At 38.2% G+C, this 110,404-nt stretch carries 116 protein-coding genes, 5 tRNA genes, 1 other RNA gene, 1 pseudogene and 1 other annotated feature (1 of these 124 cut by a window edge); of the genes and pseudogenes, 107 read left to right on the top strand and 16 right to left on the bottom strand.

Features of this window, described 5'->3' with window-relative positions:
• The 3 genes and pseudogenes from ACLHDF_RS07460 to dtd form a co-directional block, all read left to right on the top strand.
• Nucleotides 1-166: pseudogene (locus ACLHDF_RS07460) on the top strand (adenine phosphoribosyltransferase); the annotation flags it as partial.
• A gap of 184 nt (nt 167-350) precedes the next feature.
• Nucleotides 351-2,549 (top strand): RelA/SpoT family protein, encoded by a 2,199-nt coding sequence (locus ACLHDF_RS07455; RefSeq protein ID WP_413918235.1) that lies wholly within the window; start codon nt 351-353, stop codon nt 2,547-2,549.
• A gap of 15 nt (nt 2,550-2,564) precedes the next feature.
• Nucleotides 2,565-3,026 carry a D-aminoacyl-tRNA deacylase gene (dtd, locus tag ACLHDF_RS07450; protein WP_413918234.1) on the top strand — a complete coding sequence of 154 codons (462 nt, stop codon included), beginning with the start codon at nt 2,565-2,567 and terminating at the stop codon, nt 3,024-3,026.
• On the opposite strand, the gene ACLHDF_RS07445 is transcribed toward dtd, so the two are convergent.
• The gene (locus ACLHDF_RS07445) at nt 3,017-3,901 is read right to left on the bottom strand and encodes an N-acetylmuramoyl-L-alanine amidase (RefSeq protein ID WP_413918233.1); all 885 of its coding nucleotides are present in this window, start codon (nt 3,899-3,901) and stop codon (nt 3,017-3,019) included. The genes dtd and ACLHDF_RS07445 overlap by 10 nt on opposite strands.
• Nucleotides 3,902-4,067: 166 nt before the next feature.
• On the opposite strand from ACLHDF_RS07445, the gene ACLHDF_RS07440 reads away from it, so the two are divergent.
• From ACLHDF_RS07440 to pstA, 8 genes are all read left to right on the top strand, one after another.
• Complete coding sequence (locus ACLHDF_RS07440) at nt 4,068-4,244, top strand: hypothetical protein (protein WP_013059305.1); 177 nt, start codon at nt 4,068-4,070, stop codon at nt 4,242-4,244.
• 87 nt (nt 4,245-4,331) lie between these two features.
• Nucleotides 4,332-4,564, top strand: a binding site (T-box leader).
• Nucleotides 4,565-4,632: 68 nt separating this feature from the next.
• Nucleotides 4,633-5,901, top strand: coding sequence for a histidine--tRNA ligase (gene hisS, locus ACLHDF_RS07435; RefSeq protein ID WP_413918232.1), 1,269 nt, complete (start codon nt 4,633-4,635; stop codon nt 5,899-5,901).
• A 12-nt stretch (nt 5,902-5,913) separates the two neighbouring features.
• Nucleotides 5,914-7,692 (top strand): aspartate--tRNA ligase, encoded by a 1,779-nt coding sequence (gene aspS / locus ACLHDF_RS07430; protein WP_413918231.1) that lies wholly within the window; start codon nt 5,914-5,916, stop codon nt 7,690-7,692.
• A gap of 118 nt (nt 7,693-7,810) precedes the next feature.
• A non-coding RNA gene (ssrS, locus tag ACLHDF_RS07425) (6S RNA) lies at nt 7,811-7,992 on the top strand.
• A 162-nt stretch (nt 7,993-8,154) separates the two neighbouring features.
• The gene (locus ACLHDF_RS07420) at nt 8,155-8,919 is read left to right on the top strand and encodes a ThiF family adenylyltransferase (RefSeq protein WP_013059302.1); all 765 of its coding nucleotides are present in this window, start codon (nt 8,155-8,157) and stop codon (nt 8,917-8,919) included.
• A gap of 419 nt (nt 8,920-9,338) precedes the next feature.
• Nucleotides 9,339-10,223, top strand: a complete 885-nt coding sequence (locus tag ACLHDF_RS07415) for a phosphate ABC transporter substrate-binding protein PstS family protein (protein WP_251391501.1) — start codon at nt 9,339-9,341, stop codon at nt 10,221-10,223.
• A 124-nt stretch (nt 10,224-10,347) separates the two neighbouring features.
• A complete protein-coding gene (pstC, locus tag ACLHDF_RS07410; protein WP_413918230.1) occupies nt 10,348-11,235 on the top strand; it encodes a phosphate ABC transporter permease subunit PstC in 888 nt (295 codons plus the stop codon).
• Complete coding sequence (gene pstA, locus ACLHDF_RS07405) at nt 11,232-12,161, top strand: phosphate ABC transporter permease PstA (RefSeq protein ID WP_413918229.1); 930 nt, start codon at nt 11,232-11,234, stop codon at nt 12,159-12,161. Before pstC ends, pstA begins: the two co-directional genes overlap by 4 nt.
• Nucleotides 12,162-12,207: 46 nt before the next feature.
• On the opposite strand, the gene ACLHDF_RS07400 is transcribed toward pstA, so the two are convergent.
• Nucleotides 12,208-13,485 carry a replication-associated recombination protein A gene (locus ACLHDF_RS07400; protein ID WP_413918228.1) on the bottom strand — a complete coding sequence of 426 codons (1,278 nt, stop codon included), beginning with the start codon at nt 13,483-13,485 and terminating at the stop codon, nt 12,208-12,210.
• Nucleotides 13,486-13,711: 226 nt separating this feature from the next.
• Here ACLHDF_RS07400 and cymR point away from each other — a divergent pair, with 226 nt between their 5' ends.
• The 21 genes from cymR (at nt 13,712) to ACLHDF_RS07295 (ending at nt 34,885) form a co-directional block, all read left to right on the top strand.
• On the top strand, nt 13,712-14,128 hold the full coding sequence (cymR, locus tag ACLHDF_RS07395; protein WP_016765621.1) for a cysteine metabolism transcriptional regulator CymR: 417 nt from the start codon (nt 13,712-13,714) through the stop codon (nt 14,126-14,128).
• Nucleotides 14,129-14,151: 23 nt separating this feature from the next.
• Nucleotides 14,152-15,294, top strand: a complete 1,143-nt coding sequence (locus ACLHDF_RS07390) for a cysteine desulfurase family protein (RefSeq protein WP_413918227.1) — start codon at nt 14,152-14,154, stop codon at nt 15,292-15,294.
• A 106-nt stretch (nt 15,295-15,400) separates the two neighbouring features.
• Entirely contained in the window at nt 15,401-16,513 is a 1,113-nt protein-coding gene (mnmA, locus tag ACLHDF_RS07385) for a tRNA 2-thiouridine(34) synthase MnmA (RefSeq protein ID WP_413918226.1), read from the top strand.
• Between the two features lie 157 nt (nt 16,514-16,670).
• Complete coding sequence (locus ACLHDF_RS07380) at nt 16,671-17,330, top strand: tetratricopeptide repeat protein (RefSeq protein ID WP_013085089.1); 660 nt, start codon at nt 16,671-16,673, stop codon at nt 17,328-17,330.
• A gap of 24 nt (nt 17,331-17,354) precedes the next feature.
• Nucleotides 17,355-19,712, top strand: a complete 2,358-nt coding sequence (locus tag ACLHDF_RS07375) for an ATP-dependent RecD-like DNA helicase (RefSeq protein ID WP_413918225.1) — start codon at nt 17,355-17,357, stop codon at nt 19,710-19,712.
• A 141-nt stretch (nt 19,713-19,853) separates the two neighbouring features.
• Nucleotides 19,854-20,045, top strand: a complete 192-nt coding sequence (locus ACLHDF_RS07370; RefSeq protein ID WP_013059292.1) for a hypothetical protein — start codon at nt 19,854-19,856, stop codon at nt 20,043-20,045.
• A 25-nt stretch (nt 20,046-20,070) separates the two neighbouring features.
• Nucleotides 20,071-20,205 (top strand): YrzQ family protein, encoded by a 135-nt coding sequence (locus tag ACLHDF_RS07365; protein ID WP_013059291.1) that lies wholly within the window; start codon nt 20,071-20,073, stop codon nt 20,203-20,205.
• Between the two features lie 114 nt (nt 20,206-20,319).
• On the top strand, nt 20,320-21,381 hold the full coding sequence (locus ACLHDF_RS07360) for an AI-2E family transporter (protein ID WP_413918224.1): 1,062 nt from the start codon (nt 20,320-20,322) through the stop codon (nt 21,379-21,381).
• 388 nt (nt 21,382-21,769) lie between these two features.
• Complete coding sequence (alaS, locus tag ACLHDF_RS07355; RefSeq protein WP_413918223.1) at nt 21,770-24,403, top strand: alanine--tRNA ligase; 2,634 nt, start codon at nt 21,770-21,772, stop codon at nt 24,401-24,403.
• An 84-nt stretch (nt 24,404-24,487) separates the two neighbouring features.
• Entirely contained in the window at nt 24,488-24,757 is a 270-nt protein-coding gene (locus ACLHDF_RS07350) for an IreB family regulatory phosphoprotein (protein WP_413918222.1), read from the top strand.
• Nucleotides 24,758-25,174 carry a Holliday junction resolvase RuvX gene (gene ruvX, locus ACLHDF_RS07345; RefSeq protein ID WP_013059286.1) on the top strand — a complete coding sequence of 139 codons (417 nt, stop codon included), beginning with the start codon at nt 24,758-24,760 and terminating at the stop codon, nt 25,172-25,174.
• Nucleotides 25,175-25,329: 155 nt separating this feature from the next.
• A complete protein-coding gene (locus ACLHDF_RS07340) occupies nt 25,330-25,614 on the top strand; it encodes a DUF1292 domain-containing protein (RefSeq protein WP_013059285.1) in 285 nt (94 codons plus the stop codon).
• Between the two features lie 416 nt (nt 25,615-26,030).
• Nucleotides 26,031-27,134 (top strand): endolytic transglycosylase MltG, encoded by a 1,104-nt coding sequence (mltG, locus tag ACLHDF_RS07335; RefSeq protein ID WP_413918221.1) that lies wholly within the window; start codon nt 26,031-26,033, stop codon nt 27,132-27,134.
• Between the two features lie 181 nt (nt 27,135-27,315).
• Nucleotides 27,316-27,972: an O-methyltransferase gene (locus tag ACLHDF_RS07330; RefSeq protein ID WP_413918220.1), complete on the top strand. Its 657-nt coding sequence runs from the start codon at nt 27,316-27,318 to the stop codon at nt 27,970-27,972.
• Complete coding sequence (locus tag ACLHDF_RS07325; protein WP_413918219.1) at nt 27,969-28,898, top strand: peptidase U32 family protein; 930 nt, start codon at nt 27,969-27,971, stop codon at nt 28,896-28,898. The genes ACLHDF_RS07330 and ACLHDF_RS07325 overlap by 4 nt, the downstream gene beginning before the upstream one ends.
• 39 nt (nt 28,899-28,937) lie before the next feature.
• Nucleotides 28,938-30,200: a peptidase U32 family protein gene (locus ACLHDF_RS07320; RefSeq protein ID WP_413918218.1), complete on the top strand. Its 1,263-nt coding sequence runs from the start codon at nt 28,938-28,940 to the stop codon at nt 30,198-30,200.
• A 7-nt stretch (nt 30,201-30,207) separates the two neighbouring features.
• Nucleotides 30,208-30,843: a uridine kinase gene (gene udk / locus ACLHDF_RS07315; RefSeq protein ID WP_013059280.1), complete on the top strand. Its 636-nt coding sequence runs from the start codon at nt 30,208-30,210 to the stop codon at nt 30,841-30,843.
• Between the two features lie 218 nt (nt 30,844-31,061).
• Nucleotides 31,062-31,538, top strand: a complete 477-nt coding sequence (greA, locus tag ACLHDF_RS07310) for a transcription elongation factor GreA (RefSeq protein WP_013059279.1) — start codon at nt 31,062-31,064, stop codon at nt 31,536-31,538.
• Nucleotides 31,539-31,655: 117 nt separating this feature from the next.
• Nucleotides 31,656-32,219 (top strand): isochorismatase family protein, encoded by a 564-nt coding sequence (locus tag ACLHDF_RS07305; RefSeq protein WP_413918217.1) that lies wholly within the window; start codon nt 31,656-31,658, stop codon nt 32,217-32,219.
• Between the two features lie 116 nt (nt 32,220-32,335).
• Entirely contained in the window at nt 32,336-34,102 is a 1,767-nt protein-coding gene (locus ACLHDF_RS07300) for a peptidoglycan D,D-transpeptidase FtsI family protein (protein ID WP_413918216.1), read from the top strand.
• Nucleotides 34,103-34,219: 117 nt separating this feature from the next.
• Complete coding sequence (locus tag ACLHDF_RS07295; RefSeq protein WP_413918215.1) at nt 34,220-34,885, top strand: DUF1510 family protein; 666 nt, start codon at nt 34,220-34,222, stop codon at nt 34,883-34,885.
• Between the two features lie 11 nt (nt 34,886-34,896).
• Here ACLHDF_RS07295 and ACLHDF_RS07290 read toward each other — a convergent pair whose 3' ends face one another.
• Nucleotides 34,897-35,112 carry a DUF2536 family protein gene (locus ACLHDF_RS07290; RefSeq protein ID WP_013085082.1) on the bottom strand — a complete coding sequence of 72 codons (216 nt, stop codon included), beginning with the start codon at nt 35,110-35,112 and terminating at the stop codon, nt 34,897-34,899.
• Nucleotides 35,113-35,251: 139 nt separating this feature from the next.
• Here ACLHDF_RS07290 and ACLHDF_RS07285 point away from each other — a divergent pair, with 139 nt between their 5' ends.
• The 6 genes from ACLHDF_RS07285 (at nt 35,252) to ACLHDF_RS07260 (ending at nt 39,647) form a co-directional block, all read left to right on the top strand.
• Nucleotides 35,252-35,893 (top strand): class I SAM-dependent methyltransferase, encoded by a 642-nt coding sequence (locus ACLHDF_RS07285; RefSeq protein ID WP_413918214.1) that lies wholly within the window; start codon nt 35,252-35,254, stop codon nt 35,891-35,893.
• 17 nt (nt 35,894-35,910) lie between these two features.
• Entirely contained in the window at nt 35,911-36,606 is a 696-nt protein-coding gene (gene mtnN, locus ACLHDF_RS07280) for a 5'-methylthioadenosine/S-adenosylhomocysteine nucleosidase (protein ID WP_413918213.1), read from the top strand.
• A 143-nt stretch (nt 36,607-36,749) separates the two neighbouring features.
• A complete protein-coding gene (locus ACLHDF_RS07275) occupies nt 36,750-37,673 on the top strand; it encodes a PLP-dependent cysteine synthase family protein (protein WP_413918212.1) in 924 nt (307 codons plus the stop codon).
• A gap of 1 nt (nt 37,674) precedes the next feature.
• Nucleotides 37,675-38,808 (top strand): bifunctional cystathionine gamma-lyase/homocysteine desulfhydrase, encoded by a 1,134-nt coding sequence (locus tag ACLHDF_RS07270; RefSeq protein ID WP_413918211.1) that lies wholly within the window; start codon nt 37,675-37,677, stop codon nt 38,806-38,808.
• Between the two features lie 81 nt (nt 38,809-38,889).
• The gene (locus ACLHDF_RS07265; RefSeq protein WP_028411668.1) at nt 38,890-39,120 is read left to right on the top strand and encodes a YrhC family protein; all 231 of its coding nucleotides are present in this window, start codon (nt 38,890-38,892) and stop codon (nt 39,118-39,120) included.
• A 386-nt stretch (nt 39,121-39,506) separates the two neighbouring features.
• The gene (locus ACLHDF_RS07260; RefSeq protein WP_413918210.1) at nt 39,507-39,647 is read left to right on the top strand and encodes a YrzI family small protein; all 141 of its coding nucleotides are present in this window, start codon (nt 39,507-39,509) and stop codon (nt 39,645-39,647) included.
• A gap of 170 nt (nt 39,648-39,817) precedes the next feature.
• Here the strand turns inward: ACLHDF_RS07260 and sigK are convergent, their stop codons facing one another.
• Nucleotides 39,818-40,546, bottom strand: coding sequence for an RNA polymerase sporulation sigma factor SigK (sigK, locus tag ACLHDF_RS07255; protein ID WP_221784605.1), 729 nt, complete (start codon nt 40,544-40,546; stop codon nt 39,818-39,820).
• A 216-nt stretch (nt 40,547-40,762) separates the two neighbouring features.
• Here sigK and ACLHDF_RS07250 point away from each other — a divergent pair, with 216 nt between their 5' ends.
• The gene (locus tag ACLHDF_RS07250; protein ID WP_413918209.1) at nt 40,763-40,909 is read left to right on the top strand and encodes a hypothetical protein; all 147 of its coding nucleotides are present in this window, start codon (nt 40,763-40,765) and stop codon (nt 40,907-40,909) included.
• A 172-nt stretch (nt 40,910-41,081) separates the two neighbouring features.
• On the opposite strand, the gene pssA is transcribed toward ACLHDF_RS07250, so the two are convergent.
• Nucleotides 41,082-41,621 (bottom strand): CDP-diacylglycerol--serine O-phosphatidyltransferase, encoded by a 540-nt coding sequence (gene pssA / locus ACLHDF_RS07245; RefSeq protein ID WP_013059266.1) that lies wholly within the window; start codon nt 41,619-41,621, stop codon nt 41,082-41,084.
• 114 nt (nt 41,622-41,735) lie between these two features.
• Here pssA and ACLHDF_RS07240 point away from each other — a divergent pair, with 114 nt between their 5' ends.
• The gene (locus ACLHDF_RS07240; RefSeq protein WP_413918208.1) at nt 41,736-42,518 is read left to right on the top strand and encodes a phosphatidylserine decarboxylase; all 783 of its coding nucleotides are present in this window, start codon (nt 41,736-41,738) and stop codon (nt 42,516-42,518) included.
• Between the two features lie 73 nt (nt 42,519-42,591).
• Here ACLHDF_RS07240 and ACLHDF_RS07235 read toward each other — a convergent pair whose 3' ends face one another.
• The gene (locus tag ACLHDF_RS07235; RefSeq protein WP_013059264.1) at nt 42,592-42,732 is read right to left on the bottom strand and encodes a sporulation histidine kinase inhibitor Sda; all 141 of its coding nucleotides are present in this window, start codon (nt 42,730-42,732) and stop codon (nt 42,592-42,594) included.
• A gap of 549 nt (nt 42,733-43,281) precedes the next feature.
• On the opposite strand from ACLHDF_RS07235, the gene ACLHDF_RS07230 reads away from it, so the two are divergent.
• From ACLHDF_RS07230 to ACLHDF_RS07195, 8 genes are all read left to right on the top strand, one after another.
• Nucleotides 43,282-43,794, top strand: coding sequence for a YqeG family HAD IIIA-type phosphatase (locus tag ACLHDF_RS07230; RefSeq protein WP_013059263.1), 513 nt, complete (start codon nt 43,282-43,284; stop codon nt 43,792-43,794).
• A gap of 3 nt (nt 43,795-43,797) precedes the next feature.
• On the top strand, nt 43,798-44,904 hold the full coding sequence (gene yqeH, locus ACLHDF_RS07225) for a ribosome biogenesis GTPase YqeH (RefSeq protein WP_413918207.1): 1,107 nt from the start codon (nt 43,798-43,800) through the stop codon (nt 44,902-44,904).
• A 19-nt stretch (nt 44,905-44,923) separates the two neighbouring features.
• Nucleotides 44,924-45,763 (top strand): shikimate dehydrogenase, encoded by an 840-nt coding sequence (gene aroE, locus ACLHDF_RS07220; protein WP_413918206.1) that lies wholly within the window; start codon nt 44,924-44,926, stop codon nt 45,761-45,763.
• 18 nt (nt 45,764-45,781) lie between these two features.
• The gene (yhbY, locus tag ACLHDF_RS07215) at nt 45,782-46,072 is read left to right on the top strand and encodes a ribosome assembly RNA-binding protein YhbY (protein ID WP_251391468.1); all 291 of its coding nucleotides are present in this window, start codon (nt 45,782-45,784) and stop codon (nt 46,070-46,072) included.
• Nucleotides 46,073-46,141: 69 nt separating this feature from the next.
• Nucleotides 46,142-46,714 carry a nicotinate-nucleotide adenylyltransferase gene (locus ACLHDF_RS07210; protein WP_413918205.1) on the top strand — a complete coding sequence of 191 codons (573 nt, stop codon included), beginning with the start codon at nt 46,142-46,144 and terminating at the stop codon, nt 46,712-46,714.
• The gene (yqeK, locus tag ACLHDF_RS07205) at nt 46,701-47,273 is read left to right on the top strand and encodes a bis(5'-nucleosyl)-tetraphosphatase (symmetrical) YqeK (RefSeq protein WP_413918204.1); all 573 of its coding nucleotides are present in this window, start codon (nt 46,701-46,703) and stop codon (nt 47,271-47,273) included. The genes ACLHDF_RS07210 and yqeK overlap by 14 nt, the downstream gene beginning before the upstream one ends.
• Nucleotides 47,266-47,619: a ribosome silencing factor gene (gene rsfS / locus ACLHDF_RS07200; RefSeq protein WP_413918203.1), complete on the top strand. Its 354-nt coding sequence runs from the start codon at nt 47,266-47,268 to the stop codon at nt 47,617-47,619. Before yqeK ends, rsfS begins: the two co-directional genes overlap by 8 nt.
• Complete coding sequence (locus ACLHDF_RS07195) at nt 47,616-48,374, top strand: class I SAM-dependent DNA methyltransferase (protein WP_413918202.1); 759 nt, start codon at nt 47,616-47,618, stop codon at nt 48,372-48,374. Before rsfS ends, ACLHDF_RS07195 begins: the two co-directional genes overlap by 4 nt.
• 40 nt (nt 48,375-48,414) lie before the next feature.
• Here ACLHDF_RS07195 and comER read toward each other — a convergent pair whose 3' ends face one another.
• Nucleotides 48,415-49,245, bottom strand: a complete 831-nt coding sequence (gene comER / locus ACLHDF_RS07190) for a late competence protein ComER (protein WP_025750559.1) — start codon at nt 49,243-49,245, stop codon at nt 48,415-48,417.
• A gap of 87 nt (nt 49,246-49,332) precedes the next feature.
• On the opposite strand from comER, the gene ACLHDF_RS07185 reads away from it, so the two are divergent.
• From ACLHDF_RS07185 to ACLHDF_RS07175, 3 genes are all read left to right on the top strand, one after another.
• Nucleotides 49,333-49,983, top strand: a complete 651-nt coding sequence (locus tag ACLHDF_RS07185) for a helix-hairpin-helix domain-containing protein (RefSeq protein ID WP_413918201.1) — start codon at nt 49,333-49,335, stop codon at nt 49,981-49,983.
• Nucleotides 49,984-50,079: 96 nt separating this feature from the next.
• Nucleotides 50,080-50,646: a ComE operon protein 2 gene (locus tag ACLHDF_RS07180; protein ID WP_413918200.1), complete on the top strand. Its 567-nt coding sequence runs from the start codon at nt 50,080-50,082 to the stop codon at nt 50,644-50,646.
• A 68-nt stretch (nt 50,647-50,714) separates the two neighbouring features.
• A complete protein-coding gene (locus ACLHDF_RS07175) occupies nt 50,715-53,006 on the top strand; it encodes a DNA internalization-related competence protein ComEC/Rec2 (RefSeq protein ID WP_413918199.1) in 2,292 nt (763 codons plus the stop codon).
• A gap of 57 nt (nt 53,007-53,063) precedes the next feature.
• On the opposite strand, the gene ACLHDF_RS07170 is transcribed toward ACLHDF_RS07175, so the two are convergent.
• Nucleotides 53,064-53,198 (bottom strand): YqzM family protein, encoded by a 135-nt coding sequence (locus ACLHDF_RS07170; protein ID WP_013059251.1) that lies wholly within the window; start codon nt 53,196-53,198, stop codon nt 53,064-53,066.
• Nucleotides 53,199-53,525: 327 nt separating this feature from the next.
• Between ACLHDF_RS07170 and holA the strand changes: the two genes are divergently transcribed.
• Nucleotides 53,526-54,542, top strand: a complete 1,017-nt coding sequence (gene holA / locus ACLHDF_RS07165) for a DNA polymerase III subunit delta (RefSeq protein WP_413918198.1) — start codon at nt 53,526-53,528, stop codon at nt 54,540-54,542.
• A gap of 34 nt (nt 54,543-54,576) precedes the next feature.
• Here the strand turns inward: holA and rpsT are convergent, their stop codons facing one another.
• Nucleotides 54,577-54,843 carry a 30S ribosomal protein S20 gene (rpsT, locus tag ACLHDF_RS07160; protein WP_013059249.1) on the bottom strand — a complete coding sequence of 89 codons (267 nt, stop codon included), beginning with the start codon at nt 54,841-54,843 and terminating at the stop codon, nt 54,577-54,579.
• 256 nt (nt 54,844-55,099) lie between these two features.
• Here rpsT and gpr point away from each other — a divergent pair, with 256 nt between their 5' ends.
• From gpr to ACLHDF_RS06985, 35 genes are all read left to right on the top strand, one after another.
• Nucleotides 55,100-56,212: a GPR endopeptidase gene (gpr, locus tag ACLHDF_RS07155; protein ID WP_413918197.1), complete on the top strand. Its 1,113-nt coding sequence runs from the start codon at nt 55,100-55,102 to the stop codon at nt 56,210-56,212.
• A gap of 85 nt (nt 56,213-56,297) precedes the next feature.
• On the top strand, nt 56,298-56,633 hold the full coding sequence (locus ACLHDF_RS07150; RefSeq protein WP_413918196.1) for a DUF3679 domain-containing protein: 336 nt from the start codon (nt 56,298-56,300) through the stop codon (nt 56,631-56,633).
• A gap of 127 nt (nt 56,634-56,760) precedes the next feature.
• On the top strand, nt 56,761-58,584 hold the full coding sequence (lepA, locus tag ACLHDF_RS07145) for a translation elongation factor 4 (protein ID WP_413918195.1): 1,824 nt from the start codon (nt 56,761-56,763) through the stop codon (nt 58,582-58,584).
• Between the two features lie 175 nt (nt 58,585-58,759).
• A complete protein-coding gene (hemW, locus tag ACLHDF_RS07140) occupies nt 58,760-59,899 on the top strand; it encodes a radical SAM family heme chaperone HemW (RefSeq protein WP_413918194.1) in 1,140 nt (379 codons plus the stop codon).
• Nucleotides 59,900-59,990: 91 nt separating this feature from the next.
• Nucleotides 59,991-61,019 (top strand): heat-inducible transcriptional repressor HrcA, encoded by a 1,029-nt coding sequence (gene hrcA / locus ACLHDF_RS07135; RefSeq protein ID WP_413918193.1) that lies wholly within the window; start codon nt 59,991-59,993, stop codon nt 61,017-61,019.
• Between the two features lie 105 nt (nt 61,020-61,124).
• Nucleotides 61,125-61,685 (top strand): nucleotide exchange factor GrpE, encoded by a 561-nt coding sequence (grpE, locus tag ACLHDF_RS07130; protein WP_028411655.1) that lies wholly within the window; start codon nt 61,125-61,127, stop codon nt 61,683-61,685.
• 30 nt (nt 61,686-61,715) lie between these two features.
• The gene (gene dnaK / locus ACLHDF_RS07125) at nt 61,716-63,533 is read left to right on the top strand and encodes a molecular chaperone DnaK (protein ID WP_413918192.1); all 1,818 of its coding nucleotides are present in this window, start codon (nt 61,716-61,718) and stop codon (nt 63,531-63,533) included.
• A gap of 232 nt (nt 63,534-63,765) precedes the next feature.
• Nucleotides 63,766-64,896, top strand: a complete 1,131-nt coding sequence (gene dnaJ, locus ACLHDF_RS07120) for a molecular chaperone DnaJ (protein ID WP_413918191.1) — start codon at nt 63,766-63,768, stop codon at nt 64,894-64,896.
• Between the two features lie 117 nt (nt 64,897-65,013).
• The gene (gene prmA, locus ACLHDF_RS07115) at nt 65,014-65,955 is read left to right on the top strand and encodes a 50S ribosomal protein L11 methyltransferase (RefSeq protein WP_413918281.1); all 942 of its coding nucleotides are present in this window, start codon (nt 65,014-65,016) and stop codon (nt 65,953-65,955) included.
• A 19-nt stretch (nt 65,956-65,974) separates the two neighbouring features.
• On the top strand, nt 65,975-66,727 hold the full coding sequence (locus ACLHDF_RS07110; RefSeq protein ID WP_413918190.1) for a 16S rRNA (uracil(1498)-N(3))-methyltransferase: 753 nt from the start codon (nt 65,975-65,977) through the stop codon (nt 66,725-66,727).
• 5 nt (nt 66,728-66,732) lie between these two features.
• Entirely contained in the window at nt 66,733-68,091 is a 1,359-nt protein-coding gene (mtaB, locus tag ACLHDF_RS07105; protein WP_413918189.1) for a tRNA (N(6)-L-threonylcarbamoyladenosine(37)-C(2))-methylthiotransferase MtaB, read from the top strand.
• A 227-nt stretch (nt 68,092-68,318) separates the two neighbouring features.
• On the top strand, nt 68,319-68,492 hold the full coding sequence (gene rpsU / locus ACLHDF_RS07100; protein ID WP_013059237.1) for a 30S ribosomal protein S21: 174 nt from the start codon (nt 68,319-68,321) through the stop codon (nt 68,490-68,492).
• Between the two features lie 15 nt (nt 68,493-68,507).
• Nucleotides 68,508-68,951, top strand: a complete 444-nt coding sequence (locus ACLHDF_RS07095; protein WP_413918188.1) for a GatB/YqeY domain-containing protein — start codon at nt 68,508-68,510, stop codon at nt 68,949-68,951.
• A 176-nt stretch (nt 68,952-69,127) separates the two neighbouring features.
• Nucleotides 69,128-70,459: an NfeD family protein gene (locus ACLHDF_RS07090; RefSeq protein ID WP_413918187.1), complete on the top strand. Its 1,332-nt coding sequence runs from the start codon at nt 69,128-69,130 to the stop codon at nt 70,457-70,459.
• Complete coding sequence (floA, locus tag ACLHDF_RS07085) at nt 70,459-71,442, top strand: flotillin-like protein FloA (protein ID WP_013085055.1); 984 nt, start codon at nt 70,459-70,461, stop codon at nt 71,440-71,442. Before ACLHDF_RS07090 ends, floA begins: the two co-directional genes overlap by 1 nt.
• A gap of 31 nt (nt 71,443-71,473) precedes the next feature.
• The gene (locus ACLHDF_RS07080) at nt 71,474-71,935 is read left to right on the top strand and encodes a hypothetical protein (protein ID WP_413918186.1); all 462 of its coding nucleotides are present in this window, start codon (nt 71,474-71,476) and stop codon (nt 71,933-71,935) included.
• A gap of 59 nt (nt 71,936-71,994) precedes the next feature.
• Nucleotides 71,995-72,279: a sporulation protein YqfC gene (gene yqfC, locus ACLHDF_RS07075; RefSeq protein WP_413918185.1), complete on the top strand. Its 285-nt coding sequence runs from the start codon at nt 71,995-71,997 to the stop codon at nt 72,277-72,279.
• 16 nt (nt 72,280-72,295) lie between these two features.
• Entirely contained in the window at nt 72,296-73,483 is a 1,188-nt protein-coding gene (gene yqfD / locus ACLHDF_RS07070) for a sporulation protein YqfD (protein WP_413918184.1), read from the top strand.
• A gap of 3 nt (nt 73,484-73,486) precedes the next feature.
• A complete protein-coding gene (locus ACLHDF_RS07065) occupies nt 73,487-74,461 on the top strand; it encodes a PhoH family protein (protein WP_413918183.1) in 975 nt (324 codons plus the stop codon).
• A 65-nt stretch (nt 74,462-74,526) separates the two neighbouring features.
• The gene (locus ACLHDF_RS07060; protein ID WP_413918280.1) at nt 74,527-76,635 is read left to right on the top strand and encodes an HD family phosphohydrolase; all 2,109 of its coding nucleotides are present in this window, start codon (nt 74,527-74,529) and stop codon (nt 76,633-76,635) included.
• The gene (gene ybeY / locus ACLHDF_RS07055) at nt 76,632-77,102 is read left to right on the top strand and encodes an rRNA maturation RNase YbeY (protein WP_413918182.1); all 471 of its coding nucleotides are present in this window, start codon (nt 76,632-76,634) and stop codon (nt 77,100-77,102) included. Before ACLHDF_RS07060 ends, ybeY begins: the two co-directional genes overlap by 4 nt.
• Nucleotides 77,086-77,457: a diacylglycerol kinase family protein gene (locus ACLHDF_RS07050; protein WP_413918181.1), complete on the top strand. Its 372-nt coding sequence runs from the start codon at nt 77,086-77,088 to the stop codon at nt 77,455-77,457. The genes ybeY and ACLHDF_RS07050 overlap by 17 nt, the downstream gene beginning before the upstream one ends.
• Before the next feature lie 91 nt (nt 77,458-77,548).
• Entirely contained in the window at nt 77,549-77,947 is a 399-nt protein-coding gene (locus ACLHDF_RS07045; RefSeq protein ID WP_413918180.1) for a cytidine deaminase, read from the top strand.
• Nucleotides 77,940-78,845, top strand: a complete 906-nt coding sequence (era, locus tag ACLHDF_RS07040; RefSeq protein WP_251391430.1) for a GTPase Era — start codon at nt 77,940-77,942, stop codon at nt 78,843-78,845. The genes ACLHDF_RS07045 and era overlap by 8 nt, the downstream gene beginning before the upstream one ends.
• Nucleotides 78,846-79,000: 155 nt before the next feature.
• Nucleotides 79,001-79,144, top strand: coding sequence for a YqzL family protein (locus ACLHDF_RS07035; RefSeq protein WP_014458193.1), 144 nt, complete (start codon nt 79,001-79,003; stop codon nt 79,142-79,144).
• A gap of 27 nt (nt 79,145-79,171) precedes the next feature.
• Nucleotides 79,172-79,936 (top strand): DNA repair protein RecO, encoded by a 765-nt coding sequence (gene recO, locus ACLHDF_RS07030; protein ID WP_413918179.1) that lies wholly within the window; start codon nt 79,172-79,174, stop codon nt 79,934-79,936.
• Nucleotides 79,937-80,194: 258 nt separating this feature from the next.
• On the top strand, nt 80,195-80,833 hold the full coding sequence (locus tag ACLHDF_RS07025) for a helix-turn-helix transcriptional regulator (protein ID WP_025750542.1): 639 nt from the start codon (nt 80,195-80,197) through the stop codon (nt 80,831-80,833).
• A gap of 33 nt (nt 80,834-80,866) precedes the next feature.
• Nucleotides 80,867-81,670: a pyruvate, water dikinase regulatory protein gene (locus ACLHDF_RS07020; protein ID WP_413918178.1), complete on the top strand. Its 804-nt coding sequence runs from the start codon at nt 80,867-80,869 to the stop codon at nt 81,668-81,670.
• A 310-nt stretch (nt 81,671-81,980) separates the two neighbouring features.
• Nucleotides 81,981-82,451: a YaiI/YqxD family protein gene (locus tag ACLHDF_RS07015; protein WP_413918279.1), complete on the top strand. Its 471-nt coding sequence runs from the start codon at nt 81,981-81,983 to the stop codon at nt 82,449-82,451.
• 41 nt (nt 82,452-82,492) lie between these two features.
• Entirely contained in the window at nt 82,493-84,301 is a 1,809-nt protein-coding gene (gene dnaG, locus ACLHDF_RS07010; RefSeq protein ID WP_413918177.1) for a DNA primase, read from the top strand.
• Between the two features lie 65 nt (nt 84,302-84,366).
• The gene (gene rpoD, locus ACLHDF_RS07005; RefSeq protein ID WP_013059219.1) at nt 84,367-85,500 is read left to right on the top strand and encodes an RNA polymerase sigma factor RpoD; all 1,134 of its coding nucleotides are present in this window, start codon (nt 84,367-84,369) and stop codon (nt 85,498-85,500) included.
• Between the two features lie 385 nt (nt 85,501-85,885).
• Nucleotides 85,886-87,025 carry an acyl-CoA dehydrogenase family protein gene (locus ACLHDF_RS07000; RefSeq protein ID WP_413918176.1) on the top strand — a complete coding sequence of 380 codons (1,140 nt, stop codon included), beginning with the start codon at nt 85,886-85,888 and terminating at the stop codon, nt 87,023-87,025.
• 131 nt (nt 87,026-87,156) lie between these two features.
• Entirely contained in the window at nt 87,157-87,516 is a 360-nt protein-coding gene (gene cccA / locus ACLHDF_RS06995; protein ID WP_413918175.1) for a cytochrome c550, read from the top strand.
• A 167-nt stretch (nt 87,517-87,683) separates the two neighbouring features.
• On the top strand, nt 87,684-88,388 hold the full coding sequence (locus ACLHDF_RS06990; RefSeq protein WP_413918174.1) for a tRNA (adenine(22)-N(1))-methyltransferase: 705 nt from the start codon (nt 87,684-87,686) through the stop codon (nt 88,386-88,388).
• Nucleotides 88,385-89,506 (top strand): Nif3-like dinuclear metal center hexameric protein, encoded by a 1,122-nt coding sequence (locus tag ACLHDF_RS06985; RefSeq protein WP_413918173.1) that lies wholly within the window; start codon nt 88,385-88,387, stop codon nt 89,504-89,506. The genes ACLHDF_RS06990 and ACLHDF_RS06985 overlap by 4 nt, the downstream gene beginning before the upstream one ends.
• Nucleotides 89,507-89,545: 39 nt before the next feature.
• Here ACLHDF_RS06985 and ACLHDF_RS06980 read toward each other — a convergent pair whose 3' ends face one another.
• Both ACLHDF_RS06980 and ACLHDF_RS06975 read right to left on the bottom strand, forming a co-directional pair.
• Nucleotides 89,546-90,496: a 4-hydroxy-3-methylbut-2-enyl diphosphate reductase gene (locus ACLHDF_RS06980; protein WP_413918172.1), complete on the bottom strand. Its 951-nt coding sequence runs from the start codon at nt 90,494-90,496 to the stop codon at nt 89,546-89,548.
• A 127-nt stretch (nt 90,497-90,623) separates the two neighbouring features.
• Complete coding sequence (locus tag ACLHDF_RS06975; protein WP_413918278.1) at nt 90,624-91,334, bottom strand: YqfQ family protein; 711 nt, start codon at nt 91,332-91,334, stop codon at nt 90,624-90,626.
• 176 nt (nt 91,335-91,510) lie between these two features.
• Here ACLHDF_RS06975 and ACLHDF_RS06970 point away from each other — a divergent pair, with 176 nt between their 5' ends.
• Both ACLHDF_RS06970 and ACLHDF_RS06965 read left to right on the top strand, forming a co-directional pair.
• Nucleotides 91,511-92,830 carry a DEAD/DEAH box helicase gene (locus ACLHDF_RS06970; protein WP_413918171.1) on the top strand — a complete coding sequence of 440 codons (1,320 nt, stop codon included), beginning with the start codon at nt 91,511-91,513 and terminating at the stop codon, nt 92,828-92,830.
• A 28-nt stretch (nt 92,831-92,858) separates the two neighbouring features.
• Nucleotides 92,859-93,746: a deoxyribonuclease IV gene (locus ACLHDF_RS06965; RefSeq protein WP_413918170.1), complete on the top strand. Its 888-nt coding sequence runs from the start codon at nt 92,859-92,861 to the stop codon at nt 93,744-93,746.
• Nucleotides 93,747-93,795: 49 nt separating this feature from the next.
• On the opposite strand, the gene ACLHDF_RS06960 is transcribed toward ACLHDF_RS06965, so the two are convergent.
• Nucleotides 93,796-94,047 (bottom strand): DUF2624 domain-containing protein, encoded by a 252-nt coding sequence (locus tag ACLHDF_RS06960; protein WP_413918169.1) that lies wholly within the window; start codon nt 94,045-94,047, stop codon nt 93,796-93,798.
• Between the two features lie 273 nt (nt 94,048-94,320).
• Here ACLHDF_RS06960 and ACLHDF_RS06955 point away from each other — a divergent pair, with 273 nt between their 5' ends.
• The 3 genes from ACLHDF_RS06955 to ACLHDF_RS06945 are packed head-to-tail and all read left to right on the top strand — an operon-like array spanning nt 94,321 to nt 96,349.
• A complete protein-coding gene (locus ACLHDF_RS06955; protein ID WP_413918168.1) occupies nt 94,321-95,100 on the top strand; it encodes a metal ABC transporter ATP-binding protein in 780 nt (259 codons plus the stop codon).
• A complete protein-coding gene (locus tag ACLHDF_RS06950) occupies nt 95,097-95,939 on the top strand; it encodes a metal ABC transporter permease (RefSeq protein WP_413918167.1) in 843 nt (280 codons plus the stop codon). The genes ACLHDF_RS06955 and ACLHDF_RS06950 overlap by 4 nt, the downstream gene beginning before the upstream one ends.
• A complete protein-coding gene (locus ACLHDF_RS06945) occupies nt 95,936-96,349 on the top strand; it encodes a Fur family transcriptional regulator (protein ID WP_413918166.1) in 414 nt (137 codons plus the stop codon). Before ACLHDF_RS06950 ends, ACLHDF_RS06945 begins: the two co-directional genes overlap by 4 nt.
• 30 nt (nt 96,350-96,379) lie before the next feature.
• Here ACLHDF_RS06945 and ACLHDF_RS06940 read toward each other — a convergent pair whose 3' ends face one another.
• Nucleotides 96,380-96,952 carry a 5' nucleotidase, NT5C type gene (locus ACLHDF_RS06940; RefSeq protein WP_413918165.1) on the bottom strand — a complete coding sequence of 191 codons (573 nt, stop codon included), beginning with the start codon at nt 96,950-96,952 and terminating at the stop codon, nt 96,380-96,382.
• 265 nt (nt 96,953-97,217) lie between these two features.
• On the opposite strand from ACLHDF_RS06940, the gene ACLHDF_RS06935 reads away from it, so the two are divergent.
• Entirely contained in the window at nt 97,218-97,583 is a 366-nt protein-coding gene (locus tag ACLHDF_RS06935; protein ID WP_413918164.1) for a DUF4190 domain-containing protein, read from the top strand.
• Between the two features lie 34 nt (nt 97,584-97,617).
• Here the strand turns inward: ACLHDF_RS06935 and ispG are convergent, their stop codons facing one another.
• A complete protein-coding gene (gene ispG, locus ACLHDF_RS06930) occupies nt 97,618-98,721 on the bottom strand; it encodes a flavodoxin-dependent (E)-4-hydroxy-3-methylbut-2-enyl-diphosphate synthase (RefSeq protein ID WP_201763664.1) in 1,104 nt (367 codons plus the stop codon).
• A gap of 151 nt (nt 98,722-98,872) precedes the next feature.
• On the bottom strand, nt 98,873-99,205 hold the full coding sequence (locus ACLHDF_RS06925) for a hypothetical protein (RefSeq protein ID WP_413918163.1): 333 nt from the start codon (nt 99,203-99,205) through the stop codon (nt 98,873-98,875).
• Between the two features lie 76 nt (nt 99,206-99,281).
• Here ACLHDF_RS06925 and ACLHDF_RS06920 point away from each other — a divergent pair, with 76 nt between their 5' ends.
• On the top strand, nt 99,282-100,493 hold the full coding sequence (locus ACLHDF_RS06920; RefSeq protein ID WP_413918162.1) for an MFS transporter: 1,212 nt from the start codon (nt 99,282-99,284) through the stop codon (nt 100,491-100,493).
• 13 nt (nt 100,494-100,506) lie between these two features.
• Here ACLHDF_RS06920 and ACLHDF_RS06915 read toward each other — a convergent pair whose 3' ends face one another.
• Nucleotides 100,507-101,289 carry a DUF1189 domain-containing protein gene (locus tag ACLHDF_RS06915; RefSeq protein ID WP_413918161.1) on the bottom strand — a complete coding sequence of 261 codons (783 nt, stop codon included), beginning with the start codon at nt 101,287-101,289 and terminating at the stop codon, nt 100,507-100,509.
• A 365-nt stretch (nt 101,290-101,654) separates the two neighbouring features.
• On the opposite strand from ACLHDF_RS06915, the gene ACLHDF_RS06910 reads away from it, so the two are divergent.
• The 13 genes from ACLHDF_RS06910 to ACLHDF_RS06850 all read left to right on the top strand — a co-directional run.
• Nucleotides 101,655-102,140 (top strand): DUF456 domain-containing protein, encoded by a 486-nt coding sequence (locus ACLHDF_RS06910; RefSeq protein ID WP_413918160.1) that lies wholly within the window; start codon nt 101,655-101,657, stop codon nt 102,138-102,140.
• A 62-nt stretch (nt 102,141-102,202) separates the two neighbouring features.
• Nucleotides 102,203-102,277: transfer RNA gene (locus tag ACLHDF_RS06905), tRNA-Asn, on the top strand.
• Nucleotide 102,278: 1 nt separating this feature from the next.
• Nucleotides 102,279-102,352 (top strand) — tRNA-Met (locus ACLHDF_RS06900).
• Between the two features lie 40 nt (nt 102,353-102,392).
• Nucleotides 102,393-102,467, top strand: a tRNA-Asn gene (locus tag ACLHDF_RS06895).
• Nucleotides 102,468-102,470: 3 nt separating this feature from the next.
• Nucleotides 102,471-102,547, top strand: a tRNA-Ile gene (locus tag ACLHDF_RS06890).
• A gap of 11 nt (nt 102,548-102,558) precedes the next feature.
• Nucleotides 102,559-102,651 (top strand) — tRNA-Ser (locus ACLHDF_RS06885).
• 197 nt (nt 102,652-102,848) lie between these two features.
• Nucleotides 102,849-103,457, top strand: a complete 609-nt coding sequence (gene sodA, locus ACLHDF_RS06880; RefSeq protein ID WP_413918159.1) for a superoxide dismutase SodA — start codon at nt 102,849-102,851, stop codon at nt 103,455-103,457.
• 129 nt (nt 103,458-103,586) lie between these two features.
• Nucleotides 103,587-104,867: an MFS transporter gene (locus tag ACLHDF_RS06875; RefSeq protein ID WP_413918158.1), complete on the top strand. Its 1,281-nt coding sequence runs from the start codon at nt 103,587-103,589 to the stop codon at nt 104,865-104,867.
• Between the two features lie 161 nt (nt 104,868-105,028).
• Nucleotides 105,029-107,206, top strand: a complete 2,178-nt coding sequence (locus ACLHDF_RS06870) for a peptidoglycan D,D-transpeptidase FtsI family protein (RefSeq protein WP_413918157.1) — start codon at nt 105,029-105,031, stop codon at nt 107,204-107,206.
• Nucleotides 107,207-107,865: 659 nt separating this feature from the next.
• Entirely contained in the window at nt 107,866-108,675 is an 810-nt protein-coding gene (pstB, locus tag ACLHDF_RS06865; protein WP_413918156.1) for a phosphate ABC transporter ATP-binding protein PstB, read from the top strand.
• Between the two features lie 22 nt (nt 108,676-108,697).
• Nucleotides 108,698-109,357 carry a phosphate signaling complex protein PhoU gene (gene phoU, locus ACLHDF_RS06860; RefSeq protein ID WP_413918155.1) on the top strand — a complete coding sequence of 220 codons (660 nt, stop codon included), beginning with the start codon at nt 108,698-108,700 and terminating at the stop codon, nt 109,355-109,357.
• A 191-nt stretch (nt 109,358-109,548) separates the two neighbouring features.
• Entirely contained in the window at nt 109,549-110,043 is a 495-nt protein-coding gene (locus tag ACLHDF_RS06855; protein ID WP_413918154.1) for a DUF4912 domain-containing protein, read from the top strand.
• Nucleotides 110,036-110,404: the 5' portion of a glycosyltransferase gene (locus tag ACLHDF_RS06850; RefSeq protein WP_413918153.1), read on the top strand. Its footprint extends 1,950 nt past the window's final position; 369 of the gene's 2,319 nt are visible here — the first part of the coding sequence; the start codon lies at nt 110,036-110,038; its stop codon lies off the right edge, out of view. Before ACLHDF_RS06855 ends, ACLHDF_RS06850 begins: the two co-directional genes overlap by 8 nt.

Genomic DNA, 110,404 nt, shown 5'->3' with positions numbered 1-110,404 from the left:
TACAGATGATTTATTAGCAACAGGCGGTACAATTGAAGCGACAATTAAGCTTGTCGAAGAATTAGGCGGAATTGTTGTTGGAGCTGCGTTCTTAATTGAACTTTCTTACCTTGATGGCCGTGACAAACTAGACGGTTATGATGTATTTACATTAATGACGTATTAAGAAGAACGATCACATAAAAAGAGTACCTGATACAGGTGCTCTTTTTTCGTTAAAAAGCGATGATACGTAAAATGGAAATGATGTAAATTTCATAAATTGGACGCAAAGGCTTTACATCCTTGGATTTTTTCAAGATAATAGTTACAATATGAATTAAAAATGCTAGTTGATAAAAGGTGATTTCATGGCAAATGAGCAAGTCCTAACAGCGGAACAGGTCATTGACAATACGAAGCGATATTTAAGTGAAGAAGATGTGGCTTTTGTACAAAAAGCATATGATTTTGCAAAAGAAGCTCACAAAGAACAATATCGCAAGTCGGGTGAACCATATATTATCCATCCGATTCAAGTCGCAGGAATTTTAGTTGATCTAGATATGGATCCAGCAACAATTGCAGCTGGGTTTCTACATGATGTGGTTGAAGATACAGAGATAACACTAAAGGATTTAGAAAAAGCTTTTAACGAAGAAGTAGCAATGTTAGTAGACGGCGTAACGAAACTAGGAAAAATTAAATATAAGTCTAAAGAAGAGCAGCAGGCTGAGAATCACCGTAAGATGTTTGTGGCAATGGCTCAGGATATTCGAGTTATACTGATCAAACTTGCGGATCGCCTTCATAACATGCGTACGCTAAAGCATTTACCACAGGAAAAGCAGCGACGCATTTCAAATGAAACGCTTGAAATTTTTGCTCCTCTTGCTCATCGTCTGGGTATTTCAAAAATTAAGTGGGAGCTTGAAGATACAGCTTTACGTTACTTAAATCCTCAGCAATATTATCGTATTGTAAATCTGATGAAGAAAAAGCGTGCGGAACGCGAGCAATATTTGGCTGAAGTTATTGATGAAGTTCGCGAGCAGGTAGATGAAGTTTCGATTAAAGTTGAAATTTCAGGACGCCCAAAACATATTTATTCTATCTATCGTAAAATGGCACTGCAAAACAAGCAGTTTAATGAAATTTACGATTTACTAGCTGTGCGCATTATTGTAAATAGCATTAAAGATTGCTATGCGGTGTTAGGAATTATTCATACGTGCTGGAAGCCAATGCCAGGACGTTTCAAAGATTATATTGCAATGCCAAAACAAAATATGTATCAATCTCTTCATACAACGGTTATCGGCCCAAAAGGTGATCCATTAGAAGTTCAAATTCGAACGTTTGACATGCATCAAATTGCCGAGTATGGAATTGCTGCTCACTGGGCTTACAAAGAGGGAAAAACAGCTGAGCATGCTTCATTTGAAGAGAAGCTGACGTGGTTTAGAGAAATTTTAGAATTTCAAAATGATGCAAGCGATGCAGAAGAGTTTATGGAATCTCTAAAAGTTGATTTGTTTTCTGACATGGTTTACATCTTTACACCAAAAGGCGATGTCATTGAGCTTCCTTCAGGTTCCGTTCCAATTGATTTTTCCTATCGCATTCATTCTGAAATCGGAAATAAAACCATTGGAGCAAAGGTCAACGGCAAGATGGTTACGCTTGATTACCGTTTGAAAACAGGGGACATTATTGAAATCTTGACGTCTAAGCATTCGTATGGTCCAAGCAAGGACTGGTTAAAGCTTGCTCAAACGTCTCAAGCTAAAAATAAAATTCGCCAATTCTTTAAAAAACAAAGCCGCGATGAAAATATTGAAAAAGGCAAAGAGCTGGTTGAAAAAGAAATTCGTCAAATGGAGTTTGACTTAAAAGAAGTGCTAACAGCTGATAATATCAAACGAGTAGCGGAGAAATTTAATTTCTCAAATGAAGATGATATGTATGCAGCTATTGGATATAACGGATTAACTGCGGCTCAAGTAGCTAATCGTTTAACAGAGAAGTGGAGAAAGCAGCGCGATCAAGAACAGGAAATCCAAATTGATGATATTGCACGTGATACTGCGGCCAAGCGTGTTCGCCAGCATAAACGAAAAGATTCTGGTGTTATCGTACCGGGCGTAGATAATATGCTGATTCGCTTGTCTAAGTGCTGTAATCCCGTTCCTGGAGATGAGATTGTTGGATTTATTACAAAAGGACGAGGAGTATCTGTTCATAGAGCAGATTGTTTAAACGTTCACACAGATGATGCTGAAAGCCGCCTTATTCCTGTGGAGTGGGAAACACATATTAAAGAAGGCAAAGAGTTTAATGTGGAAATTGAAATTTCGGGCTACGACCGCCGAGGCTTACTAAATGAAGTGCTGCAGGTTGTAAACGAGACTAAAACGAATATTTCAGCCGTGTCGGGAAAATCAGACCGAAACAAAATGGCTACCATTCATATGTCAATTTCTATTCATAACATCAGTCATCTTCATAAAGTGGTTGAGCGCATTAAGCAGCTTCGAGACATTTATTCTGTGCGCCGAATTATGCATTAAGAAAGGTCGTTATACATGAGAGTAGTCGTACAAAGAGCAAAGAATGCAAAAGTAACTGTTGCAGGCGAAACGGTCGGTGAGATTAAGCACGGGTATATGCTTTTAGTTGGGATTACCCACGAGGATACCGAAGCTGATGCAGAGTATGTAGCGGACAAAATTTTAAATTTGCGAGTGTTTGAAGATGAGTCTGGCAAAATGAATTTGTCGCTTCTAGATGTAGAAGGAGAAATTTTATCGGTATCTCAATTTACACTATATGGAGATTGTCGAAAAGGCAGAAGACCAAACTTTATGGAAGCTGCCAGGCCAGATCATGCTTTACCGCTTTACAACTATTTTAATAAAGTATTATCAGAAAAAAATATTCGAGTAGAAACCGGTGCATTTGGCGAAATGATGGATGTATCATTTACAAATGACGGACCGGTCACACTTATTGTAGAAAGCAAAGAAAAAACGCAGGCTCACAGATGAGTCTGCGTTTTTTCTTTGCTTTGAAAGTAATGATTTAATCCTTCAGCGATAGCGGATGTAATTTTTTGCTGATAGCGGATGGAATTAATATACGTTTCTTCCCCTTGATTGCTTAAAAAACCAAGTTCAATTAATGTGCTCGGACGTGTGTTTTCGCGAAGAACATAATAGTTTCCAAAACGTTCTCCTTTGTCTTTCAATTTTGCATGCTCAATAAGTGACTGATGAATAGAGTGTGTGAGTGGACTGTCCTGATGCTGATGATAATAATACGTCATAAGGCCAGTTAGCTGTGAGCTGTTCGTACTGTTGTAGTGAATGCTTATAAAAGCATCTGCTTTAGTCGATTGCAGCGTGCGCTGTGAAAGTAGAAGGTACTCATCATGGCTGCGGGTTAAAATGACGTGTGCGCCTTCTTTTTGAAGTTTGTCTTGCAAAATAAGTGCTGTTCGGAGAGTGAGGTCTTTTTCATATGTGCCTTGTGTACCGATAGCTCCTTTGTCTTTTCCTCCATGGCCTGCATCCACAATGATTATTTTGCCGTTTAGGTGCCGCAAGCTTTTACTAAGCGTATAAACAGGCTGGCGCTGTGCTACTTGCATGCTAGGCTGAACGCTGCGGAGCGCTACTGTTTTCGTGAATTTTTTAAACACCCAGCCTTGAATATCCGAGCTTTCTACATAATACCAATCTCCTTGACGGTCTGAAACTGATAGTCTTGTATCCTTCTTCAATTTATTCGTAATTGAAAATGAACGTCCTGGACCGCTGCGTACGTGCAGAGAGTCAGCTGTTACAACAATGGGTTGATGCACCGGTAGGTTTGGACGTTCAAATGAGGAAGAGCAGAGTAACAAAAGGATACTTGCAGCCAAAGTAGATACGGACTTCATGTTTAAATAGCGAATAGATAGACCTCCTTTTTATAACAAAATAGAGTATTCGATGAAAACAAAAAAAATCCTTTCTCTTATGTAAAAACATCTTTTTCGGGCAATGCTAATAAAAGGATAATTAAGTGTAGACAGGGAGGAAGAAACGATGAAGTTTAGTGAAAAAGGTGAACAATCATTTCAGCAAGTAAATCCGGTATTTGGCATTCATTTTCATGATTTTATTGACAGAGAAAGTGAAGCTTCATCCCTTGAATTGGCTTCTGAATTTGGTTTAACACTTCGAGATATTCAGAAACTAAGAAAACAGTTAGACCGTTCTTAACGCGAAAGGTGCTTGACAACTGCTCATTTCATTCGTAATATAGAAAGCAATTGCTAAATTAAAATGAATGTATAACATTTTTATAATGATAAGCCAAAGATCGAGAAAAGTAGTAAAGATGACACATGGCTAGAGAGGAAATGTCTTAGGCTGAAAGCATTTCTACATGATGACTTTATGAAAGAACACTCAGGAGGCTTCACTCTGAAAAGGGAAACTTAGTAGGAGATGAACGTGTTCGTGCGTTAACGAAATGAGTGGAAACATGTCATATGTTTCAATTAGGGTGGTACCACGTGAGATCAACTCTCGTCCCTACTATGGAAAAATAGTAGCGGCGAGAGTTTTTTTGTATTGTAAATTTTAAATATAGGAGGCATATCACGTTATGTCAGTTCAAATACCTAGAGGAACACAAGATATTTTACCGGGCAAAGTAGAATATTGGCAGTTTGTTGAACAGCGAGCAAGAGAAATTTGCCGTGCATTCAACTACCAAGAAATTCGTACGCCAATGTTTGAACATACGGAATTATTTTTGCGCGGAGTGGGAGAAACAACGGATATCGTGCAAAAAGAAATGTACACATTTAAAGATCGCGGTGACCGCAGCTTAACGCTTCGTCCAGAAGGAACGGCTGCTGTTGGACGCTCATTTGTTTCAAATAAAATGTTTGGAAATCCAACGCAGCCAACAAAGCTGTTTTATATTGGTCCCATGTTTCGCTATGAACGACCTCAAGCGGGACGTTTCCGTCAATTCGTTCAGTTTGGCGTCGAAGCATTAGGAGTGAATGATCCAGCTATTGATGCTGAAGTTCTTGCTCTGCTAATGAGCTTTTACCAATCGCTTGGATTGAAAAAATTAAAGCTGGTTGTTAACAGTTTAGGAGATACAGAAAGTCGTCAAGCTCACCGTCAGGCACTTATCGATCACTTTGCACCTCGCATCGGAGAGTTTTGCAGCGACTGTCAAAGCCGATTGGAGAAAAATCCTCTCCGCATTTTAGACTGTAAAAAAGATCATGATCATGAACTAATGGCGACAGCACCGTCTATCCTTGATTATTTAAACGACTATTCAAAAGAATATTTTGAAAAAGTACAGCAGTACTTAAGCGATTTAGAAATTGACTACGTTGTAGATCCGACGCTAGTACGCGGATTAGATTATTATAATCACACGGCATTTGAACTAATGAGTGAAGCAGAAGGGTTTGGCGCTATTACAACTCTTTGCGGCGGAGGTCGTTATAATGGGTTGATTCAAGAAATCGGCGGACCTGAAACACCGGGTATCGGATTCGCTCTAAGTATTGAACGTTTATTATCTGCATTGGAAGCAGAAGGAATTGAGCTCCCAGTAGAAAAAGGCGTAGATTGCTATGTAGTGACTATGGGCGATGCTGCAAAAGAAAAATCTGTTTCAATTGTAAATACGCTTCGACGTGCAGGATTTGTAGCAGATAAAGATTACCAAGATAAAAAAATGAAAGCTCAGTTCAAAGCAGCTGATCGTGTACAAGCGAAATTTGTTGTTGTTCTAGGTGAAGATGAGCTAGCAAAACAAGTTGTAAACGTGAAAAATATGGAATCTAGCGAACAGCAAGAAGTATCAATTGATCAATTGGTTAGCTATTTGCAAGAACAAGTATAAGGAGGAACCATGATGACAAAACGTTCATACTACTGTGGAGACGTAACAGAACAAGCAACTGGCGAAACAGTCCTTTTAAAAGGGTGGGTTCAAAAACGCCGTGATTTAGGAGGATTAATCTTTATTGATTTACGGGACCGCGGCGGAGTTGTACAAGTTGTATTTAATCCTGAAAAATCTGCTGAAGCGCTAAAAATTGCTGAAGATGTACGTAATGAGTTCGTACTAGAAGTGCAAGGGACTGTGGTAGCTCGTGAAGAGGGAACCGTTAATCCAAACTTAAAAACAGGTAAAATTGAAGTTCACGCTGAGCAGGTTACAGTGTTAAACAAAGCCAAAACACCTCCTTTTGCAATTGCGGATCAATCGGAAGTATCAGAAGATGTTCGATTAAAATATCGTTATTTAGACCTTCGCCGTTCTGAAATGTTTAACACACTTAAAATGCGCAATGACATTACAAAAACAATTCGTGACTTCTTAGATCAAAATGACTTTTTAGATGTTGAAACTCCTATTTTAACGAAAAGCACGCCAGAAGGCGCACGTGATTATCTTGTGCCAAGCCGCGTGCACGAAGGTGAATTTTATGCTCTTCCTCAATCTCCGCAAATCTTTAAGCAGCTGCTAATGGTAAGCGGAATTGAACGTTATTATCAAATTGCCCGCTGTTTCCGTGATGAGGACTTGCGTGCAGACCGTCAGCCTGAATTCACTCAAATCGATATTGAGACATCATTTTTATCTCAAGAGGACATCATGACAATGACGGAAGAAATGATGTCTAAAGTAATGAAGCGTGTGAAAGATTTAGATGTAACGACGCCTTTCCCGCGCATGTCATATGATGAAGCGATGAGCCGCTACGGTTCAGATAAGCCGGATACACGTTTTGAAATGGAGCTAGTCAACTTATCAGAGCTTGTAAAAGACTGCGGGTTCAAAGTATTTAGCGCAGCGGTTGAAAACGGCGGAGAAGTAAAAGCGATTAATGTAAAAGGTGCTGCTTCTAGCTATTCACGTAAAGATATCGATGCCTTAACAGAATTCGTAAAAATTTATGGTGCTAAAGGGTTAGCATGGTTGAAAGTTGAAGCAGATGGCTTAAAAGGGCCAATTGCAAAATTCTTCAATGAAGATGAGCAAAAGCAATTTGCTGAAGCTCTTCAAACAGAAGAAGGAGATTTACTTTTATTTGTAGCTGATAAAAAGTCAGTTGTAGCAGATTCGCTTGGTGCTCTTCGTCTAAAGCTTGCAAAAGAACAAGGAATTATTGATGAAACGAACTTTAACTTCCTATGGGTAACAGATTGGCCTCTTCTTGAACATGATGAAGAAGACAACCGTTACTATGCAGCTCATCATCCATTTACAATGCCAGTTCGTGAAGATTTACCAATGTTAGAGAGCGATCCTGGACAAGTCCGTGCACAAGCATATGACTTAGTATTAAATGGTTATGAACTTGGCGGAGGATCTCTACGTATTTACGAGCGTGATATTCAAGAAAAAATGTTTAAAACGCTTGGATTTACATTAGAAGAAGCATATGAGCAGTTCGGTTTCTTACTCGAAGCATTTGAATATGGTACTCCTCCTCACGGCGGAATTGCGTTAGGTCTTGACCGTTTAGTTATGCTTCTAGCAGGACGCACAAACTTGCGTGATACAATCGCCTTCCCTAAAACAGCAAGCGCAAGTTGTCTATTAACAAACGCACCTGGTGAAGTAAGTGAAGCGCAATTAGACGAGTTACATTTGCAGCTAAAAAAGCAAAAAACAGAAGCATAATCGATTGAACTGTCTTTTAAATCAAGCCTGTCATGTTAACATGACAGGCTTGATTTTTTTGTTTTACTTATTAATTGCAAAGTGATTTTTTCTGTGATAAGATACTTTCAAGAACTAAATAGTCCTGATGTGTTCGTCCTTAATCCAGTTTTGACCGAACAATTTTTTGCTTGGGAGCTCGGAGTTTTTAACGAGCGTACATGCCTCATCCCGAGGACTTACAATGGTTAAAGCAGAGCACCCACCTGCCGAGAGCGGGTTCAAAACGAAGGCACTCGAGACGGCACAATCGGGACTAGCATACATATAATAAATCCTCTATGTAATTATTTGCATAGAGTTTTTTTATGGATAAATGACGAATGCTCATGTTCGTTTTGCTAAAAATATGGTATAGTCAATTTCGTTGTTTATTTGAACTAATCGTACACATTGGTGTATTTAATAGAGGAGTGTTTTAAAATGTTGCATCAGTTTTCACGTAATGAACTGGCGATAGGAAAAGAAGGACTAGCGACTTTAAAAGGCAGCACTGTTGCTATCTTAGGAATAGGCGGAGTAGGATCATTTTCTGCTGAAGCTTTGGCTCGATCAGGAGTAGGGCGCTTAATTCTTGTAGATAAAGACGATGTTGATATTACGAATGTAAATCGTCAAATTCACGCGCTGCTTTCTACGGTAGGTCAGCCAAAGACAGAATTAATGAAGAAGCGTATTTTAGATATTAACCCAGATTGTGACGTCGTTTCTCTGCAAATGTTTTATACAGAAGAAACGTATGAAGAGTTCTTTAGTTATAAACCGGACTTCGTAGTGGATGCATCTGATACGATTTCGTATAAAATTCATTTAATGAAAGAATGTTTAAAACGTGATATTCCAATTATTTCAAGTATGGGTGCTGCGAATAAGATGGATCCAACACGTTTTAAAATTGCAGACATTTCAAAGACACATACAGACCCGATTGCAAAAGTAGTTCGTACACGTCTGCGTAAAGAAGGAATTCGCAAAGGAATCAACGTCGTTTTTTCTGATGAACGTCCAATCGTTATTCGGGAAGAAGTTCGTAAAGAAGTAGGAAATGATCAAGCGCAAATTCGCAAAGCGAAAATGCCCCCATCCTCTAACGCTTTTGTTCCATCTGTAGCAGGATTAATTATGGGCGGTCATGTTATCAATGAATTGTTAAGTGATATTAAAATTCGTCGCGTAGGTGATGAATAAAAAGAAGGCTATTGCAGCCTTCTTTTTTTATGGAAATCTTTGCTCCATTTATACTTCAGATGGAATCTTCTGTGTGATATGTATAAAAAGCACTAATGCTTTGAAAAATATGGATTTTTGATAGATTTACACTGTATTAAAAAAAGAGATTTATGTAAATTTATTTAACGCTGTATTTACATAAAATTTACGTTTTCGCTTTTTTTTTTATATCCTATACAGTAATATTCAGAAACCCTTATATATCAAGGGTTTTGATAGGAATAAGAAAAAATAAACCTCAAATAGCTAAGTTTACAGTAACTTAAAATTCACTTCATATAAAGACAACAATCTACTCGTATAATGTGTCTTGTACCTGTTGTTCGAGTACAAAGGACTAGTACTAATTACACATATATTTATTGGAGGGTAATGCAATGAAAACAAAGGGTTTTAAAGTAACATTAGCAGCTTTTTTAATGGTAGGAGCACTAGCAGCATGTGGTAAAGAAGGAGCAAGCAACGACAGTGGTTCGGGCAGCAAAGAAGAAGTGTCAGGTACGTTAACAGCAGCGGGATCTACAGCTTTACAACCACTTGCAGAAGAAGCAGCGAATGGAATTACTGAAAAATATCCAAACCTTTCAGTAACGGTACAAGGTGGAGGTAGTGGAACTGGTGTCAACCAAGTAGCATCAGGAGCAGTTGACATTGGAAACTCTGACGTTCCAGCAGCCGATAAAATCGAAGATAAATCAAAAGCAGATAAACTTGTCGATACGAAAGTAGCGGGCATTGGGTTCGCACTTGTTGTAAATAAAGATGTAAAAGTAGAATCGTTAACAAAAGAGCAAATTCAAAAGATTTTCTCTGGTGAAATTAAAAACTGGAAAGAAGTTGGCGGAAACGACGAAAAAATTAACGTAATTAACCGTCCCGCATCATCTGGTACACGTGCTACATTTGAGAAAACATTAATGGGTGACGCAAAAGTAAATGATAGCGTTGGTACAGCTCAAGATTCAAACGGAGCGGTTGAACAATCAGTAAACTCAACGCCAGGAGCAGTAAGTTACCTTGCTATGTCGTATTTAATTGGCGATAAAAAAGAAAGTTTAAAAATGCTTAATATTGATGGTGTAGAGCCAACAACAGAAAACATTGTTTCTGAAAAATATCCGTTCTGGTCTTATGAGTACATGATTACAAACGGTGAACCAAAAGATGGTGCAAAAGAGTACATTGACTATGTAGCTGGTAAAGATTTTGCTAAGCAAGTAGAAGATATGGGCTATATCCCAATGACTGAGTTCAAAAAATAAGAGTGTTTTTAAAAAGAATAGGGCTGACTAACAAAGTCAGTCTTATTCTATTTGAATGTTAATAAAGTATATAGCGAATAAAAAGAAAAGCGAATATATACTGAATATGTAAGGAGACAGAGCGATGAAGGGGAAGAAATCCATTAATTATGTAAAAAGCGAATACATTGGCCGTACGCTTTCTACATTTTGCGGTATTTTAATTGTACTTGTTACGCTAGCTATTATCGTATTTATTTGTGAAAAAGGCATACAGTCATTTTTACAAAGCGATATATCAATCGGTGAAATGCTGACTTCAACAAAATGGAGCCCAAATAATAAAGAATACGGGGCACTCGTGTTTATTCTAGGTTCCATGCTTGTATCAATCGGAGCTGTTATTATAAGCGCTCCAATTGGAATTGCTATCGCCATTTTTAACAACTATATTTCGCCTAAATTTGGTTCAACGGTTTTACGACCGGTGCTAGAACTTTTAGTCGGAGTTCCTTCAGTGGTATACGGTCTTTTAGGGGTTACAATTTTAGTGCCGCTTCTTCGCAATAACTTTGGCGGAGTGGGCTTTAGTTTGATTGCCGGAATTATTGTTCTAAGCGTCATGATTCTTCCGACAATTGCAAGTATTGCTGACGATGCAATTCGAAGCGTAGCACCTGAATATTTAGAAGCTTCTTATGGATTGGGTTCAACAAGATGGCAGGCAATTAGCCGAGTGATTATTCCATCAGCTAAAACAGGTATTTTAACAGGGATTGTGTTAGGGCTTGCCCGCGCATTCGGAGAAGCGCTAGCTGTTCAAATGGTTATCGGAAATACGGTTAAGCTTCCTGAAAGCTTATATAGCCCAACGGCAACATTAACAGGTATTTTAACGATGGATATGTCTAATACGCTAAACGGAACGGCATGGAATAACGCATTGTGGACGTTAGCCATGATTTTACTGCTTATTTCTTTCGTGTTCATTTTAATTATCCGAGCAATTGGGAAACGAGGTGCTCATCAATGAAAAACAAAAATGCACGCACAGTAAATAATATATGGACAGGTATTTTTTACGGCATTGCCGCTCTGGTTGTTGCGCTATTAGTATATTTAGTTGTTGAAATTATCGCCAAAGGCTGGGGATTTTGGGACCCAAACTTTTTATTTGGAAAGCCAAGCAATACAATGGCAGGAGGCGGTATCGGACCGCAGCTGTTTAACTCGTTCTACATGCTTGTTTTAACGCTGATCATTTCTATTCCTCTTGGTTTAGGAGCTGGAATTTATTTAGCGGAGTACGCGAAGCAAGGTCGTTTCTTAAATTTCGTCCGCTTATGTATTGAAACAATGGCGTCATTACCGTCCATTGTAGTTGGTTTATTTGGATTGTTAATTTTTGTAACATTTTCAGGCTGGGGCTATACGCTTATTGGCGGAGCACTTGTGATTACAATTTTAAATTTACCGGGTTTAACGCGCGTATGTGAAAGTGCGATTGCATCTGTTCCTGCGAGTGTAAAAGAAGCGAGTTTAGGCTTGGGTGCGACTAAATGGCAAACAATTGTCAAAGTAGTCATTCCATCAGCCATTCAACAAATTATCACAGGTGTTATTTTAACAGCGGGACGAATCTTTGGAGAGGCAGCTGCGTTGATTTATACGGCTGGCCTAACGACGCCGATGTTAAATTCAAATGCTGACTTAACAAGTCCTGTAAACCCGTTTAATATTTTTCGGCCAGCAGAGACGCTTGCCGTCCACATTTGGAAATTAAACTCTGAAGGAATTGTACCCGATGCGAGATTGATTGCAACAAAGTCAGCTGCAATTCTAATCATTATGGTTCTGTTGTTTAACATTATCGCTCGTTTAGTTGCTAAGCTTTTAGACAGCTATTTTAAAGGTTCAACAAAAACGAAAAAACGAAAAGAAGTTAAAAGTGCAGCTTAATATACAAAGACAAAAAAGAAAATGGCTTTGAAACTGAGCATCAGTTTCAGCCATTTTCTTTTTTTAATGTCTCTAAACGATTGAAAACTTTTGAAAAGTATTTTTCTTGTCCATTTTGTTTAGGATGAAAATATTGTTTGTTTTTGATGCGATCCGGTAAATACTGTTGAGGGACCCATCCGTTCTCAAAATCATGCGGGTATTGATATTCAACGCCTCTGCCAAGGTTCTCTGCTCCTTTATAATGAGCATCCTTCAAGTGAGGGGGAACGTCGCCTGACATCCCTTTTTTTATATCATTTATCGCTTCATCTAAGGCTTTGTAAGCAGCGTTGGACTTCGGTGATAGGCAAAGTTCAATAACGGCGTTTGCAAGCGGGATACGAGCTTCTGGAAGTCCTAATCGCTCAGTTGCTTGAATAGCTGCTAGAGTTCTCATGCCAGCATCCGGATCAGCTAGTCCTATGTCTTCATAGGCGATGACTAAAAGGCGACGATTGATACTGATCAAGTCCCCTGCTTCAATTAGCCGTCCCAAATAGTGAAGAGCAGCATTTACGTCGCTGCCGCGGATCGATTTTTGAAAAGCGGATAATACATCATAGTGGGCATCACCATTTTTATCATGGGAAAAATATTTTTGCTGTAAACATTCTTCCGCCGTTTGTACGGTGATAACGATTTTACCATCGCTTTCACTTGTTGATAAGATAGCCAGTTCAAGAGCATTCAAAGCCGAGCGCACGTCACCGTTACAGCTGTTGGCGAAGTGGTTCATCGCGTCATCTTTTACGACAATTTTTCTGTCGCCAAATCCGTTGGATGAGTCGTTAAGCGCTCTGGTTAACGCTATTTTGATATCATTTGGCGTAAGAGGTTTTAATTCGAAAATTTGGCACCTGCTTCGAATAGCAGGGTTGATTGCATGATAAGGGTTGCTTGTTGTCGCTCCGATTAGAATGATCATGCCGTTTTCTAAATAAGGAAGTAAAAAGTCTTGCTTAGCTTTGTCAAGACGATGAACTTCATCTAACAGTAGAATCACTTTGCCTGACATTTTGGCTTCCTCGGCGACAATTTCCATATCTTTTTTATTATTTACAACGGCATTTAACTGGCGAAAAGCCGTGTTAGTTGTTTTTGCAATAGCTGTGGCAATTGTTGTCTTTCCAACGCCTGGAGGTCCATATAAAATCATCGAGCTTAAGTGATTTGCTTTTACCATTCGATAAATCATTTTATCTTTGCCAACTAAATGCTGCTGCCCGATAACGTCATCTAAATGAGTGGGACGCATTCGAAATGCGAGAGGTTTTGTAGCCATGTTTGTCTCCTTTCTTTTCTTTCACTTTATCATAAGAGGTGAATAGTTGGTCAAAATTTATCTTATAGGCATAGTATGCTATAATATCAACAGTTACATTTGCAAGAAACTTGTAGAGAGCAGTTCATATAGCTTAGTAAAAAACGACTCATCACAGCATTCAGTGACAACGTGAGAGTCTTATTTTTTTCATAAATAAAAATAGTGTATTGAAGGAGTGTAACGTATGAAAATTTCAACAAAAGGACGCTACGGTTTAACGATTATGATTGAGCTTGCGAAGCGTTTTGGCGAAGGTCCTATCTCGCTTAAAACCATTGCTCAAACGCACGATTTATCTGAACATTATTTAGAGCAGCTTATTTCACCGCTGCGTAACGCTGGACTTGTAAAAAGCGTACGCGGAGCCTATGGAGGTTATATCTTAGCAAATGAACCTGCTAACATTACTTCCGGTGATATTATTTCTGTTTTAGAAGGTCCTATCAGCCCTGTAGAAGGAATTGAAGATGAAGAGCCTGCAAAACGCGAGCTGTGGATTCGTATTCGAGATGCAGTTAAAGAAGTACTAGATAGTACAACGCTTGAGGATTTAGCGAATCATTCCGATGACGATCAAGCGTCTTATATGTTTTATATTTAATAATGAGCTAGGAGGCGTTTATTTTGGAACGTATTTATGTTGATCATGCAGCAACGTCTCCAATACATCCAGCAGTCGTTGAAAAAATGACGACTTTTATGCATGAGTACTTTGGAAATCCGTCTAGTATTCATCACTACGGGCGAGAAAGTCGACGCTATTTAGACGAAGCTCGCCAAACGATTGCAGCAAGTATTGGAGCACACGAAAATGAACTGATTTTTACAAGTGGTGGAACAGAAGCAGATAATATGGCACTGATCGGAGTAGCTCTTGCAAACCGCCATAAAGGAAATCATATTATTACCACGCAAATTGAACACCACGCTGTGCTTCATACGTGTGAATATTTAGAGACACAGGGCTTTGAAGTGACATATTTGCCAGTTAACGAGTACGGACAAGTGTCAGTGGATGAAATAAAATCAGCCCTAACGGATCGAACAATTCTTGTGTCAGTGATGTTTGGAAATAATGAAGTAGGTGCTATTCAGCCAATTGAACAAATTGGTGCGCTATTAAAAGAGCATGGTGCATATTTCCATACGGATGCAGTGCAAGCTTATGGATTAATTCCGTTAAATGTGCAACAATTAGGTGTCGATCTTTTATCCGTTTCGGCTCATAAAATTAACGGACCAAAAGGAATTGGCTTTTTATATGCAGCTGCTCACGTTTCTTTGTCTCCGTTGCTATTTGGAGGAGAACAAGAACGCAAACGACGAGCTGGCACCGAGAACATGACAAGTATTGTCGGGTTTGAAGAAGCTGTAAAAATTTCGCAACAAACGCTGCAAACACGTGCAGATGATTATAGAAGATACAAAGAAATAATGGTAGCTGTGTTGAAAGAAGAAGGTATTTCATTTGAAATTAACGGACATCTTGAAAATTCTCTGCCACATGTGTTAAATTTATCATTCCCAAAAACAAATGTTGAATCGATGCTCGTGAATTTAGATTTAGCAGGAATTGCAGCATCGAGCGGTTCAGCTTGCACGGCGGGAGCGATTGATCCTTCTCATGTGCTTGTTGCTATGTTTGGAAAAGGTTCTGAACGTTTAACAACTTCTATTCGATTTAGTTTTGGCTTAGGAAACTCGGCTGAGCAAATTGAAAAAACCGCACGTCAAACAGCAAACATCGTTAAGCGACTAACGATGTAAATAGCAGCCATCAGTAGGGTCTTCATCCCTCACTGATGGTTTGTGTCGTTTCTTTCGCTTTTTAGCGAATTATTTAATTAAAATGAAGAAAACGGAGGTGGCGAAGTTGACAAAATCACCTAAAGATACACGTGTAGTAGTCGGAATGAGCGGAGGCGTTGATTCATCTGTGGCAGCTCTTTTATTAAAACAACAAGGATACGATGTGATCGGAATCTTTATGAAAAACTGGGACGATACAGATGAAAATGGTGTTTGTACTGCGACTGAAGATTATAACGATGTTATTCGCGTATGTAATCAAATTGGTATTCCTTACTATGCGGTCAACTTTGAAAAACAATATTGGGATAAAGTATTTACCTACTTTTTAGATGAATATAAAGCAGGTCGTACACCGAATCCTGACGTAATGTGTAATAAAGAAATTAAATTCAAAGCCTTTTTAGAGCATGCAATGACGCTAGGAGCAGACTATCTAGCGACAGGACATTATGCACGCGTTGCGTATCGTGACGGTGAGTATAAAATGCTTCGAGGTGTGGATGGAAATAAAGATCAAACGTATTTCTTAAATCAATTAGGACAAGATCAGCTGTCAAAAGTAATGTTCCCGATTGGTGAAATTGAGAAATCAAAAGTGCGGGAAATTGCGAAAGAAGCAGGACTTGCTACAGCAACGAAGAAAGATAGCACAGGTATTTGTTTTATTGGTGAACGCAACTTTAAAGAATTTTTAAGTCAGTATCTTCCTGCACAGCCAGGCGTGATGCAAACGCTTGATGGCGAAGTGAAAGGAAAGCACGACGGTCTAATGTACTATACGATTGGTCAACGCCATGGTTTAGGTATCGGAGGTAGCGGCGAACCTTGGTTTGTAGTTGGAAAAGATTTAGAAAAAAATGTTTTATACGTCGATCAAGGCTTTCACAATGAGCTGCTCTATTCTACATCTCTTACAGCAACAAATGTCAGCTGGATAAGTGGCCGTGACTGGTCGTCACCAATGACGTGCACAGCAAAATTCCGCTATCGTCAAACTGATTCAGCAGTAACAGTTGAAAAAGTTGATGATGATACAATTAAAGTTATTTTTGCTGAACCTGTGCGTGCAATTACGCCAGGTCAAGCAGTTGTGTTTTACAAGGATGACGAATGTCTTGGTGGAGCAACTATTGACAAAGTATTTCAAGAAGAAGAGCAAATCTGGTACGTATAATTCATACAAGCAAGAACTAAAAACCTCAGCCGTATATAGCTGAGGTTTTTCTATGATATACTTTAATTATTGGGTAAACTAATAACTTACATATTCTAGATTTTCATGATGTGAAAGTCTTTTAAATCCTAACTAAAACAGTGGAGTGAACGAAAAAATGACGGATAAAAATCAGCTAGGAATTCAGTATATGCAGGAAGGAAAATTTGAAGAGGCAGCTAAAACATTTTCAGAAGCAATTGAAGATAATCCAAAAGATCCAATTGTGTATGTGAATTTTGGCAATTTGCTAGCGGCTGTTAGTGAAATGGATCGTGCTTTAAAATTTTATGAACGCGCGATTGAATTAGATGAAGAAACGGCAACAGCTTATTACGGAGCAGGAAACATTTACTTTAACGCAGAGCAGCTTGAGCAAGCAAAGCACTATTTTGATTTAGCAATCAAAAAAGGCTTAGATTCATCTGATGCGTACTTTATGCTTGGTTTAACGCTGTTTCATATGGAAGAAATTCGTTTTGCGATGCCTTATCTTCAGCGAGCGGTAGAACTAAACGAACATGATGTAGAAGCAAAATTTCAGTACGGTCTTTGTTTAGCACAGCTCGAAATGGTAGATGAAGCAATTGCTGAATTTCTTAAAGTAGTAAATCAAGAACCAGAACATGCCGATGCTTTTTATAATTTAGGCGTAGCGTATGCCATGAAAGATGACAAAGACAAGGCGATTGAGATGTTAGATGAAGCTTTAAACGTGCAGCCAGATCACGTAATGGCAGCAAATGCTAAACAAGTTCTGTCTACATTAGAACATTAAGAAAGCGGGTAAAGGAAGGATAACATGAACGAAGAACAAGTGAACCCTTCACAGCCGGAACGTCATTATATAAGCGGCACGTCGATTGTAACGGTCTTTCATAACGAAGAAAACTTGTATAACGTTACGCGGATACGGATCAAAAAAACAAATTTAGAGATTGAAGATAAAGAAACGGTCGTCACAGGTTATTTTCCTAAGCTTAATGAAGATGAAGTATACACGTTTTACGGGGACTTCAAAGAGCATCCAAAGTTTGGTCTGCAGTTTCATGTTGAACAGTTTAAAAAAGAACTTCCGCAATCAAGGCAAGGGGTTGTTCAGTACCTATCTAGCGATTTATTCCACGGAATCGGTAAAAAAACCGCTGAAAATATTGTGGACGCTTTAGGAGAACGCGCGATTTTTCGTATTTTGCAAAATGAGTCTGTGCTAAAAGAGGTTCCGAGGCTTTCAGCCGACAAGGCAGAAGCTTTAGTCACGCAGCTTCGTGAACATCAAGGGTTAGAAGAAGTAATGGTAAAGCTAACAGACCTCGGGTTTGGGCCACAGCTTTCGATGAAGATTTTCCAAGCGTACAAACAAGAAGCACTTGAAATTGTTCAAAATAATCCTTATCAGCTCGTAGAAGATATTCAAGGTATTGGTTTTAGCCGAGCCGATGAACTTGGAAAGAGGCTTGGTATGGCAACCAATCATCCTGATCGTTTGCGTGCAGGTATTTTATATGTAATTGAGCAAGAATGTAATCAAATGGGACATGTATATGTCACGGCAGATCAGCTGTATGGAAAAACAGCCGAGCTTCTTCGAAAAAGCAGGCATGAGAACCTGTCTGAAATGGATCTTACCAGAGAAGTGGACGCGTTAAAAGCGGATAAAAAGCTTATTATTCAAGACGAAAAAATTTATTTTCCGCCCCTTTTCTATGCTGAAAAAGGGTTGGTTAAAGCTATTCAAAAAATTATGGCTCAAACACAGTACGAAGAGCAGTTTCCAGAATCGGAATTTTTACTAGCTCTGGGTGAGCTAGAAGAGCGATTAGATGTGCAGTATGCACCGTCTCAGCGCAAAGGAATACAAACCGCTTTAATGTCTCCAATGCTCCTTTTAACAGGTGGACCAGGTACAGGGAAAACAACGGTTATTAAAGGGATAGTCGAACTCTATGCAGAACTTCACGGATGTTCGTTAAACCCAGGGGATTATAAAAAAGATGAAGCTTTTCCTGTGTTACTTGTGGCCCCTACTGGACGTGCTGCTAAACGAATGAGCGAAGCGACGGGACTTCCCGCAGTTACGATTCACAGATTATTAAAATGGAACGGACAAGAAGGATTTGATCATAATGAAGAGAATCCAATTGACGGGAAATTACTGATTGTAGATGAAGTATCGATGGTAGATTTGTGGCTTGCTCATCAGCTGTTTAAATCTCTTCCTGCTAATTTACAGGTTATTTTAGTTGGAGACGAAGACCAGCTTCCTTCAGTAGGTCCAGGACAGGTGTTAAAAGATTTACTGAGTTCAGAAGTAGTTCCTACCGTCCGCCTGACAGATGTATACAGGCAAGCGGAAGGGTCGTCAATTATTGATTTGGCTCATGAAATAAAAAAAGGAAAGCTTCCGGAAGATTTATCTAGGCAGCAAGGAGACCGTTCCTTCATTCGTTGTCAAGGACAGCACATCACGAACGTCGTGCAACAAGTTTGCGGGAATGCGTTAAAAAAAGGGTATACGGCTAAAGACATTCAAGTTCTAGCTCCTATGTATAAAGGCCCTGCAGGAATTGATAAACTGAATGAAGTTCTTCAGGAATTATTTAATCCGGCTTCTGAGCAAAGAAGAGAGCTTAAGCACGGAGATATTACGTACCGAGTAGGGGATAAAGTACTGCAGCTTGTAAATCAGCCGGATAGCAACGTATTTAATGGAGACATGGGAGAAATCGTCTCAGTTTTCTTTGCCAAAGAAAATACGGAAAAACAAGATATGCTGGTTATTTCATATGAAGGAAATGAAGTGACTTACACAAAGCAAGACTTTAATCAAATAACCCATGCATACTGCTGTTCCATTCATAAATCACAAGGAAGTGAATTTCCCATTGTTGTACTTCCAATTGTCAAAAGCTATTACCGGATGCTCCGACGTAATTTACTTTATACGGCCGTTACACGGAGCAAACAGTTTTTAATTTTATGCGGAGAAGACGAAGCTTTTCAGCTTGGAGTCAGCCGAAATGAAGATAGCGTCCGACAAACGAATTTACAGCCTTTGCTTCGAGAAAACTTGGATAACGATATAGAGGATCCGGAAATTCCATTTATGAAAGATGCAAATATTGGGATGGAAAACGTTACGCCGTATGATTTCATGTAACCTTTCGCATGCTAACAAAGAGTTAAATAAACTCCTTTGTTACCATCCTTCTTTGCTAATTGTCAGAAAATAAAGTATGGATATGGAAAGAAGTGGACATAATGCGTTTATATAAGTAGAACGTATAAAGAGGTGTCGACTTTGTTTAAGTGTCCAAACTGTAAAAGTATTGACGTTGGCAAAATTGGTGTAAATCAGTATTACTGCTGGAATTGTTTTATTGAAATGACTATTTCAAAAGGACAAATTAATACTCACCAAGTAGAAGAAGATGGGACTTTGAGCTCGCTTGATGATTTGTTCTCAGACGACGAGCGCACAATCAATTTCTAATTCTTTTTTACCGGGAGGAAGAGCAATGGGCAGAATCATTCCGTCAGTAGTCGCTTTCGGTCTTGGAGCTTATGCATTTAAAATGGCAGATGATCGAGAGATGTTCACAAAAAGAAATATGAAAAAAATGCGTAAACGTATGATGAAAGCTATTCACTAATAAAAGAAGCACTATTGCACTGAGCTGCAATAGTGCTTTTTTGCAGGCAGAAAATGCACCTGCATGTATAAACTCTTTTCTTTATCAAAAAATAGAAGAGAGGAGGAGTTTACGTTGAAAGATAGTTCATTCAAATGGTTCTATAGATTCGGACTGTTGTTACTAGCGCTGCTGTGCATATTAGTCTTTTTTAAAGTCCAGTTTTTATGGCTGCCTGTTATTTATATGATTTTAAAAGCACTGCTGCCTTTTTTTATTGCGGCATTTATTACATATTTACTTCATCCGCTTATTGAAAAAACACATGATAAAGGCGTGCCTCGTCCCCTAGCTATTTTACTGATCTACGTCGTCTTTTTTGGAGGAATCGGATTTGGAGCCTATAAGTCGTACCCTATTTTTGTAGAACAAGTAAAAGATTTAAACGAACAGCTGCCTCATTTTACGAATACATATAGACATTGGGTAGAATCGATTCATGATCGTACAACTTCACTTCCAAACGGTATACACGAGAAAATTGAAGGCAGCATTGATGATGTAGAAGCTACGCTCAACGTGTGGCTTACAAAAGTGGCGGAAGGACTAAAATCATTGATTACCTCCTTTTTGATTATAATCATTATTCCATTTATTGTTTTTTATATGTTGAAGGATTTTTCCTCTATTAAGAAAGCAACAGCTTATGTTACACCTAAAAAGTGGCACAAACCAGGGAAGCGTTTTTTATCGGATGTGAATGAATCGCTGGGCAACTATATTCGAGGGCAATTTTTTGTTTGTCTCATTATTGGTGTAATTGCCACAGCGGCACTGTGGTTCTTTCATGTACCTTATGCACTTCTTTTAGGCTTTATTATTGGCGTAACAAATATTATCCCATATTTTGGCCCGATTATTGGTGCGGTTCCAGCAGCTATTATTGCAGCCACGATCTCGATAAAATTGGTTATTACCATTGTCATTATTATCTTTGTGCTGCAGTTTTTAGAAGGAAATGTTCTGTCTCCGCTCATCGTAGGAAAAAGCCTTCATATTCATCCGTTGTTTATCATGCTTGCGCTCCTTCTAGGAGGAGAGTTTGGAGGGGTAGTAGGTCTGATTTTAGCTGTGCCCATTTTAGCAGTCATTAAAATATCGATTTTGCATATCCGCTCTTATACGCTCAAACATTGACAAAGAGCGGTTAATTTGTCATAATATCGCCATAAGAAAACGCTACATATTTTGAACACAATGATGGATCGAGTACGTTGCACACTGGTTTTTAGAGAGGGGCTTCCTTGGCTGAAAGAAGCGCTAAACGAAGAGCAGCTGAACGCTAGTCCAGAGTGCAGGCTAAAACCTGCCGTGTCAGCAACGTTAACGCTATGAAGGTGATAAATGCTTTTGGCATTTATAATCAGGGTGGTACCGCGAGTTCAACTCTCGTCCCTGCTACAGGGATGAGAGTTTTTTTGTGTGCAAATAACTAGCAATTGCTTTTGGACATAAGGAAAATAGATGCTTTTATGTCATCATTTTTTTGTCTATAAATAAGAAGAGTATTAAAGGAGGAGCAATCATGAAAAAACTGACGTCAGCACAAGTTCGTCAAATGTATTTAGATTTCTTTAAAGAAAAAGGACATGATGTAGAACCAAGCGCATCTTTAGTTCCATATGAAGATCCATCTTTATTATGGATTAACAGTGGAGTAGCTACATTAAAAAAATATTTTGATGGTCGTGTTATTCCTCAAAACCCGCGTATTTGTAACGCGCAAAAATCTATTCGTACAAACGATATTGAAAATGTAGGTAAAACTGCTCGCCACCATACGTTTTTTGAAATGCTTGGTAACTTCTCTATCGGTGATTATTTTAAAGAAGAAGCAATCCAATGGGCATGGGAATTCTTAACGAGCGACAAATGGATTGGCTTCGACGCAGATAAGCTGTCTGTAACGATTCATCCTGAAGATGAAGAAGCGTTTAAAATCTGGAATGAAAAAATGGGCGTGCCTAAAGAACGCATCATTCGTTTAGAAGGTAACTTCTGGGATATTGGAGAAGGTCCTAGTGGTCCAAATACAGAGATCTTTTATGATCGCGGAGAAGCATATGGAAATGATCTGACTGATCCGGAATTGTATCCAGGTGGAGAAAATGAGCGTTATTTGGAAATTTGGAACCTTGTATTTTCTCAATTTAATCATAATCCTGATGGTACGTACACGCCGCTTCCAAAGAAAAACATCGATACAGGAATGGGCTTAGAGCGTATGGTTTCTGTTATTCAAGATGTGCAAACAAACTTTGATACAGATTTGTTTATGCCAATTATTGAAGCAACAGAGAGCATTTCAGGCGCTAAATATCGTACAAATGACGAGCAAGATACGGCATTTAAAGTCATTGCTGACCACATTCGTACCGTAACATTTGCTGTAGGCGATGGTGCTCTTCCTTCAAATGAAGGCCGTGGGTATGTGCTGCGCCGTTTGTTACGCCGAGCAGTTCGCTATGCTAAAAAGTTAAACATTAATCGTCCATTCATGTACGAGCTAGTGCCGGTAGTAGGTGAAATCATGGTTGATTTCTATCCGGAAGTAAAGAAAAAAACGGATTTTATCCAGCGCGTAGTAAAAAATGAAGAAGAGCGTTTTCATGAAACATTACATGACGGACTAGCTATTTTAGCAACCGTTATTAAAAAAGAAAAAGCGCAAAACAGTGATACAGTACAAGGCGAAGACGTTTTCCGTTTATATGATACGTACGGCTTCCCTGTTGAATTAACAGAAGAATATGCAGAAGATGAGAATATGAAAATTGATCATGCAGGTTTTGAACGTGAAATGGAAGCGCAGCGTGAGCGTGCACGTGCTGCTCGTCAAGATTCTAGTTCTATGCAAGTTCAAGGTGGCGTACTTGGCGAAGTAACGGCTGCAAGTGAGTTTGTTGGCTATGATAAAAATAAAGTAGAAACAGTTGTTGAAGCAATTATTGTAGGCGGTGAGCTTGTTGACCGCGCTGAAGCTGGAACAGAAGCGCAAGTCATCTTAAGCCACACGCCATTCTACGCAGAAAGCGGCGGTCAAATTGCGGATCAAGGTACTATCCAAAGCGCTACCGGAACAGCTGAAGTAAAAGACGTTCAAAAAGCGCCAAACGGTCAAAATGTCCAAACGGTATCTATAACAAGCGGTGAGCTTGTAAAAGGTGAAACATATACGGCGACAATTGATGAAGAAAACCGCAGTGCTATTGTGAAAAACCATACGGCAACGCATTTATTGCATCAAGCATTAAAGGATACGTTAGGAACACATGTTAATCAAGCAGGTTCTTTAGTAACAGCGGATCGCTTGCGCTTTGACTTCTCTCACTTTGGCCAAGTGACACAGGAAGAGCTTGAGAAAATTGAACAAATCGTTAATGAAAAGATTTGGGACAGCATCTCTGTACAAATCGAAAATAAAGCAATTGATGAAGCAAAAGCGATGGGCGCAATGGCACTATTTGGTGAGAAATACGGAGATATCGTGCGCGTAGTACAAGTAGGTGACTACAGCTTAGAATTATGTGGTGGGTGTCACGTGCCAAATACATCTGTTATCGGTTTATTTAAAATTGTATCAGAATCCGGAATCGGTGCAGGTACTCGACGTATTGAAGCTGTAACTGGAAAAGCTGCATATCAGTTAATGAATGATCAAGTAGGCTTACTGAAAGAAGCTGCAGCAAAAGTAAAATCCAACCCCCGTGATTTAGTAGGGCGCGTTGAAGGGTTACTAGAAGAAATCCGTAACCTTCAGCGTGAAAATGATTCACTGTCTACAAAACTTGGCAATATTGAAGCTGGCAATCTCGTTGACCGCGTGCAAAACATTAATGGTGTAAATGTACTAGCAGCGAAAGTAAATGCAACGGATATGAATAACCTTCGTGCAATGGTTGACGATTTAAAACAAAAATTAGAATCTGCCGTGATTGTATTAGCTTCTCCACAAGGTGAAAAGGTAAATATTATTGCAGGTGTAACAAAAGATTTAATTGCTAAAGGCCATCATGCCGGCAAACTTGTCAAAGAAGTAGCGACGATTTGCGGCGGAGGCGGAGGCGGACGCCCTGACATGGCGCAAGCTGGAGGGAAAGACGCTAGCCAAATTGAAAAAGCACTTGGCACTGTAGAAGAATGGGTTAAATCCGTTTAATTCTCCTCTTTCTTGGTGTACAATATAAATAAGACTTAGCATAGTGCACAATGTGTTCACAAATTAAGAGAGTGAGGTGGGACCGTGAGTTCATTTGATAAAACGATGCAATTTAATTTTCAAGATGAGCCAGCTGAAACAAACGTACATGAAGTATTGTTTACGGTTTACGACGCACTGCAAGAAAAAGGCTACAACCCGATCAACCAAATCGTTGGGTATTTGTTATCAGGAGACCCTGCTTACATTCCTCGTCATAACGATGCGAGAAACACAATCCGCAAGTTAGAGCGAGACGAGCTCATTGAAGAACTTGTTAAATCTTATTTACAACAGCATCGAAAGGATTCATAAATGCGCGTATTAGGATTAGATGTAGGAACCAAAACAATCGGTGTGGCAGTTAGCGATGAAATGGGATGGACAGCGCAAGGAATTGAAACAATTAAAATTGCAGATGAGCAGATGGAGCAATCATATCCTCGCTTACAGCAGTTAATTGATGAATATTCCGTAGAGAAAATCGTAGTGGGTCTTCCTAAAAATATGAATGGTACGATTGGCCCTCGAGGCGAAGCGTGCATCGAGTTTGCTGACAATGTCAAAGAAAAACTTAACATTGAAACGATGATGTGGGACGAGCGCTTGTCGACGATGGCAGCAGAGCGAGTACTGCTGTCTGCTGATGTGAGCCGCAAGAAACGCAAAAAAGTAATTGATAAAATGGCAGCTGTTATGATTCTTCAAGGATATTTGGACAGCAAGCAATAAGAAAAGCAGCAGCCTTTGCCTAAGCTGGCAAGTTATGAATTTCCCTTTTGCATATTTCTTTTGTACGTAAAAGGGAAGTGAAATAACTCAACAGCTTGCTTTTCGCTGAAGAAAAAGTTAAGCTAAGAGCTTACAATATAAAATGAGGTGCAAATATGAGCGTAGAAGAAAATAAAATTACAATCGTCGATGAGAATGGAAATGAGCAGCTATGCGAAATTTTATTCACATTTGATTCTGATCAATATAACAAATCATATGTAATCTACTATCCAATCGGAGCAGACCAAGATGATGAAGAAGAAATTGAAATTCATGCATCTGCTTTTACACCAAGTGAAGATGGTCAAGACGGTGAGCTTCAACCGATTGAAACAGAAGAAGAGTGGGACATGGTTGAGGAAATGGTTAACACATTCCTTGACGAAGAAGGCGAATAATTATAGTGAAAAAGCTGATGACAACCGTTATCAGCTTTTTTTTACGTAGTGGCTGTTCTTTTTAGATATAAAAAGGTTTTTCCTTGCATTCTTAGGGCAGATTGTATGATAATGACGAAAAATAAGATAAATTGTAGTATAATAATTCCTGCGTGTGAGAATGCGTTTTAATAAAAGAATTCATTGTTTGAACGGATGAAACTAGACTTTGGGCAGACAATAACATAAATCATGGAAAAATTTTATAAGAGGAGATAGTTTAAGGAAGCGATACCATCTCACACCTATAGGAGATACGAATGAATCGCAATCTCATGTATCCTCTCTGTTAGTTAATACTTATAAAAAATCAAGAAGAAAAGAGGTGAAACTGGTTGTATCTTCTTTTATAGAAGTAGATTTAACCAGGAAGCTGCTTGTCGCAACAAACATTTTTACCACCTAATCGTTCAAGAAAAAAACGAGTTATTTTTATTACAATTATCGTGCTTCTTTTACTTGTAGGCGGGGCATTTTTCTATGCTCAATCCCGCTTAACACCCGTGGATCGAAACAGCAATAAAAAAGTAAATGTGACCATTCCACAAGGTTCTTCTGTCCAATCGATTGGCGCGGTATTGAAAAAAGAGGATTTAATTAAAAGTAAAAGTGCATTTCGCTATTACGTAAAATTAACCCATGTTTCTGGATTTCAAGCTGGAACGTATTTATTTTCTCCTTCTATGAGCTTAGGGGAAATGGTTGAAAAAATGGAAAAAGGCGAGGTTTCAAAACGACCTGATATTCGTGTCACCATTCCAGAAGGCCGTCAACTTGTCGAAATAGCTGATATCATTGCTAAAAATACAAAGTTTACAAAAGATGAAGTCATGAAAAAGCTAGACGATAAGGAATTTATTAGTAAAATGAAAGAAAAGTATCCAGATTTAGTAACCGATGAAGTGATGCAAAAAGATATTAAACATCCGCTAGAAGGTTATTTATATCCCGTTACGTATGATTTTTATGATAAAAACGTGTCGTTAGATGAAATATTGGATAAAATGGTAGGGAAAACAAATAATGTATTAGGTCAGTACAGTGGGCAAATGGAGAAGAAAAAATTCAGTGCACATAAACTGTTAACAATGTCATCTCTAATTGAAGAAGAAGCGACTGAAAAAGTTGACCGAGAAAAAATTGCCAGCGTCTTTTATAATCGTCTTGAAAAAAATATGCCTCTTCAAACGGATCCAACCGTTTTGTATGCGTTAGGCGAGCATAAAGATCGTGTGTTCTATAAGCATTTAGAAGTAGACTCTCCTTACAATACGTATAAAGTAAAAGGATTGCCTCCAGGACCAATTGCCAGCTCTGGTTTAATGTCAATCAAAGCTGCGTTGCATCCAGCCAATACAGATTATTTATACTTCTTGGCTACGCCGGAAGGAAAAGTTATTTTTACAAAAACGTTAGAAGAACATAATAAAGAAAAAGCTAAGCATATTACAGGTAAAGAGAAGGAAAATACCGAAAAATAATTGGAAATTTAAAATTGGGGAATCGCGATACTTCGCATTCCCCATCTTTTATGTTAAAATATATCGGGTTTACGTAAAAACGAAAAAAACTTATAATAGACTAGTTGTCTTACTATTTTGCAGTAATGAAACGTTATGAAAACATAATGTAAAATGTACTTCTGAGAACGGAGGAAGTGTTTTGCTTTTACAAAACGTAGAGCAGTATGTGGAACAGCTTATCCCTAAGCGCCAGGAGCTCATTGAAGAAATGGAAGCTTATGCAAAAGAACATCACGTGCCGATTATGGAATTGATCGGTGTTGAAACGCTATTGCAGATTCTTCGTCTTCATCAGCCAAAACATATATTAGAAATTGGAACAGCGATTGCGTATTCGTCTATTCGGATGACTCATGCGCTTCCCAAGGCACGAGTGGTTACGGTAGAACGAAATGAAGAGCGTTACCAAAAAGCGCAAGAGTTTATTGAACGCGCAGGAAAACAAGATAAAATTGTGTCGTTGTTTGGAGATGCACTAGAGCTTAGAGATGAAATCGAACGTCATGGTCCTTATGATGCAGTCTTTATCGATGCAGCTAAAGGTCAGTATCAGCGTTTTTTTGAACATTATGAGCCGATGCTTTCTTCCAAAGGAATGATTATTTCGGATAACGTACTATTTAAAGGTCACGTAGCGACCGATTTGGCAGAAGTAGAAACACGTCGACGTCGCAGCCTGATTAAAAAGATTCAGGCATACAATACGTGGCTGATGGACCATCCCGATTATTATACAACTATTCTCCCTATTGGAGACGGAATCGCGATTAGTATTAAAAGAGGTGAACAAGAATGAAAAAACCAGAACTATTAGTGACACCAACTGCAGTTTCGGAAATCGAATCGTTACTACAAGCGGGAGCAACAGCCATTATGGTTGGTGAACAGCGCTACGGCTTGCGTTTGGCAGGTGAATTCAAACGTGAAGATATCGTAGAAGCAGTGAATATTGCTCATCAGCATGATGCAAAAGTCTATGTAGCAATGAACGGATTATTTCACAATGATAAAATCGATGAATTAAATGAATATATTTTATTCTTAAAAGAAGCAAGCGTGGATGCAATTGTATTTGGAGACCCTGCTGTATTAATGGCAGTGCGTGAAACAGCTCCAGAAATGAAGATGCATTGGAGTACCGAGACAACGGGAACAAACTGGTATTCATGTAACTACTGGGGTCGTAAGGGAGCTAAGCGTGCAGTTCTTGCTCGTGAGCTAAGCATGGACAGCATTATTGATATCAAAGAAAAAGCAGAAGTAGAAATTGAAGTTCAGGTGCATGGCATGACGTGTATGTTCCAATCAAAACGTTCACTTCTTGGCAACTACTTTGAATATCAAGGAAAAGTCATGGAAATTGAAAATCGTAAAGTAGAAAAAGATATGTTTTTACTTGATAAGGAGCGAAATAATAAGTATCCGATTTTCGAAGATGAAAATGGAACGCATATTATGAGTCCAAATGATATGTGTATTATTGATGAGCTGTCAGAAATGATTGACGCTGAAGTAGATGTATTCAAAATTGACGGCGTATTAAAGTCACCACAATATATTTTAGAAGTAACAAAAAAATATCGTCAAGCGATTGATTTATGTGTAGATGATCGTGAAGAATACGAAAACGTTAAAGACGATTTGTTAGAAGAAATTGAAAGCTTGCAGCCAATTAACCGCCCGTTAGACACAGGGTTTTTCTTTAAAGAAACGGTATATTAAGAAGCATGCAAAGAAAGATAAACAAAGGAGGTACAAACGATGGCTGTTCAAATCGATGCTGTAGTAGAAGGTAAACGAGTTATTACTAAGAAGCCTGAGTTGTTAGCTCCAGCCGGTAACCTTGAAAAATTAAAAGTTGCCGTACACTATGGAGCAGATGCTGTATTTATCGGAGGAAAAGAGTTTGGCCTTCGTTCAAATGCAGATAACTTTACATTTGAAGAAATGGCAGAAGGTGTTCAGTTCGCAAACAAATACGGCGCACGTATTTATGTTACAACAAACATTTTTGCTCACAATGAAAATATGGACGGACTTGAAGACTATTTAATGGGATTAGAGCGCGCTGGTGTTTCTGGAATCATCGTAGCTGATCCGTTAATCATCGAAACCTGTCGACGCGTTGCACCTAATCTTGAAGTACATTTAAGTACACAACAATCACTTTCAAACTGGAAAGCCGTTCAGTTCTGGAAAGAAGAGGGGTTAGAACGTGTTGTACTTGCTCGTGAAACGGGTGCTGAAGAAATGCGCGAAATGAAAGAAAAAGTGGATATTGAAATTGAAGCTTTTATTCATGGAGCGATGTGTATTGCTTATTCAGGCCGCTGCGTGCTAAGTAACCATATGACAGCGCGTGATTCAAACCGTGGAGGCTGCTGTCAATCATGCCGTTGGGACTATGATTTATTTAAAGTAGAAGATGGTAAAACGGAAACGGCATTATTTGATGAGCAAGACGATCCGTTTGCAATGAGTCCAAAAGACTTAAATTTAATTCAATCTATCCCTCAAATGATTGAGCTGGGTATTGATAGCTTAAAAATTGAAGGACGCATGAAGTCAATTCATTATATTGCAACAGTCGTGAGTGTATATCGTAAAGTGATTGACGCGTACTGTGCAGATCCTGAGAATTTTATTATTCAAAAAGAATGGCTTGATGAGCTAGACAAATGTGCAAATCGCGATACGGCTCCGGCATTCTTTGAAGGCGTTCCGGGAGTAGATGAGCAAATGTTTGGCGTACACGGCAAGAAAACAAAATTTGATTTTGCCGGTTTAGTATTGAATTATGATGAAGAAACAAGCATCGTGACATTACAACAGCGTAACTATTTTAAACCGGGAGAAGAAGTGGAGTTTTTCGGTCCGGAAATTAAAAACTTTACGCAAAAAATAGATAAAATTTGGGACGAAGACGGCAATGAATTAGATGCTGCGCGTCATCCGCTGCAAATTGTAAAATTTAAAGTGGACCAACCTCTATTTTCATATAACATGATGCGAAAGGGGATTTAAGTATAAAATGGGGAAAAAGCCCGTTGTAATCGGTATCGCTGGTGGATCCGGTTCTGGTAAAACAACTGTAACCAAAGCTATTTATGAATATTTTAAAGGGCATTCTATTATGCTTCTTGAGCAAGACTATTATTATAAAGATCAAAGCGATGTACCGTTCGAACAGCGTTTGCAAACAAACTACGATCATCCTTTAGCATTTGATAATGATTTGCTGATTGAACACTTGCAAAACTTATTAAATTATGAGAGCATTGACAAACCGGTATATGATTACGCAATTCATACACGTTCTGAAAAGGTAATTAGAGAAGAACCAAAAGATGTTATTATCTTAGAAGGTATTCTTGTCCTAGAAGATCAGCGCTTGCGTAATTTAATGGATATCAAGTTATACGTAGATACAGATGCGGATCTTCGTATCATTCGTCGTATGCTTCGTGATATTAAAGAGCGAGAGCGTACGCTTGAGTCAGTTGTTGATCAATACGTATCTGTGGTTCGCCCGATGCATAATCAGTTTGTTGAACCAACAAAACGTTATGCAGACATTATCATTCCTGAAGGCGGTCAAAACCACGTAGCGATTGACTTGATGGTCACTAAAATTCAAACAATTCTTGAACAAAATGCCATTTTATAATAACATAGCATAGATGCAGGAATTTTTTTGAAGACAATGCAGACATATTCTGCTAACTAAACACAAACATTATAAAGAATAGAGAAACGAGCAGCTTCTATTTTGAAGCTGTCATTTCTCTATTAACTGATTTTTCCACAGAGTGGAAAATTTTTTGTACATACAGAAATTGACTGTATACACTAGAGATTTTGAGTTCAAGAAGGAGTGAAGGGATTATGGCACAAGAAAAAGTATTTCCAATGACAGAAGAAGGAAAGCTAAAGCTAGAGCAAGAGCTTGAATATTTAAAAACAGTAAAACGTAAAGAGGTTGTAGAGCGTATTAAGATCGCCCGCAGTTTTGGAGATTTATCGGAGAACTCTGAGTACGATTCTGCAAAAGACGAGCAGGCTTTCGTTGAAGGCCGTATTACAACGCTTGAGAATATGATTCGCAATGCGAAAATCATTGAAGAAGATGTAGAAAATTCTTCTATTGTATCATTAGGTAAATCCGTAACGTTTGTAGAGTTGCCAGATGGTGACGAAGAAACATATACAATTGTAGGTAGTGCAGAAGCAGATCCATTTGAAGGGAAAATTTCAAATGATTCGCCAATTGCTAAAAGTCTAATGGGCAAACAAATTGGAGATCAAGTAACTGTTCAAACTCCTGGTGGAGATATGTCAGTGAAAATTGTATCTGTTAAGTAAAACATATGGTTGGAAGCGTTCTACTGAATGCTTGTAAGTAAAAAAGCTGACACACGTCAGCTTTTTTATATGATTTTAAAAAGCGGAGAGAATATAAAAGATATGTAAGAAAGGAAGATGAAGATGAAGGATATCGATTTCACTAAAACAGCGCTTGTTTTAATTGATTTACAAAAAGGGATTGTTCCAATTGGCGGAGATGAAATTGTGGAGAAATCGGTTCAGCTTGTGAATCGTTTCCGTGAACAAAATGGATTTATTAGCTTTGTACGAGTAGATTTTCAAGATGGAAAAGATGCGTTGAAGCCAGAAACGGATCAAAAATCATCTGCTCCTCAAGAAAGACCTGCAGACTGGGCAGAATTTGATTCACGACTTAATGTGCAAGAGCATGATTACATTGTCACAAAACGTCAGTGGGGAGCCTTTTTTGGGACAGATTTAGACCTTCAGCTTCGCCGAAGAGGAATCGATACAATTGTCCTTTGCGGAATCGCAACAAATATTGGTGTGGAAAGCACGGCTCGTGAAGCATTTCAGTATGGATATAACCAAATTTTCATTACGGATGCTATGGCGACATTTACAAAAGAAGAGCATGAAGCAACGCTTTCTTACATCTTTCCGAAAATAGGAAAGTTAAGAACAACTCAACAATTTTTAATGGAAAATGAATCATAAAAACTTGCTGCTTCAGCAAGTTTTTTTGTGAAATGAAAAAAAGAATGAATATTTCTTAAGATAATGGTTTTAAAAGTAATGGCAACGTCGACACTTGTAAAGAGTGAGGTGTAGTCATGAAAATAATTCACAAGCGAATTTATATTACTCTTATTTTTATTCTGTTATTAATTAGTGGACTAGGAGCACGGCTTGTTCAGCTTCAGCTTGTCAGCACGGAATCTTTTACCGACAAAAATATTAACTTAATTGAAGGAAGCGTAAAACAGCGTACGCAGGAAATGGTGGTAGACGACGGACGAGGGAAATTTGAAGATGAAAATGGACAGTCTTTAACATCTATCACGCATAATCGCTTAGTCTTGTTTCCGTTTTTAGAAAAAATGAAGTGGCCTGTTCAGCAAGTAAGCGAAATTGTGGGCATTCAACCACAGGAACTAACTAACAGACTAGCAAATGCTAAAACACCGGTTGTTATTACGAAAGAATTATCGCATTCACAAGTTGAAAAAATAAATGCATTAAAGGTACCTGGCGTGTTTGGAATTCCTTTAAAAGATGAACGTCCGGTTCCTCTTGCTGAGCATTTAATCGGATTAGAGGCCCAAAGCAAAAAAATAATTGAAGAGAAGTACAGTGACAAATTGAAAAATGGGGCAATTAAATCAACTACGCCTGTAGGCATCTCAGGGATGCAGAGGGCTTTTGACGAGTTTTTGTTGCCTGAACAAGAGTCTAAGCTTCTTTATCATGTTGATCGCTTAGGCGGGCCTATGTTTGGCATCGATGTAAAATATACGGGCACAGCTAACCCTTATTACCCAGTCAGCGTGCGTACGACCCTTGATTTGTCTGCTCAGGAGCTAGTGGAGAATACATTAAATCATTATAAGTTAAAAGACGGAGGAGCCGTCTTAATTGATATAAAAAATAATAAAGTAATTGCGATGGCCAGCAGGCCTTCCATTAATAAGAAAGATCCATTTAAAAAACAAAACGGTTCAGACAGCGTAGAAAATCGTTTGCTGACGCCGCAAACTCCTGGATCTATATTTAAGACCGTAACAGCAGCTGCAGCGCTTGAACAAAATAAAATTCAGCCTTCTTTTATCTATAACTGTGATAAAAGTATTTATGGAAATAATGTAGAAGAAGATCATCAAAAAGGGCAGCTGACGTTTGAAGAAAGCTTTGCGCAAAGCTGTAATGCAACGTTTGCCCAGCTTGCAAAAGAAATGATAACATCTAATCCGAATATCCTTGAACAATATGCCGATAAATTAGGTCTTATTGAGCCTGTAGGATGGACGGGTGATGTGTTTCACTTTGAGCATTTTAGGCAGTTTTTAGGAGAAAAGACGGGAAGAGTCTGGACAAATGAAGGAGAAAAAAAAGTACCAAATGCTGTAGCACAAACGGCAATTGGACAGCTTGACGTAAAAGTGACTCCGCTTGCAGTAGCAAATATGATGGCGACAATTGCGCGCGGAGGAGAAAAGAAGCAGGTAAAAGCTGTAGATGCCCTAGAGTATAAAAACAACACGTCATTGTATAAGTTTAAGGAGCACGAGCTAAAAGGAGACACTATTAATGAAGCAACAGCAGCTTCTATGCAGCAGCTTCTAAAAAGCGTTGTACAGAGCGAAAAAGGAACAGGAAGAAGGTTTCAAACGCTTCCTTATGAAGTGGCAGGAAAGTCAGGAACTGCTGAAATCAATGTGAAAGACGATATCGTCAATAAATGGTTTGCAGGTTACTTTCCTGCAGATGATCCGAAATATGCCATGGTAGTAGTGGATTTAAATACAAAAAGTGCGATATCTCCCACAAACAGCGTATTTTATGATATTGTTAAAGGGATGTATGACTTAAATACACGTTAAAATAAGAAGAATTTGTAAAAAATATTACAAATATACTTCAAATAAATTTTGATGCTTCATGTATAAGAAAACACATGTTAGAATAAAGCATTATAAAAGTTGGAGGAAATTGTAGCAATGAATAACAATCGTTCTTCAAGACACGAAAACAAAGAAAAAAAAGTAAACCGATTATATAATCTGTTAATTGCTGTTGTAGCAGTTTTAATTGTATTTGTCGGTGGTACGATGATTCTTGGAAACAAGGATAAATCGGATAACCAAGCGGAAACAAATCAAACTAATCCGCAAACAAATGATCAACAAACGGACAAGACGGCTAAAAAAGAAGATGATTCTTCGAAAGATGATCAAGCAACAGACGATCAAAGTTCTGAAGATGAACAAAGCTCCGAAGATGATCAGTCCACAGATGATCAAGTAACAGATGAAGAATCAAACGACTCGGATTCGCAGGCTGAGGTAGAGAAAAATCCAGAGCCTGGCGTGGCAGAACGCAAGGTAGATCCTTCATGGGATTCAGTAGGTACGTCACAAGATGCACCTGCAGCAACATATAAAAAAGGATCAACGGATTGGAATGAAATGCTAAAAGCTGTAGGTGAAGGGTCAGGCATTAGCCCAAGCAATATGACAGTATGGCGTTTAGGGAATAACGGTGGTGTAGGTAAAGCTGTAGCTACGGTTAGTCCTAAAGGCAACTCATCAACAAAGTATCGTGTTCAAATTGAATGGGTAGATGGAGAAGGCTGGAAGCCGGCAGTGGTGGATAAGCTTCAATAAGAAAAGCAGCGCTAGCGCTGCTTTTTTAATTTGAAATGAACAACTGCAGAGTACAGTTTTTTACCTTGTTCATAGTCCACAGACATTTGATGAGATACGCTATGCACCTCAAGCAAAATCGCTTTATTTTGATCAATTTTTTCAGCAATTTGTTTTTCAAGCATTTTAACGTCAGGCGCTTCAAAAAATTCTATTTTATCTTCAATCATTTCAAATTCAAAATTCATCTTATGACCTCCTTACCTCATTACTATAGTATAGCAAATAGAAAGTTAAAAGCTTAAAAAATTTATAAATGAAGAACAAACGACAACTAAAAACATACTATATCCATAAGAATTATTAGTTATAAGGAGGCATTTTTTTATGGGTCTAGAGTTTTTAGATATCTTTGAAAAATGGGCTAATGAGTATGATGCATCAGTAAGCGGGAAAGATGAACAGTATAGAGAAGTATTCCGCAATTATAATGAAATCTTAGAATATGTAGCAGACCGTTCAATAGGGCATGTCATAGAATTTGGAACAGGCACTGGAAACTTAACAAAAAAACTTTTAGAAAAAGAACTTACGGTAGTAGGAATTGAGCCGTCAGTGCCAATGAGACAATTGGCGCATCAGAAATTAGGGGCAGATGTTTTAGTCACGCCAGGAGACTTTTTGCAATTTGATACATCACTGTTTCCAGCAGGGAGCTTAGTTAGTACGTACGCATTTCATCATTTAACAGATAAAGAAAAAGAAGAAGCTGTGATAAACTATGGAAAGTTACTTCAAACCGGTGGTAAAATAGTGTTTGCTGATACAATGTTTGAAACAGCGGATTCATTTGCTAATACCATTGTTCAGGCAAAACAAAAAGGGTATACGCAACTAGCGGAAGATTTAGAGAGGGAGTATTATACAACTATTCCCGTCTTAAAGCAGATCTTTGAAAGCAATGGTTTTCACATAACCTTTACACAATTTAATCACTTTGTATGGGTGTTAGAGGCAACGAAACAATAGTAGAAAGAGGTTTTAAAATGAAAGTAGCAATCATTGGAGCAATGGAAGAAGAAGTGACGATTTTACGCGATAAGATTGAGAATCGTCAAGAAACAGTAATCGCAGGATGTGAATACTCGACAGGAACAATCAGCGGCGTGGAAGTTGTATTGTTAAAATCAGGTATTGGAAAAGTAAATGCGGCGTTATCTACAGCCATCTTATTAGAAAAGTTCAAGCCAGATTATGTTATTAACACAGGATCAGCAGGCGGTTTCCATCCAGAATTAAACGTAGGTGATGCGGTTATTTCAACAGAAGTTCGTCATCATGATGTAGATGTAACGGTATTCAACTACGAATATGGTCAAGTACCAAACTTGCCTGCAGCTTTTAAAGCAGATGAAAAACTAGTTCGTCTTGCTGAAGAAAGTGCTCTTGAAGTAACGGATATGAAAATTGTAAAAGGATTAATTGCTACGGGAGATTCGTTCATGAACGACCCTGTGCGCGTAGAGTTTGTTCGCTCTAAGTTTCCAGAACTGTACGCAGCTGAAATGGAAGCAGCGGCTGTTGCTCAAGTATGCTATCAATTTGGCGTACCGTTTGTCATTCTTCGTGCTCTTTCTGACATCGCCGGCAAAGAATCAAATGTTTCTTTTGAGCAATTTTTAGAAAAAGCAGCTGTTAATTCAACGAAATTAGTATTGAATTTTATTACAAAATTAAAATAAGCTTTTCATAAAATATAGAGTTTGTTTTCGTCTACACTCAGCATTGTTTGTCATAACATGGGGTGTAGACTATATTTTTATTTCAATTCCGACTTTATTTATATGTTAAGTTATATTATTTCGATAGCGAGGTGTTCAAGATTATGAAGTTAGCCAAAAACGTTCATGAATTGATTGGAAACACACCTATGATTGAGATTACACAATTTGATTTACCTCGGAAAATCAGGATATTTGCCAAACTGGAATATGTTAATCCAGGAGGAAGTGTAAAAGATCGTTTAGGAAAAGAACTGCTGCAAGAAGCTCTTGGCTCTGGAAGACTGAAGCCAGGTGGAACAGTGATTGAGCCTACTGCTGGGAATACGGGGATTGGGCTGGCTTTAGCTGCTCTTCAGCACGGAATAAATGTCATACTATGTGTTCCAGAGAAATTCAGTATTGAAAAACAGGTGCTTATGAAGGCTTTGGGCGCAACTGTTGTTCAAACGCCTACTGAAGCTGGTATGACAGGTGCTATAAGCAAAGCTCAAGAACTGCTGCATGAAATACCTGGTTCTTACTGTCCTCAACAGTTTGCTAATCCAGCCAACCCTATGACTTATTATAAAACCTTAGGGCCAGAGATATATGAACAGCTTGACGGAAAAATTGACGTGTTTGTAGCTGGAGCAGGTACAGGTGGAACATTTATGGGTACAGCGAAATTTTTGAAAGAAAAAAATCCTTCCCTAAAAACGGTTATCGTTGAGCCAGAAGGTTCAATTTTAAACGGAGGGAAATCTGGTCCTCACTTAACTGAAGGAATTGGAATGGAGTTTATCCCTGGTTATATGGAGCATTCTTATTTTAATGCTATTCATACTGTTGAAGATGTTTATGCTTTTCAAAGAGTGAAAGAGCTGGCTTTAAAAGAAGGATTGCTTGTAGGGAGTTCCTCAGGAGCAGCCTTTGAAGCAGCCCTGCTTGAAGCAAAAAATGCAGAAAAAGGCGCTCGTATTGTTACTATTTTTCCCGATAGCAGTGAACGGTACTTAAGTAAAAATATTTACAGTGGAGGAAGATAAAATGAAACGTAAAACACAGTTAATTCATGGTGGAATTGTGGGCGACGAACAGACGGGTGCTGTCTCTGTTCCTATTTATCAAGTGAGCACTTATAAACAAGAGGGAGCAGGAAAACATACAGGATACGAATATTCGAGAACCGGTAATCCTACACGACACGCTCTAGAAGAACTTATCAAAGAAATTGAAGGAGGATATGCTGGGTTTGCGTTTGGATCTGGTATGGCAGCTACTACTGCTGTATTTATGCTGTTTAACAGCGGAGATCATGTGCTAATTACAGATGACGTATACGGAGGAACGTACCGAGTTATTACAAAAGTACTGAGCCGTATTGGCATTGAGGCTACTTTTATTGATACAAGCGATATTCAAAATATCGAGAAAGAAATTCGCCCTAACACAAAAGCCATTTTTATCGAAACTCCAACGAATCCTCTCCTGAAAATTACTGACTTGCAGCAGGCTTCTTCAGTAGCTAAACAGCATCATTTACTTACCATTGTTGACAACACATTTAGTACGCCTTATTGGCAAAATCCTATTGAAAAAGGAGCGGATATTGTTCTGCATAGTGCAACTAAGTATTTAGGTGGTCACAGTGATGTTGTAGCAGGGCTAGCCGTTGTGAATTCGCCTAAATTAGCTGAAGACCTTCATTTTATTCAAAATGCCACTGGAGGCGTTTTGGGACCTCAAGATTCTTGGCTTTTAATGAGAGGGATTAAAACATTAGGAATACGAATGGAAGAACATGAATTTAATACTAGGAAAATAGTGGAATTTTTACTTGATCATCCTGCTGTTACAAAAGTATATTATCCAGGATTAAAAACCCATCCAAACCACCTAATTGCTAAAAAGCAAGCAAGAGGTTTTGGAGGAATGGTTTCTTTTGATGTAGGAAGTGAAGAGAAAGCGGAACAAGTACTGAGGAAAGTGAAGTATTTTACATTAGCAGAAAGTTTAGGAGCTATCGAAAGCCTTATTTCAATTCCTTCCAAAATGACTCATGCCTCTATACCAAGTGACCGACGTAAAGAGCTAGGAATTACAGATGGATTAATTCGTATTTCTGTAGGTCTTGAAGATGTAGAAGATTTAATTGAAGACTTAGAAAGAGCATTGAAATGAAAGTGGTAAAAATAGGATTTTTATAGACCTATAGATCTATGATAGAGTAGAGTTATAACATTCTACTGAGAAGGTGATTGTATGAAAGCTCAACACATCAAAGCAAAAATTGAAGATTACAGCCGCTTTATTTACGTCCTTCTAGCTGTGAGTACATTCTTGTACATTGGTGTTATGATTGGCCAAGGCGAAAAAAGTGACATGCAGCTTGGAATAATGGAAGCTATCGTTATTCTTTTTACTGCCCTTGCTTTTTATTTTAGTTATCAAACTAAAAAACTGAAAAAAGAACTAATGAAAGAAAAAGAATAATAGATAAAAAAGGCGATCATTCATCGTCTTTTTTTTGAGGGTTGAAGAAATAAAAAAATTCCCTATTTTTCAAAAAAACAGTTTACTTTTTATAAGTTCGTGGATATAATTACCATTGTAAGGAAAATACTTTATTAAAAGGAGGTCGAGTCATATGTTAAGACGTTTATCAGTTATGGGTCATCCAGTTTCAACTATGTTCAAAAATCGTCTATATACGTATACTATTCGGCCGTGTTCCTGTATCAAGTAACTTTCTTGCCTTGATCGTTAAAACACGTTAATTCACCACAGGTGCGAATAGTAGCCCTGTGGTTTTTATTATTTTTCAGCCACAGGATGCTTATGCATAACTGTGGTTTTTTGTGTATAAGGAGGTGATTGTAATGACATTGAACATTTTCTTTTTAACTATTACCATAAAGCCCCGTCAATACTCAGAGGCAGAAATTAAGCATGAACAGTATGTAAGACAATTAGAAGAAGAAATAAAAGACCGCAAGTATGAATTTTATCGTCATTTCTAATTTAAACAGTAGAAAGGAGTGGATGAATGATGATTAATCAAAAAGGATATATCGTTGTATGGCTGCTTGTGGAGAAAGATTCCACCTAAATAAGTAATAGGGGGAGTAACGATGTGTTTGCTGCGGATTATTATTTGGAAATTGTTTTAAAAAAAGAGCGGAAAGAAGGATTAACTCTCCTTCTTTCCGCTCTTTTTTTTCTCTTTTTCGGCTCTGTAAAATTCGTGAAACATTTTCATTAGCGCTCGCTTTTCAATTCGCGAAACATAACTTCTTGAAATATTTAATTCTTTTGCAATTTCTCGCTGGGTTTTTTCATCCTGTAGATCCAAGCCGAAGCGACCAACAATTACTTCTTTTTCTCGATCATCGAGAATATCGATGTATTCTTTTATTTTTTCTAATTCCATATTTAGTTGAATCATATCAATCACATCGTCTGATTCTGATTTTAATACATCAATTAAACTGATTTCATTTCCTTCTTTATCTTGGCCAATTGGATCATGCAGCGACACATCTTTTTTTGTTTTTTTGAGCGCTCGCAGGTGCATTAATATTTCATTTTCAATACAGCGTGCAGCATAAGTAGCTAATTTTGTACCTTTTCCTTGAGAATAGCTTTCAATTGCTTTAATTAAACCGATTGTCCCAATTGAAATTAAATCTTCCGCATCCTCTCCTGTGTTTTCAAACTTTTTAACAATATGCGCAACGAGTCGGAGATTGTGTTCAATAAGAAGATTTCGCGCTTCTTGATCTCCTTGCTCCATTAAAGATAAATATCTCTTTTCTTCGGCAGCAGACAAGGGTTGAGGAAACGCATTGTTTTTTACGTAGGAAACAAGGAAAACCAATTCTTTAAAGAAATAGCCTAGTGCGGTAAATAGTGCAGACATCTCTTCACCTCCATAAGGGGATATCAACCTGTGAGAGACTAACATTACACTATATGTAAAAAGAAGGATGTCTTTGCCTGTACGTTTAAAATTCCCCGTAGGGACAAGAGAGTTTGAAAAAGTCTCCAGAATTTTCTTTAGAGATAGTTACCAGCCCATACAGGGAGAAAGTGTGTACATACGCTAATAGTAGTTCATAGTGTAAGGAGGGAGAATATGTACGGTTATGGAGGTTGCTGTTATCCTAATTATCCAGGTTATCCATGTGGAGGAGGTTTCGGCTGGGGACTTGGATTGTTAATTGTTCTGTTTGTTCTCTTATTAATTTTCGGAAGCTTCTATTGGTTTAGCTGCTGGTGGTAAAAAAACTCATGCAAGCGCATGAGTTTTTTTAGGTTACATATCCTACCAATAAAATCATTCATTTTTAAAAATTCTTAAGGGATTTTCGCTTTGTTTCTTAAAGAAGACGGGTTAGTCTATAATAAGAAAAGAAATAAGACGATAATATTCCTTTATAAAAGTAAATGGAGCTCTATACTTTTTTTAGCTTGAAAGTACTAATCATCAAGCAAGCAAGTACGATAATTAAAAACATATAAAAGTGTGAAGGCAAATAAGGGACGCCCAAGTAGCTAAGGGTTAATAAACAACCTGCTGCGGTAATAGGGAGTCCTGTAAAATACCCAGTATTTTCTGTGATGTTAAAGCGAGCAAGACGAAGTGCCCCACAAGCAATGTAACAGATGGTAACAATCGAGCCTGCAGCACCAAAGTGAGATAAAATACTTTGATAAAGTAGTAGAGCTGGAGCGATGCCAAATGATATAATATCGCACATGGAGTCCAGTTGTTTTCCAAGTTCAGATTCAATTTGCAGCTTTCTGGCTACCATGCCGTCGAATCGGTCTGCTAGTGCCGCTAAAAAAATTAGTAATAAACTTAAGTTCAATTCATTTTTCATGACAAATAAAATAGCAAAGCTTCCTAAACTTAAATTAACAATCGTTAAGGAGTTTGCCGCTTGGGATCTCAGCTTTTTAATTGTATGATCTAGATAGTCTAATAAAAACAATTTCCTCACTCCTTTAAAGGATGGAATGAACTAAAGGTAAAAATAATGGTAATTTCATTGTAGACGCAAACCTTAGTCTAGTAAAGAACTATTCAGTATGTGGAGGTAAAATTATTGTTGCAGCACCTGTATCGAACGTTTATTGAGCTTACTAATCACCAAGTATCATCTCAGCTCATTCGAAAATTCACTTTCTCTAAATGGAGCCGGTTTGTTATCCCCTCCTATACAAAAGTTTTTAAAGTAAATAAAGAAGAAATGGACAAGCCTCTGCATCATTATCAAAACTTACACGAGCTATTTATTCGCCGTTTGAAGTCTTCTGCCCGCCCAGTCGATCAGCAGAAAGACAGCGTTGTCAGTCCTGTAGATGCAAAGATAGAAGCATATGGAGTTATTACGCCTCAAAAAGAAATGATTGTAAAAAACAAACCTTATTCTATACAGGAAATGGTTTCAAATGATCCAATTCTTGAAAAATATATAGAAGGGCAGTTTATTATCCTCTATCTTAGTCCAAAAGACTATCATCGCATTCACAGTCCTCTTAAAGCCCAAGTGGGAAATACGTGGACCGTTGGACAAAAGTCTTATCCAGTAAACTCATTAGGAATCAAGTATGGGAAAGAACCACTTGTAAAAAATTTCCGGAAGCTCACGGAGTTAACATTTGAAAATGGTCACATGCTGATGGTGAAAGTAGGAGCTATGTTTATCAACAGTATTGAAGCGGTTTCTAAAAAAGAAGTAGTCGAAAAAGGGGAAGAAATGGCTTACTTCACGTTTGGTTCGACTGTTATTTTATTATTTGAGAAGGGCTCAATCACCTTTGCTTCTAACGTTCATTCAGGTTCTTATGTAAAGTGTGGAGAACCAATTGCTCATTTGAAAAAATAGAGCCTATATAATAAAAGAGTTGATAGATAAATGAAGATACAGCTTTCTTTTATTAAGAAGGCTCTTTTATTCGTCAAGAAGGAATTTGTATGCTAATCTTTAATGATCTTCTTTCAATTTCCTCTTCAATTAATTTTATAAAATCAGGGCTTAATTGCAGTTCAGTTGCTTTGCTGTACGACTCAATAAGCAGCTCATCTGATAATTTTCTCATAAGATTGCCGCCACCTCCTACTAAAATAAATATCCTAAAAAGTTATATTTAAATGCTAATAAATTCCTTATTTATAATCTAACATGAATCAAATAAAGGAACAATCGTTCTGTTATCCACAGCTTTCGGTGGATAAAATGTGGGTATGTTGTTTATAATTACCATTAATTACTGAACTATAATAGAGGATAATGTGTATAACCTTATCCACATAATTGGACTTATCAATTTTTGTCGAAAACTTTTAACAGAATTTGTTTACCACTTACCCTATTTGATAAGTAATAAACGTTCTCTGCACCATTTTTTATTTGAAGTTTTCAGTGGTTGGATATATCGTAAGCTCACGAACACATGTAGATTTACTACCTTATGTCAATAACTTTATGTATAAAGTTAAAGCATTCATAAGGCATATCCTTTATACTAAGAAAAGGCCTGTTTTTGAAGTGAATAAAATTTTAGGTTGGAAAATACCAAGAAGTCGTTATAATGATAGACGGCGTTAATTTTAGTATGTAACTATATATTCGAGGTGCATGATACGTGTTGAAACTTTTTTTACCAAATGAACATGTGAAAAACGTGTTTCAAATTAAGCCAGACGATTTGAAAGAGCGCGGCATAAAAGGAATTATTACCGACTTAGATAACACGTTGGTAGAATGGGATCGCCCTGATGCTACTCCGGAATTAATTGAGTGGTTTCAATTAATGAAAGATAGCGGAATTAAAATTACGATTGTATCGAATAATGTGGAGAAACGAGTCAAACTGTTTTCAGATCCAGTTGGACTTCCATTTGTATATAAAGCACGCAAACCTATGCGTAAAGCATTTAGAAGAGCTCTTCGTGATATGGAGCTGCAAAAAGATGAAGTTGTAGTCATTGGCGACCAGCTTTTAACGGATGTATTAGGAGGAAATCGCCTCGGCGTATATACGGTTTTGGTTGTACCAGTTGCACAAACAGATGGATTTGTAACAAAATTTAACCGTAAAATGGAAAGAAGAATTCTAGGTTGGATGAAACGAAAAGGTATGATTAACTGGGAGGATTAAAACGTGAGTGAAGAAAAAATACAGTGCGTGGGTTGCGGAGTAGAGATTCAAACAGAACAACCGAATGAACTTGGCTACGCCCCAAAGTCAGCATTAGAAAAAGAAGCGATCATTTGCCAGCGATGCTTTCGTTTAAAGCATTATAACGAAGTACAAGATGTTTCCTTAACAGACGATGATTTCTTAAAGATTTTAAACGGAATTGGTCAAACGGATGGTTTGGTTGTAAAAGTTGTGGATATCTTTGACTTTAACGGCAGCTGGTTACCTGGTTTGCATCGATTTGTTGGAAATAACAAGGTTCTTTTAGTGGGAAATAAAGCAGATTTGCTTCCAAAGTCTGTAAAGAAAAATAAACTGATTCATTGGATGAAGCGAGAAGCGAAAGAGCTTGGGCTAAAGTCAGTGGATGTCTTCCTTATGAGTGCGCAAAAAGGACAAGGAATTCGAGAAATTGCCGAAGCCATTGAACATTATCGCGAAGGTAAAGATGTATACGTTGTTGGATGTACGAATGTTGGTAAATCTACATTTATTAATGCCATTATTAAAGAAGTAACTGGAGAAAAGGATATTATTACTACATCTCAATATCCTGGCACAACGTTGGATATGATTGATATCCCGCTTGATAACGGCGCGTCTTTATATGATACGCCTGGTATTATTAATCACCATCAAATGGCTCACTATGTAGACAAACGAGACTTAAAGCTAATTTCTCCTAAAAAAGAAATAAAGCCGAAGATTTATCAGCTAAATGAAGGGCAAACGTTATACTTTGGAGGATTAGCACGCTTAGATTATGTACAGGGTGGCCGCAAGTCATTAACATGTTATGTGTCGAACGACTTGCATATCCATCGTACGAAGCTTGAAAAAGCAGATGAGTTGTATGAAAAGCAAGCAGGTGAACTGCTTCAGCCGCCGCGCCCCGAGCAAATGAGTGAGTTTCCTGAACTCGTGCCACATGAATTTACAATAAAAAATGAAAAAACCGATATTGTTTTTTCAGGACTTGGCTGGGTTACGGTTAATGAAGCAGGCTCAAAAGTTGTGGCACATGCACCAAAAGGAGTCGGCGTATTTGTGCGCGATTCTTTAATTTAAACAAAAAGGGGAAAAAATCTTGAGTACATTATATGGTCTAGTTGGTTATCCGCTTGGGCATTCACTATCGCCATTGATGCAAAATGATGCCTTTAAACGTCTAAATATGGATGCTTATTATGAAGCTTTTCCAATTGAACCTGTTCATTTTGAATCAGCCATTGGGCAGCTAAAAGATAAAAATATTCAAGGATTTAATGTTACAATTCCTTATAAGGTTGATATTATGAATCATTTGGATGAAGTCGATCCATTAGCAAAGGCAATTGGCGCTGTCAATACAGTTGTTAATCAAGATGGTCGTTATATTGGATATAATACCGACGGAGAAGGGTATGTGACGTCTTTATTGAAAGCAGTAGAAGGCGGCTTATCCAAAAAAAGAATTTTAATTATTGGAGCTGGAGGAGCTGCAAAAGCTATTTTTTATACAATTGCAGCTCAGCACAATCCCGATGTAATTACGATATGCAATCGTACGGTTGAAAAAGCAGCTGTATTAGCTAACGAGCTGCCTTTTTCGACAAAAACGGAGGCAATGTCTATTTCAGATGCGGAAAAACAATTAGATACATTCGATATTATTATTAATACGACTTCAGTGGGGATGTATCCTAACGTTGATGAGCTGCCTTTAGCACTTACTTTATTGCAAAAAGCAGCGGTAGTCAGCGATATTATTTACAACCCTTTAAAAACAAAGCTTTTAAAAGAGGCTGAAGCAAAAGGGGCAGGCACTCATAATGGTGTCGGTATGTTCGTACTGCAAGGTGCACTTGCATTTGAAAAATGGACGAACGTTCGTCCTGACGAAGAGGCAATGGAACACATTGTTCTTTCAACACTAACTAAGAGATAAGATACAGCGGAGGTTTTTATGTTAACAGGTAAACAAAAACGTTTTTTACGTTCAAAAGCACATCATTTAAATCCAATTTTCCAAGTGGGGAAAGGTGGGGTCAATGAAAATATGATTGGTCAAATTGCTGATGCATTAGAAGCAAGAGAATTATTAAAAGTGAGCATTCTGCAAAACTGTGACGAAGACCGTGACACGGTTGCTGCTCGACTAACAAAAGGAACAAAAGCAGAGCTTGTACAAGTGATTGGAAATACAATTGTGTTATATAAAGAATCACGCGAAAATAAGCAGTTAATGCTGCCATAAGTAAAATGAAATAGAGCGGGGCAACCCGCTCTATTTAAAAATGAAGTAAATTAAAGGAGTCGGGGATTGTTGAAGAGTATTGGAATTTTAGGTGGAACATTCAATCCGCCTCATTTGGGGCATTTAATGATGGCAAATGAGGTTTTGCATGCCTTAAAATTAGATGAGATATGGTTCATGCCGTCGTATATTCCACCTCATAAAACAATCAAAGAGCCTATTGAGCCATATCATCGTTTACAGATGCTAAAGCTAGCTATTGAAGAACATGATCAATTTACCCTGCAGCCAATTGAATTTCAGCGTAAAGAGCCTTCATATACATATGATACGATGAGAATACTAACAGAGAAATATCCAGCGTATCAGTTTCATTTCATCATTGGTGCTGATATGGTAGAATATTTGCCGAAGTGGTATGAAATTGATGAATTAGTCAATTTGGTTACATTTGTAGGTGTAAAGCGTCCAGGGTATACCATTACGTCCCCTTACCCAATAAAAGAAGTAGAAGTTCCACAGTTTGATGTCTCCTCTTCCTTTATTCGCGAACGAGTAGTAAAGAAAGAAACAATTCGTTATTTTATACCTGCTGTTGTTAAACAATATATTGAGGAGAATCAATTATATGAATCGAACTGATGCATTAGAAATCGTAAAGAAACAATTAACAGAACGTCGTTATATTCATACTATTGGGGTAATGGAAACAGCAATTGAATTAGCTAAGCATTTTGAAGTAGACGAAAAGAAAGCAGAGCTGGCTGCTATTTTTCATGATTACGCCAAATTTCGTCCAAAGGAAGAGATGAAGCAAATTATTATTGATCAAAACATGAATCCTTCTTTGTTGGAATACAATACAGAATTATGGCATGCTCCAGTAGGCGCGTTTTTAGTGAGAAATGAAGTAGGGATTACGGATAAGGAAGTATTGAATGCAATTGCTTATCATACATCCGGAAGACCTGGTATGACGTTACTTGAAAAAATTGTGTATGTTGCTGATTATATTGAACCTGGAAGAAGGTTTCCGGGGGTTGATGAAGTGCGTGAGTTGGCTAAAACGGACTTAGACGCAGCACTTATTCAATCATTAAAAAATACGATTTCTTTTTTGATGACCAAACATCAGGCCGTTTATCCCGATACAATGATGACATATAATGATTTAATCTTAGGAGGTCAAACACATGACTGAACGTGAATTGCTATCTCTTGTTGTGGAAGCAGCAGATGATAAAAAAGCAATAGATATCGTAGCGTTAAATATGAAAGGAATCTCACTTGTGGCAGATTATTTTGTTATTTGTCACGGTAACTCAGATAAACAAGTACAGGCAATTGCTCGTGAAATTAAAGAAAAAGCACACGAGCATGGCATTTCTATGAAGCGTTTAGAAGGTTTCGAGCAGGCTAAATGGGTTCTTGTTGACCTTGATGATGTTGTGGTTCACATTTTCCATAAAGATGAGCGCGGATATTATAACCTAGAACGCTTATGGGGAGATGCACCATTTGTAAGTTCAGAAGAGCTACAGCTATGAGCAGGTACGGAGAATTTGCCTACGTATATGATCAGCTAATGGCAGACGTTCCGTATGACGATTGGACTGAATTTTTTAATCAGCAGGTAGCAAAAGCGAAAGCGAAGCCTGCTAGTATATTAGACCTTGCCTGCGGCACGGGAGAACTTTCCGTTCGATTTGCAAAAGAAGGTTTCTCTGTAGTCGGCGTTGATTTGTCTGACGATATGCTTATGGTAGCTCAGGAAAAGGCAGCAGAGGCAGGAGTAACGCTATCTCTTTTTCAGCAAAACATGGCAGAACTTGAGTTATTAAAAGAGTTTGACTGTGTAGTAATCTTTTGTGATTCTTTAAACTATTTGCAAAGTGACAAAGAAGTTCAAGAAACAATCCAACGTGTATATAAGCACTTAAAACCAGGTGGGCTCTTTATATTTGACGTTCATTCAGTGCACAAGATGCAGCATGTATTTGGAAATCAATCCTTTTCTTACGTAGATGAAGACGTGTCATATATTTGGAATTGCGCCTATAACGATACAGATATCCGCGTAGAGCATGATATTACGTTTTTTGCTTATGATGAGGAAATCGATGCGTATCATCGGTTTGATGAGGTGCATGCTCAGCGCACTTGGTCGATTGATCATTATCAATCATGGCTGAGTGAAGCTGGTTTTATAAATATAGAAATGAGTGCAGATTTCAAGATGAGTAAGCCTACTTCAAACAGTGAGCGCATCTTTTTCTCTGCGCAAAAAAAAGAAGCCGAGTAGAGGCTTCTTTTTTTGTTTCGAAGCAGGATTTTTATAGAAATTATGGAATAAGACTATCAAACTGATTGTGAACAAGCTCAATGTCTTCGTCAAATTTTTCATGTGTTTTTTGAAATACGTGAACAAACATCTCTCCGAGTTCAGCTTCTAAAACTTTAATACCTTCTCCGGTTACACCACCTTTTACGCATACTTTATCCTGTAAGGTAGGAAGCGTAAATATTTCTTTTTCCAATAGTTTTCCCATTCCAATAATCATATCACTAGCCATGACGGTAGCTTCTTCTTCAGATATATTGGTCTCTTGAACTGCTGCATCAATAAAGCGTTGAAGTAAAAAGCTAAAAAATGCAGGTCCGCAGCTTACGATATCAGATGATACGCGGGTAATCGTTTGATCGATGGCTACAGGCTTTGACATAGATGAAAATAATTCATGTAAATAATTTTGATAAAAAGGCGTACATCTTTCCCCAAAAGTGAAAAGAGAAACACCTGCTAATGCCCGATTCGTAATGCTAGGAATAATTCTAGCTGCTTGACTTGGAATGAGGCGTTCAATTTGTTCTACGCTAATTGGACTGGTAATGGATACGATGCAGTGATCTTTCGTCAGCAGTGGTTCTAATTTTATTAAAAGGGGGTGAATATCCAATGGCTTAACACAAATAAAAATAACTTTGGATGCGTGAACAACTTCTTCAGCTGTATCAGCAACATGAATTTTTTTATGCTGCTGTTGAATCTCTTTGGCTCTTTTTTTTGTGCGATTCATAATAGTAATTTTAGAAGGACGTACGGCTTTTGATTCAATAAACGCATCAATTAATATTTTCCCCATGTTTCCTGTTCCGATAAACCCTATGTTCACTGATTCATTCCCTCCTTCAAAAGCCTTTTCTTCTAAACACTATGAAGGCGTGATGGAATTTATGACGTTACTTCAAAATTCAAAGGAGTGTACAATTTGACTTTTTCAAAAAAACAATGGCTAATTGGGTGTATTTGCTTAGCAGTTGGCTTGGCTTTTTATATGTATCGCCCAGGTGGAGAGAAACCGGAAAGTTCTATTCAAACCTCGGATGTGATAAAAACAGAATCTTCCGCTACAAAAAAAGGGGGAGAGTCGTCTGATCAAGTCAGTGCACCTCAGGAGTCCCCGTTTGTTATGGTAGATATTAAAGGAGCTGTTCAGAAGCCTGGCGTATACCAACTTCCGAAAGATGCAAGGGTAAAAGATGCTCTAGCACAAGCGGGAGGTGCTACGACAGAAGCGGACTTAAGACAGCTCAATTTAGCTAGCAAGCTACAAGATGAAATGGCTGTTTATATTCCAGCTGCAGGAGAAGAAATTCCGCCTTCATCTCCTGTTTCTTCAATAACTTCATCTTCCTCAGGAACTTCAAATAATCAGCCCCTTGTTAATATCAATACAGCCAACGTTGATGAACTTCAAACGTTAAATGGGATTGGACCTTCAAAAGCGAGTGCCATCGTTTCGTATCGAGAGGAAAATGGCCTGTTTCAAACAGTAGAGGATTTGGGGCAAGTATCAGGTATTGGCGAGAAGTCGTTAGAAAAAATTAAAGCTCAAATTACGGTACAGTAGAGACTTATTGACGAAAAAGGAAAAGAAACGCTACACTATGAAAGAGACAAGCATGATTATAATCAGTCAGTTTTAAATAAAAAGGTAGGGAATGAGATGAACCGGATTTCGTGGGATCAATATTTTATGGCACAAAGCCATTTGCTAGCTTTGAGAAGTACTTGTGAACGCTTAGCTGTTGGGGCTACAGTTGTACGTGATAAACGTATTATAGCTGGAGGGTATAACGGCTCGATCAGCGGAGGCGTTCATTGTGCTGACGAAGGCTGTTACGTGATTGATGGACACTGTGTAAGAACTGTCCATGCAGAAGTGAATGCACTGCTACAGTGTGCTAAGTTTGGTGTGAAAACAGAAGATGCAGAAGTATACGTCACGCATTTTCCTTGTTTAAACTGCTGTAAAGCCCTTATTCAAGCAGGAATTAAAACAGTATATTACGCTAATGATTACAAAAATCATCCCTATGCCGTTGAGTTATTTCAACAGGCGGGAGTGAAAACAGCAAAAGTGGAACTTGATGAAGCAATCATTGACTTAAAAAGTAAAGAGAAGCTTCAATTTGTAACGGATGTTCTCGCTCGTTTAGAAAAAAGAGGAGCGGACGAAGCAGAAGTAATGAATTTACAGCGTGAAGCTCTTGCCTTGTTTACGGCAAATTAGAGATAAAAGAGGTTTTTTACTCGGTAGCAGTAAGAAGCCTCTTTCTTTTAAGAAGAAAGGAGTTAAAAGTGAAAGGGTATTATATTTACTGTGCTTTTAGCATGATGCTAGCTTTATATGCATATGATAATCATTCCGCTACAAGCCTATTTTTGTTAATCGTGCTTTTCGTTTTTCAATGGCTACAATGTCCGAAGAAAGTAGTGATTGCGTCTGCACTATTGAGTATTTTTTGCGTCTACCTATTAGCTGAGACAAACAAGCATAACAAAACGGTTCTTTTAGCTGAATCTTCTACTTTCACAGGAGAAATTTCATCTGTTCCTCATAGCGATGGTGATAAGCTTACTTTTCGGTTTACGGTTCAAAATGAAGAGGTCATGGCTTTTTATAAACTAAAAACGTTGGAAGAGAAAAAACAGCTCGAGAAGCTAACGATTCATCAAGTTTGTCAACTAGCGGGGCAATTAACCTCTCCTTCACCTGCTCGTAACCCTCATGAATTTGATTATCAGCAATATTTGTATTATCAGTCGATCCATTGGCAGCTTAATGTCAAGAGACTTAATTTGGTAACATGTCAGCCTCCTGCTCTAACTCCACTTACGTATCTTACCTTTATTCGTCAAAAAGGAATTAATTATATCCAACAAAATATGTCGGATCCAAGCGCTGGATTTATGCAGGCATTAATTTACGGCGAGCGCATGGGCATTGAAGAAGAGAATATTAAGCGTTATCAGCAATTTGGTTTAATACACTTGCTTGCAATATCAGGTCTTCATGTTGGACTGCTGGCGGCGATGTGTTTTTATTTACTAATTCGGATTGGAATAACGCGCGAGCGAGCCATCACGCTTTTACTTTTACTTCTTCCTATGTACATGGTGTTGGCGGGTGGCAGCGCCTCAGTTGTTCGAGCTGTTTTTATGAGCATGCTGATGCTTATATCAATAAAAATACAAAAGAAAATTCTTTTGGTTGATAGTATTAGTCTTGCTTTCGTGGCCATGCTGCTTTTTAATCCGTACTATTTATTTGATGTAGGGTTTCAGCTTTCTTTTGCCGTTAGTTTTGCATTGATTTTATCGAGTCAGACGATTTTACCTCGTTTTCATTCTTCTTTCAGCCAGCTCATGGTTGTTTCAGCAATTGCCCAAGTCAGTTCACTTCCCTTATTGTTGTATTATTTTTATGGAGTATCTCTTCTCAGTTTGCCATTAAATATGGTTTTTGTACCGTTGTTTTCTCTTGTTGTGCTCCCCTTTTGTTTGCTCATTCTTTTTGTTCGTATCACCTTGCCGGTAGTGAGTGAATTGCTGGAGCAAATTCTTCATGTTCTTTTACTTCTTTGCGAGAAATTGCTTGACATCTTTGAGTGGATTCCCGCTGATTTTGTAACGGGAAAACCCCACATTTTGATGTTTTTGGGCATGTATTTATGCATCTATGCTTTATTTGTTGCGGTCGAAGAAGGGGAATTTTTCTTTCGCTATATGTTTCTTCTCATTGCGTTGTTAGTCGCACAATGTGTGTATCCTTATTTGAATCCAAAAGGGACGGTCACAATGGTGGATGTAGGACAAGGAGACTGCTTTATCATTGAGCTTCCTTACCGAAAAGGTGTGTATATCATCGATACCGGAGGAACCATTTCATTTCCAAAAGAACCATGGCAAAAACGTCGTTCTTCTTTTGACGTGGGAGAAGACGTACTTGTCCCTTTTTTACATTCAAAAGGAATGACAAAGATAGATAAAATGATTATCACACACGGTGATTATGATCACGCAGGAGCGGCACAACATTTATTTTCACAAGTGGATGTCAGAGAGCTGGTGCTTGGGGGAAAATCAGAATTAAATGAGGTGGAGACTGACTTGGTGATCGCTGCTCAAAAACAAAGTGTACCTGTTCGAATTGTTCAACAAGGTGATAGTTGGCAAGAAGGAGGGATTTTATTTCAAATTATTTCTCCGACAGGTCTTGAAAAAACGAGCAATAACGGTTCAATTGTAATAGACGCTAAGTTAGGAAATTTAAGGTGGCTATTCACCGGAGATTTAGAAAAAGAAGGAGAACAAAGAATATTAAAAGGTTTTCCAAAACTTAAAGCAGATGTATTAAAAGTTGGACATCATGGCAGCAAAACCTCAACATCAGAAGAGTTTGTTCAACGTTTAAATCCTAAAGTAGCGCTTGTTTCAGCGGGGCAAAAAAATCGTTATGGTCATCCTCATAAAGAAATTTTACAGCTTCTGAAAAGCTACGGGGTGTATATTTATCGAACGGATGAAGATGGTGGAGTGGTGTATGAATTTACAAAAAAGTCAGGAACGTTTTCGCAGCAACTTCCATAGTCTATAGTAAGAAAAACGAACTAAAAAAGACTGCTAAGAAGCAGCCTTGAAGCAATTTTACGAACCCAAGTAGTGAATCACGGTTGCAATAACAAATAAGGCAGTGAAAAAGCCAAATGAAACACCAAATCCTACGGCAGAATCGACAGCGTCGTTGCGTTTACTTTGGACACTTTCTTCAAATTGGTTCATTAACACCCCTCCTGTTTACAGTATAATCTAACTTTTTTCAAAAATCTAGACAATTTAAAAGCGTTTTCACAAACTGACAACAGTTAACAACTATACTTTATGAGCATGAGGAGAAAATAGAGATAAGGGTTTAATCATTAACAAGTAAGTAACCTAGGGCTTATATTGTTAATGTTTATCATAAACTGAGGAATTGTCGTTTTAAGACAATTCCTTTTGTATTGTTGCCAAAAACTCATAACACCTTTACGATAGAAATTGTATTTTGTTTATCAATAACTATACATAATCAATATAGATGAACTAAAAAAGAGGAGCGTATATACGTTGGCAGTAGATAGCTTAAAAAGTATTACTAAAAATAATATAGCCCCCGTTTACTTAATACACGGGGTCAATACATTTATGAGTAAAAAGATTAGAGATAAAATCGTCGACTACACATTAAATGAAGAAGATAAAGAATTTAATTTGTCACTATACGATTTAGAAGAAACATCAATTGATCAAGTTCTAGAAGATGCTGAAACTCTTCCTTTTTTGGGAGACAAGCGTGTAGTAGTTGCGAAAAACGCATCATTTCTAACGGCTGAAAAATCAAAAGATAAAGTAGAACATGACCTAGCAAAACTTCAGCAATATGTCGAACAGCCCCCGTCTTTTTCAACGTTAATTTTACTGGCTCCTTATGAAAAGCTGGATGAAAGAAAAAAAATAACAAAATTATTAAGAAAACAAGCGGCTTACATTGAAGCGAATGAATTTGGTGAAAAAGAAACGAAGCAGTGGATTCATAATTTGCTTTCAAAAGATGAGGTGAATATGGACGAAGATGCTGTGACGTTGCTTATTCAGCTTGTAGGTCTTAATGTAACTCTTGTGACAAATGAAATAGAAAAAATGGTGTTATACGTTGGACAAGGGGGAGTCATTACAAAAGAAGTTGTGCTCAAGCTTGTGGCAAAAACGCTTGAACAAAATGTATTTACCCTTATTGACGCGGTTATTCAGCGAAAGGTCTCTACTGCTTTAAATATGTATCAGGATTTACTGCGTAATAACGAAGAGCCTATTAAAATTCTATCTCTGTTAGCCACACAGTTTCGTTTGATTTATCATACGAAGCAGTTGTCTAGCCAAGGGTACGGTCAGCAGCAAATTGCTCAAACGATTAAGGTTCATCCGTTTCGTGTGAAAATTGCTTTGCAGCAGAGCAGAAGTTTTGAGGAACAGCAGCTTAAAGGGATTTTAAAGGATTTAGCAGAGGCAGATTATGAAATGAAGACAGGAAAAATGGATAAAGCGCTTATTTTACAGCTATTTTTACTAAAAAGAGCGCAATAAAAAAACGATCCTAATGGGATCGTTTTTGTCTCAATTATGCAGATAAACCGTTAAGTTTTACTGCTAAGCGAGATTTTTGACGAGCTGCAGCATTTTTGTGGATAATACCAGATTGTGCAGCTTTGTCTAATTTTTTAGAAGCAACAGCAAATGCTGCTTTTGCGTTATCTACATCGTTGTTTTCAACTAAAGCTTCAAAGTTTTTGATTGCAGTACGCATAGCTGATTTAGCTTGAATGTTATGAGCACGGCGAGCTTCAGTAGTTTTTACACGTTTGATAGCTGATTTAATGTTTGGCATCCGTTTCACCTCCCGAAATGATAACAATCGAGATTATATAGAACTCGACATTCTTCACAATAAGAACAAAAGATATTTTATCAAACACAAGGACAGAATGCAATAGCCTTGACAAGGAATTTTATATGACAGACTTCTCTGCAAAAGCCTCTAGCTGATATTAAGCCCTTCCTTCTACTTTTCATTTCTTAAATGCATGAATCTGCCAGTCCTCGGTGACAATAATTTCAACAAAGATTGTCTAGGAGGTTAAGAAATGGAAAAAGAACTTGATTTAAGTCAATATAGCGTGCGTACGGATTTAGCTGTAGAAGCAAAAGACATAGCGATAGAGAACCAGCCTAAACCGAATAACCAGTCAGAAATCAAGGGCGTAATTGTGAAAGAAAAAGAAGAACAAGGTGTCAAAATTTCAATGGTCGAAATTACGGAAGAAGGCGCAGAAGCAATCGGTAAGAAAAAAGGCCGATATGTAACGCTTGAATCGGTAGGCATTCGCGAGCAAGATACTGAAAAGCAAGAGGCGATGGAAGAAGTATTTGCTAAAGAGCTGAATTTTTTTATTAAAAGCCTCAACATTCCAGACGATGCTAGCTGCCTTGTAGTGGGCCTTGGCAACTTAAGCGTTACACCAGATGCGCTTGGACCAAAGGCAGTAGATAATTTATTGATTACAAGACATTTATTTGAATTACAGCCTGAAAGCGTGCAGGACGGCTTTAGACCTGTTAGTGCCATTGTTCCAGGCGTGATGGGAATGACGGGTATTGAGACAAGCGATATTATCTTTGGAGTTGTAAAGAAAGTGAATCCAGATTTTATCATTGCAATCGATGCGCTTGCCGCTCGTTCGATTGAACGGGTAAATGCTACCATTCAAATTTCAGATTCAGGTATTCATCCGGGCTCTGGCGTTGGAAACAAGCGCAAAGAAATCAGTTATGAAACACTTGGCATTCCAGTTATTGCAATAGGTATTCCAACCGTGGTGGATGCTGTCTCCATTACAAGCGATACAATTGACTTCATCTTAAAACATTTCGGCCGAGAAATGAAAGAACAGGGAAAGCCGTCTAAGTCGCTGCTTCCTTCTGGCATGACGTTTGGAGAAAAAAAGAAGCTCACGGAGGACGACCTTCCCAATGAAGAGCAGCGTCAAACGTATCTCGGTATGATTGGCACCCTTCCCGATGAGGAAAAAAGACGCCTTATTCATGAAGTGCTTGCACCTTTAGGTCATAACTTGATGGTCACGCCAAAAGAAGTGGATATGTTTATTGAAGATATGGCCAACGTAGTGGCGGGAGGACTAAACGCTGCTTTGCATCATGAAGTGGATCAAGATAACTTCGGGGCGTATACTCATTAATATGCTTGTAGATGAATGAGTTTTTCAGAATATAGTCATAATGGTTAGTACCTACAGAAGATAGAGAAGTAAGGGGCCTGATAATATGATTAAATTTACTTTAAAATCAGTAGTGCTAACCGTTTTTTTACTGTGCGTCGTCTTTTTTGGAATGCAGACGGCTCAGCAAGGCTTAATTAAAATGAAGGGGTATAATGACCCTTCCATTGAACACGTTATTAATGTGTCTAAAACGTCAGATGGTCAGGTGGAAGCGGCTGTTTTAGGTTCAAAAAAAGTTGTGGATATTGATGAAAAACAGCAGTTTTTAGAAAAACGAAAGGCTTTTAACTTTTTCTCCTCGCTAGGTGAAAGTCTAGCCCAAGGCGTGAAAAGTACAATAGGAAAAGCTCTCGAGGCTATCCATCACCTTCTTAATTAAAGCAGAATCTCTTTCTGCTTTTTTGTATGGGGAAATCCCTAATGGAATGCTTATTGAATGTTGACGAATGTGTTGTTATAATTTAGTTTAGTGTATTTTGCCGATTTTCAGTAGGAGTGAAAAAAATATGGATAGAGAAGCAAGATTGAAACGACAATCGAAAATCAGAAACTTTTCGATTATTGCTCATATAGACCATGGTAAGTCAACATTAGCAGACCGTATTTTAGAAAAAACAAATGCGTTAACACAGCGAGAAATGAAAGCTCAGCTTTTGGATTCCATGGATTTAGAACGTGAACGTGGAATTACCATTAAATTAAATGCTGTACAGCTTCAATACAAAGCAAAAGATGGAGAAGAGTATACTTTTCATCTAATTGATACACCGGGACACGTCGATTTTACATATGAAGTGTCACGAAGTTTAGCCGCGTGTGAAGGTGCTATTTTAGTAGTAGATGCGGCTCAAGGGATTGAAGCCCAAACACTAGCAAACGTATATTTAGCACTTGACAACAACCTTGAAATTTTACCTGTCATTAATAAGATTGATCTGCCGAGCGCAGAGCCAGAGCGAGTGCGCCAAGAGGTTGAAGACGTAATTGGATTAGATGCGTCTGAAGCTGTATTAGCTTCAGCTAAAGCAGGAATTGGAATCGAAGAGATTTTAGAACAAATCGTTGAAAAAGTTCCTGCTCCTGAAGGCGATCCAGACGCACCGCTTCAAGCATTAATCTTTGATTCTCTGTATGATGCATACCGAGGTGTAGTTGCATCTATTCGTATCGTACAAGGACGAGTAAAAGTAGGCGACAAAATTAGAATGATGGCAACAGGAAAAGAGTTTGAGGTAACGGAGCTAGGTGTGTTAACGCCAAAAGCCGTTGCTAAAGATGAACTTTCTGTGGGCGATGTAGGATTTTTAACAGCAGCTATTAAAAACGTTGGAGATACGCGAGTGGGGGATACGATTACTCTTGCTAAAAACGGAGCAAGTGAGCCTCTTCCAGGTTATCGTCGTCTGAATCCAATGGTATACTGCGGACTATATCCAATTGATACAGCGAAGTATAACGACCTTCGTGAAGCACTAGAGAAGTTAGAGCTAAATGACTCTGCGCTTCAGTTTGAACCAGAGACGTCTCAAGCCTTAGGATTTGGGTTCCGATGTGGATTCTTAGGGTTACTTCACATGGAAATTATCCAGGAGCGTATTGAGCGTGAATTTAAAATTGATTTAATTACAACAGCTCCAAGCGTTATTTATGACGTGTATTTAACTGATGAGACGCACGTGTCTGTAGATAACCCTTCTAATATGCCGGATCCACAGAAAATTGAACATGTGGAAGAACCATATGTGAAGGCAACGATGATGGTACCAAACGATTATGTAGGTGCTGTTATGGAACTTTGTCAGAAAAAGCGAGGTAACTTTATTGATATGCAGTACTTGGATGCTAATCGTGTCAGTATTGTATACGAAATTCCGTTAGCTGAAATTGTATATGATTTCTTTGATCAATTAAAATCAAATACAAAAGGCTATGCGTCGTTTGATTACGAGCTTATCGGATATCAGCCTTCGAAGCTTGTGAAGATGGATATTCTCTTAAACGGTGAAACGGTCGATGCGCTGTCGTTTATCGTTCACAGAGATTCAGCTTACGATCGTGGTAAAGTCATTGTAGAAAAGCTTAAAGAGCTTATTCCACGTCAACAGTTCGAAGTGCCGATTCAAGCGGCAATCGGTCAAAAAATTGTTGCCCGTTCAACAATTAAAGCCATTCGTAAAAACGTTTTAGCAAAATGTTACGGGGGAGATATCTCTCGTAAACGTAAACTTCTTGAAAAACAAAAAGAAGGTAAAAAACGTATGAAGCAGGTCGGTTCTGTTGAAGTACCGCAGGAAGCGTTTATGGCTGTGCTTCGCATGGATGAAGATTAATAGCTGAAATTCTATTATTTAACATGTCAAATTAGTTTTGGAAATGAAGCTAATCTGATACGATAGTAAAGAGTTTTTAGTGCTGTAAATAAGTGTGAACGAACATAGATAAAAATACCGCAGAGAGACTCTGCGGTATTTTTATCATTTATAAATGCGATTGAGGTGAAAGTCCATGGTGAAGGCAGCATATCTGCATATCCCGTTTTGTCATCATATTTGTCACTATTGTGACTTTAATAAAGTGTTTTTCAAAAATCAGCCTGTTATGCCGTATTTAGAAAGCATGCGGGAAGAAATGAAACAAACAGTTGAACATTATCCAACCAACAATCTAAACACGATATTCGTTGGAGGTGGAACGCCGACAGCGTTAGATGAACAGCAGCTGGAGTATTTTTTAGAATCTATTCGTATGTATCTTCCTTATGACGAAAAAGGTGAGTTTACATTTGAAGCGAACCCAAACGAATTGACGAAAGAAAAGCTTCAACTTCTCCATGACTATGGCGTGAATCGTTTAAGCATCGGTGTGCAAACGTTTAATGAAAGATTATTGGAGAAAATTGGACGTGTGCATTCAAATAGACAGGTATTTGATTGTGTTGAGCAAGCTCGAAAGATTGGAATGTCGAATATTAGCTTAGACTTAATTTATAGCTTGCCCGAACAAACGGTAGCTGATTTCTCTGACACGCTTCAGACCGCTTTTTCATTAGAGGTAGAGCATATGTCTGCCTATTCATTGATTATTGAACCTAAAACGGTATTTTATAATTTAATGAACAAAGGGAAGTTGCCGCTACCTGCTCAAGAAGAAGAAGCAGCTATGTATGAGCTGCTTATGAAAGAAATGGACAAACAAGGTTTTCATCAATATGAAATCAGTAATTTCGCAAAGCCAGGTTACGAGAGCATTCATAATCTAACATATTGGGACAATGAAGATTATTATGGAATTGGCGCAGGAGCACATAGCTATATTGCTGGAATAAGACGAGCAAATATTGGACCGTTAAAAAAGTACATTGATTCAGTTGAGCAAACAGGAAATGCATATCTTAATGAAGTAAGCGTGACCGAAACGGAAAAAATGGAAGAAGAAATGTTTTTAGGCCTTCGTAAAACGAAAGGAGTCTCGAAAGAGAAGTTTAAGCAAAAATTCAATCGAGAATTAAAAGATGTATTTGGAGAACCTATTCAAGAATATAAAGAGAGAGGACTTTTGGGGGAAGACAATAGCTCAGTCTTTTTAACACACAATGGTCGATTTTTGGGAAATGAAGTTTTTCAAGCCTTTATTGGGATAATCTAATATCAAATCGTTGACATCGCTATAGTGATTTGGTAATTTATTATTAGATTTAGCACTCAGAGTTTCAGAGTGCTAACAGAGGTGATGAAGCGTGCTTACTGATCGACAGTTATTAATTTTACAAGTCATTATTGATGATTTCATTCGATCTGCGCAGCCGGTAGGCTCTCGAACATTATCTAAGAAAGAAGAGTTTAATTTTAGTTCGGCTACGATTCGTAATGAGATGTCAGACCTAGAAGAACTTGGATTTATTGAAAAAACTCATACTTCTTCAGGGCGCGTTCCGTCGGAAAAAGGTTATCGTTATTATGTTGATCATCTAGTTTCACCGCAGCACTTGACAGCAAGCGATGTTTCTACAGTACGTTCGGTATTTGCTGAACGCATTGTAGAACTGGAGCATCTTGTTCAAAAGTCAGCGCAAATTTTATCTGATTTGACAAGTTTAACGTCCATTGTGCTTGGCCCAAAGGCGGTCAGCCATAAGTTAAAACAGCTTCAGATTTTACCTTTAACGGCTCAGTCAGCTGTTGCGATTATTGTAACAGATACAGGGCACGTTGAAAGTCGGACGATTACGTTACCGAGCAGTATTCAACCTTCCGATATTGAAAAGATGGTTAACATTTTGAACGAAAAGCTCATCGGCGTTCGCATTACTGATTTACATGATAAAATGTACAAGGAAGTAGCGACGCTCTTAAAAAGCCACATTCAAGGGTATGAGCAGACGCTGGATATCCTCAATGATGCATTAAAGCTCAACATGAATGGCAAATTAGTAGTTGGCGGCAAAACGAATATGTTTGCTCAGCCGGAATTTCATGATCTTAATAAAATTCGCGGGCTGTTTAACATTATTGAACATGAACAGCAGTTTTATCAGCTGCTAAGCCCAAATGAGGCTGGCATACATGTGAAAATTGGTCATGAAAATAAAGTGAATGAAATGGTAGGATGCAGTTTAATTACAGCTACTTATTCATTTGGTCACGAACAGCTTGGCACAATTGCTATACTGGGACCGACCCGCATGGAATATGCGCGTGTGATTAGTTTGCTTACACTGTTATCATCAGACATGTCTCAAGTTTTAACAAACTTGTATAAAGAATAAAGGAATCGGGTGGAATATATTACTTCCATCCTTTCCCTGTGATAAAATAAAAATCGTTGTTTAAAATGTAAAAATGTGTGTAAACATTTAAGGGAGGTGAATGAATTGTCAAACGAAAAGCAAGTAGAAGAACAAAACGAAGAAGTGGTTGAAGAAGTTCAAACAGAAGCTGCTGAGGCAACTGAAGCTGAGGCGTCTGAGGAAGTAAACCCTCTTCAACAAGAAAATGATCAATTAAAGCAACAGCTTGAAGAAGAAGAAAATCGCTACTTACGTCTACAAGCTGATTTCGATAATTTCCGTCGTCGTTCACGTCTCGATGCAGAAGCTGCTCAAAAGTACCGTGCTCAATCATTGGTTGCGGATATTTTACCAGCACTTGATAACTTTGAACGTGCATTACAAGTTAACACAGCGGACGAACAAACTAAATCTGTGCTGCAAGGTGTAGAAATGGTATATCGTCAATTGGTAGAGGCACTTCAAAAAGAGGGTGTTGAAGCAATTGAGTCAGTCGGGAAAACATTTGATCCATACGAGCATCAAGCAGTGATGCAGGTAGAGGACGATGAATATGAACCGAACACGGTAGTAGAAGAACTTCAAAAAGGTTACAAATTAAAAGATAAAATCATCCGCCCCGCGATGGTTAAAGTTAATCAATAACACTACATATTATGAAGGAGGTCATTGTCAATGAGTAAAATCATTGGTATCGATTTAGGTACAACTAACTCATGTGTCGCTGTATTAGAAGGCGGCGAACCAAAAGTAATTCCAAACCCAGAAGGAAACCGTACAACGCCATCAGTTGTGGCATTCAAAAACGGTGAGCGTCAAGTTGGGGAGGTAGCGAAACGTCAAGCTATTACAAACCCTAACACAATTATTTCAGTTAAGCGTCATATGGGTACGGATCATAAGGTGGAAGCTGAAGGCAAACAGTACACACCTCAAGAAATGTCAGCTATCATTCTTCAACATTTAAAAGGTTACGCTGAGGAGTATTTAGGTGAGCCTGTAACAAAAGCTGTTATCACAGTTCCTGCTTACTTTAATGATGCTGAGCGTCAAGCAACAAAAGATGCTGGTAAAATTGCTGGTTTAGAAGTAGAGCGTATTATTAATGAGCCTACTGCAGCAGCACTTGCATACGGATTAGAAAAAACAGATGAAGATCAAACAGTTTTAGTTTATGACCTTGGTGGCGGTACGTTTGACGTATCTATTTTAGAACTTGGCGACGGTGTATTTGAAGTTCGCGCAACTGCAGGTGACAACCGTCTTGGTGGTGACGACTTTGACCAAGTAATCATCGATTATTTAGTAGCTGAATTCAAAAAAGAAAACGGCGTTGATTTAAGCAAAGATAAAATGGCGCTTCAACGTTTAAAAGATGCGGCTGAAAAAGCGAAAAAAGATTTATCAGGCGTAACATCTACACAAATTTCTTTACCGTTTATCACTGCTGGAGAAGCTGGTCCTCTTCACTTAGAGGTATCTTTATCACGTGCTAAATTTGACGAGTTATCAGCAGGTCTTGTAGAGCGTACAATGGCTCCTGTGCGTCAAGCTTTAAAAGATGCAGGTCTTTCTGCAAGCGAACTTGATAAAGTAATCTTAGTTGGTGGTTCAACTCGTATCCCAGCGGTACAAGAAGCAATCAAAAAAGAAACTGGTCAAGATCCTCATAAAGGTGTAAACCCTGATGAAGTAGTTGCACTTGGTGCGGCAATTCAAGGTGGTGTATTAACTGGTGATGTAAAAGACGTTGTATTACTAGACGTAACGCCTTTATCACTAGGTATCGAAACAATGGGTGGCGTATTTACAAAGCTAATTGAGCGTAATACGACAATTCCAACAAGTAAATCACAAGTATTCTCAACGGCTGCAGATAACCAAACGGCTGTAGATATCCATGTTCTTCAAGGTGAGCGTCCAATGTCTGCAGACAACAAAACGCTAGGTCGTTTCCAATTAACAGACATTCCACCTGCACCACGCGGAGTACCTCAAATCGAAGTATCATTCGATATTGATAAAAACGGTATCGTAAACGTTCGGGCAAAAGATTTGGGTACAAACAAAGAGCAAGCTATTACAATTAAATCTTCAACAGGTTTATCAGATGACGAAATCGAACGCATGGTAAAAGAGGCGGAAGAAAACGCAGATGCTGATAAGCAACGTAAAGAAGAAGTGGAACTACGCAATGAAGCAGATCAATTAGTGTTCACAACTGAAAAAACATTAAAAGATCTTGAAGGAAAAGTAGAAGAAGCTGAAGTAACAAAGGCTAACGAAGCAAAAGACGCTTTAAAAGCTGCGATTGAAAAGAATGACCTTGAAGAAATCAAAGCGAAAAAAGATGAACTTCAAGAAATCGTTCAAGCGTTAACTGTAAAATTGTATGAGCAAGCTCAACAAGCTCAGCAAGCAGGTGAACAAGGCGCTAAAAATGATGATGTTGTAGATGCAGAGTTTGAAGAAGTAAACGACGACAAAAAATAATGCATCTTGACGACTAACGTGAATGACGCCATGGCGCGATTCACACCTTTTTAAAAGTCAAAGTCAAGCTTATTTCTTGGCTTTGACTTTTTTAACGTGGAAAAGTGAAAGGGGAGTTTTCCTTTGTCTCTCTACGTGCCCGAGAGCAATGGAAAGTAACTTTTATGTTGCTATGGAATTATTAATAATGATACAATTACGTTTATGTGAAACGATTCGGGAGTGAGTATTGATGAGTAAGCGAGATTACTATGAAGTACTCGGTATCAGTAAGAGCGCTACAAAAGATGAAATAAAAAAAGCATACCGAAAGCTTTCTAAACAATATCATCCAGATATTAACAAAGCAGAAGATGCTGCTGACAAATTTAAAGAAGTAAAAGAAGCATATGAAGTATTGAGTGATGACCAAAAAAAAGCACATTACGATCAATTTGGCCATACTGATCCAAATCAAGGCTTTGGTGGCTTTGGTGGAGGCGGCTCAGACTTTGGCGGCTTCGGCTTTGAAGATATTTTCAGCTCAATCTTTGGTGGTGGTGGTCGCAGACGTGACCCTAATGCTCCGAGACAAGGTGCCGATTTACAATATACGATGACACTTTCTTTTGAAGAAGCTGTTTTCGGAAAAGAAACAACAATTGAAATTCCACGTGAAGAAACGTGTGAAACATGTCACGGTTCAGGTGCAAAACCTGGCACAAAGGTCGATACATGTTCACACTGTAATGGTTCAGGTCAGTTAAACGTTGAACAAAACACGCCGTTTGGTCGTGTGGTAAATCGACGTGCGTGTCATCATTGTAGTGGTACGGGAAAAATCATTAAAGAAAAATGTACAACGTGCCACGGTGACGGTAAAGTAACAAAACGACGTAAAATTAATGTTAAAATTCCGGCTGGTGTAGATGATGGTCAACAGCTGCGCGTAAGTGCTCAAGGAGAACCAGGGGTAAATGGTGGTCCTCCGGGAGATTTATACGTAGTGTTCCACGTGCGCACTCATGAATTCTTTGAACGTGATGGAGACGATATCTACTGCGAAATGCCTTTAACGTTTGCTCAGGCAGCGCTAGGTGATGAAGTAGAAGTACCAACTCTACACGGCAAGGTGAAGCTGAAGATTCCTGCTGGTACACAAACGGGAACGAAATTCCGTTTAAAAGGAAAAGGTGTGGCAAACGTACGAGGATATGGTCAAGGAGATCAGCATATCCACGTTCGAGTTGTAACTCCAACAAAACTATCAGAAAAACAAAAACAATTATTGCGTGAGTTTGCTGAACTGAGCGGTCAAGAAGCCGTTGATGAACAGCATGATTCCTTTTTTGCAAAAGTAAAACGAGCAATTAAAGGAGAATAGTTGTCTTTCATAATAAACAGAGACAGGTTGGTAAAGGTACTTTGCCAACCTGTCATCTGTCATGTTCATATTTAAAATCCTATATTACTGAAGGCGGAAAGGATGAAGTTGGTAGCAATGAAGTGGTCTGAAATTTGTATTCATACAGCGCAAGAAGCAATTGAACCCATCTCTCATATTTTACATGAATCAGGAGCTAGCGGGGTAGTCATTGAAGATCCTGCTGATTTAGTGAAGGACAGAGATACAACTTTTGGTGAAATCTACGATTTAAACGTAGAAGACTACCCAGAAGAAGGTGTCGTGATTAAAGCATATCTTCCAGTTAACAGTTTTTTAGCAGAAACTGTGGATGGTATCAAAAAAGAAATTAATGGACTGCTTGTTTACGATTTTGATTTAGGAGCTAACAAAGTTACAATCAGTGAAGTGAACGAGGAAGAGTGGGCCACTGCTTGGAAAAAATACTATCATCCCGTGAAAATTTCAGAGCGTTTTACGATTGTACCAACTTGGGAAAACTATGAAAAAGTAAGCACAGATGAGTTAATTATCGAGCTTGACCCCGGAATGGCTTTCGGTACAGGTACACATCCAACGACAGTTATGTCTCTTCAAGCATTGGAAAGAACAGTGAAGGAAGGAGATACTGTTATCGACGTGGGTACAGGTTCAGGAGTATTAAGTATTGGCGCAGCTCTATTAGGAGCAAGTGCTGTACAAGCTCTAGACCTTGATGAAGTAGCCGTACGTTCTGCCCGCGAAAACATTGAACTGAATCAAGTTGGGAACGTCGTAACAGTAGGTCAAAACAACTTATTGCAAGGTATAGAAGGACCGGTTGATATTGTTGTGGCCAATATTCTTGCTGAGGTAATTGTTCGTTTTGTAGACGATGCTGCAAAGGTATTAAAGCCAGGAGGCATGTTCATTACGTCAGGTATTATTAGTGCAAAAAAAGAGGATGTCAAAAAAGCGTTAATGGGAGCGGGCTTTGTTATTCAAGAAGTAACGCTTATGGAAGACTGGGTAGCAATTATTGCGCAAAAACAAGCTTAACAAGTGAGAAGGTGTCAAGATGCAACGTTATTTTCTGCCAAATGATCAGTTTCAAGAGCAAAGTGTCATAGTGACACATGATGATGCTCATCATATCTCACGCGTTATGAGGATGAATGAAGGATCACATTTTATTGCCTGTAATGAACAGGGGCAAGCTGCTTTGTGTGAAATTGAAAATATTTCCGCTAACGAAGTGAAAGCATCTATTATAGAATGGATAAGTGAAGAAAAAGAGCTTCCAGTCCATGTTACAATCGTGAACGGTCTGCCTAAAGGGGATAAGCTTGAGCTTATTATCCAAAAAGGGACAGAACTTGGGGCGTATAAGTTTATCCCTTTTATTGCGGCTCGTTCAGTTGTTAAATGGGATGATAAAAAGAGTCAAAAAAAATTAGATCGATGGAATAAGATTGCTAAAGAGGCTGCAGAACAATCTCATCGTACGATTATACCAGAAGTAGAAGCCCCAATTTCTTTTAAAAAACTAATAGAAATTAGCGGTGATTATACTCATAAAGTTGTAGCCTATGAAGAAAGAGCAAAGCAAGGAGAAACATCTCAACTACACGCTGTTCTTTCATCTTTGAAGCCCGAGAATTCCTTGCTTGTTGTTGTAGGGCCTGAAGGTGGTTTAACTGAGCAGGAAGTAGAAGTATTAGAAGAAAATGAATTTACAATAAGCGGATTTGGTCCGCGGATTTTACGAGCAGAAACAGCCCCTTTATATGCGCTGTCTGCTATATCTTATCAAACTGAGTTAATGAGGTGACGATTATGTCAACAGTTGCTTTTCACACGCTAGGGTGTAAAGTAAATCACTATGAAACAGAAGCAATCTGGCAATTGTTCAAAGGCCAAGGCTATGAGCGTGTTGAATATGAACAAACTGCCGATGTATATGTAATTAATACATGTACGGTAACAAATACAGGAGATAAAAAAAGCCGTCAAGTTATTCGCAGAGCTGTGCGTAAAAATCCAGATGCGGTTATTTGCGTTACTGGATGTTATGCTCAAACTTCCCCTGCTGAAATTATGGCAATTCCTGGTGTTGATATCGTAGTAGGTACACAAGATCGTGTCAAGATGCTTGATTATATTGAACAATTTAAAAAAGAGCGTCAACCGATTAACGGTGTAGGAAACATTATGAAAACACGCGTATATGAAGAGCTAGATGTACCGGCATTTACAGACCGTACGCGTGCTTCGTTAAAAATTCAAGAAGGCTGTAACAACTTCTGTACATTCTGTATTATTCCATGGGCGCGCGGTTTAATGCGATCTCGTGATCCTAAAGAAGTAGTAGCACAAGCACAGCAGCTAGTGGATGCAGGGTATAAAGAAATCGTGTTAACAGGTATTCACACTGGTGGATACGGAGAAGACATGAAAGATTACAATCTTGCACAGCTGCTTCGTGATTTAGAATCTCAAGTAAAAGGATTAAAACGCATTCGTATTTCATCAATTGAAGCAAGCCAAATTACGGACGAAGTTATTGAGGTATTAGATCAATCAGAAATGGTTGTCCGCCATTTGCATATTCCTCTTCAATCAGGTTCAAATACGGTATTGAAACGTATGCGTCGTAAGTACACAATGGAGTTCTTTGGTGAGCGATTAAACCGTCTGAAAGAAGCTCTTCCCGGGTTAGCAATTACATCAGATGTTATTGTTGGCTTTCCAGGAGAGACAGAAGAAGAGTTTATGGAAACGTATAACTTTATTAAAGAGCACGGTTTTTCGGAGCTTCACGTATTTCCATATTCTAAACGTACAGGTACGCCAGCAGCTCGTATGACTGACCAAATTGATGAAGAAGTAAAAAATGAGCGTGTGCATCGTTTAATCGAACTTTCAAATCAATTAGCAAAAGAATATGCTTCGACGTTTGAAGGAGAAGTACTAGAAGTGATTCCGGAGGAAAAATATAAAGAAGATCCCGAAAGTGGTTTATATGTAGGGTATACCGATAACTACTTAAAGGTAGTGTTTAAAGCGTCTGAAGAAATGGTTGGAAAGCTTGTAAAAGTTAAAATTACAAAAGCTGGATACCCTTACAATGAAGGTGAGTTTGTCCGTGTGTTAGATGACATTCATCTTCAAGATCAGGTGAAAATGAGCTCATAACAATTATTTAAAAGCTGTGTGTTTACGCAGCTTTTTTCATACATAGAAAAAAAGCTGAACAAGTAATGTTTTATCAAGAAAGTTCATAAAATAAACAGGGAATAACTGCATTACTTTATGTAAAGCGGTTGACCTTAAGGAATCATTATATTATAATTGCAAAAGACATGTCTAACATGTCATTTCATTATGATGTTAGTGGTTTTGTTCGGAGGGAGGGAATTAGAATGTCAAGAACAGTTGTTCGTAAAAACGAATCGCTTGAAGATGCTCTTCGTCGCTTCAAACGTTCAGTTTCAAAAACTGGTACGTTACAAGAAGCAAGAAAGCGCGAATTCTATGAAAAGCCTAGCGTAAAGCGTAAGAAGAAATCTGAAGCTGCTAGAAAACGCAAGTTCTAATAAGAGGGTGGATTTATGAGTCTTCTCGAGCGTTTAAATAGTGATATGAAACAAGCGATGAAAAACAAAGAGAAAGAGAAGCTTGGGGTCATTCGTATGGTCAAAGCATCTCTTCAAAACGAAGCCATTAAGTTAGGAACTGACCTAACTGAAGCAGACGAGTTGACGGTTATTTCTCGCGAATTCAAACAACGTAAAGACTCCCTCCATGAATTTGAGAAAGCAGGTCGTCAAGATCTTGTTGATAAAATTCATTCTGAATTAGCAGTTTTAGAAGCTTACGCTCCTAAACAGCTAACTGAAGAAGAGTTATCTGAAATTATTAAAACGACGATTGAAGAAACGCAGTCTTCCTCTAAAGCTGATATGGGGAAAGTTATGGGAGCGCTTATGCCGAAAGTAAAAGGCAAAGCGGATGGCTCTCTTGTTAATAAGCTTGTCCTTCAACACTTATCATAAAAAGCACCTTACCTTGTGTAAGGTGTTTTTTATATAGGTAAAGACAGAACGTATGTTTGGTTTTTGTTATAAAGAATAAAATAGATAAATTTCAAAAAACTTGAAACTATTGTTAAAGTTATGCGTATATACAGGTACATACTCATACTATCTATGGAAGGAGGGTAGTGTATTCGGTGAAAACCTTATTTTCTTTTGTGTGCTTTCTTATCTTAGCCACTGGGTTATTCCCCACTATTAGCACCGCTGACACGCAGCGCGTACACGTTATTCCTGTAAATAAAACGGTAGAAAATGGGCTGCTTTCTTTTCTAAACAGATCCATTGAAGATGCGGAAAATGACGGTGCAGATTTGATTATATTGGATATAGATACTCCTGGAGGAGCTGTAGATGCAGCCTCTGAAATAGCTAAAAGCTTAACCTCAACACCTATTCCTACTGCTGCTTTTGTCGATAAAAAAGCATTATCAGCCGGAGCGTATATTGCACTTAACGCCGATCAAATTTATATGACACCAGGTTCTACAATGGGATCAGCGGCTGTTATTGACCAAAAGGGAAATGCAGCAGGCAAAAAAGCTCAGTCTTACTGGTTATCTGCCATGAAGAGCGCAGCAGAACAAAATAACCGAAACCCTAAATATGCAGAAGCGATGGCAAATACAAAGATGGTCATACCTGAACTTAATTTAAAAGGAAACGAATTGTTAACACTCACTCCGAAGCAAGCCGAGCAGGTTGGTTATTCAGAAGGTACTGTAAAAAACTTAGACGCTCTTCTAAGCGTACTTGGCTATGAAGATGCGAAACGGACGTATGCAAAAATGAGTGTAAGTGAACAAATTGCTCGTCTTCTTACTCATCCGCTTGTTGTTCCTATTTTATTATCCATTGGTGCTTTAGGAATTGTCATAGAATTGTTTACGCCTTCATTCGGTATTGCAGGCTTTATTGGAATAGCTTCGCTTCTTTTATTTTTCTATGGTCATATGGTGGCCGGGTTAGCAGGAATGGAAGCAGTTGTTTTATTTATAGCAGGAATTATACTGCTTCTGTTAGAGATTGTAGTACCAGGCGGTGTTTTAGGGCTACTAGGGCTTGGAGCTATTATTTTAAGTTTTTTTATGTCAACAGATAACAACGTCGAAATGGGAATTTCTCTTGTAATTGCAATAGTAGTGGCACTGGGAGGTGCGTTTGTGATGATGAAATTTTTTAAAAGAAGGCTTACATCTTTCAAAAAAATGGTGCTCAATGATTCACTTAATACTGAGTCTGGTTATGTGTCGAATCAAAACCGTTATGAATTAATAGGAAAACAAGGTAAAACGACAACACCGCTGCGTCCTTCAGGCACAGTGCTCATCGATGAAGAGTATGTGGATGTAGTTACCGAAGGCGGGTATTTAGACAAAGATGTGTTAGTAAGTATTATAAAAGTAGAAGGATCAAGGGTTGTAGTGCGTAAGCTCACGGAACCTTTGAAAAAGGAGGACCTTAATTAATGGAAGTAGGTAGCGTATTGTTTTTTGTAGTTATTGGTCTAGCAATTATTGCTTTGGCTGTATTTTTCACGTTTGTACCGATTATGCTATGGATCTCAGCATTAGCAGCAGGCGTTCGTATTAGTATTTTCACATTAGTTGGAATGAGACTTCGTCGAGTGATACCGTCTCGCGTTGTAAACCCGTTAATTAAAGCGAGTAAAGCAGGTTTAGGTATTACCATTAACCAATTAGAAAGTCACTATTTAGCAGGCGGTAACGTTGACCGTGTGGTAAATGCGTTGATTGCAGCGCACCGAGCAAATATTGAGTTAACATTTGAACGCGGAGCAGCTATCGACTTAGCGGGCCGTGATGTGCTAGAAGCTGTACAAATGAGCGTTAATCCAAAAGTTATTGAAACACCTTTTATTGCAGGGGTTGCTATGGATGGAATCGAAGTCAAAGCAAAAGCTCGAATTACCGTTCGTGCAAACATTGATCGATTAGTAGGGGGAGCTGGGGAAGAAACGATTATTGCCCGTGTTGGCGAGGGGATTGTTTCCACAATCGGTTCACAAACTGATCATAAAAAAGTATTGGAAAATCCCGACATGATTTCTCAAACGGTTTTAGGAAAAGGGTTGGATTCAGGAACAGCGTTTGAAATCTTATCTATTGATATTGCTGACATCGATATTGGTAAAAATATTGGGGCAGTTCTTCAAACAGACCAAGCGGAAGCAGATAAAAATATTGCCCAAGCAAAAGCTGAAGAACGTCGTGCAATGGCCGTTGCTCAAGAACAAGAAATGCGTGCAAAAGTAGAAGAAATGCGTGCAAAAGTAGTCGAAGCAGAGGCGGAGGTACCGTTAGCGATGGCAGAGGCACTGCGCTCGGGAAATATTGGGGTCATGGATTATATGAACATTCAAAACTTGACTGCTGATACGGATATGCGCGATTCAATTGGGAAAATGTCTAAAGAAGACGATGAGAAATAATGAATCAGCTTAATAAGGAGGTTTTCTCCTAATGGATATTGTTGAAACGCTTATTAAACTAATTATTAATAATGCTTTCATTTTTGTCATCATTGGAGGGATTATTTTTAATGTTGTACAGCGTTTTATGGCTCAGTCAAAAAAAGAAGAACAGCAACGTTCTAAAAGAGCTCCTATGCCTCCTGTAAACGATCCTTCAAGGCGAGAGAGACCTAGATATCGACCTGCCAAAGAAGAGCCGAAAACAGCTCGTATGGAGCCGGAAGCTGTTCCTTCAGCAGAAATAAATCCCTTGCAAGAAAAACTAGAAGAATTAAAAAAACGTTCGTATCATGAACCGTCTAGCCAAAAGAAAATCACAGTTGAAAAACAAAAAATGACGGGTGAAAAAAACGTTTTTAAACCCATTTCTCGTAAAGAAGCTGTTCAAGGAGTGATTTGGTCTGAAATTTTAGGATCGCCAAAATCGAAACAACGTAGATATAAACGATAAATAGATGTGATACATTAACCCCCTTTCTCATAAACATGAGATGAAAGGGGGTTCTTTTTATGAGCAAAAAGTGGAGACATCAAATGAAAAGATGGATGACAAAAACAATGGAACTACCCGCTGATGTATTAATGGATCTTCCCCGTATTACGTTAGTTGGACAAATACACATCTATATTGAAAATCATAAAGGTTTATTAGCCTTTTCTGATACTGAAATACGCGTGTTACTAAAACAGGGACAAATGTTAGTTCGAGGTGAAGGGCTGGTCATTAAAGTAATACTGCCAGAAGAACTGGTTTTAGAAGGTAAGATCAATCAAGTTCTTTATTTAGAACAATAACACAAGGAGGAAAAAAATGAAGAATGGATGGACAAACTTTGTTATTGGTACAGTACGTATTCGAATTGTTGGCAAAGGAATTGAACGTTTCTTAAATAATTGTGTAAGACAACAGATTATGATTTCGAATGTCCATAAAATTGACGGTCAGCTAGCGACAGCAACAATATTGTTGAGAGATGTAAAGAAAATTCGTATACTAGTTCGCAATGCAGATTGTAAAATTTATTTTATAAGAGGCAGAGGTTTTCCTTTTTTAACAAAACGAGTGATCAAAAACAGTGGTTTTGCTTTAGGATTTCTTTCTTTTTTTATTATTCTTGGTTTGCTTTCCAACATGGTGTGGAAAGTGGAAATTAGCGGTGCAGAACCACAAACAGAACATCAAATGACTAAGCAGCTTGCCAAAATAGGTGTAAAAAGAGGTGAGTTTCAATTTCTGTTAGAGAGTCCTGAAAAAATTCAGCGCTATTTAACGGATAATATGAACAATATTACCTGGGTGGGAGTAGAAGTGCGCGGCACTTCTTATCACTTCCAAGTGGTTGAAAAAAATGAGCCGAAGCCTCAGCAAAAAACGCCTTACCAACATTTAATTGCTAAAAAGAAAGCCATTATTACGAATTTGTTTGTCGAAAAAGGACAACCTTTAGTAAAGGTTAACGATTTTGTCAATGAAGGCGAAGTCTTAGTTTCCGGTATTATTGGAAATGAAAAAAATAAAAAAGTAGTAGCTGCTAAAGGGAAAGTCTACGGCGAAACATGGTACAGGTCTGAGGTGGAAGTGCCTTTAAAAACTGATTTTCAGGTCTTAACAGGTAATGGATATACGAAGCACTATTTAGATTTTCAAGCTTTTAAAATGCCTCTTTGGGCTTTTAACAAAGAGAAATACGGCTCAAAGGTGACAGAAAAAGTTGAGCATCCACTCTATTTTTTTAAATGGAAATTACCTCTTTCGTATGAGAAAGTTGCTGTGCGAGAAGAACAGAGCTCGCAGCGCGTCTATTCTAAACAAGAGGCGGTAGAGAAAGCTTTGGAAATCGGTCGGAAAAAATTGCTATCAACTTTAGGCGAGGATGCTAAAATAAAAGGTGAAAAAGTTTTGCACCAAGAACAGGACAATGGTAAAGTTAGATTATCAATACATTACCAAGTTATAGAAAATATTGCGAACACTCAACCAATTATTCAAGGAGATTGATGAATGTCAGAACAGCTAGTAACAATTAACGTACAACTTGATGATTCAAACGAAGCCATTTCATTATTTGGCGTACAAGATGCGAATTTAAAGCGAATTGAAGAAGAAATGCAGGTGTCTATCATTTCAAGAGGTGAGACCGTTGTAGTCTCTGGAAGTACAGAAAATGTTCAGCTAGTAGAAGAAATGCTTAAAAAGTTACTGAACATTATCCGAAAAAATATTTCCATATCTGAACGAGACGTTGTGTATGCGATTCAATTAGCCAAGAAAAGTTCTCTCGAGTTTTTTGAAGATGTATACGAAGAGGAAATTGGTAAAAATGTAAAAGGTAAGACCATTCGCGTTAAGACATTAGGACAAAGTCAATACATTTCAGCTATTAAGAAAAATGATTTAGTATTTGGAATTGGCCCCGCTGGTACAGGTAAAACGTACCTAGCTGTTGTCATGGCCGTTAATGCCCTTAAAAATGGTCACGTACAACGTATTATTTTAACACGTCCTGCTGTTGAAGCGGGTGAAAGTCTTGGCTTCTTGCCAGGGGATTTAAAAGAAAAAGTGGACCCGTACTTGCGTCCTCTGTACGATGCATTACATGATGTATTAGGAACAGAACATACGCAACGCCTAATAGAACGCGGAGTTATTGAAATAGCACCCCTTGCTTATATGCGAGGTCGTACATTAGATGATGCGTTTGTGATCTTAGATGAAGCACAAAACACCACGATGGCGCAAATGAAGATGTTTTTAACACGACTAGGATTTGGGTCTAAAATGGTGATCACAGGAGATATTTCACAAATTGATTTACCAAAAGGAGCTCAGTCTGGTTTGGCGGCTGTCTCGAAAATCCTGACCAATGTTAAAGGTATTTCATTTGTTCATCTAGAACAGTCAGATGTCGTGCGCCATCCACTTGTGGGACGCATCATTCAAGCGTACGAACAAGCTGACCAAAAGACCCTTTCTTAATTAGGGTCTATTTTTTGTAAAAGGGGGATACGTTTGTGTCAACGTTTCGGATAATCAAGCAAACAATGGCACAGATCGAACGATTACGGTTAATTCAAATTGGGCTATATGCCTTGTTAGGTATAATGATGTTTGCGTCTATGTACAGCAATGTAAAGCCGCAGGAATTAGACCTCAGGCTACTGTCTATTTCGCCGCAAACCATTTACTCACCCGTTACCATTGAAGATAAAGAGAGCACGGAGAAAAAACGGGCAGAGGCAGAACAGGCCGTTGAAGATGTGTATACACAAAAAACAGAATACGCACAGAACCAAGTCGATCTTGTTGCATCTATTTTCGATGCGATGATGGAAGTGAATACGGAATACGAAAAAGAAGATCATGAAGATGACAGTATTGATGCCGTGTTAAAAACCAAACAAAAAATGCTAGAGGACAAGCTTCCTGAAGACATTCAAAAAAATTTGCCAAAGGATACCATCAAGCAGCTGCTTCAGTCTTCTAATAGTGACTTATCGATTGCAAAAGACGCTGTGGTCACAGCCGTTCATCATGTAATGAAAGATCAGGTGAAGATTAGCGATGTAGAAGAGAAAAAAGACCAGGTAGAAAGTCAGCTCGTTTACACTAATGTCAGCAACTCTCTAAAGGATTCAATGAATGCAATTGCTAAATTCGCCATCATTCCAAATGTGATTTATGATCCGCAAAAAACAGCTGAAAACCGTCAAGCAGCTGTTGAAAAAGTGGAGCCCGTCCGAATTAAACAAGGTCAGATTATTGTGGAAGAAAATCAGCTTATTAACCCTGATATATATCGTCAGCTGCAGCTTGCGGGATTGTTGAATAATAAAGGATCTATTCAGCCGTTTGCGGGATTAGCGTTGCTGATTGTGATGATGATAGCGGGCATCATTTACTATTTGCGTGAATTTCATACAAAGACATATCAGCCCTTGCTGTTATATGTGTTGGTAGCAACCATTACGATTGGTCTCATGAAAATTCTAAGTTTGTTTCAGCAAATTGATTTATCAGAAATTGGTTTCTTAGCTCCTATTGCGGTGGGAGGTTTGCTGATTCGAATTTTAATGGACGAACGTATAGCTATTTTATCAAGCATTGTATTTGCTATTTGTGGAAGCATTATTTTTAATGGTGAATTGACAACCTCGTTTAATATGAACATTGGCATCTACTTTTTAATTAGCAATATTGCTGCTATTTTATTTTTAAGCAGGCAGCATAGGCGTTCGCGGATTTTGCAGGCAGGTCTATTTGTGGCTATGGTGAACGTCATTGTCAGCTTTGCTATTATCTTTATCAAAAACGGTCAAATTGGTACTGTAGAGCTGGGCTATTACAGTATGATGTCAATTGCTTCTGGTGTTATTGCTGCTGTTTTAACTATAGGATTGCTTCCGTTTTTTGAAAGTGGATTTGGCATTTTATCTACGATGAAGCTGATTGAATTATCGAGTCCTAATCATCCGCTATTACGTAAAATTTTAACAGAAACACCGGGAACGTATCATCACAGTGTAATGGTGGCAAATTTATCTGAAGCGGCGTGTGAAACGATAGGAGCTAATGGTTTATTAGCGAGAGTGGGAGCTTATTATCACGATATTGGTAAAACGAAGCGACCGCAGTATTTTATTGAAAATCAAATGAATATTACCAATCCGCATGATAAACTAAGTCCGAAGACTAGTAAAAATATTATAATCGCACATGCTACAGATGGAGCTACCATTTTGAGAAACCATAATTTTCCAAAAGAGATTGTGGATATTGCAGAGCAGCATCATGGAACGACCCTGCTTAAGTTTTTCTATCATAAGGCACTTGAACAAACAGAAGAAAAAATTGATGAAAAAGAATATCGTTATCCTGGACCAAAGCCTCAGTCGAAAGAAGCGGCGGTTATTTGTATAGCTGATAGTGTAGAAGCAGCGGTAAGGTCAATGTCCAATCCAACTCCGGAAAAGATTGAGAACTTGGTGCGAAATATTATTAAAGATCGCTTGCAGGATGAGCAGCTCAGCGAGTGTAACGTAACGCTCAAAGAGCTAGAGTTAATTCGCCAAGCACTATGTGAAACTTTAAATGGGATTTTTCATTCCCGAATCGAATATCCAGAGATAAAAAAAGAGAAGGTGAAGGTATGAGTTTAGTTATTGATTTTATTGATGAAACAAACGAAGTGAATGAAGAACAGCAAAAAGAGCTTAAAAAACTGCTTGAGGCCGCTGCTATATATGAAAATCTGCAAGAGGATGCAGAAGTATCTGTTACATTTGTGGATAATGATCGAATTCAAGAAATCAATCATCAATATCGCGATAAAAATCAGCCAACGGATGTAATTTCGTTTGCACTAGAAGAAATGGGCGAAGATGAAATGCAAATTATCGGAGACGAGATGCCAAGAGTTCTGGGGGATATTGTCATTTCAATTCCGAAAGCTCACGAGCAAGCAGAAGAATACAATCACTCGTTTATGAGGGAACTAGGATTCTTAACGGTTCACGGTTTCTTGCACTTGCTTGGATATGACCATGAAACATCAGAAGATGAAAAAGAGATGTTTACACGTCAAAAAGATATTTTAGAACAATATGGACTCTCGCGATAAAAAAGGGATAGCTAAAGTTGTCAGTAGCTTTAGTTATGCGATAGAAGGGTTTATATATGTTTGTAAAACACAGAGAAATATGCAAATTCACGTAGCAGCTTCTCTCATCGTCCTTCTTTTAGCTACCGTGCTGTCAATTACAGCTGGTGAATGGACGGTTGTGCTGCTTCTGATTGCAGGTATGTTCAGCTTGGAGTTAATGAATACAGCGGTTGAAAAAGTGGTCGATTTAGTTTCTCCTGAATATCACATACTAGCAAAACACGCAAAAGATGCAGCCGCAGCCGCGGTGTTGGTTTATGCGTGTTTTGCTGTCCTTATAGGGGGAATTATTTTCTTAAAGTATTTGTTTTAAAAAGGATTTTTTTTGGTTCTTTACACCCCCGTGGTATAATAAAGAAGGACAAGTTAAAAGACATGTAGAAGCGCAAAAGGAGAGCGGATAAATGGATAAGACCAGACTAATTGATGAGGCGAAAAAAGCTCGTGAAATGGCTTATGTACCGTATTCAAAATTTAAAGTTGGTGCAGCTTTATTGACGAAAGATGGAAAGGTTTATCACGGCTGCAATATTGAAAATGCGGCTTATAGCATGTGCAATTGTGCTGAGCGTACAGCTTTATTTAAAGCATATTCAGAAGGAGATAAAGAGTATGCAGCACTTGCGGTAGTAGCCGATACTGATCGTCCTGTTTCTCCGTGCGGAGCATGCAGACAAGTAATCTCTGAGCTTTGTCCAAAAGAGATGAAAGTTATATTAACCAATTTAAAAAATGACATACACGAATTAACTGTGGAAGAATTACTTCCAGGAGCATTTTCATCGGAGGATTTACATGAGTAATAATGAATTTAAGTCAGGTTTTGTTTCAATCATTGGAAGACCAAATGTAGGAAAATCAACTTTTTTGAACCGAGTAATTGGTCAAAAGATTGCAATTATGAGCGACAAACCGCAAACAACTAGAAATAAAATTCAGGGTGTGTACACGGAAGATCATGCACAAATTGTGTTTATTGATACGCCTGGAATTCATAAACCAAAGCATAAATTAGGCGACTTTATGATGAAGGTAGCGCAAAATACGCTTAAAGAAGTAGATTTAATTTTATTTATGATTAACGCAACAGAAGGATTAGGTCGAGGCGATGAATTTATCATCGAGCGTTTAAAAGATACAAAGACGCCTGTTTTCCTTGTAATTAATAAAATTGATGAAATTCATCCAGATGAATTGTTTTCAATTATCACGACGTATAAAGACTTATATCCTTTTGCTGAAATTGTGCCAATTTCAGCTTTGCAAGGAAATAACGTCGAGCGTTTGCTTGACCAAATCAAGCAGCGATTGCCAGAAGGGCCACAATATTACCCGGCAGATCAAGTAACGGATCATCCAGAACGTTTTATTATTACGGAATTAATTCGTGAAAAAGTACTGCATGCAACGAGGGAAGAAATACCTCACTCTATTGCAGTTGTGATGGATTCTATGCAAAGACGAGATAATGGCGCTGTTTACGTTGGTGCTACAATTATCGTCGAAAGAGATTCACAAAAGGGCATCGTAATTGGAAAGCAAGGAAAGATGTTAAAAGAGGTAGGAAGAAAAGCAAGAGCAGACATTGAAGCCCTTTTAGGTTCAAAAGTGTTTTTAGAACTATGGGTGAAAGTGCAGAAAGATTGGCGAAACCGAGCGACGCATCTCCGCGATTTTGGATTTAGAGAAGACGAATATTAATTATTGGAGTTCTCGTTTGCGTCAATTTATACTTTTTCATAAAAGAAGGTAATTTGTAAAAAATTGTGTTACATGATTTTACGTCGGAAGGCTATTCTAAACATAAGGAATTGAAATATGTATCTGATCTTTATGGTTAGAAAGGTGGGAGTTCTATGTTGAATTTTACTTGGAACATTTTTTCACAAACAGGTAGCATTGATACTTATCTCATTTTTAAGGAACTTGAAAATGAAGTGAAAGAAAGACCCGAAACATATGAGGACAATAGCGAAAGTCTCAATTCTCCCTTGTCTTAGCCTTCTGTAAGATGGCGGTGATGATGATTGTTTAAAAAGTGTGAAGGAATTGTCATTCGAACGAATGATTATGGTGAATCCAATAAAATTGTCACCATTTATTCACGTGAACTCGGAAAAGTAGGTCTTATGGCAAGAGGGGCAAAAAAGCCCAGTAGTCGCTTAGCTTCCGTCACACAATTATTTACGTATGGATACTTTTTTATACAAGCAGGTTCAGGAATGGGTACTCTCCATCAAGGAGAAGTTATCGCATCTATGAGAAGCATACGCGAAGATATCTTCACAACAGCGTATGCTTCTTATATTCTTGAATTAACGGATAAAGCTACTGAGAACAATAAACCAAATCCATTTCTATTTGAACTGCTGCACCAAACCATTCATTATATGAACGAAGAGTACGATACAGAAATCTTAACATTTATCTATGAAATGAAAATGTTAAACGTCCTAGGTCTTCACCCTACGTTAAATGAATGTGCAGTCTGTCATCAAAGTGAAGGAACATTTCATTTTTCCATTCGAGAAGGTGGGTTTATTTGTCATCGATGCTTAGAAAAAGATCCTTATCATTTGAAAATTAGTCCGATGACGGTTAAACTATTAAGGTTATTTTATTACATTGATTTGAAGCGGTTAGGCTCAATTTCTGTTAAGCCCGAAACAAAAAAACAATTAAAGTTTGTAATTGACCAATATTACGAAGAATATTCAGGATTGTTTTTAAAAACAAAGCGGTTTTTGAATCAAATGGAGTCTTTAAAACAATCACTCTCTGATCAGAAATAAAAAAGATAATCAGTGATATGCAAGGGATTGCTGTCGCTAGGGTGCCCCGTAGTATGTAGGGGACACCCTTTTTACTATGGAGCAAAGGGGTAGTTTTCTTTGTTGTAAGCGTAATGCCTGCTTTTTTTGAGAAGCCGTGGTAAAATAAACGGCACTCTAAAAAGATAAAATGCTAAAATTAATAAGTTATAGCTTTTACTTTTTGTTAAAAAGTATATAATGTTTTATAAATAGTATGTCACATTTGATGATTAGGTGGTGAGTACAATCGAACTGAATAAACGACAAGAACAAATTTTACAAATTGTGAAAGATGAAGGCCCTATTACAGGTGAGCATATTGCAGATCAGCTTAGCCTTACGCGGGCGACGCTAAGACCGGACCTTGCTATTTTAACAATGGCTGGCTATTTAGAAGCGCGACCGCGTGTAGGTTACTTTTATACAGGTAAAACAGGAGCACAGCTTCTTACAGATAAAATAAAAAAAATACAGGTGCAAGAATATCAGTCTATCCCGGTGGTCGTGAACGAAAATGTGTCGGTATATGATGCTATTTGTACAATGTTTCTAGAAGACGTGGGTACCCTTTTTGTAGTGGATGAGAAATCTCAGCTAGTGGGAGTACTGTCGCGTAAAGATTTATTGCGCGCAAGCATCGGAAAGCAAGAGCTAACATCTATTCCTGTTCATATTATCATGACGAGAATGCCGAACATTACATATTGCTATCGCGAAGATTTGTTAATTGATATTGCTAAGATCTTAATTGAAAAACAGATTGATGCTATGCCCGTTATTAAAGAGGGAGACGGCAATTTTGAAGTGGTGGGACGCATTACCAAAACAAATATTACAAAATTACTAGTAGCATTAGCGAATGATGAAGTATTATAAGTGAAAAAGGATTAAAAAGGGGATGCACAAAATATGAACAACCCATGTCTTTATGTCATTTCGGATTCTGTAGGTGAGACAGCTGAACTAGTTGTAAAGGCTGCATCAAGTCAGTTCAATATGACAGACTTTGTAATCAAAAGAGTACCTTACGTAGAGGACATCGCAACACTTTCAGAAGTGGTTTCAGTAGCGAAGATGAACAACGCCATTATTGGGTTTACGCTAGTAAAGCCTGAAATGAGAGAATTTTTAATTCAAGAAGCGTCTAAGAATGGGGTAGAGGTATTTGATATTATTGGACCTTTAATTGATAAAATTCAATCTTCTTATCAACTTTCTCCTCGCTATGAGCCTGGTATGGCCAGAAAATTAGACGAGGATTATTTTAAAAAAGTAGAAGCTATTGAATTTGCAGTGAAATATGATGATGGGCGTGATCCGAGAGGCATTCTTAGAGCGGATATCGTATTAATCGGTGTATCAAGAACATCTAAAACGCCGCTTTCTCAATTTTTAGCACACAAGCGTTTGAAAGTAGCCAATGTCCCGATTGTACCTGAAGTAGATCCACCGGAAGAGCTGTTTCACGTATCACCCGACAAGTGTATAGGGCTGACTATTAGTCCGGAAAAATTAAATGATATTCGTAAAGAGCGTTTAAAGTCTCTTGGTCTAAACGATAAAGCAATTTATGCTAATATTGGGCGTATTAAGGAAGAACTTGAATTTTTCCAAGGGATTGTGGACAAAATTGGCTGTGAAGTAGTTGACGTATCCAACAGAGCCGTAGAAGAAACAGCTGGTATCATTCTCAATACCATCAAAAAGAAATAAATGATGGATCTCCTCTGTGCGGATATAAAGGAGATTGCTTTCTTATGTTTGCAGACTGTAAGTCTAAGAAAATGTATCGAAGATGAATAAGACAGAACTTTTAAAAACAAGTGACTTTTATATAGAAAATATAGGTTGTTTATATTATAATAAAAAATTGTGATAAAAAAGAATAGTTTTAGGTTTAGACTTTGTTAAGAACGAATAAACTATTTATATAAAAGTCAAGTCAAAATCGAAAAAAGTATTCGACAAATGCCATCTACAGGAAATAACAAATTGTTAGAAGGAATCTCTGGAGGGATGTAGAATACAGAGTTATAGCAAAAGAAAAAGTAAAGTTTTTGTCGATGCAGATGCATGCCCTGTTAAAGCAGAAATCGTTGAACTTACACATACATATGACATCGAGCTTGTGTTTGTTGCTTCCTATGCTCACATGCAAACAAATCCTACACCAGGAAAATGGGTCTATGTGGATGCAGAAAAGGAGGCGGCAGATTTATATATTTTAAATCACGCAGTCAAGCAGGATATTGTTGTAACTCAAGATACTGGCTTAGCAAGCATGTTAGTAAGTCGAGGGGTTTACGCACTGTCTCCTCGTGGAAAGTACTATAATGACGACGAAATGAATACGGTGCTTTTCTTTCGCTATGTTTCTGCAAAAGAGCGACGGTCAGGGCGTCATACTAAAGGCCCAAAGGCATTTAGTGAAGAAGATCGCCAGCATTTCGTTCAAGCTTTTGAAAAAATGTTGTCGAAACTTGCAGGAATTTAGCACTTAGTGAAGAATATTATATGAAATACGGAGCTGTTACTATGGCAAATCGAATTCCTGATGAAGTAATCGACCGTATTCGGCATTCAGTAGATATTGTCGACGTCATAAGCGATTATGTACAACTAAAAAAACAAGGGCGCAATTATTTTGGACTCTGTCCGTTTCATGGGGAAAGCACACCATCTTTTTCAGTATCGCCTGATAAACAAATTTATCATTGCTTTGGGTGCGGTGCAGGAGGTAATTCATTTTCATTCATAATGGAATTAGAAGGACTGTCCTTCACAGAAGCAGCTCAGCAGCTTGCTGAAAAAGGAGATATTCCTTTCGAACATGAGATACATCCTCATGAAGAAGATAATCAAAAGCCTAGCAATAAAATGATTGAAGCACACGAGCTTTTAAAGAAATTTTACCATCATTTATTGGTAAATACAAAAGAAGGCCAAGATGCTTATGATTATTTAATAAATCGAGGGTTTTCACGAGAAATTATCGATGAATTTGAGATAGGTTTTGCTTTAGATTCGTGGGAATTTGTAAGTAAGTTCTTAACAAAACGTGGGTTTGATCCGCAAGAGATGGAACATGCAGGTTTAATCATTAAACGCAACCAAGATGAAACGTACTTTGATCGTTTTCGTGATCGAATTATGTTTCCTATTGCTGACTTGCAAGGCAAAACAATTGCATTTTCCGGGCGCCTGCTAAAAGAGATAAAAGGGCAGCCTAAATATTTAAACAGTCCCGAAACTTCTATTTTTAACAAAAGTCGCATACTCTATAACTTTCACCGCGCTAAAAAACATATACGCAAAAATCAGCAAGTTATTTTATTTGAAGGATTTGCAGATGTTATTTCGGCTGTTAAAGCAGGGTGTCCAAACGCAATTGCAACAATGGGAACTGCCTTAACAGAAGAACAAGCCAAGATTATTCGCCGAAATGTAGAGTCCGTTATCATTTGCTATGATGCAGACTCTGCCGGAATTGAAGCAGCGCACAAAGCAACTTCTATTTTAACAAATGTGGGTTGTACCGTTAAGATTGCTGTGATGCCGGATGGTTATGACCCGGATGATTATATTAATGAATACGGGGCAGAGAAGTTCCAAAATGATGTTATTAATAGCAGTTTGACCTTTATGGCATTTCAAATGAGGTATCTCCGACGAAAGCGAAATCTACAAAATGAATCTGAACGTATGCAATACATTGAAGACGTTTTGAAAGAAATAAGCCTCCTTACGAAAGCTGTAGAACGAGATCATTATTTACGCCAATTGGCACAAGAGTTTTCCATTTCATTAGATGCGCTTAAAGAACAGCAGTATCAAGTGTATCGAACGGAAAAAAAGAAAAAGGATAATGATTCTCCAAATCGAAATAATATAAATAGACAACCAGTCGTAAAGAAAAGCTTATTACCTGCTTATCAAAATGCAGAACGTTTTTTGATTGCTCATATGTTGAAAGATAAGGATGTAGCATTTAGAATTCAAGATCGACTTCAAGGTCAGTTCAATGTCGAAGAACATCGTGCGCTTGTTCTATATTTGTATGCCTATTACGAGGAAGGCCACGAGCCTAATCCGAGCGGATTTATCGAGAGGTTGCCCGAGTCTTCGTTGTCTAGTCTAGCTTCAGAATTGGCGATGATGTCAATCAATGATGAATTGTCGGAGCAAGCTTTGAATGATTATATCCAAACCATATTGGCTTATCCACAAATGGTAGCGATAGAAAAAAAAGAAGCAGAAAAGCAAGAAGCAGAGCGTCAAAAAGATTATTTAAAAGCTGCGACAATAGCAATGGAAATTTTACAGTTGAGAAAAACGCTAAAATAAACGATATTGCGTATTAGTCCCACTTTTAGAAGGTTTTCCTTAAAATTTTGGAAGGAGGGGATCTGATGGCTGAAAAATCAGCTCAATCAAAACAACTTGATTCAGATTTAACAATTGAACAAGTAAAAGATCAATTGACCGAAATCGGAAAAAAACGTGGTGTGCTCACATACGAAGAAATTGCAGAGCGTATGGCGAACTTTGAAATTGAATCCGATCAAATGGATGAATATTATGAATACCTTGGAGAACAAGGTGTTGAAGTAATGAGTGAATCTGAAGCAAATGATGACGATGCCGATCCCGATATTCAAGAACTGTCAAAAGAAGAAGAGTTTGATTTAAATGATTTAAGTGTACCTCCTGGTGTGAAAATTAATGATCCAGTTCGTATGTACTTAAAAGAAATCGGACGCGTTGATTTATTGTCAGCAGAGGAAGAAATCAATTTAGCAAAACGTATTGAAGAAGGCGATGAAGAAGCGAAACGTCGTCTTGCTGAAGCAAACTTACGTCTTGTTGTAAGTATTGCCAAACGCTATGTTGGGCGCGGCATGCTGTTTCTTGATTTAATTCAAGAAGGAAACATGGGTCTTATTAAAGCGGTAGAAAAATTTGATTATCGTAAAGGATATAAATTCAGTACGTATGCTACATGGTGGATTCGCCAAGCTATTACTCGTGCGATTGCTGACCAAGCAAGAACGATCCGTATTCCCGTTCATATGGTCGAAACGATTAATAAGCTAATTCGTGTTCAACGTCAGCTTCTTCAAGATTTAGGTCGCGAACCATCTCCTGAAGAAATTGCAGAAGATATGGATTTAACACCAGAAAAAGTTCGTGAAATCTTAAAAATTGCCCAAGAGCCGGTTTCTCTTGAAACACCAATTGGTGAAGAAGATGATTCTCATTTAGGTGACTTCATTGAAGACCAAGATGCAACATCACCTTCTGAACATGCTGCGTATGAATTATTAAAAGAGCAGTTAGAAGACGTCCTTGATACATTAACAGATCGCGAAGAAAATGTTCTTCGACTCCGTTTTGGTCTGGACGATGGACGTACGCGTACGCTTGAAGAAGTAGGAAAAGTATTTGGCGTAACGCGTGAGCGTATTCGTCAAATTGAAGCCAAAGCGCTTCGTAAGCTTCGTCACCCTAGCCGAAGCAAACGTTTAAAAGATTTCTTAGAATAGATAAAAGCGTAAATATTGCTCATGAGATAGCTTCTTTCCCAGCGGAAAGGGGCTATCTATTTTTTTGTGGAATAAATTTCATAAAAACGCATTTTGAAGAAGTATATTGATTTTTTTACCAACTTTTCTTCTTTCATATATTTTACTGAATTGTCCTTCGTTTTGCAAATGCTCCGGTATATTCTTTTTGTTATAGAAGCGTAAGGTGTTCAACTTTTATTTAAACATCTGAAAAATGGAATCGCTGTCATTTTATTCTTCCTTTTACTAGTACTCCTTTATTATAACATGAAAAAATTAAAACGTTTTAAAAGTTGAGAAAATTTACAAAAATGAATTATAATTAAACTGTGTAAGCGCATACATTTTTTTGGGGGGAATAAGAATGAATTTTGAATTAACCAATGAACAAAAGATGATTCAACGTACGCTCAGAGAGTTTTCAGAGGCAGAAGTAGCACCAAATGCATTAGAACGGGATCGAAATAAACAGTTTCCGCTTGATGTGTTTAAAAAATTAAGTGAGCTTGGTGTGATGGGTCTTCCTTTTCCTGAGGAATATGGAGGGGGAGGAGCAGATACAGTTAGTTTTGCTATTGTTGTAGAGGAATTAAGTAAAGCCTGTGGCTCTACAGGAATTACATACTCAGCTCATGTTTCGCTTGGAGGAGCGCCTATTTATCTATTCGGAACAAAGGAACAAAAAGAGCAGTACCTGCCTGCTTTATGCTCCGGGGAGTCTTTCGGAGCGTTTGGTTTAACCGAACCGAACGCAGGAAGTGATGCAGGCGGTACTGAGACGGAAGCAACGTTGAAGGATGGAACCTTTAAAATCAATGGTAGTAAATGTTATATTACGAATGCCAGCTATGCAAAGTTTTTAGCTTTAACAGCTGTTACGAATCGTAAAGAAGGTAAAAAAGAAATCTCAGCTATTATTGTGCCTACAGAAGCTCGAGGTTTTACCGTAATAGACAATTACGAGAAAATGGGTCTACATGCTTCAAATACAACTGAACTCGTTTTAGAGGATGTCGAAGTGCCTGAAGAGAATTTACTCGGTGTAAGAGGAGAAGGCTTCAAACAATTTCTTATGACTCTCGACGGAGGAAGAATTGGGATTGGAGCAATGGCCGTTGGAATCGCTCAAGCTGCTTATGAAAAAGCATTGTCTTATGCGCAGGAAAGAAAGCAATTTGGGAAGGCTATTTCATCATTTCAAGCGATTCAGTTTAAATTAGCTGATATGGCGATGAAAATTGAGTTAGCAAGAAATATGGTGTACAAAGCAGCTTGGTTAAAAGACCAAGGAAAGCCATTTACCAAGGAAGCTGCTATGTGTAAATTGTACGCTTCTGAAATTTGTATGGAAGTAGCTAGTCAAGCTGTTCAGATTCATGGAGGATATGGCTACATGAAAGAGTATCACGTGGAGCGATATTTACGGGATGCCAAGCTTTTAGAAATTGGAGAAGGAACTTCGGAAATTCAGCGCTCAGTTATTGCAAGGCAAATCGGTTGTTAAGATAAGTAATAAGAAATTAGTTAATTATGTAAATAAAACCCTTTCACTTATGAGCATTTTCAAGTAAAATAAAAGTGCTTATACTATTTTGTTATTTCTAGGGATGGGAATACATAAAGGGGGTATAGTGAGTGAAGCGAAATCCGCTAATACCATTTTTATTAATTGCGGTAATTGGGATTGCTTTAATGTTAACGCTTTCGTTCAACGGATTGAATAATGCAAAAGAAATTGCGGCTGAAAAAGAAGGCGGTGGCGCGGAACAGCAGGCTTCAGCTAAACCAGAAGAAATTTATCAAAAAACTTGTATTGGTTGTCACGGTGATCAATATCAAGGTGGAGTAGGTCCTTCGTTAAAAGGAATTGGGAAAAAAGTTTCTCAAGACGAAATTGCAGATGTTGTTGTAAACGGTAAAGGAAACATGCCGCCAGGGCTGGTGCCTCCGGAAAAAGCGAAGGAAATGGCTAAATGGGTATCAGAAATTAAATAGAGTTCAGAAACATGATTTTCTGGAAAGCCGCTCATTTATAAAGCAGGCTTTTTTTTTATGGTTTTTAAACACATTCAGCTAAAAGGAAAACATGAAGAGAAATAGGAATCATGTATCTATCTATGTTAAAATAATGAACAGTAATCACATAGAGAATAGGTGACAAAATGAATGAATTAAAATTATCAACAAGACTTGAAGAAGTAGTAAAGTCAATTCCCTTGGGAGCAAAAATAGCAGACATTGGCTCAGATCATGCGTACTTGCCATGTTTTGCTTATTTAAATGGATATATCAGCAGCGCCGTAGCAGGAGAAATTACAGAAGGCCCTCTACAATCTGCTGTTCAGCAGGTGAAAAAAACAAATTTAACGGACGTTATTGATGTTCGAAAAGGAAACGGCCTAGAAGTAATATCGCCGAATGAAGTGGACTGTATTACAATTTGCGGAATGGGCGGAACGCTTATTACGATGATCTTAGAAGAAGGAAAAACAAAGTTAGAAGGGGTCAAAAGGCTTGTGCTTCAGCCGAACATAGGTTCACATCATATTCGCAGCTGGCTGATTGAATACAGTTGGGAAATTATTGATGAAAAAATCATCGAAGAAGATGGGCGTATGTATGAAGTCATCGTGGCTGAACCAGGAAATGCCCTAGTACCTTATAAAGGTGAAGTAGAAGCCGGCGTATTGATGGGCCCTATTTTAAAAGAAAAACGCTCTTCTGCCTTTATTACAAAGTGGACGCATGAACTGAATCATCTTAAACAAATTGTCAGCCAAATGGAGCAGGCTCATTCAGAGGAAAGTAAAGTAAAACTTCAAAAACTTACTAAAGACATCTCATTAATTGAGGAGGCGTTAAAATGAGTAAAATCCCTAACGGATTTCAAGTAATTGAAGCATTCGAATCATTTTCCCCCAAGCATTTAGCGGTTGAAGGAGATAAAATTGGGTTGCAGATTGGAACGTTAAACAAGCCTGTAAAAAAAGTAATGGTAACGTTAGACGTTCTTGAAACGGTCGTAGACGAAGCAATTGAAAAACAAGTGGATTTAATTATTGCTCATCATCCTCCTATTTTTAGACCTCTAAAACAAGTGGTTACGGATCGTCCTGAAGGGCGTGTTTTAGAGAAATGTATCAAACATGATATTGCTGTATATGCTGCTCACACAAACTTAGATATAGCTAAAGGAGGAGTAAATGACTTATTAGCTGAAGCTCTGGAGTTACAAGAGACAAAAGTGCTGATTCCAACAATGTCTATTCAACTGAAAAAGCTAGCTGTATTTGTTCCTTCAGATCACGCTGAAAAACTACGTACAGCTGTTTGCGAGGCAGGAGCTGGACATGTTGGTCTTTACAGCGACTGCACGTTTTCAACTGAAGGAGAAGGTACATTTAAACCTTCTGTAGAAGCCAATCCGTACATTGGCTCAAAAGGAGAGTTAGAACGTGTGAATGAAACAAAAGTCGAAACAATTTTCGAAGCGAGTCAACAAAATAAAATTATTCGTGCCATGCTTAGTGCTCATCCTTACGAAGAAGTAGCCTACGACATTTATCCGGTTGAACAAACTGGAGAGACTCTTGGACTTGGACGAATCGGTAAGTTAAAAGAAGAGATGACGCTGAAGCAGTTTGCCGATCACGTTAAACAAGCATTGGATGTAGATGGTGTCAGAGTAGTAGGGTCTATGGATGCCACAGTGAAAAAAGTAGCAGTTCTTGGTGGAGACGGAAACAAGTATATTACAAATGCAAAATTTAGCGGAGCAGATGCCTATGTAACAGGTGATTTGTATTTCCACGTGGCTCATGATGCAATGGCAATGGGGTTAAACGTTGTGGATCCTGGTCATCATGTTGAAAAAGTCATGAGACAAGGTGTAACGCGTGTATTAAAAAATCTTTTTGATGCAAAAAAGTTTGAGTGTGAAGTATTTGATTCAAAAGTAGACACAAACCCATTTATGTTTATGTAACAAAGAAGGTGCTGACGAATGTCAGCACCTTTGCGTTTATTAAGACGATTTTTTTGTTCGAACTTTTGGTAAAATCTTTGAAAGAGGTACACTTTTTTCACGTGTCCATGTTGTTTCATCTTCCGGATCGAACTGATCTAGAAAATTAATAACTTCTTTTGTAATCGGAGTAGGAGTAGATGCACCTGCCGTAACAGCTACAGTTTTAGCGTTCATCAACCATTCAATCTGAAGCTCTGAGATGTCGCCGATGCGATATGCCTCAGTGCCGGCAATCTCGATTGATACTTGAGCCAAACGGTTTGAATTGTTACTTTTAGGATCTCCTACTACAATTGTAACATCTGCTTCACCTGCTTGCTCAGCCACAGCTTCTTGGCGAACTTGTGTAGCTAAACAAATTTCTTTATGAACTTCAGCATGCGGATATTTTTCTTTCACCTTTTCCATTACATCTGCAACGTCCCACTGACTCATTGTTGTCTGATTGGTTACAATGACTTTTTCACGTTGAATATTTAAATGGGCTACGTCTTCTGCTTTTTCAATTAAATGAACGATATCTGGTGCGATGCCTAGTGCACCTTCTGGCTCAGGGTGATTTCTTTTTCCGATATAAATAACGTCATAACCTTCTTTTTCTTTTTGACGAATAAGGTCATGGGTCTTTGTAACATCCGGACATGTAGCATCGATTGTTGTTAAGCCTTTTTCTTTTGCTCGTTCTTTTACCTCTGGAGATACTCCGTGCGCAGTAAAAATAACGGTTCCTTCATTTATTTGGTCTAAGATTTCTAGGCGATTAGCACCGTCCAGTGTGATAATGCCGTCCTCTTCAAACGCATCTGTAACGTGTTTATTATGAACAATCATTCCTAAGATATAGATTGGTCGAGGCAACGATTTATCTAAAGCGGCGTTTCGCGCAATGACCATTGCGTCTACTACACCATAACAATAGCCGCGCGGTGCGATTTTAATAACTTTCATTTCAATTTCCTCCTCATCATAATCCTGACGAGCAATTCAACTCGCTTCTATTATATAAAAGAGGAAGGCAGAATACAAAGATATTCTTTTTTACTCACTGTATTTCCTTAAGGAATCAGCGGTTTTATTAAATATAAAGTTTTGGTTTAGACACACGATCTCTAGGTGAATATTCAATTTCTTCTTCGAAGAAATCCAGCTCATCATCGGATGAATCCGTACTTTCTGCGCTTACTGATAAAACCTTACTGTCTTTACTTTCATCTGTTTCAGTAACCTCTGTTCCTTCTGCTTCGATTACTTCATCTGTGTCATCACTTGAGCGTAAGGCCTGATAGATTTTCCATAGAGAAGGAGCATTTTTGACAAGAGGTCCGTACTGTTGAATCATAGGTCCCATCGTTTCAGCTGCTTTTAATACTCGTTGAACATTTCCCATCATGGAGCTCAAGTTAGCAGGGTTCGTTAATCCTTGCAAGCCTCCAAGCAGGGAAGAAGAGTTAGCTGTTCCTGCAGCACCTTGAGCTCCTGAAAGGCCCGAAAACAAAGAACCTCGAGGAGCAGCGGCAGCCGCTTGTTGAAATGGTATATTTCTATTTCCTCCTCTTCGGAATAGGCGAGTTAAGAAGTTACCTCCTCCACGGTTCAGGCCTTGCTGATTCGGGTAAAATGATTGTTGAGCATTTGTTTGCTGGGCAAAGTTACGGAACTGCTGTAATGGATTGAATTGGCCAAAGTTACCAGGTTGCCCAAAGCCATTTTGTTGTGGCATTCCTGGCATCATTCTTCTTTGCATACCGGGTGGAAATGGTGGTCTTCGCTGTAGCAAAGGACGCACCTCCTTTAGTAAAGTAGATTTTCTTTTACTATCGTATGCAACTCGCGATAAAATGTTTTTGAAACAGGTAATAAGTTTTAGTAATATGAATGAGAAGTAGTCACGGAAGGAAAAATCGATTATAATCATATATTGTGCCTTAAAAGATGAACGTGAATATAAAAAAGGAGACTATTATGGAAAAAACAAACTTTGAACGTTTTGAGTTTCAACCATTTTTAATAGAAGCAATTAAACAGTTAGGTTTTTATCAGCCTACAGAAATTCAGGAGCGCTTAATTCCTTCAGTTTTAAAAGGGGAAAGTGTAATTGGTCAGTCACAAACAGGGACGGGTAAAACACACGCTTATTTATTACCTCTACTTGAAAAGGTAGACCCTAAAAAAGAAGAAGTACAAGTTGTGATTACTGCTCCAACTCGTGAGCTTGCTTCTCAAATTTATCAAGAAGTATTAAAGCTAACAAAACACAGTGCTGAAGGAGAAGAAATTTCAGCAAAATGTTTTATCGGCGGTACAGATAAGCAGCGTACAATCGACAAATTAAAGAAGCAACCTCAAGTTGTGGTAGGAACACCGGCTCGTTTGTTTGACTTAGTAAATGAAAAAGCGTTAGTTGTGTATACAACTAAGGCGCTAGTAGTAGATGAAGCAGATTTAATGCTTGACATGGGATTTTTAGAAGATGTAGATCGTTTGGCAAGCAATATGCCTGAGAAATTACAGATGCTTGTTTTTTCAGCAACTATTCCTGAAAAATTAAAGCCATTCTTAAAAAAATACATGGAAAATCCAAAGTATACGCACGTTTCGCCGAAGCAAGCGGCAGCGGCTAAACTAGAGCATGTATTAGTCCCGCTGCGTCATCGTAACAAGTTTAAGCTACTGCATGATATGCTTATTTCGTATAACCCTTATTTAGCTATTGTCTTTACAAATACAAAGAAAATGGCGGACGAAGTAGCAGACGATTTGCTATCTAAAGGGTTAAAAGTAGGAAGAATTCACGGAGACCTATCTCCTCGTGACCGTAAGAAAATGATGAAGCAAATTAATAATTTAGAATTTCAATACGTAGTAGCGACAGATTTAGCAGCTCGCGGTATTGATATTGAAGGGATTTCACACGTAATTAACTTTGAGCTTCCTTCAGATCTGGATTTCTACATTCACCGCGTAGGACGTACAGCTCGTGCAGGTCATTCTGGAATTGCTGCTACAATCTTCGATGTGGAAGATGAAGATGCAGTAAATAAGCTAGAGAAAATGGGAATTGAGTTTGTAAACAAAGATCTTCAAAAGCAAGAATGGATTTCTATTGATGACCGTAACCGCCGTAAAAAGCGTCAGAAGAAAGCGGATGAAGTGGGAGAAGAGGCACATCGCTTTATTCAAAAGCCGAAGAAAGTAAAGCCGGGCTATAAGAAAAAACGTGCTCGTGAAATTACAAAGTATGTTCAAAAGAAAAAGCGTAGTGAAAGACGCAACAATCGTTAATTGTAATAGTTTAGAGGTGTAAAAAGTAATGTTGAAAATTGGTTCTCATGTATCCATGAGCGGCAAAAAGATGCTTTTAGGAGCAAGTGAAGAGGCTGCTTCTTATGGAGCAAATACATTTATGATTTATACAGGTGCTCCGCAAAATACTCGTCGCAAAAAGATTGAAGAACTTAATATTGAAGCCGGTCTTTTGCATATGAAAGAGCATGGAATGAAAGATATTGTTGTACATGCTCCCTATATTATTAATTTAGGAAATACAACAAAGCCTGAAACCTTCGAGCTTGGAGTAGATTTTTTAAGATCTGAAATTCAGCGCACTCATGCTCTTGGTGCAAAGCAAATTGTTCTTCATCCAGGAGCCCATGTGGGGGCTGGAGCAGATGCTGGTATTCAGCAAATTATCAAAGGGCTAAACGAGGTTCTGACAGCTGACCAAGAAGTTCAAATTGCGCTTGAGACAATGGCTGGAAAAGGAACAGAATGTGGAAGAAGCTTTGAAGAAATCGCACAAATTATTGACGGTGTGACGCACAATGACAAGCTCTCTGTTTGTTTTGACACATGTCACGTTCATGATGCTGGTTACGATATCGTTCAAGACTTTGATGGCGTATTAAATGAATTTGATAAAACGGTAGGAATACAGAGAATTAAAGTGCTTCACATCAATGATAGTAAAAATGTATGCGGTGCTCGAAAAGACCGTCATGAAAATATTGGATTTGGTGAAATCGGATTTGGTGCACTGAATTATATTGTTCATCACCCAGCGTTTAAAGAGGTTCCAAAAATTCTAGAAACTCCTTATGTAGGAGAAGATAAGAAAAATAAAAAAGCGCCATATCAATTAGAAATTGATATGATCCGTGCACAAAGCTTTGATTCAGAGCTAAAACAGAAGCTTATGTAATTTCATATGTGATTAAAAGAGGTCATGTCTACAGACATGACCTCTTCTTTTACATCAACTGCTGAAATAATTCGTTTACTCGTTTGGCAGTTTCGCGATCTGTTACTTGAGCAATTTGTTTGATTAAATTTCGGCGCTCTTCAAGGTTATAAATATTTACGGGCTGCTGTCTAATGACGGATACAAGGGTTTGTGCCTGCTGATCTGTAAGGGGGATATTGTACTGTTTGCTATACTTTAAAAGCTCTTTCGGGGTAATGTTGTTTACTTTTTTATTGACAATCTGCTGTACAATTTTCATATGATTACCTCCTCGTCATATACAGTTTATGAATAAAAAAGAAAGATGTGCCTATATTTTGTAATAAAACAAAATTTTGAGTCGTTTGAGCTTATCTAGGCAAGAAAGCGAATGAGTGAAACAGCTTAGTTTACAAATAAAAGACAATCCTGTATACTACATTAATGATTAAATCGTAATGATTCTGAGAAAGTAAATGGGTAACGGAGTATACGATAGGAACCGTGCCCTCTTTTGTATGGAGAAATATAAAAAAAGAATGGTGAGGCGCATATGAGTACACCTGATATTATTGAAATTGATCATTTATCATTTCAATATGATGGAGTGAATGTATTAGAAGATATAAGTTTTTCAATTCCAAAAGGAGCTTTTTTGGGTCTTGTTGGTCCAAATGGTTCTGGAAAATCAACGCTAATTAAATGTTTACTTGGTTTACAAAAACCATCTCAAGGTGCAATTCGGTTATTTGGAAAAGATCAGAGAAGGTTTAAAGAACGAAGTAAAATTGGATATGTATCGCAAAAAGCGAATAGTTTCAACAGCGGCTTTCCTGCTACCGTTTTTGAAGTGGTTTCAACGGGCCTTACTTCAAAATTAGGTTTGTTCCGCTTTATGAATGCTTCTCATAAACAAAAAGTAAAAGAAGCGGTAGAGGCAGTAGGGATGAGCGAATTTTTAAACCGAAACATAGGAGAACTATCGGGTGGTCAGCAACAGCGAATTTTTATTGCACGCGCGCTTGTGAGTGAGCCAGAGCTATTGATTTTAGATGAGCCAACAGTCGGAGTGGATGCACAAAATGTGTATACTTTTTATGAGCTTCTTGAAAAGTTAAATAAAGAAAAAGGAATTACGCTTGTGCTTGTTACTCACGATATTGGCACTGTCTCAGAAAAAGTAACCCACGTTGCTTGTTTAAATAAATTTCTACACTTTCATGGGAATGCCAAAGAATTCGAACAGCTTTGTGAACATGATGTATCTATGTTTTATGGTCATAATGTTCATGTGTTAACGCATGACCATCATCATGGAGGGCAGCACGTATGATAAGCAGTTTATTTCAATTTGAGTTTTTACGAAATGCATTTTTAACCGGTATGATTATTGGCGTCTTAGCTCCTTTATTGGGAACGTTCATCGTAGTGAGGCGCCTTTCTCTAATTGCAGACGCTTTAAGTCACGTGACGCTAGCGGGGATTTCTGCGAGCTTGCTTCTTAGTCAGAAAGTAGGTTTTATGCAAGGAGTGAACCCCGTCTATTTAGGGATGGTGTCTTCCGTTACAGGCGCTCTTTTTATTGAGAAACTTCGAGGCGTCTACAAACATTACCAAGAGCTGGCCATTCCGATTATTTTATCGGGCGGAATTGGTATCAGTGCGATTTGTATCTCTCTGGCAGACGGTTTTAATAATGATTTAATGAATTATTTGTTTGGAAGCGTGAGTGCGGTAAGTCGCTCTGATCTTTGGACAGTTGTTGTAATAGCCGTATTTGTAATAGCTATTGTCTTTTTCTTATATAAAGAATTGTTTATTTTATCTTTTGACGAGGAGCACGCTACTGCATCAGGGATCAAATCGAAGTGGATGCACTTTTTATTTATTGTGATGGTTGCTCTTGTCATTGCTGTATCAATGCGTATCGTCGGTATTTTATTGGTGTCATCTCTTATGACTCTTCCCGTAGCAGCAAGTATTCGCTTAGCTAGAGGCTTTAAACAAACGATTCTGCTTTCAGTGATTTTTGGTGAAATATCTGTTTTAGGCGGATTATTTTCAGCGTACTACTTGGATTTAGCGCCAGGAGGTACAATTGTTGTCATCGCTGTTGTTATTTTAATCATATCTATTATGATTAATAAAGGACGGAAGGGGAAACAAAAATGAATTTAACTGAAGCCATTCATTTATTAAAGGATAAAGGATATAAACATACAGGGAAACGTGAAGAAATGCTTGCACTGTTTTCAAAGTCAAACAAATATTTAACGGCCAAAGATGTATTAGAATACATGAAGCCTGATTATCCTGGCCTGAGTTTTGATACAATTTACCGTAATTTATCATTGTTTGTGGAATTAGGCATACTTGAAATGACGGAGCTTTCGAGCGAAAAGCACTTTCGATTCAAATGTGCAACTGCTCATCACCATCATCACTTCATTTGTTTAGATTGTGGAAAAACAAAAGAAATTGAAGCTTGTCCGATGGAGTACGTAGACGAGGATTTGCGAGGGTTTAATATTACAGGTCATAAATTTGAAATTTATGGCCAGTGTATAGAATGTAATCAATAAAAAAGAGAGGGCTTTATGCACCTCTCTTTTTTATTTTTGTTCTTTTAACCAGCTGGCTACCCACTGATCCGCTTCTAGCCAATTGTATACGCGAACCACTCCTTTTGGAACAGGTAAGCGATTGTAAGGAGTATCAAATAAGATAACGGGAATATTGCATTCTTCACTGATTTCACAAGCATTATCATGTTTATCTTCAAAAAAGATATCAACCTCGTATCGTTTTGCTGTTTCAACTTTAAAATGAGAGCCGACTAGTTCAATATGATGAAACGATAGTTCGTTTTTGTGAAACCATTCTTCCGTGACATCCAATAGCTTATCGTGCCTTGCACTAATAAAGAATAATTCGTGCTTTTGATGCCATTTTTGTAAAACCGCTTTTGCGTCGTCTGCAAGTGGAGAGGTTTCGTAAATAGAGCGTTCGTTTGCTTTAAACCACTTCCCTAATTCTGCAGGTGATACATTTACAAAAGGGCTGAAATCATATTCTGTAATATCTTCAAGTGTTAAATTTAAGTTAAAGGCTTTATTTAAATGAGGAACAAAAGTTTCAGGAGAGGTAACAGTACCATCAATGTCAATTCCAAACTTTTTCGTCAACTACGTGCACTCCTTTAATACGTTTATTCTACTTAGATGCTTGATTTATTCTTGTTTAGTGTAACATAAAGCCCAAGTAGAAACAGTAATACTTTTTATAAGCCTTAGGAAAGAAACGTCATGATTATCATATGGTAAAAGCTTTATCGCGTATTTATATATTCTTTGTAAGAAAATGAGCGGCTGTATAAGATTAACACTTATAATTTTTCCTTGCATTCAGATACTATAAATGCTCCTTATTTACGAAAGCGAGGGATTAAGCATGGAGAATGAAGAACAAAGGCGTAGAAAAGATGTATATGAAGCTGATTTCATGGAAGAAACTGCAGCTGAAGTGGGCGTTCCTTACCGAGTAGGAGAACCTCATGCACAGCGTGAAGTTATAGATATTGATCGCAATCGCAATCATGAAGTCGCTGAACGAGGAGAAGGAACGGGATACGGTCGTTTCGCACTCGTGCTTTCAATTCTTTCACTATTCTTTTTACCAATTATTCTTGGTGCCGCTGGGATTATTCTAGGGTTTATCGCACGCAGAAAAGGAGCACTTACGCTAGGAGCATGGGCAATAGGGATCGGAGTTGTATCGATTATTGTCGGTACATTTATATTACCGTTCTTTTCATAAAAAAAGCGAGGCGCATTGCGCCTCGCTTTTTTAATTATGATTTAGCTGCAGCTTTTTCAGCTTCTTGCTTTGCGTGATATTCAGCAGCAATTTTATCAATTTCTTTTTTTAGTTCCTCAACCATTGTTTCTTCAGGAACTTTGCGTACGATTTCACCTTTACGGAATAGGAGACCTTCGCCGCGTGCTCCTGCAATCCCGATATCGGCTTCACGAGCTTCACCAGGACCGTTTACAGCGCAGCCAAGTACCGCTACTTTAATCGGTGCTTTTACAGTTGAAATATACTCTTCAACTTCATTAGCAATGCTAATTAAATCAATTTCAATACGTCCGCAAGTTGGACAAGAAATAAGAGTTGCAGCATTGGAAGCTAAACCGAATGATTTTAGCAATTCGCGCGCAACTTTTACTTCTTCTACAGGATCCGCACTTAAAGAAATACGTAATGTATTTCCGATTCCTTTAGATAAAATAGCTCCAAGACCTGCTGCACTTTTTACAGTTCCTGCAAATAATGTACCGGATTCTGTAATTCCTAAGTGAAGAGGGTAGTCAAACGCTTGAGCCGCTTTTTCATATGCTTCAATTGCCAAGTTAACATCCGATGCTTTCATTGAAACGATGATGTCATGGAAATCAAGGTCTTCTAAAATTTTAATGTGATGAAGTGCACTTTCTACCATGCCATCTGCGGTCGGGTAACCGTATTTATCTAAAATACGTTTTTCAAGAGAACCGGCGTTAACTCCAATACGAATTGGAATATTTTTAGCTTTTGCAGCATTTACAACAGCTTCCACTTTTTCACGGCGTCCGATATTACCTGGGTTGATACGGATTTTATCCGCTCCGCCTTCAATTGCTTTTAAAGCTAAGCGATAGTCAAAATGAATATCCACAACTAATGGAATGTTAATGCGTTTTTTAATTTCAGGGATTGCATCTGCTGCGCGCTCGTCTGGACAAGCGACTCGAACAACTTGGCATCCTGCTTCTTCTAAACGTTTAATTTCTGCAACCGTTGCTTCAACATCATGTGTCTTAGTGGTTGTCATACTTTGAATAACTAATTCGTTACTGCCCCCAATTGTTAAATCTCCAACTTTGACCGGGCGTGTTTTTGTACGATGTATAATTTCACTCACGTGATAATCTCTCCTTCAAAATGAAATCAAGAATTTGAATTCATTAATAGAATAACTCTTTATGAACAAAATAACTAGTAGAAAGTGCTACCTTAGCTATTTTAACAATGACTATCCTATCTTGACAAGAAGAATGCTGTCATTACTTGTAAATAGGGAACTTATACGTTTTTCCAATTTGAATATCTTCAGGCGTTTTGCCGTTATTTAACTTTTTAAAATCTGTAATCATTTGGTTCATAGAAACTGGTATCGATTTTTTTGTAAGCTCTTCAATTACAGACAAAACCGTATCGCCCGGCTTAATTTTAACTTTTGTATAGCTGGAAGAAGAGCTAGCGGATTTCGTTTCTGCAGGCTGCGCTTTGCTGACTTGAACCGCATCAGTAGCAGTAGGAATGGTCCCGTATTTAATGTCATAGTGACAAATATATCCGATAAAAGCGAAAGCGGCTAACGCACATAACTTTTTCATTGTGCTCCTCCTTCATTCTTTTGCTTATGTGTAAAGCCTATGCTTGTCTTACTTAAATATGATTGGAGAACGGAATTTGAAAGAAAAATTAATGATTGTCTCATTAGGTTTATTGCCTTTAATCATGGTATTAGGTAATTCCATGCTCATTCCTCTGTTACCAAACATTCAAAAGTCGCTTCACTTAAGCGGAGTCCAAACCAGTTTAATACTGAGTGCATTTTCGATTCCAGCTGCTCTTTGCATCCCTGCTGTAGGGATTTTATCAGACCGATACGGGCGTAAAAAGTTAATTGTGTATTCACTCATCATGATAATAATCGGTAGCTTTGTCGCTGCTAGCAGTGCTTCGTTCTCTTCTGAAAGTTTTGCTGTGTTGATGGCTGGAAGAGTGATTCAAGGGATTGGAGCCGCTGGTACTACAACGTTGGCAATGGCATTAACTGGAGATGTATTTATAGGGGAAAAAAGAGCAAAAGTCCTCGGGATTTTAGAAGTGTATAACGGAGCTGGAAAAGTGGTTGCGCCTATAATCGGAGCATCGGCAGCACTCGTTGTATGGCATGCCGCATTTTTTGTGTATCCTTTAGCTGCAGGTGCTGCTTTAGTAGGTATAGTCATGTACGTGAAAGAGGGAAAAACAGGTTCAGATTCAGTATCTGTTCGAGAATATTTAAAGAGAGCTATCCAGATTGTCTATGATAAAAGGAAAGCGCTTTTTCCTTCGTTTTTTGTCGGGGGATTGGGATTGTTTTTATTATTTGGCATTTTATATTACCTATCCTTTTTAATAGAGGAAACGTATCATATAGACGGTTTTTTTAAAGGAACCGCTTTTTTGTTTCCTCTTGGTGCAATGACGCTCGTTTCTTATTGGACAGGTCAACGCATCAAAACGGATGTAGGGCTCATGAAAAAATTAATGATAGTAGGAATAACTCTTTTATTCCTGATGTTTGGAGTATTAACGATTATTTATACGCTTCCTGTGTTGATGTTTTGTTTGACAGTCGCCTTTGGAGGCTTAGGATTTGTTCTTCCGTGTATTAATATGATGATTACTTCAGCGGCTTCAGACGAAGAAAGAGGGTTTATTGTATCCATTTATGGAACGGTGAGGTTTTTAGGAGTAGCATTGGGTCCTGTTATTTTTGAAGTATGGATGCATAATGAAAGGCTGATGTTTATTTATAGCTTTATCCTGCTCGCAGCAGGAGGTTTGTGGGTTTTGTATCAGTTGAAAATTCTTTCTTCTGCAATGGTAAGAAAAAAAATTGTACAGAAATAAAGCCTCGTTCTCTTTAAGAGAACGAGGCTTTATTAGGCTTTACGTTTTTTCTTATTGGAAGTCCGATGATAAGCAACAAGTAAATGAAGAATGTTCCTATCCAGTAAAGGGAGCTATGTATTGCTAGAGACAAAGAAAAAGCTTCAAATAGCGTATAGATCAACGTGAAGGCTACCGTACTATAAGCGCTCAGTGCCCATAGCTGCTTGAAAGGAAGCTGCTTTTTGGTAAAGAGTCCAATCAGTTTCCCGAGATAGGCGAGGCAGGTAATAGAAAGGAAGTTTAGTCCAGATGTTAATGCGTACAGTAAAAGCATAGCGATAGGAACAAGTATGTATAAAGAAGATTTTTGTTCGTGCAGCAGGTTTAACAGTTCATTTTTATCTTTATGGTGCCAATTTAATAAATCATATGAATATGTTTGTGTTTGTGAATTAGTCGTGATGTAAATCCCATCCTTTAAGAAACCAATCGCATGAGCAGGAGAATGAAAACGTTCAATAGATTGTGAGGGATTTAAGATAAAAGCAGTGCCGTTTACTTTTTTTGTGAAAGGCTGACTTGACGTAAGCCGTGAATTTGAAATAGAAAAAGAAGAAACAGATTTTGGAAGATCTGTAGTAGCGATATGATAGCCGTTTACAATCGTCAAAGTCATAAAGAAAAATGTAGGCAGCAAGGAAATAAGTGTTAAAAATAATATAAAGCCAATCGTTTTGTTTGTATGCTCAAAGCGAAGTGACCTTATTTTTGGGAAGGAAGTAAGACTCCATGCTATCTTTTTCAGCATGCTCATTGTAAAGCCTCCTCTTATTCAAAATTCTGATTATACCTTATTTTATAGTGAAAATTTAAGGTTTACAATAAATTTTTAGGAACCTTTTCCAATTACAATGATGCAATGGAGCGTTTTGGCAAAAGCACATCTTATGTTTAAATAAACGTATATGTACAGGTTCTAATCCGGTCTTTTTTGTAAATGTTATTAGCAGCTAAGAACTGGAGATCGTGCTTTAAGTACTGCAGAAGCGGCGCTTGAAATCGTTATCTCAAGATATATTTTAAAGTAAAATAAAGGAAGGTCTTGTGAGACCAAGGTCTTTCTTTATGCGGGTAGTTATTGTATGATAAATAGTAATAATAAAAAGGATAGGTGCGAGTATGGCCATTTTATGTTGGACATTAATTATCGTTAGCTTTGTTGTATCGTTTGTCGGGCTGATTTATCCGATTATCCCAAGCGTGCTATTTGTAGCGCTGGGATTTGTTATATACGGTTTGTTTTATGACTTTAGTTCCTATAGCTGGCTGTTTTGGGTGATACAAGGATTATTAGTTCTAGCGCTTTTTTTGGCAGACTATGTAGCCAATATTATCGGGGTGAAAAAATTCGGAGGTACCAAAGCAGGTGTGTGGGGAAGCACGGTTGGACTGCTTGTAGGTCCGTTTATCATCCCTGGATTTGGAATTATTTTAGGTCCGTTTATCGGAGCGATTGTGGGAGAGCTGATTGTTCATCGAACAACGATTAGCAACGCAGTGAAAATTGGAGTAGGTTCTGTTATTGGGTTTTTTAGTGGTGCCATCTCAAAAGGATTTATTCAACTACTGATGATCGCCTATTTTTTATACGCTGTTTTAAAATAATGTATTGACTTTAGGTTTAAAACATGTTAAATTTTTAATGTCGCTAGTAAATGTTATATTGTTCCACAGTAGCTCAGTGGTAGAGCTATCGGCTGTTAACCGATCGGTCGTAGGTTCGAGTCCTACCTGTGGAGCCATGGCGGTGTAGCTCAGCTGGCTAGAGCGTACGGTTCATACCCGTGAGGTCGGGGGTTCGATCCCCTCCGCCGCTATTTTCCAATTTGCATTTGTGACATACATAATTTATATTATTCCACAGTAGCTCAGTGGTAGAGCTATCGGCTGTTAACCGATCGGTCGTAGGTTCGAGTCCTACCTGTGGAGCCATGTGGACCCTTAGCTCAGCTGGTTAGAGCAGACGGCTCATAACCGTCCGGTCGCAGGTTCGAGTCCTGCAGGGTCCACCATTTATACGGGTGGAGGAATACCCAAGTCCGGCTGAAGGGATCGGTCTTGAAAACCGACAGGGGTGTTAAAGCCCGCGGGGGTTCGAATCCCTCTTCCTCCGCCATACTATTGTCTATTCAAAGCTTCTTTTAAGAAAAAGAGGCTTTTTTTATGTTTAAAAGAATAGTGAATGGGAATTAGGTAAATATAAATCATGGATTAAGTACTTTTTATTTGAAACAGTAGGGTAAATTTGCTAATCTAGACGTATATGGTGCTTTAGCGCCAAAATGCTTACATATTTTGAAGGAGGAATTATTCATGGCTTACAAATTACCAGAACTACCTTATGCATACGATGCACTTGAACCACATATCGACAAAGAAACAATGAATATTCACCACACAAAACATCACAACACATATGTTACAAACCTAAACGCTGCTGTTGAAGGTAAAGCGGATTTAGAAAACAAAAGTATTGAAGAGTTAATTTCAAACTTAGATGCTGTTCCTGAAGATATCCGTACAGCAGTACGCAATAACGGTGGCGGTCATGCTAACCACTCATTATTTTGGACAATCCTTTGCCCTAACGGTGGCGGTGCTCCAACTGGTGAATTAGCAGACGCTATCGCTAACAAATTTGGCAGCTTTGATCAATTCAAAGAAGAATTTGCAAATGCAGCTAAAACTCGCTTCGGTTCTGGCTGGGCTTGGTTAGTTGTAAACAACGGTGAATTAGAAGTAACAAGCACACCAAACCAAGATAGCCCATTAATGGAAGGCAAAACGCCAATCCTTGGTCTAGATGTTTGGGAGCATGCTTACTACTTAAATTACCAAAACCGTCGTCCGGATTACATTTCAGCATTCTTTAATGTTGTAAAATGGGACGAAGTTGCTAAGCGTTACGACGCTGCAAAATAAGTTAAAGACGTATTTAAAAGCCAGTAAAGTAATTATTACCTTTACTGGCTTTTTTGTTTTCCAATTCTTTTACATATCTCCTTTTCTTTTTCACACACTAGTTGTAGAAGAGAAAAGGAGTTTTTTGATATGCCTTTATTAAAAAAAGTAGTTGGAGATGTAGAAGTTAGTAAAGATTTACTTTTGCTTTTAATTATAGGCGGTCTTTATGCCTTGGCTATTTCGATTTCCAATTCGTTTGTTAACATTTATCTGTGGAAACAATCAGGAGAATTTTCGGATCTCGCTATTTATAATTTAGCGGTAGCGGTGCTTCAGCCGCTTACGTTTATTTTAGCAGGTAAATGGGCCAAACGAATTGACCGGGTAGTGGTTTTAAGGTTAGGTGTATCTTTTTTAGCTGTTTTTTATATCGCTGTATTAGTCAGTGGAGCTAACGCAGCTGAGTATTTAGTATTGCTTGGTGGACTACTGGGTATAGGATATGGCTTTTATTGGCTAGCTTTTAATGTACTAACTTTTGAAATTACAGAACCTGATACAAGAGACTTTTTTAACGGATTTTTAGGAATCTTAAACTCTTTTGCAGGGATGATTGGTCCTTTAGGAGCGGGCTTCGTTATTTCCGCTTTGTATGAATCACTTGGGTATAAAATTGTCTTTGGTGTATCTCTGCTATTATTTATTGGTGCTGTTGTCCTTAGTTTTTTTATTACTAGACGGACAGCGGAGGGAGTATACAAATTTAAAGCAGTATGGGCTGAACGAAAAGTCAATAAAGACTGGAATCGAATATTGCAAGCTCATTTCTTCCAAGGGTTGCGTGAAGGTACGTTCATTTTTGTTGTATCCGTCATGGTGTTTATTACGACGGGAAGTGAATTAGCTTTGGGGACATATGGATTGGTGAATTCAGCGGTTGCGTTTGTAGGATACTATGTAGCTTCAAGGTTTATTAAGCAAAAAAATCGCCTTAGATTTATTTTAACAGGGGGAATCCTTCTTTATGGAGCAGTGTTTTTGCTTATCTTTAACTTATCTTATCCGAAGTTAATTATATATGCTGTTTGTATCGCCATTGCTTATCCTATTTTATTGGTTCCATTCATTTCTTTAACGTATGATGTGATTGGACGGGCAAAAGACGTTGTTTCAAAAAGAATCGAATACATTGTGGTCAGAGAAGTATTTTTGAACATCGGGCGCGTCGTTTCCATATCTTTATTTTTAGTAGCTGTATTGTTTTTTGATGAAGCAAAAAGTATTCCCGTTTTATTGGCTATTGTCGGAGCAGGGCATACGATCATTTACTTTTGTGTAAGACATATTTCACAGCCTGTACACAAAAAAGAAACTACGGTTACTCCTCCACCAGTATTAAATGAAGGAGACGGAGAGTCACCAGCTTAGCGTGTTGTTAGCTCCTTAATTTGTACTATGGAAAATGTCTTGCATTTCTTTTAGAATGAATACGTTGCGTAAATAGGCACCTGCCGGGTGTCTATTTATTTGCTAAATGTCTGATTTTATGGTGTCATGGTATATATGTTTTATAAAGTGTAGGTGTTGGTATGAAAAAGAAAAAAAGAAGAAAAAGTCACGTGCCTTTTCGTGTGAACTTACTTTTCTTGACCGTATTTACCCTATTTTCCGTATTGATTTTGCGGTTGGGGCTTGTTCAAATTGTGTACGGTGAGAATTACGAACGAGAAGTCGAAAAAACACAGGATGTTACAGTCAGTACGCCTGTTCCTCGAGGGAAAATGTACGATCGTTATAACCGCGTAATTGTAGATAATACCTCTTTAAATACGATTACATATACTCGTTTTCAAGGAAATACAGCTGAAGAGAGGCTGCGCATTGCAAAAAAGTTAGCCACTATGATCGATGTTCCTTACACCACAAATGTGATTGATATTCCAGAAAATAAAAAGAATAAAGATTCTAAAAATGTGGTAAAAATTACAGAACGCGACATGAAAGACTATTGGATTATGCTTCATCCAAAAAAAGCGGAGCAGAAAATTACGCAAGCTGATCGCAAAAAAGTTCAAGACGGTGAAATGACTGATGACGAACTGTATCAACGTCAGTTAGATCGCATCTCTAAAAAAGATTTAGAAAGTTTAAAGAGTGATTTAGAAGTTCTCGCTATTAAGCGCCAAATGGAGGCAGGTTATTCTAACACGCCACAAATTGTTAAAAGCGGTGTGACCAATGAAGAGTATGCCGTTGTAAGTGAGCATTTAGACGAGCTTCCAGGTGTTGATACAACAACGTATTGGGATCGCTCATACCCAGAAAACAGTACTCTCCGTACTTTGCTTGGAAATGTATCCTCTGCCAACGAGGGACTGCCTAAAGATAAAGTGCAGTACTACTTGTCAAGAGGCTATAGCCGAAATGACCAAGTTGGGACGAGCTATTTAGAGAAGCAATACGAAGCTCAGCTCAGCGGTCAAAAAGAAAAAGTTCAGTATGTAACAGATGATAAAGGAAATCTCCTTGATACAATTCAAGTTTCTAAAGGCGAACGCGGCAGTGATTTGGTTTTAACCATTGATATGGAGCTTCAAAAAGCAATAGAAAAACAAATTACGGACCAGCTTTTAGCTAAAAAACAAATGAAAGGGACGCAATTTTTAGACCGTGCTTTTGTTATTATGATGGATCCTCATACAGGAGAAATTTTAACGATGGCAGGTAAAAAATACACTATTGATAAGAAGACCGGAGTACCTAAAATAGAAGATTTTGCATTAGGGAATATTTCAACATCTTATACAATGGGCTCTGTTGTAAAAGGAGCAACGGTTCTGGCTGGCTTAGATTCAGGGGCTATTAAGCCAAATACAGTGTTAGTTGATGAACCGTTAAAAATTAAAGGAACACCGATTAAGAAATCAGCTGAGGCTGAAGGATTAGGGCCATTAACGTATTCATCAGCATTAAAATATTCATCCAATGTATTTATGTTTAAAACGGTAATGGCGATGGCTGGATTACAGTACCATAAGAACATGACTTTACCGATTGAACCTGATACATTCAGCGAACTGCGTTCTTACTACAGTCAGTTCGGTTTAGGCGTATCTACAGGCATAGACCTTGATAACGAATCGACAGGGGTCCAAGGAGGAAGCGATGTTCCGGGTACGGCGCTTGATTTAGGAATAGGTCAGTATGATACGTACACGCCGCTGCAGCTTGTTCAATATACCTCTGCAATAGCTAACGGAGGGTATCGTATCAAGCCACAGCTAGTAAAAGAAATCCGAAAACCAACGATTAAAACCGATGAAATTGGCGGTACGCAGCATTCATTTGAACCTGATGTATTAAATCGTATCACGATGAAAGAAGAATACATTAAAGATGTTCAAAATGGCTTTAAGCGCGTTACGCAAGAACAAGGCGGTACAGGATATGCAGCTTTCCATACAGCGAGCTATAATCCTGCTGGTAAATCAGGAACGGCACAAGCCTATGAGAAAAACCCAAACGGAGGAGATCCGGTTAAAGTCAATAACTCAAACTTCGTAGCCTTTGCTCCGGCAAATGATCCTGAAATTGCAGTAGCTGTTGTTGTACCATCGGCATTTGTGCCAAGTGCACCAAATACCATTACAAAAGAGCTTGCTCGTTCTGCTCTCGATACGTACTTTGATTTAAAGAAAAAAGGCGAACAAGAAGTAAAAGACCAGGAAGAGAATCAACAGGCTGTCATTGCAAACGACGCTAATTAAAGAAACTGGGACAAAAGTGTTTTAGTTGAAGGAAGATCCGAACGATGAATCGAGATTCTTGATTAAGAATCAACTTCGTTCGGATTTTTTTATTAGTATGGTGAATGTAGGTTTCATGTACATATTTGCTTCTAGCGGTTGAGTGGAAGGTAAGGCGAAGATTCCTGGGGGAAAAGCGGAATAGGTGAGACCCCGCAGGAGCGTAAGGGACGAGGAGGCTCACCGGCCGCCTGCGGAAAGCGAAGTCTTGCACGGAAATTAACCGCGGTGGAACAAGCGATTCATACTAGCTTATTTATCCTATTTATTCGTCTTTAGATTCGGTTGATTTAGTTATGTCTCAATCTTTTCTTTTTTACTAAAAGTCTTTACATAGATGGTTTTTTATTGAATTTAAGGGTCATAGGAACTAGTTTTTTACCTAAAAAATACGAAGATAGACCTTCATTTACAAAACCTTTACATTGAGTTAAAACACAATTAATAGTCGGCTATTATTCTTTAATTGTAAGGTTTAATAGGAAATGATAAAAGTAACGAGGAAGCGTTTTGGCTTCTCGTCTTTATTTACAATGATAGTAAACAATAGATATTAAATAGACATAGAGAGACTTTTATTGTGCTCAAAACGGTTAAAGACGATGAAGGAGGATTATCCAATGGCAATAACAATGGAATTGACTAACAAAGAAAAAGTGAATACTCCGCAAACAAAAGAAGTTGTATATAAAACAAAAGGTTTAAATTTATGGTATGGCGACACACATGCTTTGAAAAATATTGATTTAGACATTCATGCTAACGAAGTTACCGCGATTATCGGTCCTTCAGGCTGCGGGAAATCAACGTATATCAAAACGTTAAATCGTATGGTAGAAATGACCCCAATTGTCCGGACGTCAGGTGAGATCGAATATAGAGGGAAAAATATTTTTGATAAATCGTATCATGTAGAAGAACTGCGGACGCAAGTAGGGATGGTTTTTCAAAAACCAAATCCGTTCCCAAAATCTATTTATGACAATATTGCGTACGGTCCCAGAATTCATGGCGTTCGCAATAAGAAAAAACTAGATGAAATTGTTGAAAAAAGTTTACGAGGAGCAGCTATTTGGGACGAAGTTAAAGATCGTTTGAATCAAAATGCAAATGGTTTGTCAGGTGGACAACAGCAGCGTATCTGTATTGCGCGTTGCTTGGCCATTGAACCAGACGTTATTTTGATGGATGAACCTACTTCTGCACTTGATCCAATTTCAACTTTAAAAGTAGAAGAGTTAGTACAAGAATTAAAGAAAGACTTTAGTATTATTATTGTTACACATAATATGCAGCAAGCTGCGCGTATTTCAGATAAAACAGCATTTTTCTTAAATGGAGAAGTGGTAGAGTACGCAGAAACAGATAAAATCTTCTCAATGCCATCTGATAAACGTACAGAAGATTATATTACAGGTCGTTTTGGTTAAGACATACAAGGAGATGGGATGAGTGGTTGTACGTGAAAAGTTTCATGGTGATTTAAAAATATTACGTGAAAAATTATTGGAAATAGGGCGTCTAACGCATGAGGCGCTATCCAAATCAATTGAAGCATTGCAAACAGGCAATATTGAGCTGGCGCTAGAAATTATCGATGGTGATGCATACGTTGATGATCTAGAAGAAGAAATTAATGACTTAGCTATTTTACTTATTGCGAAGCAACAGCCGGTGGCTATCGATTTAAGACGTATTATCGTAGCAATTAAAATTGCCTCGGATGTTGAGCGTATGGCAGACTTTGCGGTTAACGTAGCAAAATCGGCTATACGAATCGGAAATGAAGAATTGATTAAACCGTTAGAACACGTGAAGAAAATGCACGACATTTCCATTGAAATGCTGAGTCTTTCATTAAAAGCTTATCATGAGGAAGATCTTGTGTTAGCTAAAAAAGTAGCGGAAATGGACGATGAAGTGGATGAGCTTTACGGAATAACAATCAAAGAACTTTTAAGCCTTGCTAAGGAAAAGCAGGAGGCAATGAACCAAATTACACAGCTTTTATTTGTAGCCCGATATTTAGAACGTACGGCTGATCATACCACTAACGTAGCAGAAAGCGTATTTTACCTTGTGAAAGGCAAACGCTACGATTTAAACGAATAGTAGAAAAACCTCTTCTAATAAGTGAAGAGGTTTTTTTGTTAGCCAATTACAATAACGATGCTAATCTGAATTTTTAACACGAATCGACAAATTGTGTTTATTGTGGCAACTTTTTCTGAATGGTAAGATGTTAATAAGTTTATACGGCGCTTGTATGTTAAAAAAAATATAAGAAACGAAGTGATAAAACAGTGGCTGCTAATCTTATTCAAAACGTAAATGTGTGTATAGCTACTCAAATTGACTCATCTCGTATTTATGTTCACTGGTCGTTTTCAGAGCATATTCGAGAGATGGTAGAAAGTATGTTTTCGACACGATGGGGAGAATTGAATCTAGCTATGTGTACGTATGATATAACAGGTCTTCATTTTAACGGCCATGAATCAAATCGCTATTATATGAATCGTCTGGCCTCTCAGCAAGACTTCATGTTTATGGGTAGCTTGGAAAGTGAGCGTACGTATGTAATGGATATTGGCGTTCAAGATAAAGAAGAAAGCTTTTTTTCCCTTCTTCGTTCGAATCCGGTTTATTTAATGAAAGAAAAACATGAACAAGTGAATGTAAATTCGCTAGGTTGGATGTACGAACCTGTAAAAATTCACCAGGGTGTTCAAAATGAATTTAGCACATATTCCTTATATTCAAATGACTTGGAGCAGGTGAAGAAGCAATATGAGTAGTGATGACTGTATTCTTTTAACTTATATGCATTATCCGTTGCTGCACATAATTCAGGCAGAGAGCGAGTATCTTCTGTTTGAGCAAATAACGCACGAATTGATTCCTTTTTTAGATCAAATTGAGTCTAAGAAGTTGATAGGCCCAACAGCGGTGATGTCTTCTGTGCTTTTGAATGTATTAAATGACGAGGAGTTTAATACTCGTTACGCTCGATATTTACAACAATTTTCAAGCCTGCAGCATCAGAGAGCACTCTCTTTTTTAACAAAGTGGGACGAGAGCTTGTTCTCAGCCTGCAAATATTTCTTTCAGCATGACATGATGGAATGTATTCCTACTACCGTAACGAACGCGTTTGTT

This window comes from Priestia megaterium, from assembly GCF_046599315.1.
In the GTDB taxonomy this organism is placed as follows: domain Bacteria; phylum Bacillota; class Bacilli; order Bacillales; family Bacillaceae_H; genus Priestia; species Priestia megaterium_F.
Note: the sequence above shows the minus strand (reverse complement) of the source record. Positions and strands in the feature narration are given on the sequence as shown.

Excerpts from the sequence above, each read along its gene's own strand:
- dtd (WP_413918234.1), top strand. The coding sequence starts at position 2,565 with ATGAGAGTAGTCGTACAAAGAGCAAAGAATGCAAAAGTAACTGTTGCA.
- ACLHDF_RS07265 (WP_028411668.1), top strand. The coding sequence starts at position 38,890 with ATGAAAGCTCAACACATCAAAGCAAAAATTGAAGATTACAGCCGCTTT.
- ACLHDF_RS06990 (WP_413918174.1), top strand. The coding sequence starts at position 87,684 with ATGAATGAATTAAAATTATCAACAAGACTTGAAGAAGTAGTAAAGTCA.
- rpsU (WP_013059237.1), top strand. The coding sequence starts at position 68,319 with ATGTCAAGAACAGTTGTTCGTAAAAACGAATCGCTTGAAGATGCTCTT.
- pstA (WP_413918229.1), top strand. The coding sequence starts at position 11,232 with ATGAAAAACAAAAATGCACGCACAGTAAATAATATATGGACAGGTATT.
- ACLHDF_RS07420 (WP_013059302.1), top strand. The coding sequence starts at position 8,155 with ATGTTGCATCAGTTTTCACGTAATGAACTGGCGATAGGAAAAGAAGGA.
- ACLHDF_RS07035 (WP_014458193.1), top strand. The coding sequence starts at position 79,001 with ATGTTGAATTTTACTTGGAACATTTTTTCACAAACAGGTAGCATTGAT.
- yqeK (WP_413918204.1), top strand. The coding sequence starts at position 46,701 with ATGAATCGAACTGATGCATTAGAAATCGTAAAGAAACAATTAACAGAA.
- ACLHDF_RS07285 (WP_413918214.1), top strand. The coding sequence starts at position 35,252 with ATGGGTCTAGAGTTTTTAGATATCTTTGAAAAATGGGCTAATGAGTAT.
- ACLHDF_RS06965 (WP_413918170.1), top strand. The coding sequence starts at position 92,859 with ATGTTGAAAATTGGTTCTCATGTATCCATGAGCGGCAAAAAGATGCTT.
- ACLHDF_RS06970 (WP_413918171.1), top strand. The coding sequence starts at position 91,511 with ATGGAAAAAACAAACTTTGAACGTTTTGAGTTTCAACCATTTTTAATA.
- yqfC (WP_413918185.1), top strand. The coding sequence starts at position 71,995 with ATGAGCAAAAAGTGGAGACATCAAATGAAAAGATGGATGACAAAAACA.
- ACLHDF_RS07455 (WP_413918235.1), top strand. The coding sequence starts at position 351 with ATGGCAAATGAGCAAGTCCTAACAGCGGAACAGGTCATTGACAATACG.
- ACLHDF_RS07000 (WP_413918176.1), top strand. The coding sequence starts at position 85,886 with ATGAATTTTGAATTAACCAATGAACAAAAGATGATTCAACGTACGCTC.
- rpsT (WP_013059249.1), bottom strand. The coding sequence starts at position 54,843 with ATGCCAAACATTAAATCAGCTATCAAACGTGTAAAAACTACTGAAGCT.
- ACLHDF_RS06950 (WP_413918167.1), top strand. The coding sequence starts at position 95,097 with ATGATAAGCAGTTTATTTCAATTTGAGTTTTTACGAAATGCATTTTTA.
- ACLHDF_RS06985 (WP_413918173.1), top strand. The coding sequence starts at position 88,385 with ATGAGTAAAATCCCTAACGGATTTCAAGTAATTGAAGCATTCGAATCA.
- ACLHDF_RS07170 (WP_013059251.1), bottom strand. The coding sequence starts at position 53,198 with ATGAACCAATTTGAAGAAAGTGTCCAAAGTAAACGCAACGACGCTGTC.
- ACLHDF_RS07320 (WP_413918218.1), top strand. The coding sequence starts at position 28,938 with ATGGCTGTTCAAATCGATGCTGTAGTAGAAGGTAAACGAGTTATTACT.
- mtnN (WP_413918213.1), top strand. The coding sequence starts at position 35,911 with ATGAAAGTAGCAATCATTGGAGCAATGGAAGAAGAAGTGACGATTTTA.
- ACLHDF_RS06955 (WP_413918168.1), top strand. The coding sequence starts at position 94,321 with ATGAGTACACCTGATATTATTGAAATTGATCATTTATCATTTCAATAT.
- gpr (WP_413918197.1), top strand. The coding sequence starts at position 55,100 with ATGGAAAAAGAACTTGATTTAAGTCAATATAGCGTGCGTACGGATTTA.
- ACLHDF_RS07300 (WP_413918216.1), top strand. The coding sequence starts at position 32,336 with ATGAAAATAATTCACAAGCGAATTTATATTACTCTTATTTTTATTCTG.
- ACLHDF_RS07325 (WP_413918219.1), top strand. The coding sequence starts at position 27,969 with ATGAAAAAACCAGAACTATTAGTGACACCAACTGCAGTTTCGGAAATC.
- ACLHDF_RS07295 (WP_413918215.1), top strand. The coding sequence starts at position 34,220 with ATGAATAACAATCGTTCTTCAAGACACGAAAACAAAGAAAAAAAAGTA.
- ACLHDF_RS06925 (WP_413918163.1), bottom strand. The coding sequence starts at position 99,205 with ATGAAAAAGTTATGTGCGTTAGCCGCTTTCGCTTTTATCGGATATATT.
- greA (WP_013059279.1), top strand. The coding sequence starts at position 31,062 with ATGGCACAAGAAAAAGTATTTCCAATGACAGAAGAAGGAAAGCTAAAG.
- ACLHDF_RS07305 (WP_413918217.1), top strand. The coding sequence starts at position 31,656 with ATGAAGATGAAGGATATCGATTTCACTAAAACAGCGCTTGTTTTAATT.
- ACLHDF_RS06945 (WP_413918166.1), top strand. The coding sequence starts at position 95,936 with ATGAATTTAACTGAAGCCATTCATTTATTAAAGGATAAAGGATATAAA.
- ACLHDF_RS07180 (WP_413918200.1), top strand. The coding sequence starts at position 50,080 with ATGAACCGGATTTCGTGGGATCAATATTTTATGGCACAAAGCCATTTG.
- ACLHDF_RS07270 (WP_413918211.1), top strand. The coding sequence starts at position 37,675 with ATGAAACGTAAAACACAGTTAATTCATGGTGGAATTGTGGGCGACGAA.
- sigK (WP_221784605.1), bottom strand. The coding sequence starts at position 40,546 with ATGTCTGCACTATTTACCGCACTAGGCTATTTCTTTAAAGAATTGGTT.
- aspS (WP_413918231.1), top strand. The coding sequence starts at position 5,914 with ATGACAAAACGTTCATACTACTGTGGAGACGTAACAGAACAAGCAACT.
- ACLHDF_RS06960 (WP_413918169.1), bottom strand. The coding sequence starts at position 94,047 with ATGAAAATTGTACAGCAGATTGTCAATAAAAAAGTAAACAACATTACC.
- rsfS (WP_413918203.1), top strand. The coding sequence starts at position 47,266 with ATGACTGAACGTGAATTGCTATCTCTTGTTGTGGAAGCAGCAGATGAT.
- dnaK (WP_413918192.1), top strand. The coding sequence starts at position 61,716 with ATGAGTAAAATCATTGGTATCGATTTAGGTACAACTAACTCATGTGTC.
- era (WP_251391430.1), top strand. The coding sequence starts at position 77,940 with ATGAGTAATAATGAATTTAAGTCAGGTTTTGTTTCAATCATTGGAAGA.
- ACLHDF_RS07440 (WP_013059305.1), top strand. The coding sequence starts at position 4,068 with ATGAAGTTTAGTGAAAAAGGTGAACAATCATTTCAGCAAGTAAATCCG.
- ACLHDF_RS06875 (WP_413918158.1), top strand. The coding sequence starts at position 103,587 with ATGCCTTTATTAAAAAAAGTAGTTGGAGATGTAGAAGTTAGTAAAGAT.
- ACLHDF_RS07380 (WP_013085089.1), top strand. The coding sequence starts at position 16,671 with ATGACGGATAAAAATCAGCTAGGAATTCAGTATATGCAGGAAGGAAAA.
- lepA (WP_413918195.1), top strand. The coding sequence starts at position 56,761 with ATGGATAGAGAAGCAAGATTGAAACGACAATCGAAAATCAGAAACTTT.
- ACLHDF_RS06870 (WP_413918157.1), top strand. The coding sequence starts at position 105,029 with ATGAAAAAGAAAAAAAGAAGAAAAAGTCACGTGCCTTTTCGTGTGAAC.
- ACLHDF_RS07415 (WP_251391501.1), top strand. The coding sequence starts at position 9,339 with ATGAAAACAAAGGGTTTTAAAGTAACATTAGCAGCTTTTTTAATGGTA.
- prmA (WP_413918281.1), top strand. The coding sequence starts at position 65,014 with ATGAAGTGGTCTGAAATTTGTATTCATACAGCGCAAGAAGCAATTGAA.
- ACLHDF_RS06910 (WP_413918160.1), top strand. The coding sequence starts at position 101,655 with ATGGCCATTTTATGTTGGACATTAATTATCGTTAGCTTTGTTGTATCG.
- dnaG (WP_413918177.1), top strand. The coding sequence starts at position 82,493 with ATGGCAAATCGAATTCCTGATGAAGTAATCGACCGTATTCGGCATTCA.
- ACLHDF_RS06980 (WP_413918172.1), bottom strand. The coding sequence starts at position 90,496 with ATGAAAGTTATTAAAATCGCACCGCGCGGCTATTGTTATGGTGTAGTA.
- hisS (WP_413918232.1), top strand. The coding sequence starts at position 4,633 with ATGTCAGTTCAAATACCTAGAGGAACACAAGATATTTTACCGGGCAAA.
- yqfD (WP_413918184.1), top strand. The coding sequence starts at position 72,296 with ATGAAGAATGGATGGACAAACTTTGTTATTGGTACAGTACGTATTCGA.
- ACLHDF_RS07020 (WP_413918178.1), top strand. The coding sequence starts at position 80,867 with ATGAACAACCCATGTCTTTATGTCATTTCGGATTCTGTAGGTGAGACA.
- rpoD (WP_013059219.1), top strand. The coding sequence starts at position 84,367 with ATGGCTGAAAAATCAGCTCAATCAAAACAACTTGATTCAGATTTAACA.
- ACLHDF_RS07340 (WP_013059285.1), top strand. The coding sequence starts at position 25,330 with ATGAGCGTAGAAGAAAATAAAATTACAATCGTCGATGAGAATGGAAAT.
- ybeY (WP_413918182.1), top strand. The coding sequence starts at position 76,632 with ATGAGTTTAGTTATTGATTTTATTGATGAAACAAACGAAGTGAATGAA.
- ACLHDF_RS07050 (WP_413918181.1), top strand. The coding sequence starts at position 77,086 with ATGGACTCTCGCGATAAAAAAGGGATAGCTAAAGTTGTCAGTAGCTTT.
- ACLHDF_RS07375 (WP_413918225.1), top strand. The coding sequence starts at position 17,355 with ATGAACGAAGAACAAGTGAACCCTTCACAGCCGGAACGTCATTATATA.
- ACLHDF_RS07110 (WP_413918190.1), top strand. The coding sequence starts at position 65,975 with ATGCAACGTTATTTTCTGCCAAATGATCAGTTTCAAGAGCAAAGTGTC.
- ACLHDF_RS07080 (WP_413918186.1), top strand. The coding sequence starts at position 71,474 with ATGGATATTGTTGAAACGCTTATTAAACTAATTATTAATAATGCTTTC.
- ACLHDF_RS07195 (WP_413918202.1), top strand. The coding sequence starts at position 47,616 with ATGAGCAGGTACGGAGAATTTGCCTACGTATATGATCAGCTAATGGCA.
- ACLHDF_RS07250 (WP_413918209.1), top strand. The coding sequence starts at position 40,763 with ATGTACGGTTATGGAGGTTGCTGTTATCCTAATTATCCAGGTTATCCA.
- sodA (WP_413918159.1), top strand. The coding sequence starts at position 102,849 with ATGGCTTACAAATTACCAGAACTACCTTATGCATACGATGCACTTGAA.
- dnaJ (WP_413918191.1), top strand. The coding sequence starts at position 63,766 with ATGAGTAAGCGAGATTACTATGAAGTACTCGGTATCAGTAAGAGCGCT.
- udk (WP_013059280.1), top strand. The coding sequence starts at position 30,208 with ATGGGGAAAAAGCCCGTTGTAATCGGTATCGCTGGTGGATCCGGTTCT.
- alaS (WP_413918223.1), top strand. The coding sequence starts at position 21,770 with ATGAAAAAACTGACGTCAGCACAAGTTCGTCAAATGTATTTAGATTTC.
- ACLHDF_RS06935 (WP_413918164.1), top strand. The coding sequence starts at position 97,218 with ATGGAGAATGAAGAACAAAGGCGTAGAAAAGATGTATATGAAGCTGAT.
- mtaB (WP_413918189.1), top strand. The coding sequence starts at position 66,733 with ATGTCAACAGTTGCTTTTCACACGCTAGGGTGTAAAGTAAATCACTAT.
- ACLHDF_RS06915 (WP_413918161.1), bottom strand. The coding sequence starts at position 101,289 with ATGAGCATGCTGAAAAAGATAGCATGGAGTCTTACTTCCTTCCCAAAA.
- ACLHDF_RS07235 (WP_013059264.1), bottom strand. The coding sequence starts at position 42,732 with ATGAGAAAATTATCAGATGAGCTGCTTATTGAGTCGTACAGCAAAGCA.
- ACLHDF_RS07365 (WP_013059291.1), top strand. The coding sequence starts at position 20,071 with ATGGGCAGAATCATTCCGTCAGTAGTCGCTTTCGGTCTTGGAGCTTAT.
- yhbY (WP_251391468.1), top strand. The coding sequence starts at position 45,782 with ATGTTAACAGGTAAACAAAAACGTTTTTTACGTTCAAAAGCACATCAT.
- ACLHDF_RS07275 (WP_413918212.1), top strand. The coding sequence starts at position 36,750 with ATGAAGTTAGCCAAAAACGTTCATGAATTGATTGGAAACACACCTATG.
- ACLHDF_RS07095 (WP_413918188.1), top strand. The coding sequence starts at position 68,508 with ATGAGTCTTCTCGAGCGTTTAAATAGTGATATGAAACAAGCGATGAAA.
- ACLHDF_RS07290 (WP_013085082.1), bottom strand. The coding sequence starts at position 35,112 with ATGAATTTTGAATTTGAAATGATTGAAGATAAAATAGAATTTTTTGAA.
- ACLHDF_RS07060 (WP_413918280.1), top strand. The coding sequence starts at position 74,527 with ATGGCACAGATCGAACGATTACGGTTAATTCAAATTGGGCTATATGCC.
- ACLHDF_RS07260 (WP_413918210.1), top strand. The coding sequence starts at position 39,507 with ATGACATTGAACATTTTCTTTTTAACTATTACCATAAAGCCCCGTCAA.
- ACLHDF_RS07045 (WP_413918180.1), top strand. The coding sequence starts at position 77,549 with ATGGATAAGACCAGACTAATTGATGAGGCGAAAAAAGCTCGTGAAATG.
- hemW (WP_413918194.1), top strand. The coding sequence starts at position 58,760 with ATGGTGAAGGCAGCATATCTGCATATCCCGTTTTGTCATCATATTTGT.
- ACLHDF_RS07400 (WP_413918228.1), bottom strand. The coding sequence starts at position 13,485 with ATGGCTACAAAACCTCTCGCATTTCGAATGCGTCCCACTCATTTAGAT.
- ACLHDF_RS07150 (WP_413918196.1), top strand. The coding sequence starts at position 56,298 with ATGATTAAATTTACTTTAAAATCAGTAGTGCTAACCGTTTTTTTACTG.
- pstB (WP_413918156.1), top strand. The coding sequence starts at position 107,866 with ATGGCAATAACAATGGAATTGACTAACAAAGAAAAAGTGAATACTCCG.
- pstC (WP_413918230.1), top strand. The coding sequence starts at position 10,348 with ATGAAGGGGAAGAAATCCATTAATTATGTAAAAAGCGAATACATTGGC.
- floA (WP_013085055.1), top strand. The coding sequence starts at position 70,459 with ATGGAAGTAGGTAGCGTATTGTTTTTTGTAGTTATTGGTCTAGCAATT.
- cymR (WP_016765621.1), top strand. The coding sequence starts at position 13,712 with ATGAAAATTTCAACAAAAGGACGCTACGGTTTAACGATTATGATTGAG.
- ruvX (WP_013059286.1), top strand. The coding sequence starts at position 24,758 with ATGCGCGTATTAGGATTAGATGTAGGAACCAAAACAATCGGTGTGGCA.
- ACLHDF_RS07065 (WP_413918183.1), top strand. The coding sequence starts at position 73,487 with ATGTCAGAACAGCTAGTAACAATTAACGTACAACTTGATGATTCAAAC.